The organism is Bradyrhizobium sp. CB82, from assembly GCF_029714405.1.
Classification (GTDB): Bacteria; Pseudomonadota; Alphaproteobacteria; order Rhizobiales; family Xanthobacteraceae; genus Bradyrhizobium.
In genome coordinates this window covers 4,343,883-4,454,027 of record NZ_CP121650.1, presented here as the reverse complement: position 1 = coordinate 4,454,027, position 110,145 = coordinate 4,343,883, and the positions used below count along the sequence as shown (strand labels likewise).

Annotated in this window: 114 protein-coding genes and 1 pseudogene (2 of these 115 running past the window's edge); 61 read left to right on the top strand and 54 right to left on the bottom strand. The window is 64.4% G+C overall.

What is annotated here, in order from left to right; translation table 11 throughout:
- A protein-coding gene (locus tag QA640_RS21495; protein ID WP_283042580.1) for a winged helix-turn-helix domain-containing protein crosses the window boundary here: on the bottom strand, positions 1-1,007 show its 5' portion. Its footprint begins 631 nt before the window's first position; the window shows 1,007 of its 1,638 coding nt (coding positions 1-1,007); it begins with the start codon at positions 1,005-1,007; the stop codon falls past the left edge of the window.
- 245 nt (positions 1,008-1,252) lie between these two features.
- Here QA640_RS21495 and QA640_RS21490 point away from each other — a divergent pair, with 245 nt between their 5' ends.
- Together QA640_RS21490 and QA640_RS21485 are read left to right on the top strand one after the other, a co-directional pair.
- Complete coding sequence (locus tag QA640_RS21490; protein ID WP_283042579.1) at positions 1,253-1,624, top strand: hypothetical protein; 372 nt, start codon at positions 1,253-1,255, stop codon at positions 1,622-1,624.
- A 544-nt stretch (positions 1,625-2,168) separates the two neighbouring features.
- Positions 2,169-3,437, top strand: coding sequence for a serine hydrolase (locus QA640_RS21485; RefSeq protein ID WP_283042578.1), 1,269 nt, complete (start codon positions 2,169-2,171; stop codon positions 3,435-3,437).
- Between the two features lie 452 nt (positions 3,438-3,889).
- Here QA640_RS21485 and QA640_RS21480 read toward each other — a convergent pair whose 3' ends face one another.
- The 5 genes and pseudogenes from QA640_RS21480 to QA640_RS21460 form a co-directional block, all read right to left on the bottom strand.
- On the bottom strand, positions 3,890-4,039 hold the full coding sequence (locus tag QA640_RS21480) for a hypothetical protein (protein ID WP_007609497.1): 150 nt from the start codon (positions 4,037-4,039) through the stop codon (positions 3,890-3,892).
- Between the two features lie 343 nt (positions 4,040-4,382).
- Entirely contained in the window at positions 4,383-5,204 is an 822-nt protein-coding gene (locus QA640_RS21475; RefSeq protein WP_283042851.1) for a tetratricopeptide repeat protein, read from the bottom strand.
- 114 nt (positions 5,205-5,318) lie between these two features.
- Positions 5,319-5,489 (bottom strand): annotated as a pseudogene (locus QA640_RS21470) (substrate-binding domain-containing protein); the annotation flags it as partial.
- Positions 5,490-5,508: 19 nt separating this feature from the next.
- Entirely contained in the window at positions 5,509-6,213 is a 705-nt protein-coding gene (locus QA640_RS21465) for a GrlR family regulatory protein (protein WP_283042577.1), read from the bottom strand.
- 201 nt (positions 6,214-6,414) lie between these two features.
- Entirely contained in the window at positions 6,415-7,449 is a 1,035-nt protein-coding gene (locus tag QA640_RS21460) for a glutamine synthetase beta-grasp domain-containing protein (protein WP_283042576.1), read from the bottom strand.
- A gap of 537 nt (positions 7,450-7,986) precedes the next feature.
- Here QA640_RS21460 and QA640_RS21455 point away from each other — a divergent pair.
- Positions 7,987-8,226 (top strand): DUF2735 domain-containing protein, encoded by a 240-nt coding sequence (locus QA640_RS21455; RefSeq protein WP_283042575.1) that lies wholly within the window; start codon positions 7,987-7,989, stop codon positions 8,224-8,226.
- Positions 8,227-8,328: 102 nt separating this feature from the next.
- Here QA640_RS21455 and QA640_RS21450 read toward each other — a convergent pair whose 3' ends face one another.
- The gene (locus tag QA640_RS21450; protein ID WP_283042574.1) at positions 8,329-8,643 is read right to left on the bottom strand and encodes an MliC family protein; all 315 of its coding nucleotides are present in this window, start codon (positions 8,641-8,643) and stop codon (positions 8,329-8,331) included.
- A gap of 84 nt (positions 8,644-8,727) precedes the next feature.
- On the opposite strand from QA640_RS21450, the gene QA640_RS21445 reads away from it, so the two are divergent.
- Positions 8,728-9,471 (top strand): tyrosine-protein phosphatase, encoded by a 744-nt coding sequence (locus QA640_RS21445; RefSeq protein ID WP_283042573.1) that lies wholly within the window; start codon positions 8,728-8,730, stop codon positions 9,469-9,471.
- A gap of 29 nt (positions 9,472-9,500) precedes the next feature.
- Positions 9,501-10,181 carry an SDR family oxidoreductase gene (locus QA640_RS21440; RefSeq protein ID WP_283042572.1) on the top strand — a complete coding sequence of 227 codons (681 nt, stop codon included), beginning with the start codon at positions 9,501-9,503 and terminating at the stop codon, positions 10,179-10,181.
- On the opposite strand, the gene QA640_RS21435 is transcribed toward QA640_RS21440, so the two are convergent.
- Complete coding sequence (locus tag QA640_RS21435) at positions 10,178-10,525, bottom strand: GrlR family regulatory protein (protein WP_283042571.1); 348 nt, start codon at positions 10,523-10,525, stop codon at positions 10,178-10,180. The genes QA640_RS21440 and QA640_RS21435 overlap by 4 nt on opposite strands.
- Positions 10,526-10,670: 145 nt before the next feature.
- On the opposite strand from QA640_RS21435, the gene QA640_RS21430 reads away from it, so the two are divergent.
- Positions 10,671-11,357 carry a DUF2161 family putative PD-(D/E)XK-type phosphodiesterase gene (locus QA640_RS21430; RefSeq protein WP_283042570.1) on the top strand — a complete coding sequence of 229 codons (687 nt, stop codon included), beginning with the start codon at positions 10,671-10,673 and terminating at the stop codon, positions 11,355-11,357.
- A gap of 104 nt (positions 11,358-11,461) precedes the next feature.
- Positions 11,462-11,767 carry a hypothetical protein gene (locus QA640_RS21425; RefSeq protein ID WP_027523921.1) on the top strand — a complete coding sequence of 102 codons (306 nt, stop codon included), beginning with the start codon at positions 11,462-11,464 and terminating at the stop codon, positions 11,765-11,767.
- 148 nt (positions 11,768-11,915) lie between these two features.
- Here the strand turns inward: QA640_RS21425 and QA640_RS21420 are convergent, their stop codons facing one another.
- On the bottom strand, positions 11,916-12,527 hold the full coding sequence (locus QA640_RS21420; RefSeq protein WP_283042569.1) for a GNAT family N-acetyltransferase: 612 nt from the start codon (positions 12,525-12,527) through the stop codon (positions 11,916-11,918).
- A 150-nt stretch (positions 12,528-12,677) separates the two neighbouring features.
- A complete protein-coding gene (locus QA640_RS21415) occupies positions 12,678-13,079 on the bottom strand; it encodes a PaaI family thioesterase (protein ID WP_283042568.1) in 402 nt (133 codons plus the stop codon).
- A gap of 321 nt (positions 13,080-13,400) precedes the next feature.
- Here QA640_RS21415 and QA640_RS21410 point away from each other — a divergent pair, with 321 nt between their 5' ends.
- From QA640_RS21410 to QA640_RS21395, 4 genes are read left to right on the top strand one after another with little or no spacing between them, the layout of a single operon-like run.
- On the top strand, positions 13,401-13,724 hold the full coding sequence (locus tag QA640_RS21410; protein WP_283042567.1) for a metalloregulator ArsR/SmtB family transcription factor: 324 nt from the start codon (positions 13,401-13,403) through the stop codon (positions 13,722-13,724).
- Positions 13,721-14,146 (top strand): SRPBCC domain-containing protein, encoded by a 426-nt coding sequence (locus tag QA640_RS21405; RefSeq protein WP_283042566.1) that lies wholly within the window; start codon positions 13,721-13,723, stop codon positions 14,144-14,146. Before QA640_RS21410 ends, QA640_RS21405 begins: the two co-directional genes overlap by 4 nt.
- A gap of 35 nt (positions 14,147-14,181) precedes the next feature.
- Positions 14,182-14,388 (top strand): hypothetical protein, encoded by a 207-nt coding sequence (locus tag QA640_RS21400; RefSeq protein WP_283042565.1) that lies wholly within the window; start codon positions 14,182-14,184, stop codon positions 14,386-14,388.
- A 56-nt stretch (positions 14,389-14,444) separates the two neighbouring features.
- Positions 14,445-14,855 carry a DUF1801 domain-containing protein gene (locus QA640_RS21395; protein WP_283042564.1) on the top strand — a complete coding sequence of 137 codons (411 nt, stop codon included), beginning with the start codon at positions 14,445-14,447 and terminating at the stop codon, positions 14,853-14,855.
- A gap of 7 nt (positions 14,856-14,862) precedes the next feature.
- Here QA640_RS21395 and kynU read toward each other — a convergent pair whose 3' ends face one another.
- The 5 genes from kynU to QA640_RS21370 all read right to left on the bottom strand — a co-directional run bounded on the left by kynU (position 14,863) and on the right by QA640_RS21370 (position 20,060).
- Positions 14,863-16,071 (bottom strand): kynureninase, encoded by a 1,209-nt coding sequence (gene kynU / locus QA640_RS21390; protein ID WP_283042563.1) that lies wholly within the window; start codon positions 16,069-16,071, stop codon positions 14,863-14,865.
- Between the two features lie 7 nt (positions 16,072-16,078).
- The gene (gene kynA / locus QA640_RS21385) at positions 16,079-16,918 is read right to left on the bottom strand and encodes a tryptophan 2,3-dioxygenase (RefSeq protein ID WP_283042562.1); all 840 of its coding nucleotides are present in this window, start codon (positions 16,916-16,918) and stop codon (positions 16,079-16,081) included.
- A 27-nt stretch (positions 16,919-16,945) separates the two neighbouring features.
- Entirely contained in the window at positions 16,946-17,755 is an 810-nt protein-coding gene (locus QA640_RS21380; protein WP_283042561.1) for an alpha/beta hydrolase, read from the bottom strand.
- A 245-nt stretch (positions 17,756-18,000) separates the two neighbouring features.
- Positions 18,001-19,278, bottom strand: coding sequence for an ArgE/DapE family deacylase (locus QA640_RS21375; protein ID WP_283042560.1), 1,278 nt, complete (start codon positions 19,276-19,278; stop codon positions 18,001-18,003).
- 56 nt (positions 19,279-19,334) lie between these two features.
- Complete coding sequence (locus tag QA640_RS21370) at positions 19,335-20,060, bottom strand: pyridoxamine 5'-phosphate oxidase family protein (protein ID WP_283042559.1); 726 nt, start codon at positions 20,058-20,060, stop codon at positions 19,335-19,337.
- Positions 20,061-20,134: 74 nt separating this feature from the next.
- Between QA640_RS21370 and QA640_RS21365 the strand changes: the two genes are divergently transcribed.
- The gene (locus QA640_RS21365; RefSeq protein ID WP_283042558.1) at positions 20,135-21,631 is read left to right on the top strand and encodes a PLP-dependent aminotransferase family protein; all 1,497 of its coding nucleotides are present in this window, start codon (positions 20,135-20,137) and stop codon (positions 21,629-21,631) included.
- Positions 21,632-21,684: 53 nt separating this feature from the next.
- Positions 21,685-21,930, top strand: coding sequence for a DUF6719 family protein (locus QA640_RS21360; protein WP_283042557.1), 246 nt, complete (start codon positions 21,685-21,687; stop codon positions 21,928-21,930).
- Positions 21,931-21,938: 8 nt separating this feature from the next.
- Here the strand turns inward: QA640_RS21360 and QA640_RS21355 are convergent, their stop codons facing one another.
- Positions 21,939-22,304, bottom strand: coding sequence for a hypothetical protein (locus QA640_RS21355; protein ID WP_283042850.1), 366 nt, complete (start codon positions 22,302-22,304; stop codon positions 21,939-21,941).
- 36 nt (positions 22,305-22,340) lie between these two features.
- Positions 22,341-22,505, bottom strand: coding sequence for a hypothetical protein (locus QA640_RS21350; RefSeq protein WP_283042556.1), 165 nt, complete (start codon positions 22,503-22,505; stop codon positions 22,341-22,343).
- 395 nt (positions 22,506-22,900) lie between these two features.
- On the opposite strand from QA640_RS21350, the gene QA640_RS21345 reads away from it, so the two are divergent.
- On the top strand, positions 22,901-23,104 hold the full coding sequence (locus QA640_RS21345) for a hypothetical protein (RefSeq protein WP_283042555.1): 204 nt from the start codon (positions 22,901-22,903) through the stop codon (positions 23,102-23,104).
- On the opposite strand, the gene QA640_RS21340 is transcribed toward QA640_RS21345, so the two are convergent.
- Positions 23,094-23,642 carry a CreA family protein gene (locus tag QA640_RS21340; RefSeq protein WP_283042554.1) on the bottom strand — a complete coding sequence of 183 codons (549 nt, stop codon included), beginning with the start codon at positions 23,640-23,642 and terminating at the stop codon, positions 23,094-23,096. The genes QA640_RS21345 and QA640_RS21340 overlap by 11 nt on opposite strands.
- Positions 23,643-23,853: 211 nt before the next feature.
- Between QA640_RS21340 and QA640_RS21335 the strand changes: the two genes are divergently transcribed.
- The 4 genes from QA640_RS21335 (at position 23,854) to QA640_RS21320 (ending at position 28,088) form a co-directional block, all read left to right on the top strand.
- Positions 23,854-25,560: a L,D-transpeptidase gene (locus tag QA640_RS21335; protein ID WP_283042553.1), complete on the top strand. Its 1,707-nt coding sequence runs from the start codon at positions 23,854-23,856 to the stop codon at positions 25,558-25,560.
- Between the two features lie 209 nt (positions 25,561-25,769).
- Entirely contained in the window at positions 25,770-26,342 is a 573-nt protein-coding gene (locus tag QA640_RS21330; protein WP_283042552.1) for a glutathione peroxidase, read from the top strand.
- Between the two features lie 162 nt (positions 26,343-26,504).
- Positions 26,505-27,485 (top strand): polysaccharide deacetylase family protein, encoded by a 981-nt coding sequence (locus tag QA640_RS21325; RefSeq protein ID WP_283042551.1) that lies wholly within the window; start codon positions 26,505-26,507, stop codon positions 27,483-27,485.
- A 9-nt stretch (positions 27,486-27,494) separates the two neighbouring features.
- A complete protein-coding gene (locus QA640_RS21320; RefSeq protein ID WP_283042550.1) occupies positions 27,495-28,088 on the top strand; it encodes a dihydrofolate reductase in 594 nt (197 codons plus the stop codon).
- Here the strand turns inward: QA640_RS21320 and QA640_RS21315 are convergent.
- A complete protein-coding gene (locus QA640_RS21315) occupies positions 28,073-28,525 on the bottom strand; it encodes a DoxX family protein (RefSeq protein ID WP_283042549.1) in 453 nt (150 codons plus the stop codon). The two genes, QA640_RS21320 and QA640_RS21315, sit on opposite strands and share 16 nt — an antisense overlap.
- A 228-nt stretch (positions 28,526-28,753) precedes the next feature.
- On the bottom strand, positions 28,754-31,066 hold the full coding sequence (locus QA640_RS21310) for an NADP-dependent malic enzyme (RefSeq protein ID WP_283042548.1): 2,313 nt from the start codon (positions 31,064-31,066) through the stop codon (positions 28,754-28,756).
- Positions 31,067-31,315: 249 nt separating this feature from the next.
- Between QA640_RS21310 and QA640_RS21305 the strand changes: the two genes are divergently transcribed.
- Positions 31,316-31,702: a hypothetical protein gene (locus tag QA640_RS21305; RefSeq protein WP_283042547.1), complete on the top strand. Its 387-nt coding sequence runs from the start codon at positions 31,316-31,318 to the stop codon at positions 31,700-31,702.
- On the top strand, positions 31,696-32,859 hold the full coding sequence (locus QA640_RS21300; protein ID WP_283042546.1) for a hypothetical protein: 1,164 nt from the start codon (positions 31,696-31,698) through the stop codon (positions 32,857-32,859). The genes QA640_RS21305 and QA640_RS21300 overlap by 7 nt, the downstream gene beginning before the upstream one ends.
- A gap of 179 nt (positions 32,860-33,038) precedes the next feature.
- Here the strand turns inward: QA640_RS21300 and aspS are convergent, their stop codons facing one another.
- Positions 33,039-34,811, bottom strand: a complete 1,773-nt coding sequence (gene aspS, locus QA640_RS21295; protein ID WP_283042545.1) for an aspartate--tRNA ligase — start codon at positions 34,809-34,811, stop codon at positions 33,039-33,041.
- A 192-nt stretch (positions 34,812-35,003) separates the two neighbouring features.
- Here aspS and QA640_RS21290 point away from each other — a divergent pair, with 192 nt between their 5' ends.
- Positions 35,004-36,482 (top strand): protein adenylyltransferase SelO, encoded by a 1,479-nt coding sequence (locus QA640_RS21290; protein ID WP_283042544.1) that lies wholly within the window; start codon positions 35,004-35,006, stop codon positions 36,480-36,482.
- A gap of 54 nt (positions 36,483-36,536) precedes the next feature.
- Here the strand turns inward: QA640_RS21290 and QA640_RS21285 are convergent, their stop codons facing one another.
- Positions 36,537-37,070: a transposase gene (locus tag QA640_RS21285; protein ID WP_283042543.1), complete on the bottom strand. Its 534-nt coding sequence runs from the start codon at positions 37,068-37,070 to the stop codon at positions 36,537-36,539.
- Positions 37,071-37,305: 235 nt separating this feature from the next.
- Here QA640_RS21285 and QA640_RS21280 point away from each other — a divergent pair, with 235 nt between their 5' ends.
- From QA640_RS21280 to rnd, 5 genes are all read left to right on the top strand, one after another.
- Positions 37,306-38,157, top strand: coding sequence for a phosphodiesterase (locus QA640_RS21280; protein ID WP_283042542.1), 852 nt, complete (start codon positions 37,306-37,308; stop codon positions 38,155-38,157).
- A 1-nt stretch (position 38,158) separates the two neighbouring features.
- Positions 38,159-39,109 (top strand): sugar ABC transporter permease, encoded by a 951-nt coding sequence (locus QA640_RS21275; RefSeq protein WP_283042541.1) that lies wholly within the window; start codon positions 38,159-38,161, stop codon positions 39,107-39,109.
- Positions 39,106-39,987 (top strand): carbohydrate ABC transporter permease, encoded by an 882-nt coding sequence (locus tag QA640_RS21270; protein WP_283042540.1) that lies wholly within the window; start codon positions 39,106-39,108, stop codon positions 39,985-39,987. The genes QA640_RS21275 and QA640_RS21270 overlap by 4 nt, the downstream gene beginning before the upstream one ends.
- A 10-nt stretch (positions 39,988-39,997) precedes the next feature.
- A complete protein-coding gene (locus QA640_RS21265) occupies positions 39,998-41,317 on the top strand; it encodes an ABC transporter substrate-binding protein (protein ID WP_283042539.1) in 1,320 nt (439 codons plus the stop codon).
- Positions 41,318-41,778: 461 nt separating this feature from the next.
- Positions 41,779-42,927 carry a ribonuclease D gene (rnd, locus tag QA640_RS21260; RefSeq protein ID WP_283042538.1) on the top strand — a complete coding sequence of 383 codons (1,149 nt, stop codon included), beginning with the start codon at positions 41,779-41,781 and terminating at the stop codon, positions 42,925-42,927.
- A 299-nt stretch (positions 42,928-43,226) separates the two neighbouring features.
- On the opposite strand, the gene QA640_RS21255 is transcribed toward rnd, so the two are convergent.
- From QA640_RS21255 to QA640_RS21235, 5 genes are all read right to left on the bottom strand, one after another.
- The gene (locus tag QA640_RS21255; protein WP_283042537.1) at positions 43,227-44,609 is read right to left on the bottom strand and encodes an aspartate aminotransferase family protein; all 1,383 of its coding nucleotides are present in this window, start codon (positions 44,607-44,609) and stop codon (positions 43,227-43,229) included.
- A 154-nt stretch (positions 44,610-44,763) separates the two neighbouring features.
- Entirely contained in the window at positions 44,764-44,937 is a 174-nt protein-coding gene (locus tag QA640_RS21250) for a hypothetical protein (RefSeq protein ID WP_283042536.1), read from the bottom strand.
- Positions 44,938-44,972: 35 nt separating this feature from the next.
- On the bottom strand, positions 44,973-45,536 hold the full coding sequence (locus QA640_RS21245; RefSeq protein ID WP_283042535.1) for an isochorismatase family protein: 564 nt from the start codon (positions 45,534-45,536) through the stop codon (positions 44,973-44,975).
- A gap of 25 nt (positions 45,537-45,561) precedes the next feature.
- Positions 45,562-46,182, bottom strand: a complete 621-nt coding sequence (locus QA640_RS21240; protein WP_283042534.1) for a GNAT family N-acetyltransferase — start codon at positions 46,180-46,182, stop codon at positions 45,562-45,564.
- Positions 46,169-46,786: a hypothetical protein gene (locus QA640_RS21235; RefSeq protein WP_283042533.1), complete on the bottom strand. Its 618-nt coding sequence runs from the start codon at positions 46,784-46,786 to the stop codon at positions 46,169-46,171. Before QA640_RS21235 ends, QA640_RS21240 begins: the two co-directional genes overlap by 14 nt.
- Positions 46,787-46,851: 65 nt before the next feature.
- Here QA640_RS21235 and QA640_RS21230 point away from each other — a divergent pair, with 65 nt between their 5' ends.
- Entirely contained in the window at positions 46,852-47,895 is a 1,044-nt protein-coding gene (locus QA640_RS21230; protein ID WP_283042532.1) for a LysR family transcriptional regulator, read from the top strand.
- A gap of 10 nt (positions 47,896-47,905) precedes the next feature.
- On the opposite strand, the gene QA640_RS21225 is transcribed toward QA640_RS21230, so the two are convergent.
- Complete coding sequence (locus QA640_RS21225) at positions 47,906-49,084, bottom strand: autotransporter outer membrane beta-barrel domain-containing protein (RefSeq protein ID WP_283042531.1); 1,179 nt, start codon at positions 49,082-49,084, stop codon at positions 47,906-47,908.
- 383 nt (positions 49,085-49,467) lie between these two features.
- Between QA640_RS21225 and QA640_RS21220 the strand changes: the two genes are divergently transcribed.
- Complete coding sequence (locus QA640_RS21220) at positions 49,468-49,671, top strand: cold-shock protein (RefSeq protein ID WP_283042530.1); 204 nt, start codon at positions 49,468-49,470, stop codon at positions 49,669-49,671.
- An 84-nt stretch (positions 49,672-49,755) separates the two neighbouring features.
- On the opposite strand, the gene purN is transcribed toward QA640_RS21220, so the two are convergent.
- Positions 49,756-50,409, bottom strand: a complete 654-nt coding sequence (gene purN, locus QA640_RS21215) for a phosphoribosylglycinamide formyltransferase (RefSeq protein WP_283042529.1) — start codon at positions 50,407-50,409, stop codon at positions 49,756-49,758.
- Between the two features lie 5 nt (positions 50,410-50,414).
- A complete protein-coding gene (purM, locus tag QA640_RS21210) occupies positions 50,415-51,488 on the bottom strand; it encodes a phosphoribosylformylglycinamidine cyclo-ligase (RefSeq protein ID WP_283042528.1) in 1,074 nt (357 codons plus the stop codon).
- 153 nt (positions 51,489-51,641) lie between these two features.
- Between purM and QA640_RS21205 the strand changes: the two genes are divergently transcribed.
- From QA640_RS21205 to ppx, 4 genes are all read left to right on the top strand, one after another.
- Positions 51,642-52,184, top strand: a complete 543-nt coding sequence (locus QA640_RS21205) for a CDP-alcohol phosphatidyltransferase family protein (protein WP_283042527.1) — start codon at positions 51,642-51,644, stop codon at positions 52,182-52,184.
- 108 nt (positions 52,185-52,292) lie between these two features.
- Positions 52,293-52,970 carry a DnaA/Hda family protein gene (locus tag QA640_RS21200; protein WP_283042526.1) on the top strand — a complete coding sequence of 226 codons (678 nt, stop codon included), beginning with the start codon at positions 52,293-52,295 and terminating at the stop codon, positions 52,968-52,970.
- Positions 52,971-53,125: 155 nt separating this feature from the next.
- Positions 53,126-55,315, top strand: coding sequence for an RNA degradosome polyphosphate kinase (locus QA640_RS21195; RefSeq protein ID WP_283042849.1), 2,190 nt, complete (start codon positions 53,126-53,128; stop codon positions 55,313-55,315).
- 15 nt (positions 55,316-55,330) lie between these two features.
- Positions 55,331-56,833 carry an exopolyphosphatase gene (gene ppx, locus QA640_RS21190; protein ID WP_283042525.1) on the top strand — a complete coding sequence of 501 codons (1,503 nt, stop codon included), beginning with the start codon at positions 55,331-55,333 and terminating at the stop codon, positions 56,831-56,833.
- Between the two features lie 3 nt (positions 56,834-56,836).
- Here ppx and QA640_RS21185 read toward each other — a convergent pair whose 3' ends face one another.
- Positions 56,837-57,697 carry a TerC family protein gene (locus QA640_RS21185; RefSeq protein WP_283042524.1) on the bottom strand — a complete coding sequence of 287 codons (861 nt, stop codon included), beginning with the start codon at positions 57,695-57,697 and terminating at the stop codon, positions 56,837-56,839.
- Between the two features lie 15 nt (positions 57,698-57,712).
- Positions 57,713-58,135: a nucleoside-diphosphate kinase gene (gene ndk / locus QA640_RS21180; RefSeq protein WP_283042523.1), complete on the bottom strand. Its 423-nt coding sequence runs from the start codon at positions 58,133-58,135 to the stop codon at positions 57,713-57,715.
- Positions 58,136-58,420: 285 nt separating this feature from the next.
- Here ndk and QA640_RS21175 point away from each other — a divergent pair, with 285 nt between their 5' ends.
- The 4 genes from QA640_RS21175 (at position 58,421) to QA640_RS21160 (ending at position 62,178) form a co-directional block, all read left to right on the top strand.
- Complete coding sequence (locus tag QA640_RS21175) at positions 58,421-58,675, top strand: sulfur globule protein precursor (protein ID WP_283042522.1); 255 nt, start codon at positions 58,421-58,423, stop codon at positions 58,673-58,675.
- 189 nt (positions 58,676-58,864) lie between these two features.
- The gene (locus tag QA640_RS21170; protein ID WP_283042521.1) at positions 58,865-59,047 is read left to right on the top strand and encodes a hypothetical protein; all 183 of its coding nucleotides are present in this window, start codon (positions 58,865-58,867) and stop codon (positions 59,045-59,047) included.
- A gap of 48 nt (positions 59,048-59,095) precedes the next feature.
- Entirely contained in the window at positions 59,096-60,958 is a 1,863-nt protein-coding gene (locus QA640_RS21165) for an ABC-F family ATP-binding cassette domain-containing protein (protein WP_283042520.1), read from the top strand.
- 176 nt (positions 60,959-61,134) lie between these two features.
- Positions 61,135-62,178 carry a dienelactone hydrolase gene (locus QA640_RS21160; protein WP_283042519.1) on the top strand — a complete coding sequence of 348 codons (1,044 nt, stop codon included), beginning with the start codon at positions 61,135-61,137 and terminating at the stop codon, positions 62,176-62,178.
- Between the two features lie 201 nt (positions 62,179-62,379).
- On the opposite strand, the gene QA640_RS21155 is transcribed toward QA640_RS21160, so the two are convergent.
- From QA640_RS21155 to QA640_RS21145, 3 genes are all read right to left on the bottom strand, one after another.
- The gene (locus tag QA640_RS21155; protein ID WP_283042848.1) at positions 62,380-62,874 is read right to left on the bottom strand and encodes a hypothetical protein; all 495 of its coding nucleotides are present in this window, start codon (positions 62,872-62,874) and stop codon (positions 62,380-62,382) included.
- 168 nt (positions 62,875-63,042) lie between these two features.
- A complete protein-coding gene (locus QA640_RS21150) occupies positions 63,043-63,495 on the bottom strand; it encodes a DNA polymerase III subunit chi (protein WP_283042518.1) in 453 nt (150 codons plus the stop codon).
- Positions 63,492-64,994 carry a leucyl aminopeptidase gene (locus QA640_RS21145; RefSeq protein WP_283042517.1) on the bottom strand — a complete coding sequence of 501 codons (1,503 nt, stop codon included), beginning with the start codon at positions 64,992-64,994 and terminating at the stop codon, positions 63,492-63,494. Before QA640_RS21145 ends, QA640_RS21150 begins: the two co-directional genes overlap by 4 nt.
- Before the next feature lie 339 nt (positions 64,995-65,333).
- Here QA640_RS21145 and lptF point away from each other — a divergent pair, with 339 nt between their 5' ends.
- From lptF to QA640_RS21110, 7 genes are all read left to right on the top strand, one after another.
- Positions 65,334-66,503: an LPS export ABC transporter permease LptF gene (lptF, locus tag QA640_RS21140; RefSeq protein ID WP_283042516.1), complete on the top strand. Its 1,170-nt coding sequence runs from the start codon at positions 65,334-65,336 to the stop codon at positions 66,501-66,503.
- On the top strand, positions 66,500-67,597 hold the full coding sequence (gene lptG / locus QA640_RS21135; RefSeq protein ID WP_283042515.1) for an LPS export ABC transporter permease LptG: 1,098 nt from the start codon (positions 66,500-66,502) through the stop codon (positions 67,595-67,597). The genes lptF and lptG overlap by 4 nt, the downstream gene beginning before the upstream one ends.
- Positions 67,597-70,083, top strand: coding sequence for an LPS-assembly protein LptD (locus tag QA640_RS21130; RefSeq protein ID WP_283042514.1), 2,487 nt, complete (start codon positions 67,597-67,599; stop codon positions 70,081-70,083). The genes lptG and QA640_RS21130 overlap by 1 nt, the downstream gene beginning before the upstream one ends.
- Before the next feature lie 56 nt (positions 70,084-70,139).
- Positions 70,140-71,072: a SurA N-terminal domain-containing protein gene (locus QA640_RS21125; RefSeq protein WP_283042513.1), complete on the top strand. Its 933-nt coding sequence runs from the start codon at positions 70,140-70,142 to the stop codon at positions 71,070-71,072.
- Positions 71,072-72,073, top strand: coding sequence for a 4-hydroxythreonine-4-phosphate dehydrogenase PdxA (gene pdxA, locus QA640_RS21120; protein ID WP_283042512.1), 1,002 nt, complete (start codon positions 71,072-71,074; stop codon positions 72,071-72,073). Before QA640_RS21125 ends, pdxA begins: the two co-directional genes overlap by 1 nt.
- A complete protein-coding gene (gene rsmA / locus QA640_RS21115; RefSeq protein WP_283042511.1) occupies positions 72,070-72,924 on the top strand; it encodes a 16S rRNA (adenine(1518)-N(6)/adenine(1519)-N(6))-dimethyltransferase RsmA in 855 nt (284 codons plus the stop codon). Before pdxA ends, rsmA begins: the two co-directional genes overlap by 4 nt.
- 125 nt (positions 72,925-73,049) lie before the next feature.
- Positions 73,050-74,108 (top strand): alcohol dehydrogenase, encoded by a 1,059-nt coding sequence (locus QA640_RS21110; protein WP_283042510.1) that lies wholly within the window; start codon positions 73,050-73,052, stop codon positions 74,106-74,108.
- A 24-nt stretch (positions 74,109-74,132) separates the two neighbouring features.
- Here QA640_RS21110 and QA640_RS21105 read toward each other — a convergent pair whose 3' ends face one another.
- Entirely contained in the window at positions 74,133-74,333 is a 201-nt protein-coding gene (locus QA640_RS21105) for a hypothetical protein (RefSeq protein WP_283042509.1), read from the bottom strand.
- A gap of 610 nt (positions 74,334-74,943) precedes the next feature.
- On the opposite strand from QA640_RS21105, the gene QA640_RS21100 reads away from it, so the two are divergent.
- From QA640_RS21100 to QA640_RS21090, 3 genes are all read left to right on the top strand, one after another.
- Entirely contained in the window at positions 74,944-75,129 is a 186-nt protein-coding gene (locus tag QA640_RS21100; protein WP_283042508.1) for a hypothetical protein, read from the top strand.
- A 92-nt stretch (positions 75,130-75,221) separates the two neighbouring features.
- On the top strand, positions 75,222-75,458 hold the full coding sequence (locus QA640_RS21095; RefSeq protein WP_283042507.1) for a hypothetical protein: 237 nt from the start codon (positions 75,222-75,224) through the stop codon (positions 75,456-75,458).
- Positions 75,451-75,624 carry a DUF3606 domain-containing protein gene (locus tag QA640_RS21090; protein ID WP_283042506.1) on the top strand — a complete coding sequence of 58 codons (174 nt, stop codon included), beginning with the start codon at positions 75,451-75,453 and terminating at the stop codon, positions 75,622-75,624. Before QA640_RS21095 ends, QA640_RS21090 begins: the two co-directional genes overlap by 8 nt.
- Positions 75,625-75,800: 176 nt before the next feature.
- On the opposite strand, the gene QA640_RS21085 is transcribed toward QA640_RS21090, so the two are convergent.
- The gene (locus QA640_RS21085) at positions 75,801-77,048 is read right to left on the bottom strand and encodes an ATP-binding protein (protein ID WP_283042505.1); all 1,248 of its coding nucleotides are present in this window, start codon (positions 77,046-77,048) and stop codon (positions 75,801-75,803) included.
- A gap of 409 nt (positions 77,049-77,457) precedes the next feature.
- On the opposite strand from QA640_RS21085, the gene QA640_RS21080 reads away from it, so the two are divergent.
- Positions 77,458-78,807, top strand: a complete 1,350-nt coding sequence (locus tag QA640_RS21080) for a hypothetical protein (RefSeq protein WP_283042504.1) — start codon at positions 77,458-77,460, stop codon at positions 78,805-78,807.
- Here QA640_RS21080 and gmk read toward each other — a convergent pair.
- The 9 genes from gmk to QA640_RS21035 form a co-directional block, all read right to left on the bottom strand.
- Positions 78,740-79,399 carry a guanylate kinase gene (gene gmk, locus QA640_RS21075; RefSeq protein ID WP_283042503.1) on the bottom strand — a complete coding sequence of 220 codons (660 nt, stop codon included), beginning with the start codon at positions 79,397-79,399 and terminating at the stop codon, positions 78,740-78,742. The genes QA640_RS21080 and gmk overlap by 68 nt on opposite strands.
- Positions 79,400-79,402: 3 nt before the next feature.
- Positions 79,403-80,290, bottom strand: a complete 888-nt coding sequence (locus tag QA640_RS21070) for a YicC/YloC family endoribonuclease (RefSeq protein ID WP_283042502.1) — start codon at positions 80,288-80,290, stop codon at positions 79,403-79,405.
- Positions 80,291-80,527: 237 nt separating this feature from the next.
- Positions 80,528-81,796 carry an endolytic transglycosylase MltG gene (gene mltG, locus QA640_RS21065; RefSeq protein ID WP_283042501.1) on the bottom strand — a complete coding sequence of 423 codons (1,269 nt, stop codon included), beginning with the start codon at positions 81,794-81,796 and terminating at the stop codon, positions 80,528-80,530.
- Positions 81,797-81,919: 123 nt separating this feature from the next.
- Positions 81,920-83,185, bottom strand: coding sequence for a beta-ketoacyl-ACP synthase II (gene fabF / locus QA640_RS21060; RefSeq protein ID WP_283042499.1), 1,266 nt, complete (start codon positions 83,183-83,185; stop codon positions 81,920-81,922).
- Between the two features lie 105 nt (positions 83,186-83,290).
- Positions 83,291-83,530 (bottom strand): acyl carrier protein, encoded by a 240-nt coding sequence (locus QA640_RS21055; protein ID WP_027522576.1) that lies wholly within the window; start codon positions 83,528-83,530, stop codon positions 83,291-83,293.
- Between the two features lie 310 nt (positions 83,531-83,840).
- A complete protein-coding gene (fabG, locus tag QA640_RS21050) occupies positions 83,841-84,578 on the bottom strand; it encodes a 3-oxoacyl-[acyl-carrier-protein] reductase (RefSeq protein ID WP_283042498.1) in 738 nt (245 codons plus the stop codon).
- Between the two features lie 45 nt (positions 84,579-84,623).
- On the bottom strand, positions 84,624-85,583 hold the full coding sequence (gene fabD, locus QA640_RS21045) for an ACP S-malonyltransferase (RefSeq protein WP_283042497.1): 960 nt from the start codon (positions 85,581-85,583) through the stop codon (positions 84,624-84,626).
- A gap of 151 nt (positions 85,584-85,734) precedes the next feature.
- Positions 85,735-86,760, bottom strand: a complete 1,026-nt coding sequence (locus tag QA640_RS21040) for a fatty acid desaturase family protein (RefSeq protein WP_283042496.1) — start codon at positions 86,758-86,760, stop codon at positions 85,735-85,737.
- Between the two features lie 3 nt (positions 86,761-86,763).
- Positions 86,764-87,468, bottom strand: coding sequence for a TetR/AcrR family transcriptional regulator C-terminal domain-containing protein (locus QA640_RS21035; RefSeq protein WP_283042495.1), 705 nt, complete (start codon positions 87,466-87,468; stop codon positions 86,764-86,766).
- Positions 87,469-87,964: 496 nt separating this feature from the next.
- Between QA640_RS21035 and rpsF the strand changes: the two genes are divergently transcribed.
- The 4 genes from rpsF (at position 87,965) to rplI (ending at position 90,534) form a co-directional block, all read left to right on the top strand.
- The gene (rpsF, locus tag QA640_RS21030; RefSeq protein ID WP_027522571.1) at positions 87,965-88,432 is read left to right on the top strand and encodes a 30S ribosomal protein S6; all 468 of its coding nucleotides are present in this window, start codon (positions 87,965-87,967) and stop codon (positions 88,430-88,432) included.
- A gap of 5 nt (positions 88,433-88,437) precedes the next feature.
- Entirely contained in the window at positions 88,438-88,677 is a 240-nt protein-coding gene (gene rpsR / locus QA640_RS21025) for a 30S ribosomal protein S18 (protein WP_007592020.1), read from the top strand.
- Positions 88,678-88,908: 231 nt separating this feature from the next.
- Complete coding sequence (locus QA640_RS21020; protein WP_283042494.1) at positions 88,909-89,883, top strand: hypothetical protein; 975 nt, start codon at positions 88,909-88,911, stop codon at positions 89,881-89,883.
- 45 nt (positions 89,884-89,928) lie between these two features.
- A complete protein-coding gene (rplI, locus tag QA640_RS21015) occupies positions 89,929-90,534 on the top strand; it encodes a 50S ribosomal protein L9 (protein WP_283042493.1) in 606 nt (201 codons plus the stop codon).
- A gap of 129 nt (positions 90,535-90,663) precedes the next feature.
- On the opposite strand, the gene QA640_RS21010 is transcribed toward rplI, so the two are convergent.
- Positions 90,664-91,752, bottom strand: a complete 1,089-nt coding sequence (locus QA640_RS21010; protein WP_283042492.1) for a hypothetical protein — start codon at positions 91,750-91,752, stop codon at positions 90,664-90,666.
- A 277-nt stretch (positions 91,753-92,029) separates the two neighbouring features.
- Here QA640_RS21010 and QA640_RS21005 point away from each other — a divergent pair, with 277 nt between their 5' ends.
- Positions 92,030-93,280, top strand: a complete 1,251-nt coding sequence (locus QA640_RS21005; RefSeq protein WP_283042491.1) for a cyclopropane-fatty-acyl-phospholipid synthase family protein — start codon at positions 92,030-92,032, stop codon at positions 93,278-93,280.
- Between the two features lie 22 nt (positions 93,281-93,302).
- On the opposite strand, the gene QA640_RS21000 is transcribed toward QA640_RS21005, so the two are convergent.
- On the bottom strand, positions 93,303-93,512 hold the full coding sequence (locus QA640_RS21000; RefSeq protein ID WP_283042490.1) for a transcriptional regulator: 210 nt from the start codon (positions 93,510-93,512) through the stop codon (positions 93,303-93,305).
- Positions 93,513-94,061: 549 nt separating this feature from the next.
- Here QA640_RS21000 and QA640_RS20995 point away from each other — a divergent pair.
- Together QA640_RS20995 and alr are read left to right on the top strand one after the other, a co-directional pair.
- Positions 94,062-95,567: a replicative DNA helicase gene (locus QA640_RS20995; protein ID WP_283042489.1), complete on the top strand. Its 1,506-nt coding sequence runs from the start codon at positions 94,062-94,064 to the stop codon at positions 95,565-95,567.
- A 69-nt stretch (positions 95,568-95,636) separates the two neighbouring features.
- Complete coding sequence (alr, locus tag QA640_RS20990) at positions 95,637-96,923, top strand: alanine racemase (RefSeq protein WP_283042847.1); 1,287 nt, start codon at positions 95,637-95,639, stop codon at positions 96,921-96,923.
- Between the two features lie 155 nt (positions 96,924-97,078).
- Here alr and QA640_RS20985 read toward each other — a convergent pair whose 3' ends face one another.
- The gene (locus QA640_RS20985) at positions 97,079-97,297 is read right to left on the bottom strand and encodes a cysteine rich repeat-containing protein (protein WP_283042488.1); all 219 of its coding nucleotides are present in this window, start codon (positions 97,295-97,297) and stop codon (positions 97,079-97,081) included.
- 39 nt (positions 97,298-97,336) lie between these two features.
- Between QA640_RS20985 and QA640_RS20980 the strand changes: the two genes are divergently transcribed.
- Positions 97,337-98,122 (top strand): exodeoxyribonuclease III, encoded by a 786-nt coding sequence (locus QA640_RS20980; protein WP_283042487.1) that lies wholly within the window; start codon positions 97,337-97,339, stop codon positions 98,120-98,122.
- Positions 98,123-98,306: 184 nt separating this feature from the next.
- Here the strand turns inward: QA640_RS20980 and QA640_RS20975 are convergent, their stop codons facing one another.
- Positions 98,307-98,675, bottom strand: coding sequence for a GFA family protein (locus QA640_RS20975; RefSeq protein WP_283042486.1), 369 nt, complete (start codon positions 98,673-98,675; stop codon positions 98,307-98,309).
- Between the two features lie 336 nt (positions 98,676-99,011).
- Between QA640_RS20975 and QA640_RS20970 the strand changes: the two genes are divergently transcribed.
- The 6 genes from QA640_RS20970 to QA640_RS20945 all read left to right on the top strand — a co-directional run bounded on the left by QA640_RS20970 (position 99,012) and on the right by QA640_RS20945 (position 105,851).
- On the top strand, positions 99,012-99,740 hold the full coding sequence (locus QA640_RS20970; RefSeq protein ID WP_283042485.1) for a sulfite exporter TauE/SafE family protein: 729 nt from the start codon (positions 99,012-99,014) through the stop codon (positions 99,738-99,740).
- A 34-nt stretch (positions 99,741-99,774) separates the two neighbouring features.
- Positions 99,775-101,187, top strand: coding sequence for a DNA repair protein RadA (gene radA / locus QA640_RS20965; RefSeq protein WP_283042484.1), 1,413 nt, complete (start codon positions 99,775-99,777; stop codon positions 101,185-101,187).
- Positions 101,188-101,354: 167 nt separating this feature from the next.
- Positions 101,355-101,984, top strand: coding sequence for a CvpA family protein (locus tag QA640_RS20960; protein WP_283042483.1), 630 nt, complete (start codon positions 101,355-101,357; stop codon positions 101,982-101,984).
- A gap of 31 nt (positions 101,985-102,015) precedes the next feature.
- Positions 102,016-103,527, top strand: a complete 1,512-nt coding sequence (gene purF, locus QA640_RS20955) for an amidophosphoribosyltransferase (RefSeq protein ID WP_283042846.1) — start codon at positions 102,016-102,018, stop codon at positions 103,525-103,527.
- A gap of 131 nt (positions 103,528-103,658) precedes the next feature.
- Positions 103,659-104,399 carry an SDR family NAD(P)-dependent oxidoreductase gene (locus tag QA640_RS20950; RefSeq protein WP_283042482.1) on the top strand — a complete coding sequence of 247 codons (741 nt, stop codon included), beginning with the start codon at positions 103,659-103,661 and terminating at the stop codon, positions 104,397-104,399.
- A 225-nt stretch (positions 104,400-104,624) separates the two neighbouring features.
- Positions 104,625-105,851 (top strand): ABC transporter substrate-binding protein, encoded by a 1,227-nt coding sequence (locus QA640_RS20945; RefSeq protein ID WP_283042481.1) that lies wholly within the window; start codon positions 104,625-104,627, stop codon positions 105,849-105,851.
- Positions 105,852-105,945: 94 nt separating this feature from the next.
- Here QA640_RS20945 and der read toward each other — a convergent pair whose 3' ends face one another.
- The 4 genes from der to QA640_RS20925 all read right to left on the bottom strand — a co-directional run.
- Complete coding sequence (der, locus tag QA640_RS20940; RefSeq protein WP_283042480.1) at positions 105,946-107,328, bottom strand: ribosome biogenesis GTPase Der; 1,383 nt, start codon at positions 107,326-107,328, stop codon at positions 105,946-105,948.
- Between the two features lie 50 nt (positions 107,329-107,378).
- The gene (locus tag QA640_RS20935) at positions 107,379-107,939 is read right to left on the bottom strand and encodes a hypothetical protein (protein ID WP_283042479.1); all 561 of its coding nucleotides are present in this window, start codon (positions 107,937-107,939) and stop codon (positions 107,379-107,381) included.
- 30 nt (positions 107,940-107,969) lie between these two features.
- On the bottom strand, positions 107,970-108,623 hold the full coding sequence (locus QA640_RS20930) for a tetratricopeptide repeat protein (protein WP_283042478.1): 654 nt from the start codon (positions 108,621-108,623) through the stop codon (positions 107,970-107,972).
- Between the two features lie 171 nt (positions 108,624-108,794).
- Positions 108,795-110,145 carry the 3' portion of a class I adenylate-forming enzyme family protein gene (locus tag QA640_RS20925; RefSeq protein WP_283042477.1) on the bottom strand. 245 nt of this gene lie beyond the right edge of the window, so only the last 1,351 of its 1,596 coding nucleotides appear in the window; its start codon lies off the right edge, out of view; the stop codon is at positions 108,795-108,797.

Genomic DNA, 110,145 nt, shown 5'->3' with positions numbered 1-110,145 from the left:
TGCGCCCATGCGGGCGCGTAGTTCGGATCGAGGCGGACCGCCTGTTCCAGTTCCTGCCGCGCCTCGCGAAGGCCCTCAGGACTCGGCGCGATAGTCAACGCGATCGCGCGCAACACGCGCGCGTGCGCATCAAGCGAGGCTGGCGCACGGCTCCGTAACGCGGCCCGGTCCGACTCGCGCACGGTTGCACCAAGTGAGGCGCTGATGCGCGAGATCAACGCCTCAGTAACCTCGGGCAGGTCTTGCGCCGTGGGCTCGAACCGGCCGCTCCAGACGATGCGACTGTCGCCGGAAGCGATCAGTTGCACGTGGAGCTGCAGCCGGTCGCCGCGCCTCTCCGCGCTGCCGTCCACAAGGTAGCGCGCGTGGGTCATCGCGGCGATCTGCGCCGGGGACAGGTTCTTACCGCGAAGCTCGGCTGTGGCAAGGGGTGAGACGATGTGCAGGTCGGGGTTGCGCGCAAGGTCGCTGGCAATCATGTAGGCTAATCCGTTGCCGTCCGGACTGCCTTCGCGAGAGGCGTTGAGCACGCGCAAGGGCAGAACTGCAACATCGGCCACCATCCCGTCGTGTGCCTCGCGGCGTCCGGGAGCGACGGTGGGCAGCACGAACTGCCAGACCAACAGGATGGCGACAGCCGTTGTCACAAGGATGGCGGCCAGGCGATAAACGCTGATCTTCTGCACATCATGAGGTTTCGTGTCGGCCGCATCAACGATCAGAAGGTAACCACGTCGTGGCATCGTTCGCACGACTTGCTGCCGGGTGTCACCGAGTGCGCGCCGGATCTCGACGACGCATTGCACAAGCGAATCGTCGGTCACCGAAACGCCCGGCCAGACTCGCGCACTTAGATCGCGCTTTGTAACCAGCTCTCCATGCCGGCGCCCCAATTCGAGCAGGACTGCCAGAGCCTGAGGCCGCAGCTCAACGGCGTGGCCGTGCAGGTCAAACAACTGCGCCTGATCCAAATCGAGCGTATATCCGTTCAGCCGCAGGCAGGCCATGAGCATGCCTCCCACCATGGATCTTAGCGGGGTGGTAAAGGCGCCTCAAGGCAGGGACACAGCCCGATTTCGTCCTTTCATCGTCCTTTTTCGTCCGGTCTCACCACGGACCAGCGCTACGTTATTGGGGGCGCTACCCCAACCCAGCGGTAACCCGAGAAGAAACTGCAACGCAGCCAAAAGGGCGCGGAGTGTCTCCGGAGCGCAACAACAGAGGTAATCTCTTGCTTTTAAGGAGATTGCAAATGAGGAAGATATTTTCGATGGCCGCCATCACGGCGGCGACGCTGATCGTCCTGCTGGTCTGGCACTTCGCGGCGCACGCGCACGATCATAGCCGTCCCGAACTTAATAGCTGGTTCGAGAGCCTCAAAAGTGGCAAGGGGCCTTGCTGCTCCGACACCGACGGCAAGGCGCTATCCGACACCGACTGGGAGGTGAGAGACGGCCACTACCGCGTGTACATCGAGAGCCAATGGTGGGTCGTGCCGACCGAGGCCGTGATCAAGGAGCCGAACCGCGCCGGTCGCACGATGGTCTGGCCCGTCTACCATCGGGTGCTCGACAACCAGCTGCGGATCGACATTCGTTGTTTCATGCCCGGGGTCATGATGTGACCGCTCAGCGTTTTCGAACGAAAGCCTGTTCTACACTTGGTAGTCCGCTGGTGTGCCCGTCTGCGAAGTGGTGGCACGCCTCATCTAGGTCCGTTCAATGGGGCATAGCGGACTGGATCTGCTCACGTTGAGTTTTTCGCATTTTGTGAAGGGTTTCGGATGCCGGCCGCTTGAGGGACAGCGCCGCGTATTCGGCGGTCGGCGTCCGAAAGCCTCCAAGGGAGGAAACCGCGCATGAGGGAACGTGAGGCCGTGCCGCAGGTGCTATGGGGATTTGAGGGCCGCGGGCGAGTTGGCTGATTTGGATGGAGCCGTTGCAACGTATTGTGCGACGGCGACGCGGCTGACGAATGTACGGCGGATGGTGTCGAGCTGAACAAGTTGTCGGACAATTTGCGAGGACTGGCGGATATCTGAGCGCGCTCTGCCAGCCGCAGCGGCCTACCGCGCGAGCGGTTTAGTCCGTTGACTCGAAGCGGACATTGGCTTGCGCATCAGGCTCAACTAAGATCAAGCGCAGCTGCAACAGCTTGGTACTTTCTCAATGACCGGACGCGGCTTTACACGGCTGCTTTGCGTCGCCTGCGCAGCGGCATTCCCTTTCACCCTGGATGCGCTCACGCATCGAGCCTTCGCCCAGGCAGCACCGGCCTCACAAGGTGCCGGCCCTCGCTTTCGTGCGGACGGGCCGAATGCCGACGAGTTCGGCCAGAAGGAGGGGTATCCGAGTTGCAAGGGAATTGAGTATGTCGACCAAGCGCGCTGCCGCGTCGGAGCACTGAGCCGCTATGACACGCTGTTTCCCGCGCACACCATCACTGCCCCCAAACAATCAGTCCCGCTGGCGCGCGCAGCGAGCGAACCCGTCATTCGCTATGGCTTCGCCGGGCTTGAGCTCACGCTCGACGATTACCTCAATCGTCAGCCGGTCACCGGTCTCCTGATCGCGAGAGACAATACGATTCTGGTCGAGCGCTACCAGTACGGTCGCGCCGATACGGATCGCCTGGCGTCCTTTTCCATGGCGAAGACCGTGGTTGCGCTGCTGATCGGCATCGCCGTGAATGAGGGCGCGATCCACTCCGTCGACGACCTGGCGGAAACCTATGTCCCCGGTCTCAAGGACACTGAATACGGCCGCACGCCGATCAAGGCGCTGCTGCTGATGGCCTCAGGCGTCGCCTTCTCGGAAGACTACGCCGACCGATCCAGCGACATCAACAAACTGGCCCGTATGACGGTTGAACAGGACTCGGCCGGCAGCCTCAATGCGGTGAAGCAGTTCAACACCCGTCGCGACGCGCCGGGTGCGCGCTTCTCGTATTCGTCGGCCGAATCGCTGGTTCTCGGCCTTGTGCTCGCGGCCGCCACCAAACGGACTGTCGCCGACTATGCCGCCGAAAAACTCTGGCAGCCGCTGGGGGCGGAAGCCGATGCGACGTGGATCATCGATGCAACCGGGCAGGAAATTACGTTTGCCTATGTCAATGCGGTGCTGCGCGACTGGGCGCGTCTCGGCCTGATGCTGGCCAATCGCGGCAATTGGCAGGGCAAGACCGTCGTGCCCGAGGACTGGCTCACGGCGTCGGCCGCGAATGCGCTTCCGACCGACTCACCGCTGGTGAAGTACGGTTATCAAATCTGGTATTCCGCAGACACCAGGCGTTTTTCGCTGCGAGGCCTTCGCGGACAATTTGTCTTTGTCGATCCGGACCTGAAGCTTGTTCTCGTGCAGACCGCGCTCAGCAGTGGTCCGCCCGAGACCGCTGAGCTGTTTGCTCTGTGGAACGCGCTGAGAGCACAAGTTCAGTAGGCCGCAGTGGCAGGCCGCATCCGCCAGCGAGCCGGGCGCGTCTGAAATATTCCCTTTCGAGGGCAAAGTGGTCAGTGAGGCAGGTGTCTGGCTTCTGGCCCAAGGCCGGCACACAGACGTATCGGCTTCAACGTCGCCTTCCAACCGCACAGCGGACGCGACGAATTCATAAGTACACGCCCGAGGCCCGCCGCATCAACTTGAGCGAGGCAGCAAGACGTTAGGCCACGCTTGCCTACGAGGGCGACACCTTTGAGCTCACCGCTGTCTGCGGTGCAGCTTCCCGAACAACCGATGCCCACCTCATAGCCGCGGTCCGATGATGCCATTGTGCCCCTGATTTGCCCGACGTGCCAACGGATTTCGCTAAATCCGTAGTCCATCACCTCACGTCCCAGTTCCTTTGCATGGGGTTGTTTTCGATATTTGGTTGCTCGGTCCGGGAAAGCGTTCTAGTGCCGCTTGAAATACTGCACCTCGCGCTCGTGCTTCTCGGCCGCCGCGCGGCTCTTGAAGGTGCCTAGATTGCGGCGCTTGCCGGTTTTCGGATTCACCTTGCGTGAATAGAGGCGGTATTCGCCGGATGCCAGTTTGCGGATCATGGTTGCGTTTCCTGTTGCGTCTTTCGGGAATCAACCCACTGCGCGCGCGGACGGTTCCGTCACGGCTTGGCTTGCGGCGAAAACACCTGATTGCCGAACGGTTGCTGATCGGCAGGAACTCTCATCATGACGAAAACTTCGGTTCATGACCGAAGCACCCATCAAGACCAGGGCCACCACCCAGCATCGGCGTCGCATTGTGCAAACTCCGTTGTTCTTCTTGCGGCAGCAGTCGGCAAGCGCGATCGGCCACCTTACGGCACAGTCTATCGTAGCGTGTCGTCGCGTTTCGTTGCGCTCGATCAATGCTTGTGGAACTGCGCGCGTCGCACACACAGCAAGCTCAGAAGCAAAGCGTGGTGACGAGCTGGCCGCGCTTGTCCTTGATCGCGTAGGGACAGCGGATCCGCTCCAGCGCCTTCTTGGCGTCTTCATCGCCGAGCGCGGCCGCTCGCTCGTAATAGGCCTTCGCCGCGGCCGCGTCCTTCGGACCGCCGCGGCCTTCCTGCGCGAACGCGCCCATCCGCTCCAGTGCGCCCGGGTGGTTTTGCGCGGCCGCCTTCTCGAACAGCGCGCGCGCCGCGACGTCGTCCTTTTCACCGCCGTCGCCGCTCGCAAGCATCAGACCGAGCTGATACTGCGCTTCCGCATTGGTCTCAGCGGCCTTGCCGAGCAGCTCGCGCGCCCGCGCCGGGTCGGCCGGAGCTGCCCCGGGCGAACCGCCAAGCGCGGCAAGATTGCTGACGCCACGCGGGTTGCCGGCCTGCGCCGCCTTCTCGAACAGCTTTCGCGCCTGCGCCTCGTCCCTGGCGACGCCTGCGCCGGTGCCGTAGAGTACGCCGAGCTCGACCATCGCCGCGCTCGAGCCCTTGTCGGCCGCCTTGCGCCAGGCTGCCATCGCTTCCGCCATCTGACGATTGGCAGCGTGGGCGCGCCCAAGCTCGTACATCGCGCGGCGCGATGAGCCTGCCGCCGTCTTGCAGAACTTGATCGCGGTCGCGATGTCGGCGCTTGCGACCTCGGTCACTCCCTTGACGTCAGCCGGCTTGTCGGGATCGCTGGGATCGGCCGCCAGCCGATCGCACAGCACGAGATCGGCTGACTGCGCATGCGCAGCGAGCGGTGTCGCGAACGTCAGGAGAATGGCGCAGAGAGCTGTCCGCATGGCCGGCAGGTTGCGTCCGGGCATTGGCGAATTCAAGGCTCGAGGCCCGACTGCCGCAGCATGGGCGCAACGTCGGGCGAGGCCAGATGGCGCAACAGCCGGTCGGCGGCGCTTCAGGATCACGAGATCAGCGGCCTCGCCGTCCCGCAAACGCTTGAGCAACGCCTGCGTCGGCGCAAAGTCGGCGTCGATGTCGACACCGGTCGCGGCTTCGTAAGCGGAGGACAGGCTGCGCATCGCCCCCATCAGGCCGAGCGTCGAGAGCATGCGGACGGTGTTTTGCATGGTCCTGCGAAACGTCCAATCAGGCGGGATGCATCAGCTTCAGCGCCGCGGTCAGCCGCAGGCTGCGCTTGCCGGCGAGCGCGGTGGCTTCCAGCACCGCCTGCTCGTCGTCATAGGTGCCGGAGAATCCGATGCCGACCTCATGGCCGCCGAACACCGGATTTTCATCGCGGGCCGGCGTGTGCTCCTGGTTCAGGATCTGGCCTTTCCAGCGGCCGTTCGCTGCCGTGTAGCTGCCGAGATAATAGAACGAGGCATCGCCACCGAGGATGCGCCCGTGGTTGAGCAGCATGACGCCGGTGAGGCCCCCTTCGATGCCGTCCAGCATCCGCAGATGGATCGAATAGAGACCGTTGGCGATGCCGCCCTCGCCGACGCCGCCGGCGATCGGCACCTCGTCCTCCCTGATCGGCATCATCACCGACTGGAAGGGCACGCCGGGCAGTTCCTTCAGCTCGCCCTTGAAACGGTAGAGATCGCCGTCCGGCCAGCCCTTGGCGATCAGGGTCGCATCATCAGTGCCGGCCATCGCGCGATAGTTCGGATCAGGATTGTGGCGCACGGTCTTGATGACGATGGCGACCTCTTCGCCCGTCTTCTCATAAGTGCCGATATGGGCAAAGGCCGAGTTGCCGCCAAGCATCTTGCCGTCGCCGACATGCATGACGCTGCGGCCGACAGCTTCGCCGAGCTGAAACCGTACCTTGTAGAAACCTTCCAACACCAGCCGTGTCTCCGGCCTGCGCGCATCCGAGGCGCCAGTCTATCCCGCTTTCGGCCGTGAGAGACAATTTTCGTGCACCCAGACCCAACGGTCGATATCGCCAAGTGCCATCAAAATGCAAAAATCCGCCGAAGCCTCTCGGCCTCGGCGGATTTGAGAGCCAACCCGGACCAAGCCCCCAAGGTCCGGGCCGGGAGGATCTTAGGCCACGGCCTTCTTGTCGGTCGGCACAGACGCGATCGTCTTCAGGATCTGGGAAGCGATCTGGTATGGGTCGCCCTGCGAGTTCGGACGGCGGTCTTCCAGATAGCCCTTGTAGCCGTTGTTGACGAAGGAGTGCGGAACGCGGATCGAGGCACCGCGGTCGGCCACGCCATAGCTGAACTTGTTCCAGGGCGCGGTCTCGTGCTTGCCGGTCAGACGCTTGTCATTGTCCGGGCCGTAGACAGCGATGTGGTCCATCAGGTTCTTTTCGAACGCCGCCATCAGCGCCTCGAAATACTCCTTGCCGCCGACCTCACGCATATAGGCGGTCGAGAAGTTGGCGTGCATGCCCGAGCCGTTCCAGTCGGTGTCGCCAAGCGGCTTGCAGTGGAATTCGATGTCGATGCCGTACTTCTCGGTGAGGCGCAGCATCAGGTAGCGAGCCATCCACATCTGGTCGGCAGCGGTCTTGGAGCCCTTGCCGAAGATCTGGAATTCCCACTGGCCCTTCGCGACTTCGGCGTTGATGCCTTCATGGTTGATGCCGGCGGTCAGGCAGAGATCGAGATGCTCTTCCACGATCTTGCGGGCCACGTCGCCGACGTTCGAGAAACCGACGCCGGTGTAGTACGGACCCTGCGGGGCCGGATAGCCAGCGGTCGGAAAGCCGAGCGGACGGCCATCCTTGTAGAAGAAGTACTCCTGCTCGAAGCCGAACCATGCGCCGGCGTCGTCGAGGATGGTGGCGCGCTTGTTGGACGCATGCGGGGTCTTGCCGTCGGGCATCATGACTTCGCACATCACGAGCACGCCGTTGGTCCGGGCACCGTCCGGGAACACCGCGACCGGCTTCAGCACGCAATCGGAGCTGTGGCCTTCGGCCTGCTGGGTGGAGGAGCCATCGAAGCCCCAGAGCGGAAGCTGCTCGAGCGTCGGGAACGACGCGAATTCCTTGATCTGAGTTTTGCCGCGCAAATTCGGAGTCGGCGTGTATCCGTCGAGCCAGATGTACTCGAGCTTGTACTTGGTCATTGAGCCTCTCTGTAGATGATGCGAAAGGTGGGGACCGGTGGCCCCCGCACGTTGTACCCGGCCACCATCGGCCGGCGCCTTACAAGCATTTCGCGTGCCAATACGTCGCACTGCGGGAGGTTTTCCACGACCGGCCATCAGGCTGCGGAGCCGTCCGGCAGTCCACGGAGGCGTGCGGCAAAGCAGCACACCTTTGCGTTACCCCGCGCCGCAAAAAACCCGCGGAAAACGCCCGTTTTGACAGCATGCGCCGCGCTGCACCCAGGGGCCGGCTAAAACAGCGCCAAACGCTCGCAATTTTCGCGAAGTCCTCGGCCGTCTCCTCGCAACCTTCATAATGGCCGACGCGTTGGCCATCTGGAACCTGCCTTGCAGGATGCAGACAGACGGCTGCCTACAAATTAGGCCAACAATGATGCCGTTTTCAGCACTTTGCATTTCGACAAGCAGGGCCAATATGGGGTGACCCGGTAACCATAAGCGAACGAGTCGGGCGCACCATGGAGGTCAAGCGCTCCGGCCGAAGGAGATACCGCAATGATGAACAGTAACTTGGGCCAAGGGTCGGGCCAAGGGTCGGGCCAAGGGTCAGGCCAGGGATCGGCCACGATCTACCAATTCCCGGTCGGGGGCCGTGCGGCTCTCGGCGGTCGCCGCTATGGCGAAGCCAGGCTGCCGTCCGAACACGTTTCGTCGCCCGTCGTCGAGACGATCTGCAGCGGCAGCTGGTATCACCAGGAGGCGATCGAGGAAGCCAAGCCGAAATGGGATCGCTGATGCCTGCCTTGCGTTCGATAGCACCGCGCGCTCGCAAGCGTCCGGCGGAGTTTTGAAAAAGGGTCGAAACTGGATCGTTTCGGCCCTATTTGATTCTCGTGCTCAGCTCGGTTCGCAAGCCGTGACGGGCCGTTTCAGATGCTTGACCGTGGTACCGGTCTTGCCGATCTTCAACGTGATCCCGGCGCCGAAGTAACGTGCACCCGACAGCGTTGGCCGCTTGGCCAGCGGAATGGCGCCGCCGTCGATCTGCATGAAGGCGCGCTTGTCGCCCTCGTAGAATGTCACGATGAACTGTGTGCCGTCGGCGCAACGATAGCCCTGGAACGTCTGCGCCTTCGCGCCGGTCGCGCTCAAGGTTCCGCCGGCCGAGACGGCGACGGCCAAAATCAAAATAATGGCCTTGTGCCCATCCATGTTCGCCCCCCGTAATAGAATTCAAGTAAATCGCGCGCGAGCCGCGCGGCCGATTCCGCCGGCACCATAGCCCGGGCTGATCCTATGTCAGACTCCCCTGCCCGCCACCTCGCCTTGCAAGGCGCCAGCAATTTCCGCGACCTCGGCGGTTACGCGACTGCCGACGGCCGGCAGACGCGCTGGCGCCACCTCTTCCGCTCCAATCATCTTGGCCTCCTCACCGAAGCCGATGTCGAGATCGTCCGCAGCCTCGGTGTGCGGAGCGCATTCGATTTCCGCGGCGTCGAAGAGCGCGCGGATTCGCTGTGCGGCATGCGCGAGATCACCACGCATTCGCTGCCAATCGAGCCGACCGTGGTGGCGGCGCTCAGGGCACGGATGGCGGAGGGCACGCTGACCGCGCCCGTCGCGCTCGAGATCATGCGCGAATCCTACCGCAACTACGTCCGCCACAACACGCACAGCTTTCGCGCGCTGTTCAGTCATCTCCTGGAGGACCGCGCACCGCTCGTCATCCACTGCACCGCCGGCAAGGACCGCACCGGCTTTGCCTGCGCGCTGATCCTGCACGCGCTGGGCGTGCCCGAGGAGACCATCGCGGAGGACTATCTGCTGACGAACCGGTTCTACCGCCGCGACCCGTCGGCGGCATCCGAACTGCCGCAGGACGTGCGCGACGCAATCGGCTCGGTAGAGGCCTCCTATCTCGCAGCCGGCTTCGAGGCCGTGCGCGACGACTATGGCGATCTCGAAACCTATTTGCGCGACGGGCTCAAGCTCGGCACATTCGAGCGAACGGCACTCAAGACGCGCTATCTGCAAGCCTAACAGAGTCAGCTCGCCGGGAGATCGAGACGATGCAAGGAAAAGTTCTCATCGTGACTGGTGCGCTCGGCGCGCTGGGCCAGGTGGTGGCGGAGACGGCGCTGGCGCGCGGCGCGCGCGTCGGCGGCATCGATCATGTACCTTCGCAGGCCGTCGCGACTGCGCAGCATATCGAGCTCGGCGGCGTCGATCTGTCGGACGAAGCGCAGGCGAAGACGGCGGTCTCTGCGGCGGCAAAACATTTCGGCCGACTCGATGCGCTGATCAACATCGCCGGCGGCTTTGCCTTCGAGTCGGTCGGCGACGGCGACGTCAAGACCTGGCAGCGCATGTATACGCTGAACGTGCTGACCGCGCTCAACACCTCGCGCGCCGCGCTCCCGCACCTTGCGGCCTCGAAGGCCGGCCGCATCGTCAATGTCGGCGCGATGGGCGCGCTCCAGGCCGGCTCCGGCATGGGCCCCTACGCAGCCTCGAAGGCCGGCGTGCACCGCCTCACCGAGGCGCTCGCCAACGAGTGGAAAGGCAAGGTCACTGTCAACGCGGTGTTGCCCTCGATCATTGACACCGAGGCCAATCGCGTCAGCATGCCGGATGCGGATTTTTCCAAGTGGGTAACGCCGCAGGAACTCGCCGAGGTGATCCTCTTCCTCGCAAGCGACGCAGCAAGCGCCGTGACGGGCGCGCTGATTCCGGTGAGCGGACGCGTTTAGTCCGCCACCAGGAGCCGCAGATTGCCCTTGACGCGGATGCTCTGCTTGCCGGCAAGCGCGATGCCTTCGCCATAGGCGGTCTTGTCGGTGTAGGTGCCGCTGAAACCGATGGTCACGACCTTGCGGCCCCATACCGGCCGTTCGTCGAACGAGGGCGAATGCTCCTCGTTGGTCAGCTCGCCTTTCCATTTGCCGTCGGCCGAAGTGTAGCTGCCGTAGGCGAAGAAAAATGAATCGCCGCCCCGCATGGTGCCGTCGCGCAGCACCATGACGCCTTGATTGCCGCCCTGCACGCCATCCAGCATCTCGATCCGGATGTGATAGAGCCCGTTCCTGATTGTCATCTTCGCAAAAGCGCCCGACTGAACCGCTGGCCAAGATAGCCGCAGCATCCGCTCCCGATCAAATGGCGCGAGAAGCGAGCCCGATCCGGGCTAGACTGGCCGCAGTTGATTCTTCGACCGGAACAACAAGATTCGGAAGCTTTCCTTGGAAACCGCGCTTTATCTGCCCGTGAAACGCTTCCTCGAAGAGCTCGGCTTCGCCGTGAAGGGCGAGATCGGCGGCTGCGATCTCGTGGGCCTCAGCGCCAGCGATCCGCCGGTCGTGGTGATCGGCGAGCTCAAGCTCGCCTTCAATCTCGAGCTGATCTTGCAGGCTGTCGACCGCGCCCCGGCCGGCGATGAGGTCTGGATCGCCGCCAAAATGTCCTCGCGCGGCAAGGGGCGCGAGAGCGATGCGCGCTATCGCAATCTCTGCCGCCGTCTCGGCTTCGGCATGCTTGGAGTCACCGAGCGCGGCCAGGTCGAGGTGTTGGTGAAGCCGCCGACCGCAGCGCTGCGACGCGAGCCGAAAAAGCGCTCGCGACTCGTTGCCGAGCACCAGCGCCGCCAGGGCGATCCGGTCCTCGGCGGCAGCACGCGCGCGCCGATCATGACAGCCTATCGCCAGCAGGCGCTGGCCTGCGCCTCCGCGCTCGCCGACGGCCCGCAACGGGTGCGCGATCTGCGTGCGCGATGTCCTGATGCCGGCAAGATTCTGCTGCACAATGTCTACGGCTGGTTCGCACGGGCCGAGCGGGGAATCTACGGATTGACCGAGGCTGGGCATGCTGCACTGAAGCGCTGGCCCCAGCCCGCGATCGCGCTCGACGCCGGTCGGCCATCACCGTCCTGACATCAGATCAAATGCAAGGCGCGAATAATTGAGATGCCACACCAAATTCATATTGCAATGCAACATGGTCGGCACTAGGTATCCCGGATCGAAATGAGGCCACCATGAGCGCAGACTGGAATACCAAATATGGCACGCGGCGCGTCCGCCACGATCCGCCGACCCTGGACGAGGCGATTTTCGCCGCGATCGGCATCACCGACGATCAGGAGCAGCAGGCCGAGATCGCCGCGTCGCTGATGGGCATGCCGCTCGATGTCGTGCAGGCCGAGGTGAAGAAGCAGGCCCGCACCAACAGCCGTATCACCGCCACGCGCGTGATTGCCGGCGAACAAGGCGCGCAGCGCTCGGTGGTGGTCGAGCGTCGCGTCGTGCGCCGCTTTGGCAACGACAAGCGCACTGGCACCTGAAGCGCCCTCGTCTCTACTCGCGGATACGAAAGCGGACCGGCGTTGCCGGTCCGCTTTTTGATTCTCTTGGTTTGCGCACGATCTCCGCGCAAACGCGCTCCACGTTTGCCACGAGGCAAAACCGCTGCGCACTTTTCCGGATGGTGCTTTAGGCGGCGCGATTGCCGTACATGCTGGAAAACAGCTTCCACCATGTACTGTTGAAGCTCAGCAGCGCACGGCCGGCCTTGAACGGCGCTGCCGCGAGATCCGCAAGCTCGGCCTCCGGCGTCTTGGTGAGATCGATCGTGCCGGTGGATTCGCCGTGCCGGAATGCCAGATGCGCGCCGAACTTCTTCGCCAGCGCCCGCATCGCGTGATTCTCCGCGCCCGTCGTGATGCGCAGGCGCCCAAAACCCTTCCAGCGCGCTTCCGCGATCAAACGCCGAAACAGCACGGTGCCGACGCCCTGGCGACGCGCGGACGCTTCGACGCTGAACGCCACTTCGGGCAGCGAATCGCCTTCCGGCGGATGCAGCTCGGCCGCGCCGCGGACCACGCCGTCGACGATGTAGGCGACGATCACGGTGCCGTCGTCCGCGCAGCGAGCGGCGTAACGCTCGATGAAGCTGTCGTCGAGAAAACCGTTGAAGCGGTCGTGCCGGCTCTCGGGATCGAGCCTCAGCAGGTGATCGCGCAGGAGCGGCAATTCCTCTTGCTGGATCAGGGTCCGCACATAGCCCTGGACGGACGCCGTGTGGATGGTTTCTTCAAGTGCCACGTCAAAACTCCTCTTGGTGTCCCTCGAGGAGGCGTTCGAATCCCTAGACCTCCTATATTGTGCATCGCAGCATGGTTTGCAAGACGGGAACCGACGCAAGTTAGAGCCATGGCAAACGACCAATTCGTTAACAAAATCAAAGCCCCGTAATCATACGAGGATCATCTGGGTCTGCGTCACCAGCGCTACCAACTTACCGTCCTCGGTCTCCAGGCGGGTTTGCCAGACCTGGGTTCGCCGCCCCCGGTGGATCGGGGTCGCCGTGGCGATCACCGTGGCCCCCTCCTTCGCGCCGCCGATGAAATTGGTCTTGCTCTCCAGCGTCGTCGTCCCCTTGGCATCCGCCGGCAGGTTGATCACGGTCGCGGCAGCCCCGACGGAATCGGCGAAGGCCATGATGGCACCGCCATGCGCGATGTGGCCGAGCGTGCAGAGGTCGGGCCTGACCGTCATCTTCGCCACCACGCGATCCGGCTCGGCCGCGACGAACTGCACCCCCTTGAGCTCGGCGAACGGCATTTTCATCGCGTGAAGTCTTTCGAGCGGCGTCATCGGACTCCTCCCAGTCTCTTGAATTCTCAACGTGAATTGTCTCGCGGCGCAAAGCAATAACGTCCGAAGTCATGGCCGTGGTGATATCCATGCCTCTCCCACGCGCCACGTTTTGCCCGGGGACTCCTGGGTGGCCAAACCGGTTGCAACCCGACCTCGATCGGGTTGCCATCCGGAGCTGCGGCGCTTGCCTTGATTGATTCAAACACGGGCCGCTCCGTTGCGACGCCGAAGTCGCACTGTACGTCGATCACCGCTTGACGAACCCATAACTCGTTGGTTATACATCAATCCATAACCAGCGAGTTATTAGTGTCTCACATGCCCACCGCCCACGACGTGCTGTTCCGAACGCTTGCCGATCCGACCCGGCGGGCGATTTTCGAGCGGCTGTGCCGCCACGGCGAGCAGACCGTTGGCGCATTGACCGCGCGGGCTGGCGTGTCGCAACCGGCCGTCTCGAAGCATCTGATGGCGTTGAAGCAGGCGGGTCTCGTGCGCGACCGACACGAAGGCCGCCAGACGCATTACAGCGCACGGCTTCGCGCGCTTGCTCCGCTGATCGACTGGACCAGCAAGATGACCGGCTTCTGGCAAAGCCGGTTCGACGACCTCGAAGATCTCCTCAAGAGGATGGACCAATGAACAACACCGAGACCCGTTCCGTCGTCGTCGAGCGCGAGTTCGCACATCCGCCGCAAAAGCTCTGGCGCGCCCTGACGCAGCCGCATCTGATCGCGGAATGGCTGATGAAGAACGATTTTCTGCCGGAGGTCGGCCATCGCTTCAACCTCACCGGCGAGTGGGGCGGCGTGCTCGACTGCGAGGTCCTCACGGTGGAGCCGAACAAGGTGCTGTCCTACACTTGGAACTTTGCGCATCAGGACGCAGCCTACAATCTGGAGAGCGTGGTCACCTTCATCCTCACTCCGACGCAGGGCGGAACTCTGCTCCGCGTCGAGCAGGTGGGATTCCGCCCGGACCAGAAGCAGGCCTATGGCGGCGCTCATGCCGGATGGAAGCAGTTTTTGGCGAAGTTGGAAGAGATTCTGCCGCGGGCAGACTGACGCCGCCGCATTGCACTCTAGGACAGGAGGTCTCATTGAACTGGAATATGTGGATACGGCAGGTTCACCGCTGGCTGTCGATGGCCTTCACGGTGGCCGTCATCGTCAACGTCCTCGCCATGGGGCTGGCGAAGCAAGCGATCTGGATCGGTCTCCTGGCGCTATTCCCGCTCATCCTGCTTCTGCTCTCCGGCCTCTATCTGTTCGCCCTGCCCTATGCCACCAAATGGCGCAGCGGCTGACGGCTATCGCTTGCCTGGCGTAGAACGGGACCGGATTTCCGAACACAGGACCTCAAATGACTCCATTGGAAAAAATCGACCAACTGATTGCAGGGATCACCGACTGGCGCGGCAAGACGTTTGCGAGCCTGCGCAAGACCATCCTCGAGGCCGACAGCGAGATCGTCGAGCAATGGAAATGGATGGGCAGCCCGGTGTGGGAGCGCGACGGCATCATCGCGGTCGCCAACGCCCACAAGGGCAAAGTGAAGCTGACCTTCATGTACGGAGCGCGTCTCGCCGATCCCGAAAGACTCTTCAACGCCGGCGTCGATGGCAACGAGCGTCGCGCGATCGATTTCCTGGAGGGTGACAAGATCAACACGCGCGCGCTGAAGCAGCTCGTGCGTGCGGCGATCGACTATAATCGGGGCAAGGTGAAGAAGAAGGCGCCGGCGGCGCGTGCGAAACCCCGCAAGGCGGGGTGAAGCCCGATCATGTCACCGCATTGACGACCTGGTATTCCGGCCGGCGCCAGATTTCACCCGTGATCACCTCCTCGATGATCTCCGCCGCCTTCATCACCTCGTCCTCCCCGATATACAGCGGCGTGAGGCCGAAGCGCATGATGTCGGGGGCACGGAAGTCGCCGATGACCCCTCGCGCGATCAGCGCCTGCATGGCGGCATAGCCACCGGCGAAGGCGAAGGAGACCTGCGAGCCACGCTCCGCATGCGCGCGGGGGGTGACCAGCTCGAGCTGCGGGCAGCGGCGCTCCACCTCCGCAATCAGGAGATCGCCGAGCGCGAGCGAGCGGGCGCGGACCTCCTTGAGATCGACACGATCCCAGATATCGAGCGAAGCCTCGAGCGCCGCCATCGCGAGCACCGGCGGCGTGCCGACGCGCATGCGCTCGACGCCCCCCGCTGGCGCATAGCCAAGATCGAAGGCAAACGGCTTTGCATGGCCCATCCAGCCGGAGAGCGCAGGCCACGCCCGATCAGCGTGGCGCGGCGCGACGTAGAGGAAAGCCGGAGCGCCGGGGCCGCCGTTGAGATATTTGTAGGTGCAGCCCGCGGCGAAGTCGGCGCCGACACCAGCGAGATCGACCGGTAGCGCGCCGGCAGAATGCGCGAGATCCCAGACGGTCACGATGCCCAGCGCATGCGCTTTTGCCGTCAGCTTCGCCATATCGTGGCGGCGACCGGTGCGGTAGTCGACCTCGGTGAGATAGAGCACCGCAACCTCGTCCGACAGCGCGGCCTCGACCGCCTCCGGCGCCACGAGGCGCAACTGGTGTCCTCGACCGAGCGTCGCGATCAGGCCTTCGGCCATGTAGAGATCGGTCGGGAAATTGCCGGTGTCGGAGAGCACGACCTTGCGCTCGCGGCTGATGTCGAGCGCGGCGGCGAGCGCCTGATAGGCCTTGAGCGAGAGCGTATCGCCCATCATCACCGAGTCAGCCTCCGCGCCGATCAGCCGGCCGATGCGATTGCCGACGCTGCGCGGCTGCACATACCAGCCTGCGGTGTTCCAGGCGCGAATGAGCTCATCGCCCCATTCCTGCCGGATCACGCGGTCGACCTTTTCGGCCACGCCAAGCGGCAGCGCACCGAGCGAATTGCCGTCGAGATAGATCACGCCCTCGGGCAGATGGAAGAGCGTTCTGGTGTCGTCGTAAACGCGAAGTCGGGTCTTGGTCATGACTTGCTCAAAGGATCGTGCGCACGCGCCAGAGTTCGGGAAACAGCTCGACCTCCAGCATGCGCTTGAGATAGCTGACCCCACCTGTACCGCCGGTGCCGCGCTTGAAGCCAATGACGCGTTCGACCGTGGTCACGTGGTTGAAGCGCCAGCGACGAAAATAGTCCTCGAAGTCGACCAGTTTTTCGGCGAGCTCGTAGAGCATCCAATGCGTCTCCGGCGCCTCGTAGACGCGCCGCCATGCCTCCAGCACGCCTTCGTTGAGGCTGTGCGTCTCGCGGACGTCACGCGCCAGCACGGCAGGCGGCATCGCGAGGCCCTTGCGATCGGCGAGACGCAGCACCTCGTCGTAGAGGCTCGGCGTCGCCAGCTCCGCTTCCAAAAGCCGTGTGGCCTCGGCGTCATGCGCATGCGGCTTCAGCATCGCGTGATTGCGATTGCCGAGCAGATATTCGATCAGGCGGTACTGGCTCGACTGGAAGCCCGAGGATTGTCCGAGCTTGGAGCGGAAAAGCGTGTACTCGCTCGGCGTCATCGTGCGCAGCACGTCCCAGGCGCTGTTGAGCTGCTCGAAGATGCGGGAAACGCGCGCCAGCATCTTCATTGCCGGCGAGACCTCGTCACGCGCGATGGCGCGGCGGGCGGCACTGAGCTCGTGAATGGCGAGGCGCATCCAGAGCTCGGAGGTCTGGTGCTGGATGATGAACAGCATCTCGTCATGCGCATCCGACAGCGGATGCTGCGCGCCGAGGATCGCATCGAGCTGGAGATAATCGCCGTAGGACATGCGCCGGGCGAAATCGGTCTCCGCGCCTTCGGCGGTGGGATCGTAGTCGTTGCTGGTCATAACATCCCCTCTTCCGTCCGGTCTCCGTCAGTCGAGACCGACCAGGCTCGCGGTGATCTTAGACATGGGATCCCTAAGCCCGTCGACGACCGAGAAATGATTGTAGCCGGATTCGATCACCAGGCGCGTCGGCACGTCAAAACCGGTCCAGACATTCGCCATCAGTTCGGCCTGGCGAATGAATTCCGGCCGCTCGGCGCCGCCGACCCAGGCAGTGAGCGGCGCATACCCGCGCGGCAGATGCAGCGCGGCGCTTTCGAGCGTTGCCTCCTCCAGCGACATGCCGAGCGTGGCGTTCATTTTCGTCTTCAGGAGCGGGCGCAGATCATGCAGGCCGCTGATCGACAGCGTCGCGACAATGCGATTGTGGATTGCGAGCGCGAGCCGACTGTCGTCGCACAGCATGCGCGTGACGAGATGACCGCCGGCGGAATGGCCTGCGAGCCGGATCGGTCCGGAGACGTGCGCGGCCGCGGTGGCGATGGCGGCGGCGATCTCGGCCGTGATGTCGGAGATCCGCGCGGCCGGCGTCAGCGTGTAGCTCGGCAGCGCGACGGCCCAGCCGTGATGGCGCGCGCCTTCAGCAAGGTCGGTCCATGACGATTTGTCGAACCGCATCCAATAGCCGCCATGGACGAACACGACGAGGCCTTTTGTGTCGCCATCAGGCAGGATCAGGTCGAGACACTGGCGCTCGCCGGAGCCGTAGGCGATGTCAGGGCGGAAGTGCTTCAGCCCGGCGCGATAGGCGGCGGCGCGCTCGGCCCACAGTGCCGGCAATCTGTCCGACCCCGGCACATGAGCCGAGTTGGCATAGGCATCATCCCAATCCCGCATCGTTACTCCCAAGGATTCGCCAGCGACAGGTGGCCAGTCTGCCACCTGCGGGGCGTCGGTCCTAGTCTTTATTTTAAGCTTAAAGCAGTTTGCCGGCCCCTGTTTCGAGCAAGCGCGGCTCCTCGGGGGAGCGAAGCTACCAGCCCGTCATTGCGAGGAGCGAAGCGACGAAGCAATCCAGACTCTCGCCGCGGAGCGATTCTGGATTGCTTCGCTGCGCTCGCAATGACAGCGAAGCGAGAACGCTACGCCCTCTCCACCCCGCACCACTCGGCGATGAACAGCGCCATGGTCTTGGTCGACTTCTTCAGCGACTCCAGCTCGACATATTCATTGAAGCCGTGGATCTCGCCGCCTTCAGGGCCAAAGCAGAGGCTGGGGATGCCGTGGTTCAGACCATAGAAGCGGGTGTCGGTGAGCGCGGTGAAGACGAGATCTTCGACCGCGCCACCATAAACGGCGTTGAACGCCTTGCCGAAGGCTGCTTCCGGCGCGGCCGAGTTGGTGAGTTCATACCCCTCGGACAGGAAGCCGGACCATTCGACCTCGGGCGGATTGTTGGCGAGGAAGCGATGGTTGCGCGCCGCCGCCGCAACACAGGCCAAAATCTCCTTCTGATGATCGGCGATCGACCAACCCGGCAGCACAGCGATGCGGCAGTCGACGTCGCACCAGGCCGGCACGCTGGAGGCCCAGTCGCCGCCCCTGATGATGCCGGGGTTGAAGTTGATGGGATGGTTCAGCGTCTTGAAATGGCGATCGCCCTTGGCGCGCTCGTTCCATTCGATCTCGAGCTTTTGCAGCGCCTGGATCAGATGATAGGCCGCAATGATCGCGTTGGCACCAGAGCCGGCAAACGCCACATGGGTCGGATGGCCCTTCACGCGCAGGCGAAACCAGATCACGCCGACCTGCGAGCGCACCATCTTGCCGCCGGTCGGCTCCGGAATGAAGCAGGCATCGGCGCGATAGCCGCGCTGGAGCGTCGAGAGCGCTCCGACGCCGGTGCTCTCCTCCTCGATCACGGACTGGAAATGGATCCGTGCCGTCGGCCGAAGGCCTGCGGCCCTGATCGCATCGAGCGCGTAGAGCGCGCCGATCGTGCCGGATTTCATGTCGCAGGCACCGCGGCCATACATTTTGCCGTCCTTGATGACAGGCGCAAATGGCGGGGTGTCCCAGAGATCAAGCGGTCCCGCCGGCACGACGTCGCAATGGCCTTGCAGGATCAGCGATTTGCCGCCGCTCGTTTGCGGGCGGTAGGTGCCGACCACCGTGCGCGCCTTGGAGAAATCGTGCTCGATTGGACCGAAGCCGCGCAGATCCCTGAGTTCGTCGACATCGATGTGCCAGTCGTCGACCTCGTAGTTCCGCGCGCGCAGGAGGTCGCCCATCATGTCCTGACAGGGCCCCTCCGCGCCGCGGGTCGAGGGGATCGCGACGAAATCGCGTGTGGTCGCAAGCTGGGCCTCGAAGCCGGCATCGACGGCGTCGAGAATCCTCTGCTGCGTTTCGGCGTTCATGCTGGCACTCCGTCAGACATTCCCGTGGTCAAAGAGCCCGGCGAAGCTAGCCGATTTCAGCCCTCGGGGTACTCCTGAAAATAGGCATCCAGCAATGCATCATCGAGCAGTCGGCCTTCCGAATAGCCAGTCAGCGTCTGTGGCCGCGCAACTCCATCGAGCAGGCGCTTGCACGGTTCCGGCGCGCCGAGCACGGTCCGCACGGGAATCCGCTCCGCATAGATCGGCAGCGCGTAGTCCTCATCGTCGTCCGCAAGGCCCTTGGCGCGGATCTTTGCGGAGGCTTCCTCGATCTCCATCGCGATGAAGGACGTTGCCTTGATCTCCTGCGTGGTGCTCGGACGCAGCCCCGCAGTGCGATCCGGGAAGAAGCGATCGACCATGGCGACCAGCGCGCGGCTCTTCTCCTCCGCATCGGTCACGAGGTAAGCGGTGCCGAAGGCCATCACCGCGCGATAATCCGCCGAATGATTGAAGCCGCAGCGCGCCAGCACCAGGCTGTCGAGATGCGCAACGGTGAGACAGACTTTCTGGCCTCCCGATTGGTTGCGCAGCATGCGGCTCGCGCTGGAGCCGTGCCAATAGAGCTTGGTCCCTTCCCGCCAGAAGAAGGTCGGCGTGCAATAGGGCTGGCCTTCGATCACATAGGAGACGTGGCACAGCATCGAGGAATCCAGGATGCGGTGAACGGTGGCGTGATCATAAGAGCCGCGATCATGGCGCCGCTTGACCTGGTTGCGCGACGAGACCGGATAGGACGTGGTGGCGATACCGTCGGACACAGCGGCTCCTGTCGTGAAAATTGAATCTGAAAGGAGTTGTAGCGGTCCATTTGGTCTGCGATAGTTCCAATTCCGTGCGAAAAATTCCGACCAATTCAGAAGCCTCGCCGAAGGCCCCGCCGCGCAAGGCCGAGCTGACGCTCGATCTCGCGGGAGCGCACGTCTCGGCGAGCGCCTCCTCGGCGCACCGGCTCTACCAGGCGCTCTGCCACGCGATCGTGGAAGGCCTGGTCAGGCCCGGCGAGCCACTGCCGCCGACGCGGACGCTGGCGAAGCAGACCGGTTTTCGGCGCAACGCCGTCGTCACGGCCTATGAGCGGCTGATCGCCGACGGGTTCGCGGAGGCGACCGTCGGCTCCGGAACGTTCGTTGCCGCTAAAATTCCATCGCGCACAGGCGATGCGCGCAAAGCGAACATCATCGTCGAGGCGCCGCGGCAGGGCGCACTGGCACTCGGCTGCACCCATATCGACGAGCGCTCGCTGCAACGCTTTCGCGGTTTCGTCGGCCGGCGCATGCGCGCCTTCGGCACCGAACATCTGCACTATGGTGATCCGCGCGGCAGCCGCGAGCTGCGCGTGGCAGTTGCCGATCATTTGCTCTCGGCGCGGGGACTGCGCTGCGATCCCGACCAGATCATGCTGACGTCGGGCACGCTGCACGCGCTGCGCATCGTGCTCGGCGCGATTGTCAAGACCAGCGAGCAGATCTGGTGCGAGGACCCCGGCTACCCGACCGCACGCGCGACGATTTCCCATTGCGGCTATCGCGCCGTCTCCGTGCCGGTCGACGAGCATGGCCTGCGCGTCACCAACGGCCGGACGGCGGCCCCAAGGGCGCGCGCAGCCTATGTCACACCGTCGCATCAGTTTCCGCTGGGCGTGCAGATGTCGATGCCCCGGCGGCTCGAGCTTCTGGACTGGGCGAAAGAGGCCGGCGCCTTCGTGCTGGAGGACGATTACGACAGCGAGTTCCGCTATGACGGCGCGCCCCTGATGTCGCTTGCCGGCATCGACCGGCTCGAGCGCGTGATCTACATGGGCACGTTTGCCAAGACGCTGTTTCCGGGCCTGCGCATCGGCTATTGCGCGCTGCCGGAGCGCTTGATCGGCACGGTCGCGACCGCGCGCGCCGCGCTCGACCGCTTTCCCGGCACGCTGATGGAAGGCGCGGTCGCAGACATGCTCAACTCCGGCGCCTTCGCAACGAACCTGAAACGCGTGCGAAAACTCTATCGGGAGGCGCGGGATGCACTGGCTGCGACGCTTCAGGCCGAGTCCGACGGCCGGCTGTCGGTTCCCGTACCCTCGCAAGGCCTGCATCTGGTCGCGCGCTTCGAGCCGTCGGTGGATTTGCGCATCGCCTCTGAGGCCAAGCAGGCGGCCGGCGCAGAAGGCTGGCTGCTCGCCGACACCTATGCGCGCGCCCGTCCCCTGCCCGGCTTCGTCCTCGGCTTTTCCGGCCATTCGGTTCCGCAACTGGTGGCGTCAGCCGAAAAGCTCGCGGTGCAATCGCTGGCAGCGCTGCGCGGGACAATCCGGCGCCGCGCGCGTGACCAAGGTTCACTATGAGAATCGCGCGCGGCTTTCTAACATCAGCGGCAATCGAGGCCGGGATTTTCGTCATGACCCATTTTCGCACGATGTGCATGTGCGCGCTGTTCGCCGCAACGACGACAACGCTGGCGCGCGCCGATACGGTCGGACGCGAGCAGGACATCGTCGACTTGCGGCTTGGCCAGCGCGTGATGGTCGATGACGGAAGCTGCCCGGCCGGGCAGATCAAGGAAGTGCGCGGTGCGAAGATGACCGATAGCGGCATCACGCGGACAAGCACCTGCGTACCGCGGTTTGGACCGAAGTCGAAATAGGCGCAAACCTACTTCGCCGGGTCGAACATGCACTGAAGGGTCGGCTTGGCGATCTTGGTGAAAGTCGGTCCAATCTCGGACTGCTTTGCGACCGGCACCCATTCGTTCTCGATGGTCGGCACGCCGGTCTCGCTGATGCCGCGAAGCAGCGCCTCGCGCAGGTCGCGGTCCTCGACGACGGCGGCAGCATGATCATGCAGGCAGCCACAGACCTCCTCCGGATGCGCCCAGCGCCCGAGCATGTGCGGCGCGCATTGGCGCACGAAGTCGGTGCGCGGATCCGGCAATCTGTTGGGAGAGCGCACCTGAGCGTGGGCTGCCGTGATCGTGACGAGGGACGCGAGAAAAGCTGCGGCGCAGATGCGAAACATGATTGGCTTTTCTGATTCCTGCTGGTCTTCTTCTTGAGATCAGAGACGCGCAGCCATCACGACCGGCTGAGGCGCCTTGGCCCCAACCGGCGAGCCGCTGTATGCAAAGGTTCCGACGCCCGGCAGTCCACTTTCACTCGTTCCGGCCAGCGAGGACCCGAAGAGCACGAAGCCGAAAGCAAGGATGAAGCTGAACGGCCGCATGCGAAGTCTCCAGTTCCCGCGGTTGTACATCGGTGCCGCCGGTGCGTGATAACCATGGGCGGTTTCGTCCGTGATGCGCCAAAACATGAAAATGGTTTCATCTTCGCGAGAATTGTTTCGTCAGCACGGAGACGACGAAACATTAAGTCAAAAATCCCAATTATTTCAGTGAAGTCGTCTCGTGGCCGATGGCTGCTTCACGGCGCTCGACGTCCCCGCAGTCGGCTGCAGTCACTGTCCCGAGGCTGACGCTTCACGCGCATTTTACGTTTCTCTGCTGAAGAGGAACGCAAAGGAGTGCGAAGTCCGCTGAGCCGCCTGGTTCCAGTGACGACGGAAACCTTCGGACACAAGCCCGGCACCAAACCGAGGCTCCAGGTTGAGGAATGGCCATCATGATGGGGTCAGATCGCGCAATGGCGCGGGACGCGGACCAGGATTCGGACCGCGCCAACGAGAGACCCGGTCCACGCAGCGTCACCGGCGCGATGGCGCTGCAATCCTGCCGCGGCTATGAGGCGGCACCGCAGTCGTTCGTGCGGCTGACCGGCTCGCATCTCGCAAAGCCGCGCTTCGGCCGCAATCTCGTCACTGAGTGAAGAAGTCGCCGCACTTCTGAATGGTGGTATCGGTCGGCCCCCACGGCATGATCGGCACGGTCGAGGTCGAGTTCTTCGGCGAGCCCTCGATCAGCTTATCGGAATAGACCATGTAGACCAGCACGTTGCGCTTGGTATCGCAGCCGCGCACGATCTGCATCTTCTTGAAGAACAGCGAGCGGCGCCTCCGGAACATGTCGTCGCCCTGCTCCAGCTTGTCCTTGAACTTGATGGGCCCGACCTGCCGACAGGCGAGTGAGATGTCAGAGACCTCCTCGGCGAGCCCGAGCCAGCCCTTGAAGCCGCCCTTCTCCGGCACCGTGAAATGACAGGCCACGCCCTCGACCTCGGGATCGTCGAGGCCATAGGTCGCAAGCTTGTCGTTCGGGCTCAGCCATTTGAAAACGGTGGAGCGGCGGAAGATCAGATCCGGCTCGTCGGCGGCTTGCGCGAAGCCGGCCGGCATGGCAGCCAGCAGGAGGAATAAAGCGAGGCCTTTCAAGCGTATGCGGGAAAGACCGGGGAAACGAGATGACATGAAGTTCTCCGGTAGGAAGTCCCTGCAATGTAGGGATGCGAGGACCGATCAGGAAGGCAGCAGGCGAGGTCCGCGCGGCCGGCGTTTACCGCTCTGTGAGGCTTTTTTGCTACGGCTTGAACAAAAGTACCTGCCAGCAGAACTGCCGTGCTGGTGAACGCGTATCCCCTTTGCGAGACTAACTACTGATTTGGATGACGGATTCGGAAGGATGAGTAGCGTGAACGGCGTCGGCTCTTCTGCCGCAAAGGCGCGGTTGTGGCGGGTCGCCATTTTGACGGCGGCGGGTGCGATTGGCGCCACGACCCATGCGGAAGCCGCGATGTATTACTGGTCGGACTATACCGACGGCTCTTACTACCACCAGCCGCAGCCGCAGATCGAGCGTGTGAAGCCGCGCAAGCGCGGCACCGTCCCAGGCAAGAAGGAGATCGCGGAGAAGCAGACCGGCGCCAAGCCGCAAGGGCCGCTGGTCATCGCCATCTCGATCGATCGACAGAGGGTGACGGTCTACGATTCCAACGGCGTGTTCGCGGAATCGCCGGTGTCGACCGGCATGAAGGGCCATCCTACCCCGATGGGCGTGTTCAGCGTCATCCAGAAGCACAAGTTCCACCAATCCAATATCTATAGCGGCGCGCCGATGCCGTACATGCAGCGCATCACCTGGTCGGGCGTCGCCATGCATGCCGGCGTCCTGCCTGGCTATCCCGCCTCCCATGGCTGCATTCGCATGCCGATGGCGTTCGCGGTGAAGATGTGGAATTGGACCAGGATGGGCGCACGCGTGATCGTGACGCCCGGCCAGACGACGCCGCACAGCTTCTCGCACCCGCTGCTTGCCAGCCTGCGCGTCCCGCCGCAGCCGACGGCGAGCCTGGAGCAGCCCGTGGCGACTGTCGCCGACAAGGCGGACAAGGGCGCACCCGAGGCGACGTCTGCTGAGAGCAAGGCCGAACTGACCAAAGCCGCCGAAGTCAAGGCGGCCGAGGTCAAGAGCGTGAGCGCCGAGCCGGCGATGGAGCTGCGCGCGACCGTCGGCCATACCGTGATGTCCGACGCGACCATCGGCATCGCGATGGCGCGCGGGCAAGCCCCTGCCGACAAGACCGCTCCGAACGAAGACGCAAAGGCGGATGGTGCGAAAACCGCTGACGCATCCCAGCCGGCAAAATCGGATGAAGCGGCCGCCAAGCCGGAGAGCACCGAGACCAGGCCCGCGGCGACCACAGAGGCTTTACAGGCAGCCGCGAGCGGAAAGCCAGCGGACAAGGGCAGCACGGCAAAGACTGAGCAGGCAGACGCTGCCAAGCCTGAAGCTGCCAAGCCTGAAGCTGCCAAGCCTGAAGCTGCCAAGCCCGATGTCGCCGTGTCGGCGCCGACGCCTGGGCTGCCCGCCGCCGATGCGAAAAAAGATCTGACCCGCATCACCGAGCCGGCCGCGAAGCCCGAGCCGCCGAAGCGCGCCGGCCCGGTCGCGGTGTTCATCAGCCGCAAGGATTCCAAGATCTATGTGCGGCAGAACTTTGCGCCGCTGTTCGAAGCGCCCGTGACGATCGCGGCCAGCGACCGTCCACTCGGCACGCATGTCTTCACCGCGGAAGTCGACAAGAGCGATGCCAACGCGCTGCGTTGGTCGGTGGTGTCGCTGCCCGTCGCCGTCCGCGCTGTGGAGCGTGACGACGACAGCCGCATGATGCGCCGCCAGCGCATGGCCGGCGTCATCCCGATTGCCGCAAAACCCGCGATCACGCCGGATGGTCCGACCGAGGCGCTCGACCGCATTTCCATCCCCGCCGACATCATGGCGAAGATCAACGAGATGCTGGCCACCGGCAGCTCGATCATCGTCTCCGACCAGGGTATCAACCAGGGCGAAACCGGCGAAGGGACAGATTTCATCGTCCGCCTGCACTAAAGCATGACTCGGAAAGGTGTGAAGCGTTTTCCCTCGCGATAAACGCGGAAAGCGTTTGCGCGGAGATGATGCGCAAACAACTGCCTGAAGCGCGATGACGATTCATCCTAATCTCACGCGCTTTAGGCCGCGCATAACGCGGTCTTGAGCGCGCTTGGTCGCGCGCCCGGAGTATGATCTCTCCCCGGATCAACTTGGGGGACATCGCCATGCTGAACCGCAGGACAATGCTGAGCGCCGCTCTTGCCGCAATCGCCAGTCCCGTTGCGACCCGCGCTCTCGCCGAGGGAGCGATGAGCAAGATCTCGGCTTACGCCTTCTCCTTCCCCGCGCTCTCCGGCGACGATATCCGCTTGGCGTCCTTCACCGGCCGGCCGCTGATGATCGTCAATACAGCTTCGCTCTGCGGCTACACTCCGCAATATGCTGGCCTTCAGGAACTCTGGAGCGAGTTCCGCGAACGCGGACTGACCGTCATCGGTGTGCCCTCCAACGATTTCGGCAGCCAGGAGCCCGGCGGCGCGACCGAGATCTCGGAGACCGCCCATCACCAATACGGCGTTACCTTTCCGATCGCCGCCAAGGCCGTCGTGGTCGGTCCCAAGGCACATCCTTTCTACAAGTGGGCCGCGGATGTCCGGCCGAAGCAGGTTCCGCGCTGGAACTTCCACAAATATCTGATCGGCCGCGACGGCTATATTGCCGAGGTTTTCGCCTCGGCGGTCGAGCCGGCCGACACCCGCGTCAAGACCGCGGTCGCGAAGGCGCTCGCAGATAGCTGAGCTGGTCTCACGCGCCTGGGCACAAATGGTTCTCGGCGCCAAACAGCCGTTGCAATGGCGATGGCGCACCATCTAGGCTAGGATCAATTGGGGCGGACAGGTTCGGACGGGGGCAAAAAAGCTACGGCCGAACAACGGGATCAATCTATCGAGGACAACATCATGCGTGTTGCGGCAGGACTGATTTTGGCGAGCGCAATTTCTCTCGCGATGGCGAGCGCCGCATGGTCGCAGACCACGGCAGCGAAGCCCGCGGCAGCAACGCAGGCTGCCCCAGCAGCAGCCCCTGCTCCCGCACCCGCTGCCGCCGCCAGCCCGCCACCGGCGGCACAGGCCGCGCAGCCGGCACGCGCCGCCTGCAGCAATCCGAATGCACTCGGCGTCGCCCGCACCGTCGAGATCGACACCACTGGAGGGCCCGGCTTCGGGTTCGAGCACTTCAAGGAGCTCGACTTCCTGCGCGACCACGAGGTGGTGCTGACCTTCGACGACGGCCCCTGGCCGCGCAACACGCCCGCGGTGCTGAAGGCACTGGCCGATGAATGCACCACCGGCATCTTCTTCCCGATCGGCAAGCACTCGACCTACGAGCCGGAAATCCTCAAGCAGGTCTATGCCGCCGGCCATACCATCGGCGCGCATACCTGGTCGCACGCCAATCTCAACGACAAGAAACTGAACGAGCAGCAGAGGAAGGACGAGATCGAGAAGGGATTCTCCGCGGTGAAATGGGCGCTCGGCGGCGTCTCGCCCTCGCCGTTCTTCCGCTTCCCGGCGCTCCAGCACCCGCCGGAGATGGTCACCTATCTCGGCAACCGCAACATCGCGATCTTCTCCTGCGACCTCGACTCCTTCGACTTCAAGGCCTCCAAGCCCGAGAAGGTGATCGACACGGTGATGAAGAAGCTGACCAAGCTCGGCAAGGGCATCATCCTGATGCACGACTTCCAGAAGCACACTGCCGAAGCGTTGCCCGCGCTGCTCCAGCAGCTCAAGGCCGGCGGCTACAAGGTCGTGGCGATGCGCGCAAAGAGCCCGGTGTCGACGCTGCCTGAGTACGACCAGGAGTTGCTCAAGGACGTCAAGCTGCCGACGGTGAGCCAGCGCCCGGTCAACAGCGTGGTGACGACCGTTTCCGAATAGCCGTCACACTTGTCATTCCGCTTCGAAGGCTACGTCATCGTCTCCGCCGACGGCATGCTTGCCGACGCACGGCACGTCATGCCGAACAGCCTGAAGTTCGAGGGCGACAAGAGGTTCTTCGAGCAGGCGCTCGATCGAGCCGCGCTGATCGTGCACGGCCGGCACTCGCATGAGGGACAGCCGAATTCGCCCAAGCGCAAGCGGCTGATCCTGACCCGCAAGATCGCCGCGCTCGCCGTCGATCCCGAAACGCCGAACGCGACACTATGGAATCCGCTCGGCGCAAGCTTCGAGGAGGCCTCCGCCTTCGCCGCCGTGTCCTCGGGCGCGGTCGCGATCATCGGCGGCCCCGTCGTATTCGACATGTTCATGGAGCGCTACGACACCTTCTGGCTGTCGGAAGCCCCGCAGGTGCGCCTGCCCGGCGGCGAAGGCTGTTTCGTCGGCGTGCCGGCTCAGACGCCGCATGAGGTGCTGGCGGGGCATGGGCTAAAGCCGGGCGAGGCGCAGATACTCGATGCAGCACACGACGTCACCGTGACGCCATGGTACAGGGTGGATTACCCAAACCCACCCTACGAAACCCCTCACACGTCGCCGTAGGCGGCCTCGACCGGGCGCGTTGCGCGACCGTACCCCATGATCATGAAGAGCGCGCCGATGATCGAGAGGTTCTTCAGCGCGTCCACCAGCATCTTGCCGTTCTCTGGCGGCGTCTGGTTCCAGAAATCGTAGAACAGGAAAGTCGCGACCGCGACGTAGATGATCAGCAGCAGCGCGAAGAAGCGCGCACCGAAATTGAGCGCGATCATCACCCCTGCGATGATCTCGAGCCCACCGACCGCGATCGCGAGCAGCTGCGGCGTCGTCATGCTGGTGGCCTGCTCGATCTGCTGGGCATAGGGCGCGAACATTTCGGGCACGGTGATCTTGCTGGCGATGAAATCGGCGGTCTCCTGTATCGCGAACAGCTTCTTCGCGCCGGTATAGATGAACAGCACGGCGAAGAGGATTCGCCCGAAGGTCACGAACGCTGGCATGGTCGGCCTCTTGGCAATGCTTTAAGGGCGGGACGCTGACGCGACGACGAGGCAATTATGAAGAGTCCACGGACGGTTTTCAAACGGGGAAATTACTAAGCGCAACCTCCGCCAAAATGGTGACAGTTGGACTCGCGGAAGCTCCCCTCACCCGGAGTTCAAGCTGCGCTTTGAATTCCGGCCTCTCCCCGCAAGCGGGAGGAGGCGAAGAAGCAACGCGTCTCTAACTCACGTAAACAGGCTCGGCTGCTGCCGTGCCGCCCGCTCCTGGGCTTCGACCACGGCGACCGCCGTCATATTGAGGATCCCGCGCGCGGTGACACCCGGTGTGAGGATGTGCGCCGGGCGCGCCGGGCCGATCAGGATCGGTCCGACGGGAAGCGCGTCGGCCAGCACCTTGATGGTCTGGTAGGCGATGTTGGCGGCGTCCAGCGTCGGCATGATCAGGATGTTGGCCTCGCCTTCCAGGTTCGAGTGCGGCAGCACGAGCTTGCGTGCCGCCCCCGACAGCGCGGTGTCGGCCTGCATCTCGCCATCGGCCTCGATCTCAGGATGTTTCTCCTTCAGGAGCTGGGTCGCCCGGCGCATCTTGCGCGAGCTGTCCGTGTCATAGCTGCCGAAATCGGAATGCGACACGAAAGCGACCTTCGGCTTCAGCGCGAAGCGCTGCACGTGGATGGCCGCGAGCGCCGCGATCTCGGCCAGTTCCTCCGCGCTCGGATTGGGCCGCACCTGGGTGTCCGCGAGGAAGAACGCTCCCTTGGTGGTGATCATCAGCGCCAGCGCCGCATAGTCGCTGATCCCGCTCGAGAAGCCGATGATCTCGCGGACGTGGCGCAGATGGCTCATATAGCGGCCCTCGACGCCGCACAGCATCGCATCCGCTTCGCCGCGCCCCACGGCGAGTGCCGCGATCACGGTGTTGTTGGTACGCACCACGGTGCGCGCCCCTTCCGGCGTGACACCGCGGCGGCCGGCGACCTCGACATAGGACTGGACATAGGACCGGTAGCGCGGATCGTCCTCGGGGTTGACCAGGTCAAAATCCTTGCCCGCCTTGATCGACAGACCGAAGCGCTTGATGCGCGCCTCGACGACCGACGGACGGCCGACCAGGATGGGACGCGCGAGCTTCTCCTCCAGCACGACCTGCGTGGCGCGCAGCACGCGCTCGTCCTCGCCCTCGGCGTAGATCACGCGCACCGGCTGGGTCTTGGCCTTGGCGAACATCGGCTTCATGACGAGGCCGGAGCGGAAGGCGAAGCGCATGAGCTGCGTGGCGTATTCGTCGAAATTGGTGATGGGCCGCGTCGCAACCCCGGATTCTATCGCGGCCTTCGCAACCGCCGGCGCGATGCGCAAGATAAGTCGAGGATCAAATGGGCTCGGGATCAGCGAGCCCGGGCCAAAGCCGCCCGCCTCGCCGGTGTCGAAGCTACCCTGCGAGACCGCATCCGACGGCGCCTCGCGCGCGAGCTGCGCGATGGCCTCGACGGCGGCGTGCTTCATCTCCTCGTTGATCGCGGTGGCACCGACGTCGAGCGCGCCGCGGAAGATGAAGGGGAAGCACAGGACGTTGTTGACCTGGTTCGGATAGTCGGAGCGGCCGGTGCAGATCATGGCGTCGGGACGCGCTTTCCGCGCCTCCTCCGGCATGATCTCCGGCACGGGATTGGCGAGCGCCATGATCAGCGGATGATCGCCCATTTGCTTCGCCATGTCGGGCGTCAGCACGTTCGGCGCGGACAGCCCCAGGAAGATATCGGCGCCGCCGATGACGTCGGCGAGCGTGCGCTTGTCGGTCTTCTGCGCATACACCGCCTTCCAGCGGTCCATCAGCGTGTTGCGCCCGTCATAGACGAGGCCGTCGATGTCGCAGACCCAGATGTTCTTGCGTTGCGCGCCCATCGAGACCAGGAGGTTCAGCGTCGCGAGCGCCGCGGCCCCTGCCCCAGATGCCACGATCTTGACGTCCGACAGCTTCTTGCCGTTCAGCTTGAGACCATTGACGATGGCCGCGGCGACGATGATCGCGGTGCCATGCTGGTCGTCATGGAAGACCGGGATCTTCATGCGCTCCTTCAGCCGCGCCTCGATCTCGAAGCACTCAGGACCCCTGATGTCCTCGAGATTGATGCCGCCGAAGGTCGGCTCCAGCGCCGCCACCGTCTCGACCACGCGATCAATGGTGTCGGCGGCGATCTCGATGTCGAAGACGTCGATGCCGGCGAATTTCTTGAACAGGACCGCCTTGCCTTCCATCACGGGCTTGGACGCAAGCGGACCGATATTGCCGAGCCCCAGCACGGCCGTGCCGTTGGAGACCACCGCGACCAGGTTGGCGCGGGCCGTCAGCGAGGCGGCTTCCGCCGGGTTCTTGGCGATCTCGGTGCAGGCCGCCGCAACGCCCGGCGAATAAGCGAGCGCGAGGTCGCGCTGGTTGGCGAGCGGCTTGCTCGCCTGGATCTCGAGCTTTCCGGGCCGCGGCAGACGGTGATAGGCCAGCGCCGCCGAATGCAGATCTTCAGAATAGGACGACATGCCGTGTCTCGCCTCGCGTTTTGCGACCCCAGAGCTTCTCCCTTGCCCGGCCCCAGCCCTCAAGGCGGCATTCCGGACCATGGACACGGGATCAAGCACGGCCGGCGGCCGTGTGGCAACATCCGATTGCATCCCCATCAACAGACCGCGCCGTCAAACATTTGAAAACCAAAGCTTTCCCTGGACCGCACCTTGCATTGCGAATATGGCAGGTTGTTCTGCCCCGACTCGGCAACTGGAGCTGACCGCATGAGACGAATCCTGATCGGCCTGATCGCGCTTGCCGTGTTCGCGGGCGGCGGATGGCTTGGCCTCAATCTCTACGTTCAGCACCGCGCGACCGCCGAAGTCGAAGCCGCGTTCGACCAGATCCGCAGCCGCGGCGGAAAGGCAAGTCATGGCAAGGTCGCGTTCGACCTGATGACGCGAACCCTGACGGTCGAGGACATCGCGGTCCAACCGGGGCAGCCGCCGCTCGCCGGCGTCAAGCTCGCCAGCGTCAAGGCGGTCGGCGTCCGCCAGGGCGACGAGGCACGGTTCTCGGCCGATACGATCGATATCGCCGGCCTTAGAAGGTCAATGACGACAGCTATCATCGGGCCTACCGGCAGATCTCGACCGGGCCCTATGTGCTGACATCGACCCAAGGCGTGCGCGCGCAGGTCGATGGGATCACCATCGAAGACCTCGGATTTCAGCCGTCAAAGTTCCGCCCGGCCGATTTTCTGGCCTTGCTGCCGAAGGATCCGTCGTCCCCACCGCCCCCGGCACAGGCGCGCGAGATGATGGAGAAGGTGGCCGCAATGTATGAGGGTCTGCGTCTCGGCAAGGCCGAGATCCGCAATATCTCGATCGGCACGCCGCAAGGGACCGCCAGGCTCAATGCCATCCGTTACACTCAAGGCGAGTTCGCATTTGAAGGCCTCGACGCGCCCGCGCCGCAGGGCCAGTTCAAGATGGAGCGCTTCGCGCTGAAATCCTTCAGCATGGCGAGCCTGGTGCGCTGGGCAGCGAACGTCGCCAACCCCGGGCGGCCGCCCTCACCGGATCAGATGCTCGGTCTGTTCCGGGTACTCGAAGGCGCCGAGGTCAAGGGCGTTGCCGCGCCGTACAAGAACACCAGGAAGCTCGTCACGATCGACACCCTGAGCCTCGACTGGGGGCAACTGGTCGGCTCGATCCCGAGCAAGGCGCATGTGGTGGCGAAGATGGTTGCGCCCACCGATCCGGCCAATCCGGTGCAGCTCCCGCTGACGTCGGCTGGTATCGACAAGCTCGCGATCGATCTCGATCTCGGCGCGACCTGGAGCGAAGCCGCAGGCACCTTCGCGCTGGCGCCGGCAACGCTCGACATCGGTAACCTCGCGAAAGCACAACTGCGCGTCGCGCTCGGCAACGTGCCGCGCGCGGTGTTCTCGGTCGATCCCGCACAGCTCATGGCCCAGGCGCCTCAGATCGAGGCCGGCCCCATCGAGCTCTCCATACGCGACAATGGCGGCGTTGATCTCGTCGTGGGGCAATTCGCGCGGATGCAGAGCGTCAGCCGCGACGCCGCGCGCCGCGCCATCATCGAGATGATCAGAGCCAACGGGGACCGGGTCGCCTCCGCCAATCCCGATGTGGCCACAGCCGTCGAAGCGATCGCCCGCTTTGTCGAAACGCCGGGCCAGACGCTGACCATCAAGCTGACGCCGCTCGGCAAGGTTCCGGGGATGCAGCTGATGCAGCTCCTGAACACCGAGCCGATCGTCGCGCTCGCGCAATTCCGGATCGAAGCGTCGACGGGGCTGTAAGCCACGACGTCGCTGTGCTCCCTCGCCCCGCTCTTCGCGGGGAGAGGGTTGGGGTGAGGGGCTGCCTCCGCAATCACGGTAAGAGTTTGACTCGCGGAGAGTCCCCCTCACCCGGATCGCATCTGACGATGCGATCCGACCTCTCCCGCAGGCGGGGCGAGGCAAGGAGAGGCGAAGCGTCACTTCTGCGGCAGGTTCACCCGAACGTGCAGTTCGCGGAGTTGCTTGGTCGTGGCTTCCGACGGCGCGCCCATGAGCAGGTCCATGGCCTGCTGGTTCATCGGGAACAGAGAGATCTCGCGCAAATTCGTGGTGCCGCAGAGCAGCATCACGATGCGGTCGACACCCGCGGCCATGCCGCCATGCGGCGGCGCGCCGTACTGGAAGGCGCGGTACATGCCGCCGAAGCGCTCGACCACTTCCTGCTCGCCATAACCGGCGATCTCGAACGCCTTCACCATCGCTTCGGGTACGTGGTTGCGGATGCCGCCCGAGGCGATCTCGTAGCCGTTGCAGGTGATGTCGTACTGGAACGCCTTGATGGTCAGCGGGTCCTGGCCCTTCAGCGCCTCCAGCCCACCCTGCGGCATCGAGAACGGGTTGTGCGAGAAGTCGATCTTCTTGTCGTCCTCGTTGTACTCGTACATCGGGAAATCGACGATCCAGGCGAGCTCGAACCGCTCCTTGTCGGTGAGGTTCAGCTCCTCGCCGACCTTGTTGCGGGCAAGGCCAGAGAACTTCCAGAACTTGTCGGGATCGCCGGCGACGAAGAAGGCGGCATCGCCCTCCTTCACGCCGAGCTGCGCGCGGATCGCTGCCGTGCGCTCCGGACCGATGTTGTTCGCCAAGGGACCTGCGCCCTCGCCGCCCTCGCGCCACATGATGTAGCCGAGGCCGGGCTGGCCTTCGCCTTGCGCCCAGGAATTCATGCGGTCGCAGAAGGCGCGTGAACCGCCGCCCGCGGCCGGGATCGCCCAGACCTGGTTCTTGGGGTCTTCGAGCATGCGCGCGAACACCTTGAAGCCGGAGCCGCGGAAGTGCTCGGAGACGTCCTGCATCTCGATCGGGTTGCGCAGGTCGGGCTTGTCGCTGCCGTATTTGCGCAGCGCTTCGGCGAACGGAATCCGCCGCCAGCTCTTCGTCACCGGCTTGCCTTTCGCAAATTCCTCGAACACGCCGGTGATGACCGGCTCCATCGCCGCGAAGACGTCGTCCTGCGTGACGAAACTCATCTCGACGTCGAGCTGGTAGAACTCGCCGGGTAGACGGTCGGCGCGCGGGTCCTCGTCGCGGAAACAGGGCGCGATCTGGAAGTAGCGGTCGAAGCCGCTCATCATCAGCAGCTGCTTGTACTGCTGCGGCGCCTGCGGCAGCGCGTAGAACTTGCCGGGATGGATGCGCGAGGGCACCAGGAAGTCGCGCGCGCCCTCCGGCGAGGACGCGGTCAGGATCGGCGTGTTGAACTCGAAGAAGCCCTGCGCCTTCATCCGCTGGCGCATGGAATCGATGATCGCGACGCGCGTCATGATGTTCTGGTGCAGCTTCTCGCGGCGCAGATCGAGGAAGCGGTATTTCAAGCGGATGTCTTCAGGGTATTCCTGGTCGCCGAACACCGGCAGCGGCAGGTCGCCGGCCGGGCCCAGCACCTCGATCTCGCTGACATAGACCTCGACCTTGCCCGTCGGCAGGTCGTCATTGTCGGTGCCTTCCGGGCGCCGGCGGGCCTTGCCGTCCATCCGCACCACGTATTCGGAGCGCAGCTTCTCGGCCAGCGAGAACGCCGGCGAGTCCGGGTCGACCACGCACTGGGTCAGGCCGTAATGGTCGCGCAGGTCGATGAACAGCACGCCGCCATGGTCGCGGACGCGATGGACCCAGCCGGAAAGGCGGACCGTCTCGCCGATGTGGCTCTCGCGGAGCGCGCCGCATGTATGTGACCGGTAGCGATGCATGGTAGTCCCAAATGATGTCGGAGGATCGAATCGGACGGCCGAAGGCCGGTCCGAAGTTGCGGGTGGGTTTACCCGACGATGCCGGGTGCGGCAACCAATGGAACGGCCTGTTTCGGGCCTGAACCGCCCATTTTTGGCTGTTCGCGGCCGGAGCCTTTGCCGAGGGGCGTTCCGCGCCCTACATTTGTGGGTATGACCGTCCATTTCCCGTTCCAGAACTCCTATTCGGCGCTGCCCGACACCTTCTTCGCCCGCGTCGCGCCGACCCCGGTCGCCGCGCCACGGCTGGTCAAGCTGAACCGGCCGCTTGCCGTCCATCTCGGGCTCGATCCGGACCTTCTGGAGACGCCGGAGGGAGCGGAAATCCTGGCCGGCAAGACGGTTCCTGCCGGCGCGGACCCCATCGCCATGGCCTATGCCGGCCACCAGTTTGGGCAATTCGTGCCCCAGCTCGGCGATGGCCGCGCGATCCTGCTCGGCGAGGTCATCGACAAGGACGGCGTCCGCCGCGACATCCAGCTCAAGGGAAGCGGACCCACCCCGTTCTCCCGCCGCGGCGACGGCCGCGCCGCGCTCGGACCGGTGCTGCGTGAATACGTGGTCAGCGAAGCGATGTATGCGCTGGGCATCCCGACGACGCGCTCGCTCGCCGCCGTCGTCACCGGCGAGCATGTGATCCGCGAGACGGCGCTCCCCGGCGCCGTGCTGACCCGCATCGCCGCCAGCCACATCCGTGTCGGCACCTTCCAGTATTTTGCCGTGCGCCGCGACACCGATGCAATCCGCCAGCTCGCCGACCATGTCATTGCCCGGCACTATCCCGAGCTCCAAGGCGTCGAGCGCCCCTATCACGCGCTGCTCGCCGGCGTCGTCGCACGCCAGGTGGACCTCGTCGCGCGCTGGCTGCTGGTCGGTTTCATCCATGGCGTGATGAACACCGACAATACCTCGATCTCGGGCGAGACCATCGATTATGGCCCTTGTGCCTTCATGGATTCCTACGATCCCGCGCAGGTGTTTTCCTCGATCGACGAGATGGGCCGCTACGCCTATGCCAACCAGCCGCGCATCGGCTTATGGAATCTGACGCGGCTCGCCGAATGCCTGTTGCCGCTGTTCGGCGAAGAGCAGGAGAAGGCGATCGAGCAGGCGCAGGAAATTCTGGGCGCGTTTCCCGACACGTTCAGCGCCGCCTATCAGGCGGGGCTGCACAAGAAGGTCGGCCTGTTCACGAAGCGCGATGGAGACGAAGCGCTGATCCAGGATCTGCTGGATGCGATGGCAAAGAATACGGCCGACTTCACCCTCACCTTCCGCAGGCTGGGCGACGCCGCGGGCAATGACGACGGAGTTGCCGACGTCCGCGCGCAATTCATGGATCCGACGGCGTTCGACGATTGGGCCAAACGTTGGCGCGAGCGCATCGCCGCCGAGCCGCAGTCCGCGGCCCAGCGGCAGGCCGCCATGCACGCCGTCAACCCCGCCTTCATCCCGCGCAACCACCGTGTCGAAGCGGTGATCCGGGCCGCCGTTGACAACGACGACTACGGGCCGTTCGAGGAACTGGTGAAGGTGCTGGCGAAGCCGTACAACGATCAGCCGGATTACGCGGCCTACCAGGACCCACCACTGCCGGACCAGCGCGTGCTGCGGACGTTCTGCGGGACGTAGAGGCTGGCTCAGATTGTAGGGTGGATTAGCCGAAGGCGTAATCCACCAACTCGCTCACACCCGCTCTCCGAACTCACCGGCACCCCGGGTGTCACCGCCCCAATCCCGTGGAAATAATCCGGCGCGGACATCGCGATGAAACGACGAGTACGGCCAATCCCGCACCTTTGACACGTGCCCGTGTTTCACGGGATTGTAGTAGCAGTATTCGACGTGCCGCGCGTAGTCGACCTCATTGCGAATCAGGTGCTCCCAAAATCGGCGCTGCCAGATTCCACGCTCGTTCCGCGCCGCGCGGACGGCGCTCAGCCGCTCGTTGGCAGGCAGGGCTTTGGCAAAGCGAGTCTTGATCAAACGCCAGCGCACCGAGAAATCGGCATCGTCCGCTGGTAGCTCCCAGATTGCATGTAGATGATCCGGCAGGACGACAAACGCGTTGATGGCGAATGGATGGCTACGGCGCGTTGCTGCGACAGCCTCTCGCAAGATTTCGATCTGATCAGTCAGCAAAGCTTTCTGTCGATCAAGCAGGTTCACCGTGAAGAACCAGCATCCCCCGGGAACGAATGCGCGGCGGTAGTCGGACATACGCCGCAAATATCACAACTTAAGGTTTGATCACAGAGGTGGATTACGCCTTCGGCTAATGCAACAAGTTCGCTACCGCAGCGCGAGACGACCCGGTTGACCCCGTCTGCCGTTCTGCCCAACAATTTGCGGCATCGGCAACCCCTGTCATCAAACTGAAACACTCGCACTCTAACCGGCTGGCGGGCCGTCTTGCCGGAGGCGACCGTCCTCCCGCAGAGACCCGACACACGCCATGCCTTTCAAATTCATCCACCTCACCGACACGCATCTTGCGGGCCCGGGCCTGAAGCTCTACGGCCTCGATCCCCGCGCCCGCCTCGACGCCGCGGTTGCCGACATCAACAAGCACCATTCCGATTCCGCCTTCGTGGTGGTGACCGGCGATCTCACCCATTGGGGTGATCCTGCGGCTTACGCTGATTTTGCCGAAGCGATGGCTGCGCTGAAAATTCCCTACATCGCGATGGTCGGTAATCACGACCGCCGGGTGGCCTGCCTCGACGGGCTGAAGGCGGCGCCGCGCGACCCCAACGGCTTCGTGCAGGGCACGCGGCAGACGGCGCACGGCCTCTTCATCTTCCTCGACACCCTCGACGAGACGAGCGACGCCGGCGAGATGTGCGGCAAGCGCCTCGGCTGGCTCGCGGACACGCTCGCTAAGGCGCCTGCCGACACGCCGTTCCTCGTGTTCATGCATCATCCGCCCTTCCCGGTCGGCGTCCACGCCATGGACGAGATCGCGCTGAAGCAGGCCGGCGAATTTGCCGAGGTGATCGCACCCTATCGTTCGCGCATACGTCATCTGTTCTTCGGTCATGTGCACCGGCCGATCTCCGGCAGCTACGGCAAGATCCCCTTCTCCACCCTGCGTGGCACCAATCACCAGGTCTGGTTCGAGCTCGATCCGAAGCCCACCGACCATCTCGCAAGCCATGAACCGCCGGCCTACGGCGTCGTACTGGTCGACGACCACATGCTGGTCGTGCACAGCCACGACTTCCTCGACACCAGCCTGCGTTTTCCCTTCTCGCCACCAGAGGGAATGGACGATCGCGACTATGCACTCAACTTTGCGGCGCGGTGAGATGAGTCTTGCCGAAGGCGCGGCTCTCCCGGTCGCGGAGCCCGCATCGTCGCGCCTTCCCCTCGTGAAGCGATTGTCCGCTGCCTTCAAAGCCTCGCTTCCGGCCTATCTGCTGCTGCTGCCGTCGCTGATCTTCCTTGCGGCCTTCACCTATGGCGCCGTCGGACGGGTGATCGTCGATGCGCTCTATCAGCGCGCTACGCCGCGAGCGCCGAGTCGGTTCGTCGGGCTGGACAATTTGGCGGCCGTGCTCGCCGATCCCGCCTTCACCGGCGCCGTCGTCAACAACCTCATCTACGCGGTCGGCACCGTGGTGCCCAGCATGGCGCTCGCCTTTCTCTTTGCGCTGGCGCTGTCGCGCACCAATGCGGTGACGAGCGCGCTGCGCGCCGCGCTGTTCCTGCCGGTGCTGATCCCGATGGTCGCAGCCTCCGCGCTGTTCCTGTTCATTTTCCTGCCCAATGTCGGGCTCCTCGACCACTATATCGGCCGTCTGCTCCCCGTTCTGCCAAACTGGCTCGGCGATCCCGACACCGCGCTCATCGCAATCATGGTGATCACGATCTGGAAGAACGCCGGCTACTACATGCTGTTCTTCCTCGCAGGCCTCCAGGCCGTGCCGGAGGACGCGATGGAGGCGGCTTACCTCGACGGCGCCGGGCCGTGGCAGCGCCTGCGCTACATCATTTTGCCGGAGCTCAAGCCTACCTTCCTGTTCGTCACCGTGATCGCCGGCCTCAATGCCGTGACGCAGGTCGACCACGTCTTCGTCATGACCAAGGGCGGGCCGTCGAACGCGACCAACCTCGTGCTGTTCTACATCTACGAGCGGGCGGTCGAGCATTACGACGTCGGCAAGGCCTCGGCGGCGACGCTGCTCTCGCTCGGCGTGCTGATGGGGCTCACGGCGCTGTCCTTCCGCACGATTGCAAACCGGGAGGGCGGGCCATGAATCCGTTCAAGTCTCCGATCAAGTGGCTCCTCAAGGACACCCCGCTCGCCACCCGCAACGAGATCACGCCCAAGCTCGGCTTCGCGCTCGTGGTGCTGTTCGCGCTGGTCTGGCTCATCCCGTTCCTGTGGATGGTGGTGGCGACGCTGCGCCCCGCATCCGACGGCATCAACGCGATGGCCGAGCTGATGCCGAACCTGAAACCCACGCTCGACAACATCAGGGACGCCTGGGACATCGGCGACTTCCCGCGATACTTCCTCAACACCACGATCATCTGCACCGGCATCCTGACGGTGCAATTCGTCACCGTGACGCTGGCAGGCTTCGCGTTTGCGCGGCTTTCCTTCGCCGGAAAGACGCTGATCTTCTATCTCTTCCTGTTGCAGCTCATGCTGGTGCCGGTGCTGCTGATCGTGCCGAACCTGACGCTGGTGGCAAAACTCGGCCTTTACGACACGCTGACCGGCGTGATGATGCCGTTCTTCGCCTCGGCCTTCGGCACCTTCCTGATGCGACAGGCCTTCGAGGCGATCCCGACCGAGCTTGAGGACGCGGCGCTGATCGATGGCGCGGGCGTGTTCGCGCGCATCCGCCATATCTACGTGCCGCTGTCGCTGCCGAGCTTTTCGGCCTTCGCGATCGTTTCCGTCACCAGCCACTGGAACGACTTCCTCTGGCCGCTGATGGTGATCAATTCGCCGGACAAGCGCCCGCTCACCATCGGGCTCTCGGTCTTCACCCAGACAGCGGAAGGCACTCAGGCCTGGGGCACGATCGCGGCCGGCACCTTGATCGTGATCGCGCCGCTCCTCGTCACCTTCCTGATCTTCCAGAAGCGCTTCATCAGCTCTTTCGTCACCTCAGGCATCAAATAGGAGATTTTCGATGCTGCTCTCCCGCCGGCTTGCGCTCGGCCTCACTCTCGTGGGCGCCCTCGCCTTTCCCGCTTTCGCCGAAGGCCCGACCGAGATCGACCTGTTCTTCCCCGTTCCCGTCGACGGCAAGCTCGCCCGCGACATGGGCACCTTGATCAAGGACTTCAACGAGACCCACCCCGACATCAAGGCGACCGCGGTCTATACTGGCTCCTACGACGACACGCTGATCAAGACGCGGGCCGCGATCAAGGCTGGCAAGCCACCCTCCGCCGTGATCATGTCGGCCAATTTCCTGCTCGACATGCAGATCGAGAATGAGCTCACCAACCTCGATCCGCTGATCGCGGCCGACGGCACCACCAAGCCGCAGTTCCTCGGCCAGTTCTTTCCCGCACTGAGCGGCAATGCCGTGATCAACCGCTCGGTCTACGGCGTACCGTTCCAGAATTCGACGCCGCTTCTCTACATCAACGCCGAGCACGCCAAGGAAGCTGGTCTCGATCCTGACAAGCCGCCGCAGACCTGGGCCGAGTTGACCGACTGGGCCAAGAAGCTCACCAAGCGCGAGGGCGACAAGGTCACGCGCTGGGGCATCGCCATCCCCTGCGCCTATGACTATTGCGGCTGGATGATGGAGACGCTCACCATGTCCAATGGCGGGCGCTACTACAACGAGGAGTTCGGCGGCGAGGTCTATTACGACACACCCTCGATGCTCGGCGCGCTCTCATGGTGGAACGACCTCATCGCCAGGCACAAGGTGCATCCGCCGGGCGCAACGCCAGGCCCGGCCGTGAGCACCGCCTTCATCTCCGGCAACGCCTCGATGATGATGCTCTCGACGGGCTCACTGACCTACGTGCGCGACAACGCCAAATTCCCCTACAAGGTCGCATTCATCCCGCGCAACGTCCGCAACGCCGTGCCGATCGGCGGCGCGTCGCTGATCATCCCGGCCGGTCTGGAGGCCGACAAGCAGAAGGCCGCCTGGACGCTGATCAAGTGGATGACCTCGCCCGAGAAGAGCGGCTGGTGGAGCCGCGCCACCGGCTATTTCGCCCCGAATATGGCCGCCTACAAGACGCCAGAGATGGTCGACTTCCTGGGCAAGAATCCGGACGCCAAAACCGCGGTCGACCAGCTCGAGGTCGCAAAGCCATGGTTCGCCACCTACAAGACCGTCCCCGTCCGCAAGACCCTCGAGGACGAGGTGATGCTGGTCCTGAACGGCAAGAAGCAGCCGAAGGATGCGCTCGCCGCCGCCCAGAAGGCCGCTGACGAGCTGCTCAAGCCGTACAATGCCGAGACGGCGCTGAAGCTGCCCTAAGACCGGCATCATAGCTTGGTGGGGTGGGCAAAGCGAAGCGTGCCCACCGCTTTCACGCAAGGTGCAAGATGGTGGGCACGGCGCTATGCGCCTTTGCCCACCCTGCGTGATGCTCCAGCGTGGCCGCGTTAACCTCTCGTCCACCATCCGGCCCGCCCCGGTGCCGGTAACCACGACAATTAACAGACCCTCAATTTCCCCCCGACAAGTCTAGCGAACTTTCGGGGATTTGCCGTGGATCTGTTGGTATTCGAGTTTCTTGGACTGGCGATGCTCGCCATGTGCGTGATCGTGGTGGCACTGCCCTGCGGCCGGAAACCCTCGCAGCGGACCCGTTACGAGTAGGATTTTCCTCCGATCAGAGCGATTCCGCACCAAATTCAAGGCACGAATTCGCATCGCGCCCCTTGACATCACAGCACTTTCGGCAGAACGGCTGATGTACGTGTCATGGGCCGTTCATGGATCTGATTACTACCACCGCTGACCTTGCCGCTGCCTGCAGCCGGCTGGCCGAGCACCCTGTCATAACAGTCGATACCGAGTTCCTGCGCGAAACCACCTACTACCCGCTGCTGTGCGTGGTGCAGATGGCAAGCCCCAAGGAAGCCGTGGTCATCGATGCCCTCGCCGAGGGCATCGATCTCAAACCTTTCTTCGAGCTGATGGGCAACGAGAGGGTTTTGAAGGTCTTCCACGCCGCCCGCCAGGACATCGAAATCATCTGGCACCGCGCCAACATCATCCCGCACCCGGTGTTCGACACCCAGGTCGCGGCCATGGTGCTCGGCTATGGCGACAGCATCGCCTATGACCAGCTCGTCGAGAAGGTCACCGGCCACCGGCCGGACAAGACCCATCGATTCACCGACTGGTCGCGCCGGCCGCTGACCAAGGAGCAGATGCACTATGCCGTATCCGACGTCACCCATCTGCGTGAGGTGTTCGCCGCACTCGATGCCGACCTCAAGAAGCGCCGCCGCAGCGAATGGGTCTCGATCGAGATGGAGATCCTGACCTCGCCCCGCACCTACGACTTCCATCCCGAGCGCGCCTGGGAGCGGCTCAAGACGCGGGTGCGCAAGCCGAAGGACCTTGCGGTGCTGATGGAGGTTGCGGCCTGGCGCGAGCAGGAAGCGCAAAGCCGCGACGTGCCGCGTGGCCGCGTGCTGCGGGATGAGGCGATCAGCGACATCGCGACCCACGCGCCGACCACGCTGGAAAAGCTCGCGCATCTGCGTTCGGTGCCGAAGGGTTTTGAAAAATCCAGGTGGGGCGCGGACATCGTCGCCGCGGTCGAACGCGGGCTGGCGCGCGATCTGTCAAAACTGCCGAAGCTGGAAAAGCCGCGCAACAATTCCAACGGCGCGGCGATCGTCGAGCTGTTGAAGGTGCTGCTGCGGATGACCGCGGAGCGGCACGCGGTGGCGAGCAAGGTGATCGCGACCGTCGACGATCTCGAAGAGATCGCAGCCGACGACGAGGCCGACGTCCCCGCGCTGCGCGGCTGGCGCCGCGAGCTGTTCGGCGACGCCGCCCTGAAGCTGAAGCACGGCCAGCTCGCGCTTGCGATCAACAAGGGCCGCGTCGTCGGCGTCAACCGGGCGTAGCGCTTGGGGCGGCCGGGACGGGTCCAAGACGGCCGGTTCCTCCTCGCCAGAGCCCGACGACTTCGATGACGCCGTCATGGCGCTGATTTTATTTATATATCAATGGCTTAGTCTGATGTCGAGGACATACTGACTGGCCACCACAGGCTCCTTTGCATGGGGTTGTTTTCGATATTTTTGTCAGGCGGTCGCTCTCGGCACTCCGTGATTGCGAGCGCAGGGGCGCAATCCAGGCTGCTGCCGCGGAGGAATTTCGGTCGTCGCAAGACCCCGCAATGACGGCGCACGAGCCGCGGCCGCTATGCCGGCGTCAGCTTCGCCGCCTCGGGCCTCATGTCATCAAGCACGCCGGCGATGGTGCCGACGAGTTCGTCGATCTGGCCCTTGGTGACGATCAGCGGCGGGCAGATGGCGATGGCCTCGAGCATGTTCCGCGAGATGACGCCGCGCTCCTGGAGCATGCGCGCCGCGATGCCGCCGACGGCGCCGGGCGCGCTTGCGGCCGTCTTGCGCTCCTTGTCGAGCACGAGCTCGATCGCGGCGATCATGCCAACACCGCGGACCTCGCCGACCAACGGATGGCCTGAAAGCTCGCGCAGCCGCGCCTGCAGATGTGCTCCTGTCTCCGCAGCATGCGCGACCAGGCCGCGCTCCTCGATGATCTTGAGGTTCTCCAGCGCCACCGCCGAGCCGACCGGATGGCCGCCCGCCGTGAAACCGTGGCCGAGAACGCCGATCTTGTTGCTCTCGTCCGCGATCGGCTCGAACATCCGGTCGTTCATCAGGACCGCCGAGAACGGGAAGTAGCTCGAGGTGATCTGCTTGGAGACGACGATCGCATCGGGCTTGATGTTGTAGGTGTCGCAGCCGAACATCTTCCCCGTGCGGCCGAACCCGCAGATGACCTCGTCGGCGACGAGCAGGATGTCATACTTCTTCAGGACCTGCTGGATCTTCTCCCAATAGGTCGCGGGCGGAACAATCACGCCGCCTGCCCCCATCACCGGCTCGCCGAAGAAGGCCGCGATGGTGTCAGGACCTTCCCTCACAATCAGCGCTTCCAGCTCCTCGGCGCGCCGCGTCGCAAAAGCTTCTTCGCTCTCGCCGGCCTGGCCGTCCTTGTAGAAATGCGGCGAGCCCGTATGCAGGATATTCGGCAACGGAAGATCGAAGGAACGGTGATTGTTCGGCAGGCCCGTGAGGCTTGCGGAGGCGATCGTGACGCCGTGATAGGCGCGCATGCGGCTGATCACCTTCTTGCGCTGCGTCTGACCGAGTGCGTTCGAACGATAAGCGATCAGCTTCAGCACCGTGTCGTTGGCTTCCGAGCCGGAGTTGGTGAAGAACACCTTGCTCATCGGCACTGGTGCGAGGGCGACGAGCTTCTCGGCGAGATCGATCGAGGGCCCGTGCGATTTCGCGGAGAACACGTGGTAGAACGGCAGGACCTGCATCTGCCGGTACGCGGCCTCGACCAGCCGCTTCTCGTTGAAGCCGAGCCCGACGCTCCACAGCCCGGCCATCGCCTCGAAATAGCGCTTGCCGGCGGCGTCGAAGACATAGGGCCCTTCGCCGCGCTCGATCACCAGCGGGCCATTCTGCTGAAGGGTGCGCGCATTGGTATAGGGATGGAGCTGGTAGGCGACATCCCGGGCTTCCTGCGAATTGGGCAGCATCGTCATCTCATCATTCCTTCAGCCTTCGCCGCGCGCCGAACCGGCGCTCGTCAGTCGACGGCCTCGTCACTTGGCTATTGCGGCACGGCACAACTTGCAACGTCAATTCGTCGGCAGCAAACGCCCGGCAGCGTTGCAGAAAACAGGTCAACGCGTCGATTCAGGCGGCCCCGTCATCGTCGCCACCATCGGAGGCAGCATCAAGCGCCTCGCGCACCTCGACGAGTGCCATTGAGAGCAGATAGACGGTCGTCGACAGGCCAAGCCGGCGCGCCGCTTCAAGGGCGCGCGACAGATCGCCTACCAGACGTTCCAGCTCTTGCCCCCTGGACAATGTCGTCAGTCACTCTTGTCGCGGGCCGCGCCCGTCTATACCGCGATGGCGCCGCTGGTCCTGATCAGCTCGGCGCTCGGGCGAATAGTAGCAAAATTGCCGATCACATCCATCACCGACTGCTTGTAGGTCGCCGCATCGCCATGGCCCGGGTGGCGGCAGGCGACAGCGTCGGTGACGACCTGGTAGCGATGGCTCCTGTGAAACCCATCGACCGCTGTCGCCAAGATCGTCTCATCGAGGGAGAAACCGAGCAGCACGCAGCGGATGTTCCGCATGTTCGCAGTGTAGTCCGCGAACCGCGCGGAACTGTAGGCCGACGGCAGCGGATGCTCGAACGTCATCTCCCCGGGCCGCGGCTTCAATTCGACAATCCAATCGGTCAACTTGGATGCCGGATTGAACCAGGCGGCCTGCGCAATGCGCTTGAGGTGCATCACTGGCCAGAGATTGTCGCGCCACAGCGTCAACAACTCCAGGCAGCGCGAGGTCGTGACGTCGCCATCGAGAATGACATGGCGACGCCCGGGCGTCAGATATTCGACCTGCAGATCGGCGCAAATCAGGATCGGCGGATCGTCGTGCATGAACTCCGGCATTTTCTTGTTCGTAGCTGCACCAATTTCAGCGTTGGACCATCGAAACGGTACGCAGCGGCGATGTGACCGCCCGTCCCGCTGAGGCATCGAGCACGCCCGGCCGATCCCAATCGCCCTCTGGGCGGATGATCACGTAAGGATCACTGTCCAGCGTGATCGCGTCCGGTCCCGGCTCGATCTCGAGCACCATCTCGGTATAGGAAAAATCCGAGAATGTGATCTTGCGGTTGTGGCCGAGCGGCTTGGCGCCGAAATGAGCCCAGAAGTCGACCAGCCGGTCCTGCGCCTGCCCATAAATCTTGCGGAAGCCCTTGCGCTTCACATAGTCGACGCTCGCCTGCACGAGCTTGAACGATACGCGCGAGCGCCGGTACTGGTGCCGCACCGCGAGCCGCTCGACCTTGGCGAACTCGCCGAAGAAGCGGACCCGTAGGCAACCGGCGGGCTCGTTGCCGATGAAGCCGATGAAATGCGCGGCGACCAAATCGTTGCCGTCGAACTCTTCCTCGAAGGGACAGTCCTGCTCGGCGAGATAGACCGCGGAGCGGATGGCCGTCACCAGCATGAGGTCGCTGGGATCGCGCGCGATGCGAACCGTGATGGCGCGCGAGTCGGGTTTGGCTAGAGGAATTCTAGTGCCGTGCATCTGCAAAACTCCCTGCTTCGATCATCTCGCCCGGCCTGCGCATGGGCAGTCGATTCCACGGCCGCTGATAACACCAGAGGTCGGGCTGGAAGCTCGCGATAGGCTCAAAACCCGTCGCTTTCATGATGTCGCGTCCGGCCGCCGTCGATGGCTGCGCGAAACAATCGGCGCTTCGCAACCGCGGCTGCCGCAGATGCGCAGCCGCCTTGCCGAGTCCGGCGATGCCGCGGCCGGTGGTCGCGATGGCCCAGATGTAGATGGCCGAGACCTCCTCGTTGCCAGATGCGAGATGCCGGATGTCGGGCTCGGTCAGACAGATCTCGTCGAGCAGCAGCGCATCATGGCCCCGATCATTGAGAAACAGGAAGGCCATGCCGCCAACCAGCTCGCCGTTCCGTGAGAAGGTCAGAAGGCATTGGGAATCGAAGGTGAAATAGCGCGCGAGTTCCTGCTCGCCGATCCGCACGCCGGGGACCAACCGGTGCGCCATGTCCGCAAGCGCGGCAATTTCCGAGAATTGTGCACAATGGACGTCGATGTCTGGACTGAGCGGCAGCGCGTCAAATTCATGCCTTGCGGCAAAGGAGCCCCTTTCCATAGCCATCCTGCCCCTCTATCGTTTTGCCCCGTCCGTTAGGATGAGCAGCTTAGCGGGTAAGGAACAGATGTATGCAGCAACTATTGCACCGGGGTGCTGCGATGACGCAGCACCGCAGCGATGAGTCCCTAGATGCTTCCTGGGACGATTTGAAGCTGTTCCTAGCTTGCGCAAAATATAAAAGTTTCCGCAACGCCGCCGAGGAGCTCGGCCTCACCTCGACGACGCTGATGCGCCGGATCGATCGGCTCGAAGAGAGCATCGGCTGCAAGCTGTTTCTGCGCGACCAGAGCGGATTGACGCTGAGCGACGAAGGCACAGCGATGATCTCCGACGTCACGCTGATGGAGCGTCACGCCTTCAACGTGTTTCGCCGCGCCTCGCGCTCATCAAGCGACGCGACGGGCACCGTGCGCGTCGCAGTGACGGAAGGGCCCGGCAATTTCTGGATCCTGCCGCGGCTGATCGACTTCCAGAAGACCTATCGCAAGATCACCGTCGACCTGCGCTGCGCGATGGAGCAGGCCGATGTTGCGCGCCTTGAGTCCGATATCGCAATCCAGCTGGAGCCGCCGACCAATCCGGATCTGATCGTGGTCAAGCTTGGCCGGCTGCACATCTATCCCTTCGTCTCGAAGGAATACGAGAGCCTGCACGGCGTGCCCAAGACACTTGCCGAATTGCAGAACCATCGGATCATCAAGCAGAGCGCACCGCAGGTCGACGACACCGCCTATGCCCGCATCCTGGGCCTCAAGTCGCTCGAGGGCATCGTCGGGATCAAGACCAATTCATCGATCGGCGTGCTCTATGCGGTGGAACGCGGCGCCGGCATCGGCTTTCTGCCGACGGTGTCGATCGCACTCGGCGCGCCGCTCGTTGCCGTAGATCTCGGTGTCAGTCACCACGCCGATCTCTGGCTCACCTATCACAAGGAATTTCGCGCCTCCGAGCGACACAAGATCGTGGTCGAGTGGCTGAAGAAAATCTTCGATCCCCGGACCTATCCGTGCTTCCGCGACGAGTTCATCCACCCGAACGCGCTGGTGCCGATGATGGCGGCGGCCCGGGAGAGCTTCGGCCTGACGGGCTACGTCGCGGCGACGCCGACCTGATCGGCACCGGCTACCATCTGTACTCGAAGCCGACCGTGCCCTGGTGCGACCGTAGCTCGCTGCGAAACTTGGCGTCATAATTGACGTAGAGGCGCGCGGCGTTGGTCAGGCTGAGCGAGGCCGATGCGCCCGTGTCGAGGCCATAGCGGCTCTCGCCGATGCCGGGCACCACCAGGCTCTGCGTGCCCAGGCTGACCTGGATCGATCCCAGGTCCTGATAGAAATTGTCGACGAACTTGCCGTAGGCGGACAAGTCCAGAATCTTCTGGTCGAAGATGAAGTAGTGCCCGACCTCGGCGCCGAGCATGAGGCGCGCGCGTGCGAGTGCGGATGAGCCGATGGTCAGCGGAAAGCGGCTGCCCGTCTCCTGGAACGAGGCGCTGGTGGCGCGGACATATTCCAGCGCACCTTTGGGGACGAGGCGGGTCTGATCCTGGGTCCAGTAATAGCTGATCTCGGTCAGCGCGCCGTCAATGGTGGCGCGATAGCCCGCGGTCGCAAAGCCGAAGCCGGTGTCGCGGCTGGAATGGACGTTGCCGAGGCCGTGCACGAGCGCGAAGGCCCAGGTCCAGGATCCCTTGTCGACCGAGCCGTTGATGCCGAACTGGGTCAGATCCAGCGTTGCCGATTGCAGCGCCAGCGGCACGTCGATGTCGGTGTGGCTCTGGTCGACGAAGAAGCCGAGATTGACTCCCGGCGCAAGCCGGGCGCCGATGCCCGCGACTCCGCCAAAGGTCTTGCGCTTGTCGCCGACGAAGTCGCCCTGCGCGTCGGTTCGCATCGAAACGCCGTAACCCTCGAACCAGGTCCGGTAGCGCGGCCCTTCCGCCGCCTCCGCAGCGCCACCACCGCCGGGATTGGTGCGGGAGGTCCGGTCGAAGCCGTTCGAGGCCTGATTGCCCAGTCGCTCCAGGAAGCTGGAGCCGAGGTTGAGCATGGTATTGCCCGCCGACTGGCCGTAGTTCATCGCGGTCGGCGTCGGTGATGGCGAAGGTGTCGGAGTGGGTGTCGGCGTAGGCGTCGGGCTCGCTGTGGGCGTCGGTGTCGGTGTAGGCGTCTGCGCATGCGCCGGCGCAAGCATGATCATCAGGGAGAACGCAAAGGCTACCGCGATGATGCTCGCAGCCCGCCGGCCAAAACCCAGCCGGCGCGCCCGCCTCGTCCCTGAAGGCTGCGATAGGCAGCGCATGACGCCAAAATTCCCAAAGCAAATGGCGACGTGCAAAAATGCAACACACATCGCGGCACCTGCGACGATTTGCGCCGAACTGGCCTGAAGGGTCAATCGCCTGAGCGGCGCTGAACGGGGGGATTACCCCGCGCTGTGGTACTGCTGCCACAGATTGCAAACGCTGCCGCCGCGTGCCGGATCGGGACCTGAATTTTGCACGCTGCTTGCGAGCACGGGATTTTCATGTTGCAATATCCGGCACAATCGGATTTGGCCGCTCGACTGTGCGTTTCGCGACATTGAGACTCAAGACTCGAACAGACTTCCGGAAGCCCGTTTGTGGCGTGGCACGCGCAAAGACGTGGCCGCGTCTTTTTTATGTCTAAAGGAGGAGACTGGCGATGCAAAAGGGCACCGTCAAATGGTTCAACCCGACAAAGGGCTATGGCTTCATCAAGCCGAACGGCGGCGACAAGGACGTGTTCGTCCATATCTCCGCGGTCGAGCGCGCTGGGCTGACCACCCTTAACGAAAACCAGGTGGTTGAATACGATCTCGTGGAGAATCGCGGCAAGACCTCCGCGGAGAACCTCAAGGTTCACTGACTTTCTGTCGACGATCGACACAGGCAAACATGAATCCCCCCGGCTCCGCCCGGGGGATTTCATTTGTGGCCCACGCCAGGCGATTCAGCTCACCACCGGCGCGATCAGGAAATTCTCCGAACCCCCGCTCCCCGCGGTCTTGCAGACATCGCCCTCGATCCGGACCTTGCCGGTCGCAAGCAGGCGCAGCGCTTCGGGATAGATGCGGTGCTCGACTTCGAGGATGCGCTCGGACAGCGTGTCCGGCGTGTCGTGGTCGCTGACGGGAACCGCGCCCTGCATCACGATCGGACCGGCATCGGTCGCGGGGATCACGAAGTGCACCGTCGCGCCGGACAGTTTCACGCCAGCGCGCAATGCTTGGCCATGCGGGTCGAGGCCGGGGAACGACGGCAGCAGCGATGGATGGATGTTGAGCATCCGCCCGTACCAGGCTTGCGTGAACTCGGCCGTGAACAGCCGCATGAAGCCGCCCAGACAAATCAGCTCGATGCCGTGCTGGTCGAGGGCTGCCTGCAGCGCAGTCTCGAAGCCGGCGCGATCCTTGCCGAACGGCTTGCTCTCGATCACCAGCGTGGGCACGCCGCCCGCCCTTGCCTTCTCCAGACCTGGCGCGGCGGCCTTGTTCGAGATGACGAGCGAGATCTCCGCCGGAAAATCCGGCGCGGCAGCGGCCTTGATCAGCGCCGCCATGTTGGAGCCTCGGCCGGAGATCAGGATGGCGACGCGACGCTTCATGGGTTTTACAGCGACAGGTCGAGATGGCCGTTATAGACGACGCGATCCTCGCCCTCGACCGGGATGACGGTACCGAGTTGCGCCACCGTCTCGCCGGCATCGGTGAAGACCTCGACCACCTTGTCGACGGCAGCCGCCTCGACGATCGCGATCATGCCGATGCCACAGTTGAAGGTGCGCAGCATTTCGAGGTCGGCGATGCCGCCCTGCGCCGCCAGCCATTTGAACACCGGCAGTACCGGCAAGCGGGCGAGATCGATGCCGACACCGAGATGCTTTGGCAGCACGCGCGGAATGTTGTCGGTGAAGCCGCCGCCGGTGATGTGGGCAAGACCCTTCACCGCACCGGTCTCGCGGATGGCACGCAGGCAGGATTTGACGTAGAGCCGGGTGGGCGCGAGCAGCGCACCGCCGAGCGTCATGACGGGCGCAAACGGCGCCTGGGCCTCGAAGCCGAGGCCGGACTGCTCGACGATCTTGCGCACCAGCGAGAAGCCGTTGGAATGCACTCCGGAGGACGCCAGCCCGATCACGGCATCGCCGGCGGCGATGTCCTTGCGGGGCAGCAGCGTCCCGCGTTCGGCGGCGCCGACTGCGAACCCCGCGAGATCATAGTCGCCGTCCTTGTAGAGGCCGGGCATCTCGGCGGTCTCGCCGCCGATCAAGGCGCAGCCGGACTCGCGGCACCCCCCGGCGACGCCCGCGACGATCGACGCAGCAGCCTCGGGGTCGAGCTTGCCACAGGCGAAATAGTCGAGGAAGAACAGTGGCTCGGCACCCTGGACCACGAGGTCGTTGACACTCATCGCGACGAGATCGATGCCGATCCCGCCATGCAGGCCGGTCTCGATGGCGATCTTGACCTTGGTGCCGACGCCGTCGGTGGCGGCGACCAGGACCGGGTCCCTGAACCCGGCTGCCTTGAGGTCGAACAGGCCGCCGAAACCGCCTATCTCGGCATCGGCACCGGCGCGCGCGGTGGCGCGCACCATCGGCTTGATCAGGTCGACCAGGCGATTGCCCGCATCGATGTCGACGCCTGAATCGGCGTAGGTAAGGCCGTTTTTGCGGTCGGTCATGCCGGATTTCCAGTGGATTTGCGGCTGGTTACGTCGAATTCGAGGGCCGCGCAATGGCTCGCAAGGGGCCTGACGCTATACTATGTAGATATCAACCGGTTCAGCCTCCAAAGGGCCGGATTCGAGGTCACACCGGGTGCCGGGAAGCGCCGCGTGAGTATTCCGAACATCATTACCTTGGGCCGCATCATGCTGGTCCCAATCATCGTCTGGGCCATCGTGTCGAGCCAAATGGAAGTGGCGTTCGGTGTGTTCCTGATCGCCGGGATCAGCGACGCCGTCGACGGCTTCCTGGCCAAGCGCTTCAACATGGCGAGTGAGCTCGGCGCCCTGCTCGACCCGCTCGCCGACAAGGCGCTGCTGGTCTCGATCTATATGGCACTGGGGATCTGGGGCGCCATCCCGCGCTGGATCGTGATCCTGGTGGTCTCCCGCGACATCATGATCGTCGCAGCCGTGATAGTGTCCTGGCTGTTCGACAAGCCGGTCGCCATGAAACCCCTGATGGTGTCGAAACTGAATACCGCAGCCCAGGTGGCATTCGCAGCCTTGGTGCTGGCCGCACTCGCCTTCGGCTTCAGGCCGGAGCCCTATGATATCATCCTGATGGGCCTCGTCACGGTCTTCACGCTCACCTCGGTTTCGCTCTACCTCGTGGAGTGGCTGCGGCACATGAGTACGATCGAGGCGAAATGAGCGCGGACCGGCCCCGCAAAAGGCCAACTCGCAACCGATAGGTCCTTTGGCGCCAAACCCTTTGGCACAGGTTTTTGGCCGGCTCGCCCGGCATGGAGCAAAGCAAGCGTGGCAGGCCGCGTTCATCCCCGACAATTGGCGTTTTCGCTTCCGCATGCGGAGAGCCTCAGCCGGGACAATTTTCTCGAAGGCCCCGCCAATGCCGCCGGTCTCGCCCTGATCAATGGCTGGCCCGAATGGCCGAACCGGATCATGTGGCTGGCCGGGCCCGAAGGCTCAGGCAAGAGCCACCTTGCCGCAATCTGGGCCGAAGAGGCCGGCGCCCGCTCCACCACCGCCAATGCGCTGACCGCGGCCGCCGTGCCTGGGGCGCTCGCCACGGGCGCGCTCGTCGTCGAGGACCTGAAAGCGAAGGACCTCGACGAGCGCGCGCTCTTCCATCTTCTGAACCTCACGCGCGAGGACGGGGCCTATGTCCTGATGACCGGCCGCGATTTACCGGCGGCGCTGGATATCGAGCTGCGCGACCTCCGCTCGCGCTTACGCGCTTTGCCGGTGGTGTCGCTCCTGCCCCCGGACGACCAGCTTTTCCGCGGCCTGATCGTCAAGTTCTGCGCCGACCGCCAATTGAGCGTCGATGAGAGCGTGGTCAGCTATCTCGCCACCCGCCTGGAGCGCTCCTCCGCCGCGGCGCGGCGGGCCGTGGAGCTGCTCGACAGCGAAGCCCTGCGGCTCGGCCGGCCCGTGACCCGGTCGCTGGCCGTCGAATTGCTGCGCGACGCCTGATCTGTTCCAGGGCATGGACTGTTCGCCGCGGCCGCTTGACGGCGCCGAGCGGCGGAACATCAATGTCATCGAAACGTCATCGCACTAACACATGCTCTGCGCCGGTTTTGCGCATAAGTCGCAAGATGAGGCGAAAGAAGATGGATCGACTTCTCATGGACTCCGCGCAAGCCATTGAACTCAAAGAAAAAGAACCGGAATCAGCAGGCCTGCCGGCGATCGCCACGAGCCCCGAGCGATTCATCAACCGCGAGCTTTCCTGGCTGCATTTCAATCGCCGGGTCCTGGAGGAATCGGTCAACCCCCACCACCCGGTGCTGGAGCGGGTGCGATTCCTGTCGATTTCGGCAAATAACCTTGATGAGTTCTTCATGGTCCGCGTCGCCGGCATCAAGGCGCAGGTCCGTGAGGGCATCCCCGAGCGCAGCCCGGACGGCCTGACCCCGTCCGAGCAGCTGGCGCTGATCAACCGCACCGTCTCGCAGCTCGCCAGCGACCAGCAGGCGATCTGGCGCGATCTGCGCGGCACGCTCGCCGACGTCGGCATCGTGCTCGTCGACGGCAAGGACGCCACCAAGGCGGAGAAAACGTGGCTCGAGGACCACTTCCTTCACAACGTCTTCCCCTTGCTCACACCGCTCGCGATCGATCCCGCTCACCCCTTCCCGTTCATCCCGAGCCTCGGCTTCACCATCGCGCTCCAGCTCACGCGCGCCGCCGACGGCAAGCAGATGAACGCGCTGATCCGCATGCCCGGCAAGATCGACCGCTTCGTCCGCCTGCCGGCGGACGGCTTGGTGCGGCTGATCTCGCTGGAACAGATGACCGCCCTGTTCATCAACCGGCTGTTCCCGGGCTACAACGTCCACGGCCAGGGCGCCTTCCGCATCATCCGCGACTCCGAAATGGAAATCGAGGAAGAGGCCGAAGACCTCGTGCGCGTGTTCGAGACCGCGCTGAAGCGCCGCCGCCGCGGATCGGTGATCCGCCTCGAGGTCGATGCAAAGACGCCTGAACAGCTGCGCAACTTCGTGCAGCACGCGCTTTCGGCCGACGACGACGAAGTGTTCCTGGTAGACGGCGTGCTCGCCATGAACGAGCTGTCGCAGCTCACCCGCCTCGACCGGCCCGACCTCGAATTCACCCCTTACGTGCCGCGCCATCCCGAGCGCGTGCGCGAGCACGGCGGCGACATCTTTGCCGCGATCCGGCAGAAGGACCTCATCGTCCACCACCCCTACGAATCCTTCGACGTCGTGGTGCAGTTCCTCCAGCAGGCCGCACGCGATCCTGACGTCGTCGCGATCAAGCAGACCCTCTATCGCACATCCAACAACTCACCGATCGTGCGTGCGCTGGCCGAGGCCGCCGAGGCCGGCAAGTCGGTGACGGCACTGATCGAGCTCAAGGCGCGCTTCGACGAGGAAGCCAACATTCGCTGGGCACGCGACCTCGAGCGCGCCGGCGTGCAGGTCGTCTACGGCTTCCTCGAGCTGAAGACCCACGCAAAGCTGTCGATGGTCGTGCGCCGCGAGGGCGGCAGCCTCACCACCTATGTTCACACCGGCACCGGCAACTACCATCCGGTGACCGCGCGCATCTACACCGATCTCTCCTACTTCACCTCGGACCCGACCATCGGCCGCGACGCTGCGCGCGTGTTCAACTTCATCACCGGCTATGCCGCACCTAGCGACCTCGACAAGATGGCGGTGTCGCCGCTGACGCTGCGCAAGCGCATCATCGAGCACATCCAGGGCGAGACCGCGCATGCGCGGCACGGCCGGACCGGTGCGGTCTGGATGAAGATGAATGCCCTGGTCGACCCTGATATCATCGACGCGCTCTATGAGGCATCTCAAGCCGGCGTCCAAGTCGAGCTCGTGGTGCGCGGTATCTGCTGCCTGAGGCCGGGTATCCCCGGCCTGTCGGAGAACATCCGCGTCAAGTCGATCATCGGGCGCTTCCTCGAGCACGGCCGAATCTACTGCTTCGGCATGGGCCAGGGCCTGCCGAGCACGAAAGCGGCTGTGTATATCTCGTCAGCCGACATGATGCCGCGCAATCTCGACCGCCGTGTCGAGGTGCTGTGCCCACTGCAAAATCCGACGGTGCATCAGCAGGTTCTCGAACAGATCATGGTCGCGAATCTGAAGGACAATGAGCAGAGCTGGCAATTGTTGCCCGATGGATCGTCAACGCGTATGAAGGCCGCGAAGGGCGAGGAGCCCTTCAACGTGCACAATTACTTCATGACAAATCCGAGTCTGTCCGGCCGTGGAAAGTCGCTCAAGGAATCCTCACCGCGGCGTCTCACGCGCCGGAACGAACGCCATCAATCCTGACCGGAGATTGTTGCCGTGACACGGCCGCGCAAACGTGGCGCAAGCGTCGCGGTGATCGATATCGGCTCCAACTCGGTCCGTCTCGTCGTCTACGAGGCGCTCGCGCGCAGCCTCATTCCGATCTTCAACGAGAAGACGCTCTGCGGCCTCGGCCGGGAGGTGCAGAGCACCGGTCTGCTTGCGCCGGACGCGGTCGACAAGGCGCTGACTTCGCTGAAGCGATTTCGGGCGCTGTGTCGCGTGATGCAGGTCGGGCGCGTCTTTGCGATCGCGACCGCCGCGTGCCGCGACGCCTCCAACGGCCCCGACTTCATCGCCAAGGCGGAGCGCATCTGTGCGGTAAAGATCGAGATCCTGTCGGGCCCGCGCGAGGCGCGACTCTCGGCGCTCGGCGTCATCTCCGGCATCCATCATCCCGACGGCATTGTCGGAGATCTCGGCGGCGGCTCGCTTGAGCTCGTCGAGGTCCACCGCAACAGCGTCCGCAGCGGCGTGACGCTGCCGCTCGGCGGACTCGCCCTGCAGGATCTCGCGCACAAATCGTTGAAGCGCGCCGACCGCATCGTCCGCGAGGAGCTCGACGCCGTAGCGCAGCTCAAGGCCGGGCGCGGCCGAACCTTCTATGCGGTCGGCGGCACATGGCGCGCGCTTGCCCGCATCCACATCATCCAGAGCGGCTATCCGCTCCAGGTAATGCACGGCTATTCGATACCGGCGGCGGATGCGCTGGATTTTGCGCGACGCCTGCGGCGCCTGGCTGCGTCCAACATGCTGGCCGACATCGAAGTGGTCGCCGACGCGCGGCGCCCCCTCCTCACCTATGCCGCGCTGGTGCTCGAGCACATCATCCGCGTCGCACGGCCGAAGACGATCGTGTTTTCGACCTTCGGCGTGCGCGAAGGCCTGCTGCACGAGAAGCTGTCGGAAGCCGAGCGCGCCAAGGACGGATTGATCTGCGCCGCGGAAGAGCTCAACCAGCTGATGTCACGTTCGGCGCGCCATGCCCGCGAGTTGATGGAATGGACCGACCGCTTCGTCCGCGTGGTGAAGCTGCGCGAGACCGAAGAGGATCGCAGGCTGCGCCACACTGCGTGCCTGCTCTCCGATATCGGCTGGCGCGTTCATCCCGACCACCGCGGCGAGCAGACGCTGAGCCTCGTAGTCAACGGCAACTTCGGCGCAGTCAGCCACGAAGGCCGCGCCTTCGTCGGCCTGTCGGTGTTCTATCGATATGCCGGTCTGAGTGACGAGAACCAGCCGCCGGTGACGATGCAGGAACTGCTCTCGCCCGCCCAGCTCGAGCGCGCGCGCCTTCTGGGGGCGGCGTTCCGCGTCGCGCATCTGATCTCTGCGGCGCGTCCGGGCGTGCTGACGGCTACGCATTTCCGAAGCGGCAGCCGCAAGCTGATGCTGGTGTTCGAGCACCGCCTCGGCGATCTCGTCGCCGACCGCGTCGGCGGCCGCTTCAAGCAGCTCGCCCGTCTGGTCGGCCGCTCCGGCTCGATCGTAAGGCGCTAGAGTTTACTCGGCCGACACCTTGGCGTGACGCTCGGAGGCTTCGAGCGCGGCAACATGCAGGCTGCGTCGGCGCCAGATATAGCCGATGACCAGCACGACGATGACGCCGAGCACGGCGCAGAGATATTCGGCGCCAGCTCCGCCATGGGCAAATTGCGGCGGGATGCGCAAGCTTGCGAGCACCGAATCCAGCGATGCGCCGAACGGACCGTCGGACAGCGCATGCAGCTTCGGCTCGACGCCCGGATCGGTGGCGATCACTTCGCCGGCGATCCAGCCGAGCAGCGCCGCGCCGGCCCAGACCAGGATCGGCAGCTTTGACAGCAGCGCCATGATCAGCGCGGCACCGGCGACGATCAACGGAACGCTGATCGCAAGGCCGAGCACCAGCAGCGGCACGCTGCCATTGGCGGCGGCCGCGACCGCGATCACGTTGTCGAGACTCATGATGATGTCGGCGACAACGACGATTTGCACCGCCTGCCACAGATGCGAGGCCGAGGCGACGTCGTCCTCGTCCTCGTTTTCCGGCACCAGGAGCTTGGCGGCGATCACGATCAATGCGAGGCCACCGACCAGCTTGAGGTACGGCAGCGCCATCAGGCTCGCGACAACGCCCGTGAAGATGATGCGCAGCAGCACCGCGGCGCCGGCGCCAAACACCATGCCCCAGAGCTGATGCCGCGGCTTCAGCCCGCGGCATGCAAGTGCGATCACCAGCGCGTTGTCGCCGGAGAGCAGGATGTTGATCCAGATGATCTTGCCGACTGCGACCCAGAAAGACGGCTCGGCCATTTCATTGCGGAACTGGGTGAAGAACGACCCGAGCGTGGCGGGATCGAAGATCTGCCAGAGCCAGTTCACAATGCGTCCTTCCGATCAGCCGACGATCTCGTTGCCGGAGAAGAACTGGGCGATCTCGATCACGGCCGTCTCCGGGGCGTCGGAGCCATGCACCGAGTTCTCGCCGATCGACTTGGCATAGAGCTTGCGGATGGTGCCGTCGGCAGCCTTCGAGGGGTCGGTCGCGCCCATCACGTCGCGGTACTTGGCGATCGCGCCCTCGCCTTCCAACACCTGCACGACCACGGGGCCGGAGGTCATGAACTCGACGAGTTCGCCGAAGAACGGACGGGCCTTGTGCACGGCGTAGAAGGTCTCGGCCTGGCCCTTGGTCATGCGGATGCGCTTCTGCGCGACGATGCGCAGGCCGGCCTTTTCGATCACGGCGTTGACCGCGCCGGTCAGGTTACGCTCGGTCGCGTCGGGCTTGATGATCGAGAAGGTACGTTCAATCGCCATGGTTCTGTCCTTGAGAAGAAGGGGGTGATTTGGAGTTGCCGGGCTTATATCGGCGCTATCGGCGAACGGCAAGCGACCGGCCAAACGCCTCACGGGCGGATCGCCGCGGGGGGATTACGATAATTTCACCGAGATGAACCCAATCTGCAACGCCCGTTCAGCTCCCGGTTCAGGATCGCGGGCTTAAGGTCGGCCCCATCGAGACGCGTTCTGCCCTTCAAGAGACGTTTCGGCGGCCATTCCATCGACGCGCAGGCCCGCGCCGGCAGTTTTGAGGAGAACACTATGTTGAGGAAACTTTCGCTTGCTGCAGTCGCCGCGGTCGCGCTGGGTGCCGCGCTGGCTCCGACCTCTGCCTCAGCCCATTGGCACGGCGGCTGGGGTGGCTGGCATGGCGGCTGGCACCATGGCTGGGGCTGGGGCGCGCCGCGCTTCTATGTCGGTGGCCCCGTCTCTTACGGCTATGGCGGCTGCTATGTGCGCCAGCTGGTCCCGACCCCCTGGGGACCCCGCTGGCGGCTGGTGAACCGCTGCTACTGAGCCGTCAGCACCTTCCAGGAGAACGACCAGAAGAAGCCCCGGCGTCCCCCGCCGGGGCTTTGCCTTGCGCGCACATCGCCGCGCTCATACAATTTTTACGAGAATGACAGGCGGTCCCCAGGGGACCGAAACTATTTCGCCGTCAGGGACTTGGTAGGGTGTCGTTGCTCTTCACAATGGAACCCCGTGATGCCTCGCCCATTCGTCAATGACAGCGAACAGATGGACCGACGGACCAGCCGATCGATCTGCGACGCCATCGGCGAGCGGCTCCAGCAGAGCCTTCGGCCCGAGCCGCGGCTTCCGACCTATCTCGAGCATCTCGTGAACGAGCTACGCAAGCGGGATCGCGATCGCGATTCCCAGAATTAGGAACAACAACGGGGTTGCGTTTGCCTCGCGCTGCGGTGACAAGGCCGCATGCTCACCGTCACCGACCTTTCGGTCCGCCTCGCCGGACGCCTCCTGATCGACCAAAGCTCCGTGCAGATCACACCCGGCTCGCGCGTCGGCCTTGTGGGACGCAACGGCACGGGCAAGTCGACGCTGTTCAAGGTGATCCGCGGCGAGCTCGCCGCCGAGCACGGCTCGGTCACGCTGCCGCCGCGCTGGCACATCGGCAGCCTCGCGCAGGAAGCGCCTGACGGGCCGGAAAGCCTGATCGAGGTGGTGCTCAGGGCCGACCTCGAGCGCGACGGGCTGTTGCGTGAGGCCGAGACCGCGCACGACCCGCATCGCATCGCGGAGATCCAGACCCGGCTCGTCGACATCGATGCGCATTCAGCCCCTGCCCGCGCGGCTGCGATTCTCAGCGGTCTTGGTTTCTCGGCTGCGAACCAGTTGCGCGCCTGCTCGGAGTTCTCCGGCGGCTGGCGCATGCGCGTGGCGCTCGCCGCGACGCTGTTCGCAGCCCCCGACCTGCTGCTGCTCGACGAACCCACCAACTATCTCGACCTCGAAGGCACGCTGTGGCTGGAGGATCACCTCGCCCACTATCCGCGCACCGTGATCGTGATCAGCCACGACCGCGATCTCCTGGAGAGCTCGGTCGACCAGATCCTGCATCTGGATCGCGGCAAGCTGACGCTCTATCGCGGCAGTTATTCCTCCTTCGAGGAGCAGCGCGCCGCGCGCGAATTGCTCGATGCCAAGCAGGTCAAGCGCCAGGAGGCCGAGCGCGCACGCCTGCAAGCCTTCGTCGACCGCTTCAAGGCCAAGGCCTCGAAAGCGCGCCAGGCCCAGTCGCGCGTCAAGATGCTGGAGCGGCTGAAGCCGATCACGGCGCTGGTGACACAGGACGTGCACGAGATCAGCTTCCCGCCGCCCGAGAAGACGCTGTCGCCGCCGATCATCGCCGTCGACAACGTCTCCGTCGGCTATGATCCGGCGACGCCCGTGCTGAGCCGCGTCACCCTGCGGATCGACCATGACGACCGCATCGCGCTCTTGGGTGCCAACGGCAACGGCAAGTCGACGCTGGTGAAGCTGCTCGCAGGCAAGCTCGCGCCGTTCTCTGGCCGGGTCACGCGCGCCGACAAATTGTCGATCGCTTATTTCGCGCAGCACCAGCTCGACGAACTGAACGAGGATGCCTCCGCCTACGACCACGTCCGCAAGCTGATGGGCGATGCGCCCGAGGCCAAGGTGCGGGCGCGCGCCGGCGCGATCGGCTTTTCCGGCAAGGCGGCCGACACCAAGGCCGGCAAACTGTCGGGCGGTGAGAAGGCGCGGCTGCTGCTGGGACTTGCGACCTTCTTCGGCCCCAACATGATCATCCTGGACGAGCCGACCAACCATCTCGACATCGACAGCCGCGCCGCGCTTGCGGAGGCGATCAACGACTTTCCCGGCGCCGTCATCATGGTCTCGCATGACCGCTATCTGATCGAGGCCTGCGCGGAACGGCTGTGGCTGGTCGCCGACCGCACGGTAACCAACTACGATGGCGACCTCGACGACTACCGCCGCGTGGTGCTGTCGGCGGCGAGCGCGGACGACAGCCCGCGCGAGCGCAGCGCGCCAGCCGAGAAGCCGCAGCGGGCGCGATCGGACAATCGCGGCCCGCTCAAGAAGCGCATCGCGGAGGCCGAGGCCGAGATCACGCGCGTCAGCGAGATCATCGCCAAGATCGACACCGCGCTCGCCCTGCCCGACATCTTCACCCGCGATCCCAGGCAGGCCGCGCAGCTATCGAAAGCACGCGCCAATGCCGCCGACGCCCTGGCGCGCGCCGAGGAGCAATGGCTCGAGGCCAGCGCGCAGTATGATGAGGCGGCGGGTTAGAGGCTGTCCTCGGCCTCGGCCGAGCGAGGCCGCCAGCAAAATTTGAAAAACAACCCCATGCAAAGGCGGCCAAGAGGCCATGACGGTAATAAAATACCTGACACCCCATCATGAGCTTTACGTGAACTATTCGGCAACCTAAGGTGTATCAGTAGCGAGTGTGGGGCTCAGACGCGATGACGTGGGTCGATGCAGAACTTCGACCGCTGGACCTCGATCAGATACCCAGGTGCATTGCGGTGCATATGCGTGCCTTGTTTCTCCTGCTCGCATTTCTGGCCGCAGGCACATCCGCACAAGCCGATCCACAGCGATTTCGTGCAGGCATCACGCGCATCGCGGTGCAGGATATCGTCCCGTTCGATACATTGATTGTTTATCCGATAGACGCAACCGAATTTCCCTTTCAGGAAGGGCCATTCTCAATTGCCGCGACCCGCGATGCGCCCATCGCCGCCGGGCCGCGCTTTCCAGTTGTTCTTTTCTCGCATGGCGGAGGGGGAACGATCAAAGCGGGAGGCAGTTCGCTCCCTTATGCGGCTCTTCTCACGTCAATGGCGCGCGAAGGTTTTATCGTGGTCGCGCCGTTTCATCCTGGATCGAAACGTCCTCGGGAAGCTCTCGAAGATCGACCACGCCAGATTCACGGAGCGCTCGATGCCATGTTGGCCGATCCACGCTTCGGGGTGCATGCCGATCCTAACCGCCTTGGCATGATGGGATTTTCTTACGGTGGGGCCGTCACGCTGATCGTGGCGGGGGCATCTCCCAGCCTGGCTCATCTCGCGGCCTATTGCCGAGACCGTGGCAACGATCCGAAGGCTTGCGACGGCGTGCCGACCGATGGCTCCTTGGCCAACGCGGTCGGCAAGAGATCGCCAGATGCGCTCACCGTAAACGCCCTCGTACTCTTGGAGCCGTTCGGCGCCTTGTTCGATCGCGACGGACTGGCGTCGGTCGGCATGCCGACGCTACTCTATCGTGCGGAAAGCAGCGATCTCCAGGCTGATGGTAACATCGTCGCTCTCGCGGCGGCATTACCCCATCCGCCGCGGCAAGAGACGGTACCGGGCGGCCATTTCATATTCTTCGGCCCGTGCTCTCACGCGCTCGAGACCGAAGCGCCCGCGGCCTGCAAGGATGCTCCCGGCGTCGACCGGGCGGCGGTCCATCGGCGGATCGAGACTGAGATTGGAGACTTCCTGCACCGGCATCTATAGTGTGTCAGGATCCATCCGACAAAGCACAGGCTTGATCGGCAAGCGGAGCGCGTAGAGCCCGGCCCGCGCAGCGGACGTCCCATTCAACGCCCCTACCGGGCAGACGCGGGCCGAAAATAAAGCGGACTATCAAGGGCCAGGCCTGTCGCTTGCGCATCCATAAGCTTGGCGCCGCGCCCTGCCCGCGACTCAAGCTTCCGCTCAGGTCGCCTGCTTCTTCTTCGCCTTCGGCTTGGCGGCCTTCGGCATCGGCGCAGGCTCTGGGCTGCCCTCGATCGAGGACAGGCGGCCTGCGGTGAAGGTGTAGATGCCGGCACGCGGACCGCTCGTCCAGGTGATCACGGCGACGCGCCGGCCACTGGCATCATTGGAGAGATTGACGTTGCTCGGCGCGCCGATACCGCGCACCACGTCGCATTCGGTGTGACCGAGCGCGACCGTTCCGCCCGCTGGCGCCGGCGAGGCGGTCGAGGCGTTGGCGTCAGCGGGCGCACCCGCGGGCGCCATGCCCGGACAGGCGCCATCGGCACTGACCAGGTCCTCCGCCGTCACCGGCTTGTCGGGGGTCAGCGGCGGGGACTCGATCGAGATGTTCTTGATGAAGAGCCGGGCCGGCCTGTTGAACCATTCGGCATCCCTCGACAACATGTCGGACGCGCCGGAGCAGCCCGCGATCAGCGGCGCAACCGCGCACAACGCCAGGAGGAGCGTCGAAGGAAGCTTTTGATGTCGCACGATAAACCCAAATCCCCGCGTTAGGACCAGCCCTAAACGATTGTCCCAACATCACTTTGCGGCACGACCGTGGCTGGAGGCCAGCATTACCCCAAAAGCCGCAAATTATCATTAATTGGCAGGCGCCCACTAATTGCGCCGCTGCCACCGGCCGCGCTCGTCGGCCTGCCAATAGGTGACATCAAATCCGCGCGTCTTGCAATCCGCCCACGCGCTGCGCGCCAGCGCGAGCGCATCCGGATCGTCGCCGTTGAACAGCAGCACCATGCGCTCGTAGCGCTCCGAATCCTGGGGCAGCACGGCGTTGTCGATCAGAAAGCGGACATTGGCGCCGTTGGGGTTGTCCTCCCCGATCACCAGCACGACCGGCTGCTCCGTAGCGTCGCCGACCCGCCATGTCGCGTGCGGCAGGAAGGAATCGTCGCGATAGGTCCACAAGTGCGCGTCGAGCGCATCGGCGCGTTCCTCCGAGGTCGACTGCACCACCACGCGCCAGCCGCGCTCGAGCGATTTCTCGAGCAGCGGCGGCAAGACGTTCTCCACCGTCATGTTTTGCAGATGGTAGAACAGCACTTCGGTCATTTGCGCTCGTAATGATCGGCGACCAGACGGTCGAGCAGGCGCACGCCATAGCCTGAGCCCCAGCTCTGGTTGATGTCGGTCTTCGGCGCACCCATGGCGGTGCCGGCGATGTCGAGATGCGCCCAGGGCACACCGTCGACGAAGCGCTGCAGGAACTGCGCTGCCGTGATCGAGCCGCCGTGACGGCCGCCGGTGTTCTTCATGTCGGCGAACTGGGAATCGATCAGCTTGTCGTATTCGGGCCCGAGCGGCATACGCCAGACTTTCTCGCCGCTCTCGATGCCAGCCGTCAGGAGACGTTCGGCTAGCTCGTCATTGTTGGAGAACATGCCAGCATGCTCGGTGCCGAGCGCGACCATGATCGCGCCGGTGAGCGTTGCGAGATCCACCATGAATTTCGGCTTCACCTTCTTGGCGACGTACCAGAGCACGTCGGCGAGCACGAGGCGCCCTTCGGCGTCGGTGTTGATGATCTCGATGGTCTGACCCGACATCGAAGTGACGATGTCGCCCGGACGCTGCGCGTTGCCGTCGGGCATGTTCTCGACGAGGCCGATGGCGCCGACCGCGTTGACCTTTGCCTTGCGCGCCGCGAGCGCGTGCATCAGGCCGACGACGCAGGCCGCGCCCCCCATGTCGCCCTTCATGTCCTCCATGCTGCCGGCCGGCTTGATCGAGATGCCGCCGGTGTCGAAACAGACGCCCTTGCCGACGAAGGCGACCGGCGCCTCGCCTTTCCTGGCCCCGTCCCAACGCATGAGCACGGTGCGGCTCGGCCGCGCCGAGCCCTGACCGACGCCGAGCAGCGCGCCCATGCCGAGCTTGTGCATCGCCTTGACGTCGAGCACCTCGACCTTGACGCCGAGCTTGCGCAGCTGGCTCGCGCGCCGCGCGAACTCCTCCGGAAAGAGCACGTTCGGCGGCTCGTTGACGAGATCGCGCGCAATGATCACGCCGTCGACGACGTGACCCGCCGGCGCGAAGGCCTTTTTCGCAGCAGCCACGTCGGCGACAGCGAACGCGACGTCGGCGCGCAGGGCACCGCCCTCCTCGCCGTCCTTCTTTTTTGTCTTGTAGCGATCGAATTTATAGGCGCGCAGCCGCAGGCCCGAGCCGATCGCCACCGTCTGTTCCGCAGTCATGGCCCCGTCAGGCACCTCGGCAATGATGGTCATGGCGCTTGCGCCGGCCTTCAGCTTGCCGGCCGCCACGCCACCGAACTTCAGAAAGTCGTTCAGCTTCAGCGCCGAAGTCTTGCCAGCGCCGATCACAATCAGACGGCTCGCGGTCAGGCCCTCGGGAGCCAGGATGTCGAGCGCCGCGCCGGTCTTGCCCTTGAACTGGCTCGTCGTGGCGGCCCGCTTCACCAGATCCACCGCTGCCCCCAGCGCCTTGGCGGTCGCAGGGCCGAATCGCAAGTCGTCGTCGCAGAACGCCACCAGCGTGCCGCGCGGGACTGCGGAAAACGGAACGAAACCGACCTTGACGGCGTCGGACATGGACAACTCCTCAAAAAGACGAGACTTTTGCCGCTCCACGGGCACCGCTGAGGATGCCGACTGAACAGCGATTCACGGATCGGGAGCGTACTATGACCCGCCCGCACCGTGCATGCCAAGCGCTGCCCGTGGCCGGCGGGCCACAACGAGGGAAATATTAACCGTAGATCGAGGGTGCCACGGGGCAGCCATTTTGTTGACGGATCAAAGGGATGGTACTGAGAGTGTGACGTGGTGAAAGACGTGGCAGAACGACCCTTGGGGCCCCCTTTCGGGATGGGTCGGGACGTCCGGAATTTGGGACCCAGAAGGGGCCTTGTGGGGATCGTGCGGTAGCGCATGGGGTCGATCGACAGGTATATTTTCCGCACGACGCTGGCGTCGTTTGCGCTGGTCCTGGTCAGCCTCACCGGTGTGATCTGGATTACGCAGGCGTTGCGCGGCATCGACCTGATGACGAGTCAGGGGCAGACCATCCTGACCTTCCTCGGCATCACCAGCCTGGTGATTCCGGCGCTCGTGCTGATCATCTCGCCGATCGCGCTGATGATCGCGATCTCGCATACGCTGAACAAACTCGCCACCGATTCCGAGATCATCGTGATGAATGCCGCCGGCTTGTCGCCGTTCCGGCTGTTCTATCCGTTTTTCTACGCCACCTGCGTGGTCGCGCTGCTGGTCGCCTTCATCGCCGCCTATCTCGCTCCCGACGGCATGCGGCGGATCAAGCAATGGGACGCCGAGATCACCGCCGACGTCCTCACCAACATCCTGCAGCCCGGCCGCTTCGCCCAGCTCGACCAGAATCTCACGATCCGGATTCGCGAGCGCCAGCCCGGCGGCATCATGGCCGGCATCTTCATCGACGATCGCCGCGATCCGAAGGAGCGCAACTCGATCGTCGCCGAGCGCGGCACGGTGGTGAAGAGCGGCGGCGAGACCATCTTGGTGCTGGAGGACGGCAACCTGCAGCGCTTCGAGGTCGGCAAGCGTGATCCCGCCCTCGTGACCTTCGCCCGCCACGGCTTCGACATGTCGAAGTTCTCCAACCAGGGCCGCGACGTCACGCTCGGCATTCGCGAACGCTATCTGTGGGAGCTGTTCGCGCCGTCCGAGGACGACCCCGTCTACAAGCAGATTCCCGGGCAGTTCCGCGCGGCCTTGCATGACAGCCTGTTGGCGCCGATCTATCCCTTCGCCTTTGCCGCACTGACATTCGCCTTCCTCGGCGCACCTCGCACCACCCGCCAGAGCCGCAACTTCTCGATCGGTTCGTCAATCGTCGCGGTGTTCGGCCTGCGCATGATCGGCTTCGCCTGCTCGGTGATGGCGGTGAAGTCGCCCGGCCCGGTGCTGGTCCAGTACGCGATGGTCATGGGTGCCATCGGCGTTGGGCTGTGGATGATCCTCGGCGGCATCGTGGTCGAGCCGCCCCCTCGCCTCATGGAAGCCATCAACAGATCGAACGCACGCCTTGCGCGGCTGTTCCGACGTCCGGTCGCCGCATGAGCATGCTCACCAACACGCTCGGACGCTATTTCGCGGGCCGCTTCGTCGTCGCGGCGCTCGGCGTGTTCGCGGGCATTTTCCTGCTGCTGGTGCTGGTCGACTATATCGAGATGGTTCGCAAGACCTCCGGCCTGGCCTCCGCCTCCGCGATCATGGTGGCCGAGACCTCGCTATTCCGGGTGCCGCAGCTCTTGGAGAAGCTGACGCCGTTCTGCATGCTGATCGGCGCCATGACCTGCTACCTGGCCCTCTCCCGCCGGCTCGAGCTCGTGGTCGCGCGCGCCGCCGGCATCTCGGCGTGGCAGTTCATCTCGCCCGCGCTCGGCAGCGCGCTCGTGATCGGGGTGATCGCGACGATTGCCTACAATCCGATGTCGGCGAATCTGCGCGAGCTCTCCAAGCGCATGGAGGCCGAGCTGTTCGGCTCGGCGCCGGGCGGCGGCATCCAGGACGCCTCCGGCTTCTGGCTCAACCAGGTCACCAGCGAAGGCCAGGTCATCATCAACGCCGCGCGCAGCGAGCAGCAGGGCATCAGGCTGACAGGCCTGACTCTGTTCCGGTTTGATACAGAATATCACTTCAAGGAGCGCATCGAGGCGCGCGAGGCGACGCTGGAGGATGGCCGCTGGGTGTTCAGGACCGTGCGGCGTTTCTCTTTGGATGCGCCGCCCGTCGACCAGGACCGCCTGGAGATTCCCACGACGCTGACCGAAGCGCAGGTCCGCAACAGCTTTTCCACACCTGAGACTGTGTCCTTTTGGCAACTACCGAGCTACATCCGTTCGTCCGAAAGCTCGGGCTTCGCGACAGCCGGATATCGACTCCAGTACCATAAGCTTCTGGCGCAGCCGTTTCTGCTTGCAGCGATGGTGATGCTGGCAGCTTCCGTATCGTTGCGCTTCTTCCGGATGGGCGGCGTGCAGAAGATGGTTTTGAGTGGCGTAGGCGCAGGCTTTCTGCTCTACGTGCTGTCCAAAGTTACTGAGGATTTGAGCAAGGCTGAGTTGATGCATCCGATCGCTGCGGCGTGGCTGCCCGTTGTCGTGGGTGGCCTCACCGGCTTTTTGGCCTTGCTCTATCAGGAGGACGGATAGTGACTGCCGTCCGCCGAGGGCATGTGTCTGAATTGGCGCTGCGCACCGTGGTGCGCGCGAACGGACGTGGCTTGCCTGCCCGTAGCCTCCTGCTCGCCTTCGTTGCCGCGCTCGCGCTGGGTGGATTGCTCGATCTTGCCGCGACCGTGCCTGCGGCCGCGCAGAGCTTCACCTACAATCCGCTGCCGCCGCGACCGAAGCCGCCGAAGGCCGCCAACGACAACCAGATGCTCGTGCAGGCGACCGAGGTCGACTACGACTACAACAATTCGCGCGTCTCGGCGGTCGGCAACGTCCAGCTGTTCTACAACGGCACCAGCGTCGAGGCCGACAAGGTCATCTACGACCAGAAGACCAAGCGGCTCCATGCCGAAGGCAACATCCGCATGACGGATGCCGACGGCAAGATCACCTATGCCGAGATCATGGATCTGTCCGACGACTACCGCGACGGGTTCGTCGATTCGCTGCGCGTGGACACCGCCGACCAGACCCGTATGGCCGCGAGCCGCGCCGACCGCTCCAGCGGCAACTACACGGTGTTCGAGAACGGCGTCTACACGGCTTGCGCTCCGTGTAGGGACGATCCGAAGAAGCCGCCGCTGTGGCAGGTCAAGGGTGCCCGCATCATCCACGACCAGCAGGAGAAGATGCTGTACTTCGAGACGGCGCAGCTCGAATTCTTCGGCGTGCCGCTCGCCTACATGCCGTACTTCTCGACGCCCGACCCGACGGTGAAGCGCAAGACCGGCTTCCTGATGCCGGGCTTCACGTCCTACACGCAGTTCGGTTACGGCGTCGAAATCCCGTTCTACTGGGCGATCGCGCCCGATATGGACGCGACCTTCAACCCACGCATCACGTCCAAGCAGGGCGTGCTGATGCAGGCCGAATTCCGCCAGCGCCTGATCGACGGCGCCTACCAGATCCGCGTCTACGGCATCGACCAACTCGACCCCGGCCAGTTCGCCGGCCAGCCCGGCGACCGCCAGTTCCGCGGCGGCGTCGAGACCAAGGGCCAGTTCGCGCTGAACGACAAATGGGTCTGGGGCTGGGACGGCGTCCTGCTCTCCGACTACTACTTCATGTCGGACTACCGGCTGTCGCAGTACCGCGATCCGTTCTCCTCGTTCCTGAGCCTGCCGACGGAAGCGATCTCGCAGCTCTACCTGACGGGCGTTGGCAATCGCAGCTTCTTCGACGCGCGCACCATGTATTACCTGAGCTTCTCGGGCAACCAGGGCCAGGTGCCGGTCATCTACCCCGTGATCGACTACTCGAACGTGCTCAACTACCCGGTCTTCGGCGGCGAGTTCTCCTACAAGACCAACTTCGTCAACCTGACGCGTAACGACGCCGTGTTCGACCCGATCACGACGCTCGCCAACACCACCGGGCTCTGCACCATCACCTCGGCAGATCCCGCCGCGCGCACGCCCTCGCAATGTCTGTTGCGTGGCTTCCCCGGCACCTACACGCGTCTGACGGCGGAAGCGCAGTGGCGGAAGTCCTTCACCGATCCCTTCGGTGAAATCTGGACGCCTTTCGCCATTGTTCGCGCCGACGCGATCAACTCCTCGGTCTCGAACCAGCCGGGCGTGTCGAACTTCCTGCCGGTCGGCGACACCCAGGCGCTGCGCCTGATGCCGACGGTCGGCCTCGAGTACCGCTACCCCTTCATCAACGTGCAGCCGTGGGGCTCGACGGTGGTCGAGCCGATCGCGCAGGTCATCATCCGTCCGAACGAGACCTATGCCGGCAAGTTTCCCAACGAGGACGCGCAGAGCATGGTGTTCGACGCGAGCAATTTGTTCAGCGTCGACAAGTTCTCGGGCTACGATCGCGTCGAGGGCGGCGGCCGCGCCAATGTCGGCGTGCAGGCCACCACCCAGTTCGACAAGGGCGGCACCGTCAAGGCGCTGTTCGGACAGTCCTACCAGCTGTTCGGCCTGAACTCCTTCGCCGTCCAGGATTCGATCAATACCGGTCTGGATTCAGGTCTCGACAAGCCGCGATCCGATTATGTCGCGAGCGTCGGCTATTCGCCGAACCGGACCTACACGTTCAGCGTCCGCGGCCGGTTCGACGAGCAGACCTGGAACGTCCAGCGCTTCGAGGCTGAAGGCCGCGCCAATTTCGACCGCTGGTCGGTCAGCATGATCTACGGCAATTATGCGGCGCAGCCGGAACTCGGCTACCTGACCCGCCGCGAGGGCATCCTCACCACCGCCTCGGTGAAGGTCGCAGCCAACTGGGTGGTCCAGGGCTCGGCGCGCTGGGACCTCGAGGCCAACAAGATCAATCAATACGTGGTCGGCGCCGGCTATGTCGACGATTGCTTCGTGCTGGCGGCGAACTATGTAACGTCCTATAGCTACTCGGCGGGCAGCACCCCGCCTGTTCTGAGCCACGCGTTCATGTTCCAGATCGGCCTGCGGACGCTGGCGAACTCCTCGGGAACCAGCAGCTCCGCCGGCATGCAGTAAATCGATTTGACTCTGCGGGGCTTGTTCGGATCGCAAGTATGCGAGCGACGACATCCATGACGACCACATTGCGAGTCCATCGCCTTCTCCTCATCGCGCTCGGCACGGCGCTGCTCCTGACCGGCGGCTCTGTCCCGTCGCAGGCGCAGACCGTCGTCGTCATGGTCAATGGCGAGCCGATCACCGATTTCGACATCGAGCAGCGCACGAAGCTGGACATGCTGTCGGGTCAGAAGAGCCAGTCCCGGAAAGACGTCATCAACGAGCTGATCGACGAGAAGGTGAAGATCAAGGAAGGCAAGAAATACGGTGTCGAGCCAACCAGCTCCGATGTCGACCAGTCCTACGCCGGCATGGCGCAGCGCATGCGCATCACGCCGGACCAGCTCTCCAAATCTCTCGAGGTCAAGGGCATACGGCCGGACACGCTGAAGAGCCGCATGCGCGCCGAAATGGTGTGGACCAGCCTCGTGCGCGGCCGCTTCAAGGAACAGCTGCAGGTCGGTGAGCGCGATGTCGCCGCCGCCGTGCAATCCCAGAGCGGCGAAAAGCTGCAGGTTGAGGGGTTTGAATACAAGATGCAGCCGATCGTCCTGATCGTGCCGCACGGCTCGTCGGAGGCTGCGATCGAGACGCGGAAGAAGGAGGCCGAATTGTATCGCAGCCGCATCGCGAGCTGCGACGAAGCCAATTCGCTGTTCCGCTCGACGCCCAACGCGGCAATCCGCGATAGCGTCACCAAGACCACCGCGGATCTGCCCGAGGCGCTTCGCAAGGTGCTCGACGACACGCCGGTTGGCCATCTCACCCCGCCGGAGATGACCAAGCAGGGGATCGAAATGGTCGTGCTGTGCGCGCGCAATCCGACCATGATCGACACGCCGAAGCGGCGCGAGGTCCGCGAGAAGATGTACGGTGAGAAGTACGAGAAGACTTCGAAGCGGTATCTGGCAGAAATCCGCAAAGCGGCGATGATCGAATACCGTTGATGGCAAGGCCTCTCGCGCTGACCCTGGGCGAGCCTGCCGGCATCGGCCCCGACATCACGATCGCGGCCTGGCTGCGCCGCAACGAGTTGGCGTTGCCCGCCTTCTATCTGCTCGGCGATGACGCGCTGATCGCGCGCCGCGCCAAGGCACTCGGCGCCGATATCAAGGTCGCGCGCGTACGCGCAGAGGAGGCGGTCGCCGCCTTCCCCGACGCGCTGCCGGTGGTTGCGACCGGAGAGATCGCAACGGCCGATCCGGGCCGGCCCGACGAGACCAGCGCGGCCGCAGCGCTCGCCTCCATTCGCCAGGCCGTCGCCGACGTCCGCGAAGGCCGCGCCGGCGCCGTCGTCACCAACCCGATCGCCAAGAGCGTGCTCTACCGCGCGGGCTTCCGCCATCCCGGCCACACCGAATTTCTCGCCGAGCTCGCCGAACAGGATGGACGCGCGCCGCAACCGGTGATGATGCTGTGGTCGCCACGCCTTGCGGTGGTGCCGGTGACCATTCATCTTTCGCTGCGTGACGCGCTGGCGCAGCTCTCGCGCGAGCTGATCGTCTCGACGGTGCGCATTGTCGCAGCCGAGCTGAAATCGCGTTTCGGCATCGGCCGGCCGCGCATCGCGATCTCCGGCCTCAACCCACATGCCGGCGAGGACGGCTCGCTCGGCGACGAGGAGCAGACCATCGTCACGCCGGCGATCAAGATCTTGCGCAACGACGGCATCGAGGCCAGAGGTCCCCTGCCGGCCGACACCATGTTCCACGACGCCGTGCGAAAAACCTATGACTGCGCGGTCTGCATGTATCACGATCAGGCGCTGATCCCGATCAAGACGCTGGCCTTCGACGACGCGGTCAACGTCACGCTCGGCCTGCCCTTCATCAGGACATCGCCGGATCACGGCACGGCGTTCGATATCGCAGGCACGGGCAAGGCCAATCCCGCAAGCCTGATCGCCGCGCTGCAGCTCGCAAGCCGCATGGCCGCGCAACCGGCATGAGCGCGATCGACGACCTCCCGCCGCTTCGCGAGGTCATTCGCCAGCATTCGCTATCGGCCCGCAAGTCGCTGGGCCAGAACTTCCTCCTCGACCTCAACCTGACGGCGCGCATCGCGCGGGCCGCCGCGCCGCTCGAGGATTCGACGATCGTCGAGATCGGTCCGGGCCCGGGCGGATTGACGCGCGCCCTGCTCGCGCTTGGTGCTGCCCGCGTCATCGCGATCGAGCATGACGAGCGCGCGATCCCGGCCCTGCAGGATGTTTCCGCGCGCTATCCGGGGCGGCTCGAGATCGTGCATGGCGATGCCATGACCTTCGATCCGAGGCCCCTGCTCGCAGGACGCCAGGCGAAGATCGTCGCCAACCTGCCCTACAACATCGCGACCCAGCTGCTGATCGGATGGCTCACCAGCGAGCCATGGCCGCCGTGGTACGAGATGATGGTGCTGATGTTCCAGCGCGAGGTCGCCGAGCGGATCGTGGCGCGCGAGAACGAGGAGGCCTATGGCCGGCTCGGTGTGCTCGCCAACTGGCGCACTTATCCCAAGATCCTGTTCGACATCTCGCCATCGGCCTTCGTGCCGCCGCCAAAGGTCACCTCCTCCGTCGTGCGTCTCCTGCCGCGCGCGACGCCTCTGCCCTGCGACCGCCGGCTGCTCGAACAGGTCGCGGCCGCCGCCTTCGGCCAGCGCCGCAAGATGCTTCGCCAGAGCCTGAAATCGCTTCAGGCCGATCCGGCGCGACTGGCTGCGGCCGCCGGCGTCGATGCGACGCGGCGCGCCGAGACCATTCCGGTCGCGGGCTTTGTTGCCATGGCGCGTGAATTGGCCGATATACGCAGCCAAGCCTGAAGCATGATCCGGGCCCGGAGGGCCGCGTTTAGCGCAACGTGCGCAGCGTTTTCCGAAGAGAACATGCCAAACGATAAGCTAAAGCGCGATGATCGCGCATTGGCAGAAATTTCGGAGGAAGGAAAATGGCGTTGATGCGTCGGCAGTCCCTGGTCAAGTTCGATGCGCCTCTGTGCGAGACCATCATCGACACGCCCAAGCCGCAAGGAGGCGAGGTGCTGGTGCGCGTCGAGCGCTGCGGCCTGTGCCATTCCGACCTGCACATACAAGACGGCTATGCCGATCTCGGCGGCGGTAAGAAGCTCGACACCACGCGCGGTATGACGCTGCCCTTCACGCTCGGCCACGAGATCGCGGGCGTGGTGGAAGAAGTCGGCGGCGATGTTCCGGCTGACCTCATCGACGCCAAGAAGGCGGTCTTTCCCTGGATCGGCTGCGGCCAATGCCGCGACTGCGCCAACGGCGATGAGAATCTCTGCGTCAAGCAACGCTTCCTTGGCGTCTCGATCGACGGCGGTTTTGCCAGCCACGTGCTGGTGCCGGATGCAAAATACCTGCTCGATTACGACCCCCTGCCGGTCAACCAGGCCGCGACATTGATGTGCTCGGGCGTCACCGCCTACGGTGCGCTGAAGCGTCTCGTCGACCGTCCGCGCCAGCGCAACCTGCTGCTGATTGGTCTCGGCGGCGTTGGCATGATGGGTCTGTCGTTCGCGCAGGCCATGTTCAAGCAGCCGATTGCGGTCGCCGATCTGAGCCCTGCAGCGCGCGACACCGCGCTGAAGAATGGCGCGGCGACCGCCTACGATCCGGCCGAGCCGGAGGTTATCAGGCGCATCCTGAAAGAGACCGACGGCGGTTTCGACGAGGTCGTCGATTTTGCCGGCAACGAGAAGTCGATGGCATTCGCCGTGTCCGTGCTCGCGCGCGGCGGCAAGGTCGTGGTCTCCGGCCTGATGGGCGGCCAGTTTACGCTGCCGATGGTGCAGTGGGTCTACAAGCGCATGACCATCGAGGGATTCATGGTCGGCACGCTCGCTGAGGCCCACGAGTTGATGGCCCTCGCGCGCGCCGGCAAGATCAAGCCGACGCCGATGCGGGAGGAGCCGATGGCCGATGTCCAGAAGTGGATCGACTCTCTGCGCGCCGGCAAGGTCGTCGGCCGGATCGTGCTGAAGAACTGATTTCGCAGCGCTCGTCCTGCTCTGTCAGTCCGGCGGTTGCAAGCCCGGCGATTTCAGCCACTCGTCGATATGCGCGGCGATGTCCGCGTTGCGCGCCTGCCTGAGGAGATCATCGCGCTCTCGTCCCGGCGGCAGGCTGCTCGCGCGCTCCCTTGCGCTCCGAGCCTCATGGAGGAGGCGCTCGGCGAGAGATTGGGCGCGTTTGAAACGACGACGGTTCAACATGACAGGGTCTCTTCGTGCCCCGGCTTGATTGATCCAACCCGCGCGGATGAAAGTCGTTCGAAATGGAATCGGAAATCCGATCTTCATCCTGAAACGCAATGCGATTGAGATGAATCGTCATCGCGCATTAGGTTGAGCATGATCTCCGCGCAAACGCGTTCCGCGCTTGTCGCGAGGGCAAACCGCTGCGCCCTTTGCGCCAACACGGCCCGGCTCCGGGTCCGGATCATGCTTTAGCTGTACCGGATGATTTGCAGCAGTTTGACCTGCTTACTCACTTTGAGCCAACTGCAGCGACCTCGCCTCTTACCACGAAGCACGGCAGCAATCAGCCGACGCTAGTGCCAAACAATCTTCTCGGAAGCAGACGGTCATCGCGCTATATTCGTCAACGGCAGGGGTTTGCATCCCGCACGGGGAGCCCCATGAAGATCAGCTCGAAGAACATTCTCCGGCGCGTAGCGCGCAGGATTCGCCGCGACGTCGAAGATACTCGGATCGTGCTCGCGCGCCTGCCGCCGGGCGAGCACCGACACGATGCAGAACGACGGATTGCGCGAAGCAAGCTCGCCGAGCGTCTCGAACGAATGTCAGCAAGGCGTGAGGGCCAATGAAGGACATGCGCGCCCATGCCGAGAAGCTTCGCACCGAGGCCGCCGAATGTGCGCTCATCCGCGATCTTGCCACCGATCCGGAAAAGCGTGAGCTGTTCAGGCGCCTCGCGGAGCACCTCGATGTCCTGGCCTCGGAGGTCGAACGCGCGCTTGCCAGGAAGCTCGCGAACGAACGGCCGTAAGCTGCCGTCACCGCCTCTGCCCATTCGCATCGCTCCGCAAGGAACCAGCGGTGAGCGGCGGAACGGTGTTACCCGGACCGCGTTCTCGCCTCATGTCCATACGTTGCGTGGTCGAAAACTCATTCTACATCGCCTGGAATTTCCTGGAGAAGACCGGAGAGCTAGGGCAGCCCGACGCGTCCGCGAACATCATCCTGGATGCGATCCAGGCGCAGCTACGCGCCGGCGAGCGCCGGCAGCTCATGCTCGCCAACAAGGCGATTGCCGCCTACCGGGAACACGCCGCGCGCAACCGCGTTGCACCGGAAAAGGAGGCACGCCGTGGATAACCTCACCAAGCGCGACCAGCCGGATCGCAGCAAGATCAACATGCATGAAGCCTACGAGGTGAAGTGCTGGACCCACGCGCTTGGCGTGACCCGGGACGAGCTTCAGAAGGCGGTGGACAAGGTCGGTAATTCGGCCGCCGCCGTCCGCAAGGAGCTCGCAAGATAGCACGAGGGTGAGACCCGGTTTTGGGGACGCGCGACGCGTTCGCGTCGTCAAACCGGAATGATGCTCGGTCAGGGCCATGGTCATGATCCCGCAAACGACATCCCCCACAAAGCCAACTGCGCACGCGCCGAGCTTCGAAATCGTGATCCGGCTACTTTGCGTCGTCCCGGGGCGGATCAACCGACAGGCCTGGGAGCGCATCTCGGAATGGTCAGCCAAACCGACGTACCCCCACCAGACTCGCTTTCCAGCCTGATGCGTCCGCCCAAGCGTTCGGTCACGATGCTGTAGACGACGAGCAATCCAAGACCCGACGCTCCGTGGTGGCGCCGCGTCGTGAAGAATGGATCGAAGGCCTGCAGCTTGACCTCCGGCGCCATTCCGCATCCGTCGTCGGACACGACGAGTTCGACGTGATCGTGGCCGGCCGATCTCAGATCAACGCGAACCCGCCCTCCATCGTTGCCCGGATAGGCGTGGGTCATGGCATTCATGACGAGATGATTCAGGACCTGTCCGAAGAGGCCGGGGTAACTATCCATTTCAAGGTCCGGCTCGAGCCGGAGATCGAGTAAGATGCCCTGGCGCCGCAATTCGCGGTCGAGATTCGACAGCAATTGTTCTGACAACTCGCCAGCATTGAAGCGGCTCGGGGAAGACTGGCCCTGATCGAGAGCTGCCTGCTTGAAGGACTGGATCCGCTCTGCCGCGCGCGACAGATTGGCGACGAGTTGAGCGGACGCATCGCCCGTCAGGTTGAGAAATTCGCTGAGGCTTGAACGACGAACCTTGCCACTGGAAACTTCCGACGAGAATGCCTCGGACTTGCGCAGAAGCGTGGAGGCGATCATCAGGCTGTTCCCCACGGGACCGTTGACCTCATGTGCAACGCCGGCAACCATCCGGCCGAGTGCCGCGAGCTTTTCAGCTTCCACCAGCGACTCCTGGGTTTCCCGCAAGCGATGCAGCGCGGTTTCGGCAGCGTCTCTTGCTTCTCGCAGCTCCTGCTCGGCGCGCTTGCGTTCAGTGATCTCCTCGGCAGCGACGTTGACTGCAACGATCTCGCCGCTGGGCGCGCGCAACGGATGCCAATAGGTCACCCAGTAGCGCTCCTCGACCCGGTCGGCTCGCTGGCCGGAAACCTCGATTCCGACCACCGGCTCTCCGGTTTCCATGATCGAACGCACGATCTCTGCGACGGAATCGGCCAAGGCCGGAACGCAATCCCGCACGAAGCGGCCAAGGTGGTTCTCGACGGAAATTCCGCAGATCTCGGTGAGCCGCTGGTTGATTTGGAGATAGCGACAATCCGGAGAGAGGCAGGCAAGCCCGATCGGTGCGGTGTCGTAGATCGATTTCAGGGCGGGTTGCTCCGGAAACAGCAACACCTCGGATGCGAGCGTCGACTTTTGCGCCTGTACCATGTCCGCCTCGACTTGTTTTCGTGAGTTCGGGTCGCATCCTTCTTGGTGGCGGGCCTTTGCCGTGCCGCTATCGTCTCAGGACGACACACAGCAGCCATCCGGCCTCCGCAAATCGGCTATATTGTCCAAATTCCGCGAAAATTGGGCCAGGACAACCATTGTCCGTCGGGCAAGGCGACGCTCCAGGGATGCCAAGAGGGATGCCAAGTCTCGATCCGACAGTCAGAGATTTCCGTGACAGGCCGAGTCAAAGGCCGAGCCGAAAATTGTTCATTTTCGCGGCGGAACGCACGCTGTGCAGGCCCGATTTAAGCCTCATCCTCTCCGGATTTGCGGCTCATTGCCACCCAACTCTTTGACGAGAAGGGGGACAGTGACGTGTTGCGTAAGGCGTAGCCGGGAGACCAGGATGGGCAACCGAACCGCGAAGTTCATATCCGCTCTATTTGCGAGCGTACTTGCCGGCGCGCCGTTGGCGGCCGTGTCGCAGAACGCGCCGAGCGGAGAGAGCGCGCAGAACGCACCAAGCGGAGAGAGCGCGCAGAACTCACCAAGCGGACAGAGTGCGCAAAGCGCAGCCGACGATTGCTTGGCCTCGCCCAAGGCGACCGCACCGGAGGGCCAGCATTGGTACTATCGCATCGAGCGTGGCACCAAGCGGAAGTGCTGGTATCTGCGCGAGGAAGGAGCCAAGGTCGCGCAGGGCACGCAATCGCCCGTGCCTGCGCAGAAAAGTGACGCACCCGCGCCGCGCTCGGTGTCGGTGCAGGATGCGCACGCCGAACTCACGACACAAAACCCTGCCCCGGCGCCCGATACAACCGCATCAATCCCGGCGCCGAGCGCGCCGGTCGCCCCGCCCGCAACACTTCAGCGTCCGGTCACCGTGAGCGATGCCGACGCTGCGCAGCCGACCGTCGATGCGCGCTGGCCCGACCCGAACGTCTCGCCTGCCCCCGCGCCGCAAACCGCGCCTGCGCCAAAGCTGGCCGATGCGCGGCCCGCGCCGAAGCCTCAGGCTTCGCCGTCCGCCGGCACGATGACGCTCGCCTCGGCCGATGCCCCGGCCGAAAAGCCGACCGGTTCGCTCCAGACTCTGCTGCTCGTCGTCAGCGGTGCGCTGGCGCTCGCCGGCATCACCGGCAGCATTATCTATCGCTTCGCCGGCTCACGCGCGCGCGTCCAGGCTGAAGGCGGGCGACGCCGCATCAACTGGGACAATTGGGAGCCCACATCCGAGGACAAGAGCCGCGCGCCGTGGGTGAATGCGGCCGCGACTACCGCCCCGCGCGCGCAGCGCACGCGTCCGGTCGATTTCGGTGCCGCACTGGCCGCGGCGGCCAACGCCAATGGCGCGTCTGCCTCGCGCGTGGATCAGCGTATCGAGGATGCAATGAGCGGCCCTCAGGACCTGGACGTTCAGGACCTGGACGTTCAGGACCTGGACGTTCAGGACCTGGACGTTCAGGACTTCGACGCTGAGGACCTCGACGCCGAGGATCTGGACACCGAGGATCTGGACCGCGAAGAGCTGCACACCGCATCGCCCAAGGAAACCGCCGAGCCGCATGTCGCGGCCGTCGACGCAGCTGCGGATGACGGCCACAACGGCGATGCCGACGCGGTCGATATCGATGCGATCACCGCGATGCTGGAACGGCTGGCGAAGGAAGGCCCGCGGCTGGCGCCGTCTAGCCCTGAAGCTGATCTTGCAGACCTCGTACAAAGCCAACGACGCCAATCCGCCGCTCGCGCTTGAGTCGCTCGGCCTTCAGGATCGACTGGACCTCGGAGAAGGCCTCATCGACGTCGTGGTTGATGATGATGTAGTCGTACTCGGCCCAGTGGCTCATCTCGTGGCTGGCGCGGCTCATCCGCTTGCGGATCACCTCGTCGGAATCCTGCGCGCGCGAGTGCAGCCGCTTCTCGAGATCGGCCGCTGAGGGTGGCAGGATGAAGACGCTGACGACGTCGGCGCGGGCCTTGTGTTTCAATTGCTGCGTACCCTGCCAATCGATATCAAACAGCACGTCCTGGCCTGACGACAACGCTGCCTCGACCGGAGCGCGCGGCGTGCCATAGCTGTTGTCGAACACGGTCGCCCATTCAAGCAGTTCGTCGCCCTTCACCATGGCCTCGAAGCGCGGCTTGTCGACGAACAGATAGTCGCGCCCGTCGACCTCGCCGGGCCGCTTCGCGCGCGTGGTCGCGGAGACCGACATCTTCAGTCCGGGCATCCGCTCGATCAGAAGGCGCGACAGCGTCGTCTTGCCCGCGCCGGAGGGGGAGGACAGAACGAACATCAGTCCGCGCCGCTCGACACCGTCAAATCCGTGACCGCCCGTCGTCATCGATCACTCCAGATTCTGGACCTGCTCGCGGAACTGCTCGACCACGTTCTTCATGGCGAGCCCCGTATTGGTCAGCTCGATGTCGTTCGACTTCGAGCAGCAGGTGTTGACCTCGCGGTGAAACTCCTGCGCCAGGAAATCGAGCTTACGCCCGATCGGGCCGCCCTTGCCGATCAACTCGCGCGCCTGCGCGACATGGGAGGCGATGCGGTCGAGCTCCTCGCGGATGTCGGCCTTGGTCGCGATCAAAATCGCTTCCTGCATCAGGCGATCGGAATCGAAGCGCTCGGAAGTGTCGAGCAGCGTCGCGATCTGCTCGGCGAGCTTCGCCTTGATCGCCTCCGGCTTGCGCCCGGGTGCGGCTTCCGCCTTCTTTGCCAGCGCTTCGATCTCATCCACACGCTGGATCAGGATCTGGCCAAGCGAGCTGCCCTCGCGCTTGCGCATGTCGACGAGCTCGGCAAGCGCCTTGTCGAAGGCATCGGCCGCCGCGGTGCGCGCCGCCTTGTCCTCTTCCTCGTTGCCTTCGGGCTCGGCGACCTCGATGACGCCCTTGATGCCGAGCAGCCCGTCGATGCTTGGCGCCACCGCGTCGACCTTGCCGGCGATCTGCGAGGCGGCCTTCAGCACGGCTGAGAGCACGTCCTCGTTGATCCGCACGGTCGCCGCAGCGTTGGTGCGCTTGACGTTAAGATTGGCGTAGACCGTACCACGCGACAAAACCTCGCCGGCGCGCTTCTTGGCGTGGGCCTCGAGCTCGTCAAAGCCCTGCGGCAGCCGCACGCGCAGGTCAAAGCCCTTTGCGTTGACCGACTTCAATTCCCATTCGAAGGTGTACGGCCCGCTTGCACCGTGGCTTCTTGCAAAGCCGGTCATGGACGACAGCGCCATCGGGTCAATTTCTCCGGACAGATGAAGATTCGCAAAGGCCATCAAGGCACGCGAATCTTAAGACTATTTTGCCGCAAAGTGGAATCCGTAACCACCGCAGGTCGGGGTTGCGGCGCCAAAGCGCGATGAGATTGGGAACAAATCGGCATCGCGCTTTAGGCTATTGGTTGAGCATGATCTTTTCGGAAAACCGCTGCGCACCTTGCGCTAACGCGGCCCTGCGGATCAGGATCATGCCTAGCGCTGGATGACCTGCGGCGAGGGTTGCACCGCCCCCTGGCGAGCCGGGGCAGGATTGCCCGGGCGCGTCGCGGGCGGCTTCTTCTGCTGGGCCGGCGGCCTGGTGGTCGCAGTCGGAGCCGTGTCGGCCGGCGCGGCTGCGGCCGGCGCCTGGGCGTCATCGGCCGGCTCCACCGTGTCGTTCTGGATCTGCTTCTCCATCGCGCGCAGTTTTGCGACGTTCTTCTGGTGCGCGTCGTAGGTCTCGGTGAAGGCGTGGCCGCCGCTGCCGTCGGCGACGAAATAGAGGTCGCGGGTGCGGGCCGGATTGGCGGCAGCCTCCAGCGAGGCGCGGCCGGGATTGGAGATCGGCCCCGGCGGCAGGCCGTCGATGACGTAGGTGTTGTAGGGCGAGGGCTGGGTGATCTCGCTGCGCTTGATCGGGCGACCCAGCGTGCCCTTGCCGCCGACGAGACCGTAGATGATCGTCGGATCGGACTGCAGCTTGATCTTCTGCTTCAAGCGATTGACGAACACGGCGGCGACACGGCTGCGTTCGTCGGGCTTGCCCGTCTCCTTCTCCACGATCGAGGCGAGCGTCACCAGTTGCTCCGGCGTCTTGATCGGAATGTCCTGGCTGCGCCGTTCCCAGATTTCCGCGAGCACACGCTTGTGCGCCTGCTGCATGCGCTGGACCACCTGCTCGCGCGTGGTGCCGCGCGGGAACTTATAGGTCTCCGGCAGCAGCGTGCCCTCACGCGGCACTTCGCGCACGCTACCGGTAAAGATGTCATTGTCCAACAGCCGCGCCACGATCTGCTCGGAGGTCAGGCCTTCGGGGATCGTCACCGCATGCTGCACCACCTTGCCTTCGACGATGGTGGCAATGACGTCGCGCAAGGAAGCGCTCTTCTGAAACGAATATTCGCCGGGCTTCAGGTCCGAGCTCGCCTTCAGCGCGAACACGCTGGCGATGAATATCCAGGGATTGACGTCGGTGACGCCTTCCTTGTTCAGGACGTCGGCAATGTCGCGCTTGCCCGCGCGCGAGGGGATGTTGACGATCTTGTCTTCCTGAAGCGGCCCTGCCGCCTCGAGCACCTGCCGGCCGTAATAATACACCGCTCCGGCTCCGAGCATCGCGATCAGGAGGATGGTGATAATGGCGTTGCCGACCACCACGAAGGGATTGCGCGCGCGATCCGACCGCTTTGGCGGCGGCGGCACCTGTTCAGGCTCCAGCGCGGCGCGCGGACTTCGGGGCGAAATGGGCGGCCTTTCACTCATCGAAACCTGAATCCTGCCGGTTCACACGCAGCCTGACAATCGTCTGCCCGGCTAATAGCACACGCCCGCAACTATGACTTATCGCCGAATAAGGCAAAACGGTGAATTCGTCTCAAACGCAAGCTAATTAGCCAGACGCCTGACGATCACCGATGCGTTGGTACCGCCAAAACCGAAAGAATTCGACAACGCTACGTTGATCTCGCGCTTCTTCGCCGACTGAGGCACGAGATCGATCGCAGTTTCAACCGACGGGTGTTCGAGGTTGATGGTCGGCGGCGCGATGTTATCGCGAATCGCGAGCATGGCGAAGATCGCTTCGATCGCGCCTGCTGCACCGAGCAGATGCCCGGTCGAGGATTTGGTCGAGGACATCGCAACCTTCGACGCCGCGTTGCCGAGCAACCGCTCCACCGCGCCGAGCTCGATCTCGTCGCCGAGCGGCGTCGAGGTGCCATGCGCGTTGATGTAGTCGAGATCGGCCGGCGTCAGCCCGGCGCGCTTCAACGCGGCTGACATGCTGCGGAAGCCGCCGTCTCCATCCGGAGATGGTGAGGTGATGTGATAGGCATCGCCCGACAGGCCGTAGCCGATCACCTCGGCATAGATCTTCGCGCCGCGGCGCCTCGCGTGCTCGAGCTCTTCGAGGATCACGACGCCGGCGCCCTCGCCCATCACGAAACCGTCGCGGTCCTTGTCATACGGACGCGAGGCCTTCTCGGGCGTGTCGTTAAATCCGGTCGACAGCGCGCGCGCGGCGTTGAAGCCGGCGATGCCGATGCGGCTGATCGGCGATTCCGCGCCGCCTGCGACCATGACGTCGGCATCGCCAAGCGCGATCAGACGGGCGGCGTCACCGATCGCATGCGCGCCGGTCGAACAGGCCGTGACCACGGAATGGTTCGGCCCCTTCAGCCCATGCTCGATCGAGACGTAGCCGGAAGTGAGATTGATCAGCCGGCCCGGAATGAAGAAGGGCGAGACCCGGCGCGGCCCGCGCTCCTTCAACAGGATTGCAGTTTCCGCGATGCCGCTGAGGCCGCCGATGCCGGAGCCGATCAGGGTGCCGGTCGCGCACTTGTCCTCTTCGCTCTCGGGATGCCAGTTGGCATCGTTGAGCGCCTGTGTCGCCGCAGCCATCGCGAAGATGATGAAGTCGTCGACCTTGCGCTGGTCCTTCGGCTCCATCCACTGGTCGGGATTGAAAGTGCCGTTAGAACCGTCGCCCCGCGGCACGACGCAGGCGATCTTGGTTTGCAGATCGGAGACGTCGAAAGTCTCGATCCTGCGCGCCCCGCTCTCGCCGTTCAGGATACGCTGCCAGGTCGGCTCGACGCCGCAGCCGAGTGGCGACACCATGCCGAGGCCCGTGACGACTACTCGTCTCATATCCCAAAACTCCGGTTCTCAAGGACTCGCGGCCGATAATAAGAAACCGGTGGACCGCAGGCGCGATCCGTCCGGTTTCGTGGTTCCACCGCGGATTTTGGAGCCTTAGCTCTTCGCGTTCTTCTCGAGAAACTTGGTCGCGTCGCCGACGGTGAGAATCGTTTCCGCGGCATCGTCCGGAATCTCGCAACCGAACTCTTCTTCGAACGCCATCACCAGCTCGACGGTGTCCAGACTGTCGGCGCCGAGGTCGTCAATGAAGCTCGCGCTGTCGATAACCTTCTCGGGCTCAACACCAAGGTGTTCGACCACGATCTTCTTAACCCGTTCGCCAATGTCACTCATTGCTTAACCTCGTGTTGTTCCCTGTAGACCCGACCCCCCGGGACGATACGAGCCGTCGTGGTCGTTTTACTGCCTTTGCGTACGAACTTGATTTGGCCCCAACCTAGCCGATGCTGGGCCCGGCGAACGACGGCCAAGGCTCCGCATCGCCAATATACAGGGTTTCAAAAACCTGCAATGGCGTTCTTTGCCCGTCCGTTGAAGGTCCGGTTATCATACTTCAACTGCCTTGACTACAAGCCTCAATTCGCTTCGGAAACGGCCGTTTGCCGCATCCGGTCCGCCCGGCCCTAGGCCAGCCGGATTACGTTCAGATCATGGCCATGCCGCCGTTGACGTGGATGGTCTGGCCGGTGACGTAGCCTGCTTCGTTGGAGCTGAGATAGACCGCGGCTGCAGCAATATCCTCCGGCGTACCCAGCCGGGCGGCCGGAACCTTGGTCAGAATCGTCTCGCGCTGCTTGTCGTTGAGCGCATCCGTCATCGGCGTCTTGATGAAGCCGGGCGCGATGCAGTTCGCGGTCACGCCGCGCTTGGCGTATTCGGCGCCGAGCGTCTTGATCATGCCGATCAGGCCCGCTTTCGACGCGGTGTAATTGCCCTGGCCGGGATTGCCGGTGACGCCGACCACCGACGTGATCGCGATGATGCGGCCGAAGCGCTTGCGCATCATCAGCTTCGTCGCGGCGCGCGCGAGGCGGAAAGTCGCGGTCAGGTTGACGTTGATGACCTCTTCCCAGTCCTCGTCGCGGAGCTGCACGAAGAGATTGTCGCGCGTGATGCCGGCATTGGCGACGAGGATGTCGACCTGTCCCATCGCGGCTTCCGCTGCGGGCACCAGCGCCTCGACCTCGTCGGCCTTGGAGAGATTGCACGGCAGCACGTGAACGCGCTCGCCGAGCTTGCCGGCGAGCTCGTCCAGTACTTCTTTGCGCGTCCCCGAAAGCGCAACCGTGGCGCCCTGCGCATGCAGCGCCAGTGCAATCGCGCCGCCGATGCCGCCGGTCGCGCCGGTGACGAGCGCCTTCCTGCCAGTCAGATCGAACATGAAAAGCTCCTCACCCTGCCAGTCAGATCGAACATGAAAAGCTCCTCACCCCTGCTTCGCGGCAGCCAAGGCGTCCTTGGCCGCGGCAATATCGTTCGGTCCGCCGACGGCCACGCCAACGGCACCGTCGGCGATACGCTTGACGAGACCCGTCAGCACCTTGCCCGCCCCGATCTCGAAGAAGCGCGTGACGCCCTGACCAGCCATATAGGAGACCGACTCGCGCCAGCGCACCGTGCCGGTGACCTGCTCGACAAGGCGGCGGCGGATCTCGTCGGGACCGGTGATGGCGCTGGCCAGCACGTTGGAGACCAGGGGCGCTGCGGGCGCCTTGATCGTGACCTTGGAGAGCGCCTCCGCCATCGCATCGGCGGCCGGCTGCATCAATTTGCAATGGAACGGCGCGGACACCGGCAACAGCATCGCGCGCTTGGCGCCTTTACCCTTGGCGATCTCGACGGCGCGATCGACAGCAGCCTTGTCGCCGGAGACCACGACCTGACCGCCGCCATTGTCGTTGGCGGCCTGGCAGACCTGGCCCTGTGCCGCCTCATTGGCGACTTCGATCGCCGCCTCATAGTCGAGGCCGAGCAGCGCGGCCATCGCGCCGGCGCCGACCGGCACGGCCTTTTGCATTGCGAGACCGCGGGTGCGCAGCAGCCGCGCGGTATCGGAAATCGTCAGGCTCCCGGCCGCAGCCAACGCCGAATATTCGCCGAGCGAGTGCCCCGCGACGAAGGCTGCATCCCGCTCCACGGAAAATCCAGCCTCGGCCTCCAGCACGCGCTGGGTGGCGAGCGACACCGCCATCAGGGCCGGCTGGGCGTTTTCGGTGAGCTGGAGGGTCTCGGCCGGGCCATCCCAGATGGTCGCGGTGAGCTTTTCCCCGAGCGCGGCATCGACCTCGTCGAACACGGCGCGGGCCGCAGGAAAGGCGTCGGCCAGGGCCTTGCCCATGCCGACCGCCTGGGACCCCTGCCCCGGAAATGTGAATGCTGCCGTCATCGGCGCTCCCTGGCTTGCTGAGTCTCATTCAGGATCAGGCGGCCATTCTACGCCGGCGGCTGCCCGAGGTTCCCGATCATGCTCCAAAGGGGGCCGTAGACACTGACCGGGGGCGCAATGTCAAGCTGTGATGGGGGCAACACCCGCCCCCTTAGAAGCCGCCCGCTGTCTGGTTAGCGTCGACGTTCGCGCCCGCCCTCGCGCGTCGCGCGCTGCTCGCCAGTTGGCCGGGACGATCCTCGTGATCAGGCTTCGCGGTCGCCAGCCGCAGCACGGCAAGATAGTTCGGCTGCACTTCCATGCGGCCGGCGTGGCGGCTTTCGCAGAGCAGGCGATGCACCTTGGGCAAGTTGTAGCAGGGCACGTAGAACAGCAGATGATGCTCGAGGTGATAGTTCACGTAATAGGGCGCGATGAACAGGCGCTCGAGAAAATTGGCATGCGTGGTGCGGGTGTTGCGCAGGGGATCGCTGCTGTCGGGCACGACGGCGTGCTCTGCGATGTTGCGGATGCGGGTGATGACCATCTGCCAGGTCAGGAGCGGCACCAGCCATAACAGCGGATAGGCCCACCACACGCCGGCGGCCGCGAGCACTGCAAACAGAAGCGCATTCGTGACGCATTGCGGCCCGAGCTGCACCCAGAAATGCGCGGCGCGCTGCGACCACGGCCACTCCTTCGGACCCAGCGCATTAAGCAGCTGTGCCTTGCGCTGCTGGTAGCCGGTCTGCCCGGTGAGATCGCGGATGAATTTGCGGTGGTAGCTGAGCTGGGTGATCGGGAATGGCGTCGACAGCACGAGATCGGGATCGTCCTCCTGCTGGGTACGCGCGTGGTGTTGCAAGTGATAGCGGCGATAGCCCCGCGTCTCCGCGAAGATCGGATAGGCGCAGAACCATTGGCTCAGCGCCAGGTTGGTCTTTTCATCCGGCGACAGGCAGCCATGCGCGCCGTCATGCATGAGGATCGCCAGGCCCAGCTGGCGCGAGCCGATGATCGCAACCGCGAGAATGTAGGTCAGCGGATTGGGCCACCACGCGACCAGTGCGATCGCAGCCGCGATCAGCGCCCAGGCGTGCACGATCAGCGCAACGCCCTTCCATGTGACGCGCTCGCGCACGTCGACGAGCTGGTCCTCGGTCAGGAAATCGCGGGCACGCATGCGAAGCGCGGTCATGGCCTAGCTCTCCCCGTCCGTTGATATTGATGTGTCACGATGGTCGACGAGCCGCAGGCGTGACGCATCGCTTGCCGATCTCGCCTGCTCACCCAGCACGCGCAGCATCTCAGCGCACAGCTGATCCGGCGAGCGGCCCATCGCGTAGCCCTCCACGATGACGCCGATCGCCACCGCCCAGAACCTGCGCGAGCTCTCGTCGGGCGCACGCAACGTCCGCCAGCCGTGGCGCTCGACCTGGGCCGCATAGGCGCGCGCGCCCTCGGCGTGCAGGCGCTCGATGGTGCGCTCGACCAGCGGCGCCAGATCCTGTCGCCGCCGCGTCAACGTCAGCGCTTCGGCGAAGAAGGCCACCGAATCGGTCGCCGTCACCGTCTGCGCGAGCGCATGCGTATAGGCCTGCGGGGTATGCGCCTTCATGGCCGCCTGCTCGGTGGCGCGCGCCAGATACAGGAGATCGCGGCAGGCGCATTCGACGAACAGCGCCTCCTTGGTGCGGAAGTAATAGGTGATCTGGCTTGGGAATGCATTCGCGGCGGTCGCGATGCCGGAAATCGATGTCCCAGAGAGCCCTTGCTCCTTGAACAAGGGACTGGCCGCATCGAGGAGCAGCGAGCGCATCTTGCGCCCCGCCGAGCGGGTGGCCCGGGCAGCATGCTTTGGGTCGCTCTGAGGCGCTTCCACTGGACCTTTGGCAGATTTGGCCATCGGCACCTCCCGACCTTTATTTGTATGCTATACAAACAAATAGATCAAGAACAGGAGCATGCGGCTCGATTGCCCTGGAATCGAAAGGGGCCGCTCCTGAGGGCGGCCCCTTGCCGGTACAAATGGTTTCGAGATGAAATTCAGCCCCGGCAGTTGCTAACCTACAACTTTCCATAAGCTTTGGGGATTCCGTACAAGCGCGGTGTTCCCTTACCGGAACCGGCGCTGTTCTCTGCAGGTCTCAAAACCGCTCGCCGAACCTTGCCAAGCCGGCCAAAATCCGTATAAAGCGCGCCATCCGCAGACCCCGGCCGGGAGCTGAACGGACGGTCTCAGCAAATTCACGCCATCGATCTTCTCGTGGCGATTTTGATGTGGCAGGGCCAGTCGGCCCGTCGTCCCGTGTTTCCGCCTTCTGAGCTTAAGTCCGAGTCCTTTCCGAAGGCCTCGAAGGGCTTGACGCCGGGTGAAGCGCCAACATGAGGAAAGGACTTCCATGCCTCTTTACGAGCATGTCTTTCTCGCGCGTCAGGACGCGAGCCCGCAGCAGGTTGAAGAGCTGACGACACAGATGACCGGTATCGTCGAGGGTCTCGGCGGCAAGGTCACCAAGACCGAGAACTGGGGCGTGCGCTCCCTCACCTACCGCATGAACAAGAATCGCAAGGCCCACTTCGTGCTGCTCAACATCGACGCGCCGTCTGCGGCGATCGCCGAGATCGAGCGCCAGGAGCGTATCAGCGAAGACGTGATCCGCTATCTCAGCGTTCGCGTCGAGGAGCTGGAGGAAGGTCCCTCCGCGATGATGCGCAAGGCCGACCGTGATCGCGAGCGCGATGACCGCGGTGGTGGATTCCGCGGCGAGCGTGAAGGCGGCTTCCGTGGCGACCGCGAAGGCGGCTTCCGCGGTGACCGCGGCCCGCGCCGTCCGCGCGAAGAAGCTGAAACGACGGATGGGGAGTAAGAACAATGGCTGAAGCTGGTGCACGCCGTCCGTTTTTCCGTCGCCGCAAGAGCTGCCCGTTCACGGGCGCCAACGCGCCGAAGATCGACTACAAGGATTCCAAGCTGCTGATGCGTTACGTCTCCGAGCGCGGCAAGATCGTGCCGAGCCGCATCACGGCCGTGTCCGCCAAGAAGCAGCGTGAGCTCGCCCGCGCCATCAAGCGCGCGCGGTTCCTCGGCCTCTTGCCCTACGTGATCCGCTAAGACGAATTTCGACCGGCGGCGCTTGAAGCCGCCGGTCGACCCCAACGCGCGATGAGATTGGGATGAATCGTCATCGCACTTTGGATTGTTGCTTGCGCATGATCTTTCCGGAAAATCGCTTCACACTTTTCCGGATCATGCTGTGGTTGAACTCATAAGGCTTCCGGGTCGTCCGGTTGCCGATGGTTGGGGCGAAATGCCTCTAACCGCTCGAAGGGAGCGGGACAGCTGATGATGGCACTTGTACTCATTGCCCTGATCGCCGGCGCTGCGTCGGCGCTGATGTTCGCCTCGATCGTCTCGGGCGCGCTGATCTCACTCGTTCTGTTCTACCTCTCGCCCCTGCCGCTGATGGTCGCCGCGATCGGCTGGGGACCGCTGTATGCGAGCCTTGGCGGCATCGCCGCCGCGATCGGCCTCGGCGCCATTTTCGGCCTGCCCTACTGCCTCGCCTTCGCCGTCACAGTCGCGCTGCCGGCGTGGTGGCTCGGCCATCTCGTGCTGCTCGGCCGCCATGCGACCCCTGCCGTGATCACCGCGGGCGCTGAGCCGCCGGCCGAGCCCGACATCGAATGGTATCCGGTCGGGCGGATCCTGCTGTGGATCGCCGGCTTTTCCGCGCTGATCACGATCGCGGCGCTGCTCACGCTCGGCAGCGATGCCGAGGGCATCACGACCGCGCTGCGCCGCGGCTTGATGCGCATTCTCCACGCGGCCGATCCGCAGGTCTCCGGCGATACCGACCAGTTCATCGATGCGCTCGCGACCGTCGCACCGGCCGTTGCCACCATCGTTTCGATGATGACGCTCACCCTCAACCTCTGGCTCTCGGCCAAGGTGACGGCGACGTCGGGGCGGCTGCGCCGTCCCTGGCCCGCGCTGATGACCGCCGAGCTGCCGTCGATGACGCTCGCCGTGCTGTGTATCGCCATCGCCTTCTGCTTCGCCGGCGGGCTGATCGCGATCGCCGCGCAGATCATCACGGCGGCGCTGATGATGGCCTATGCGCTGACCGGCTTCGCCGTGCTGCATACGCTGACGCTTGCGCTGAGGAGCCGAGCGTTCTGGCTCGGCTCGACCTACGCCGTCGTCGTCGTGCTCGGATGGCCCGTGATCGCGATGATCGCGCTCGGGCTTGCCGATGCCATCTTCGGTTTCCGCGAGCGCTTCCTGCGCAGCCGGCCACCGCCACTGCCAACCCCTTAAGTCCACCCAAATCCCAACTCGCAGCACTTCAAAAGGAGAACGATTATGGAAGTCATTTTGCTGGAACGCGTGGCCAAGCTCGGCCAGATGGGCGAAGTCGTGAAGGTTCGCGACGGCTATGCCCGCAATTTCCTGCTCAAGCGCGGCAAGGCGCTGCGCGCCACCGCCGACAACCGCGCCAAGTACGACGGCATGAAGGCCGAGCTCGAGGCGCGCAACGTCAAGGCCAAGGGCGAAGCGTCCAAGGTCGCCGAGAAGATCGAGGGCAAGAACATCATCGTGGTTCGTCAGGCCTCAGAAGCCGGCCAGCTGTTCGGCTCGGTCACCGTGCGCGACATCGTCATGGCGTTCGAAGCGGACGGCGTTGCGCTCGCCCGCCCGCAGGTGCAACTCGACGCGCCGATCAAGACCATCGGCAAGCACACCATCACGATCGCCGTTCACCCGGAGGTCGAGGTTGAGGTCACCGTGACGGTTGCGCGCAGCCAGGAAGAAGCCGAGCGCATCAACCGCGGCGAGGACATCTCAACCCGCAACGAGGACCGCGACGCGGCCGCCGAGGCGATTGCCGCCGCCGGCGAGTTCTTCGATCCGGAAGCCCAGCACGAAGACCTCGCGCCGGCGCCGGCCGGAGAAGCGACCGAGCAGTAAGTCTCGCGTTCATGCATCAAACGGAAGCCCGGCCGCCGGCGGCCGGGCTTTTCGTTTTGGCGGCGACGTCCTCGCTCAGCATCGCGATCGAGGCCAGCGCAGGTGCGCCAGTGACGAGGTGGAACTCCCTTAGCGGGAGATCGGCGGGGTCGGCGAGCCGGACGGCTCGGCCGGAGCCGGCGGGGCGGCCGCGGTCGGGGGCAACGGCGCGTCCTGAGGCTTGGCCGCCGGCGCAGAGGCGCTGCTGCCGTTTGAAGAGGCATCGTCGGGCTTGGCCGCGTTGTCGACCGGCTTCTGCTCGGGCGGCGCAGCCTCGGTCGGTTTCGGAGCAGCCGGCGGAGCCGGCATCACCTGCGGCACCGGATCGGGCCGCAGCGCGGGGGTCTGGCTGGTCGAAGGCTCGATCTTGGCGCTCTCCGGCTTGTCGGAAGGCTTCTCGGCCCGCTTGTCCTTTGCGCTGTCGGGCTTGGCTTCGGTATCGACCTTGGCGCTGTCGTTCTTTGTATCGTTCTTGGGTTCGTTCTTCCTGTCCTCGGACGGTGGCTCTGTTGCGGCGGGCATCTCCTTGGGCGTTTCGCCCTTGGGCGTGTCAGCCTTCGGAGCTTCCTCGGGCTCGGGCTTGCCGCGCTTGCTCAGGCGCTGCTTGGACTTGCGGCCCTCGCGGCTGCGCTCATTGGTCGCCTGGCCATCGGGGCTGGCGCCTTCCTTCGCACCATCTTTGGCCCCCTCTTCACTCGGTCGCGCCATCCGCCTCGAACCGCCCCGTCCGGTCTCGGACGCGGGAGCGCCCTCGCCCTCAGGCCTCGCTGCGTCCTGGCGCTGACGCCGGCTGGGATGCTCGGGCTGTTGCGCGGCGCTGGAATTGGCCTCCTTCTCCTTGTCCTTCTCCTTCTCCTTGGCGCCATCCTTCTTGTCCTTGCCGTCCTTGGCTTGGTAGCGCGTGTCGGTCGCACCGTTGGAGACAAGGTAGGAGGAGAGCACGCCCGCCATGTCGGAGCTCGTGGTGTAGTGCTGGCGCAAGAAGCCCGGCAGCGAGCCCGGGGGCACCGACTTGAGCAGCCCACGCGGCGACTTGTGGCAGGCATTGCAGGTCTGGGCGAAGATCTGGGACGGGCTCTTGCCGGCCTCGAGGTTCGTCGCCTGCGCAAACGCAGCCTCTGGAGCGCCAAGGCCAATCAGAAGCAACACCGTCGCGAGGCTGAGCGCTCGGCTCGACATCCCGTCATCTCCATTGAAAATACGCAAGAAGGCCAGCCCGCGCGTCAGGCGGCGGGTCACCTTTTAGCCGATTGCGCTGCAATTGGAAGCGCGCTCTGTGGCAAGGATCTCATCGCGCGTTTTGCGAATATCGGCTTTGAACACAACGCAATAGCAGGTTCTGGGCCGACTGATTAAGTTTCCATGCGGATGCATAGGAACCAACGCGGTTCCGATGCGTCGGTGTGACGGCGGGGGTTAGTCGCATCTTTTCGGGTTCGCTCGATCGGGTGGTTCTATGGACCGTTTGCTGCGTGGCTTCCTGACGAAGTTCATCCGTCGCGGATCGATGACGGTGACGACCGCAAGCGGCGCAACGTTCACCTGTGGTGACGGGACCGGCCAGCACGTGGCCGTCCGCTTCGCCACCGCCGAGGCGCAGCGCAAGATCCTGCTCAACCCCGAGCTCGGGCTGGGCGAGGCCTATATGGACGGCGAGTTCGTCGTCGAGCAGGGCACGATCGCTGATGCGCTGGCGATCCTGCTCGATCAACCCGAAATGCTGCCGCAGTGGGCCAAACCCCAGTGGCACCTGCGCTACCTGACGCGGCATTTGAAGCAGTTCAACCTGCGTTCCCGGGCCAGGACGAACGTCGCCCATCACTACGATCTGGACGGCCGGCTCTATTCGCTCTTCCTCGACGCCGACAAGCAATATAGCTGCGCCTATTTCGAGACGCCGGACACTTCGCTCGATGATGCCCAGCTCGCCAAGAAGCGGCATGTCGCGGCGAAGCTCGTCATCAAACGCGGCCAGCGCGCGCTCGACATCGGGTCCGGCTGGGGCGGACTCGGCCTCTACCTCGCCGAGATCGCGGGCGCCGACGTCACCGGCATCACGCTCTCGACCGAGCAGTTGCAGGTTTCGAATGCCCGCGCGGCTGAGAAGAACATGACCCGGTCGGCCCGGTTCCTGCTCCAGGACTATCGCGACATTGACGGTCCGTTCGACCGCATCGTCTCGGTCGGCATGTTCGAGCATGTCGGCGTCAAGTTCTACGACACCTTTTTCAAGCGCTGCGCCGAACTCCTCGCAGAGGACGGCATCATGCTGCTGCATTCGATCGGCCGTTCGCAGGGGCCGGACTCCACCAATCCCTGGATCGCCAAATATATCTTCCCCGGCGGCTATATCCCGGCGCTGTCCGAGGTGCTGCCCTCAATCGAGCGCGCGGGTCTTCTCGTCTGCGACATCGAGATCCTCCGCCTGCATTATGCCGAGACGCTGAAAGCCTGGCGCGAGCGCTTCATGGCGCGGCGCGAGGAAGCGGTGCAACTCTATGACGAGCGCTTTGCGTTGATGTGGGAATTTTATCTGGCCGCCTGCGAGATGACCTTCCGCAAGCAGGGCATGATGAACTTCCAGATCCAGCTCACCAAACGCCAGGGCGTGGTGCCGGTGACCCGCGACTATATCGCCCATGAGGAGGCGCGGCTGCGCGGCCTGGAAGGCGGTAGCAAGCCGAGGCTAAAGCTGGCGGGCGAATGATGAGAATAATGAGTAATAAAGGCTAGTGACGCAGGCGCGCGGCCGGATAGAGCAGCGAGACCGGTAGCGCGAGCTGCGCACGAAACTGCGCCAGCGTCTCGGCCGGCAGCTTGGACCGCTCAGGTTCCGGGCGGGAGGCATCTTCCATGGCGGCGATCAGCGCCGACAACCAGATCCGGCTGCCTGCCTCGCTTTGCCAAGTCTGCTGCAATGTCTGCAGCTCCTGCCGCATTGTCGCCTCGTCTCCTGACGGCCGCGAACCGGATCAATTCCCTGCCCGACTGCTCGTTCCAAGTCTCACCCGAAAGAATCCGGGCTTCTGTGATCTGCTTCACAAAGTGGTGGTCGGAATTGTCCTAGACCGTCGTGCATGAGCAAGAAGATCCAAACCTCCTTCGACGTGCAGGACGATCTCCGCACCGACTATGCCTTGATCGCCACCGGCGTTGCCGCCGCCCTGGTTGCGCTGGTCTACCTCCTGATCGTCTGAACAGTCGGCCGGCCGGCGCGCCGCACGATGCGCGCCTGCAAAATAGGTCTGCGCGCCGACATATAAGGTTCACATCATCGGGATTTTTCCGTGGCCCGGCCTGAGCGAGATCAAGGCCTCGAGGCAAATTCTGCAAAAAATCCGTCAAGCACCGCGCGTGCTGCGACTGCTAATCATCCACCATTTTAAAGACCGGTTGATAGCGATCAGCTTTCGCTTCCGCTTTGCCTGCCGTCGGCGCTTTATCGCCGCCCCGCATCCCGCCATAAAAGTTGCTAAGCACCTCCAACCATGGCCCTGACTGATTCGACCGTCCTGAAACTCGCGCCCGACGCCGGAACCCCCGCCTACCGGAGCGCGCCGCACAACATCGAGGCGGAACAGAGCCTTCTAGGCGCCATTTTGGTCAACAACGACGCCTTCTACCGCGTCTCCGACTTCCTCGAGCCAAAACACTTCTTCGAGCCGCTGCATCAGACGATCTTCGAAACCGCCGGCAGCCTGATCCGGATGGGCAAGATCGCCACCCCGGTGACGCTGAAGACGTTCCTGCCCGCCGATACCGACGTCGGCGGCATGACCATCGGGCAATATCTGGCGCGGCTTGCGGCGGAAGCGACCACCATCATCAACGCCCAGGACTATGGTCGCACCGTCTACGACTTGTCGTTGCGGCGCGACCTGATCGGCATCGGCGAGGACATGGTCAACGTGGCCTATGACGCGCCGGTCGACTTCGCTCCGCGGGCGCAGATCGAGGACGCCGAGCGGCGCCTTTATGAGCTCGCCGAATCCGGCCGCTATGACGGCGGCTTCCAGAAGTTCTCGCAGGCGCTGACGGTTGCCGTCGATCTCGCGGCCAAGGCTTTCCAGCGCGATGGAAAGCTGTCCGGCATCTCGACGGGTCTGCGCGACCTCGACACCAAGATGGGCGGCTTGCAGCACTCCGACCTGATCATCGTGGCGGGGCGTCCCGGCATGGGCAAGACCTCGCTCGCGACCAACATCGCCTACAACGTCGCCCAGGCCTATGTCGGCGAGCTCCAGGCCGACGGCTCGATGAAGGCGACCAATGGCGGCGTGGTCGGCTTCTTCTCCTGCGAAATGTCGGCCGACCAGCTCGCAACACGTATCGTTGCCGAGCGCACCGGCATCCCCTCCTCCCACATCCGCAGGGGCGGCATCTCGGAAGCCGATTTCGAGAAGATCCGCGAGGTCTCTATCGAGCTCCAGTCGCTGCCCTTCTATGTCGACGAGACCGGCGGCCTGTCGATCGCCCAGCTCATGGCGCGCGCGCGTCGGCTGAAGCGGCAGAAGGGCCTCGACCTCATCGTGATCGACTACATCCAGCTGCTATCCGGCTCGGGCAAGCGCGCCAGCGACAGCCGCGTGCAGGAGATCACGGAGATCACGACCAGCCTGAAGGCGCTCGCCAAGGAGCTCAGCGTCCCCATCATCGCGCTGTCGCAGCTCTCGCGTCAGGTCGAATCCCGCGAGGACAAGCGGCCGCAGCTCTCGGACCTGCGTGAATCCGGCTCGATTGAGCAGGACGCCGACGTCGTGCTGTTCGTGTTCCGCGAGGAATATTACCTCGCCATGAAGGAGCCGCGTCCCGGCACCGAGGAACACGCCAAATGGCAGGGCGACATGGAGCGCACGGTGGGCCGTGCCGAAGTCATCATCGGCAAGCAGCGCCACGGCCCGACCGGCACGGTCGAGCTGCACTTCGATTCTTCGGTCACCCGATTCGGCGATCTCGCCCATGACGGCCAGTTGCCGGATCGCAGCGACTACTAGGCCTCATCGTGCTCTGCAGTTGCTCGGGTTGAACCGCGCTCACCTCTTGCGTAAAACGACGCCATGACACTGGCGTCCGACCCGAACCTCACCCCGCAAGCCGGCCTCCTCTCCGCGGAGGCCAACCAGGCCACGGCGCTCGCCGCTTATGGCGGCGTGCTCACTATCGACCTCGACGCGATCGTCGCCAATTGGCGCAAGCTCGAGAAGACCGCGGTGCCGGCCGAATGCGCCGCCGTGATCAAGGCCGACGCCTATGGTTGCGGCACGGAGCCGGTGGCGCGCGCGCTGCACAGGGCCGGCTGCAAGACCTTCTTCGTCGCGACGATCGCGGAAGCGCGCACCGCGCGCGCGGCGGTACCGACCGCGACGATCTACGTGCTCGGTGGCTATTTCCAGAACACCGGCGAGCACTTCGCCAAGATCGATTGCCGCCCCGTGATCGGCGATCTCAACGAGCTCGCCGAATGGGACGTGTTCTGCCGCCGCACGGGCTGGACCGGGGGCGCGGCCATCCATATCGACACCGGCATGAACCGGCTCGGGCTGACGCTCCAGGAGGCGCAGGCCATCATCCCGCGCATCAATGCCGGCGATCACGGCATCACGCTGGTGATGAGCCATCTGGTCTCCGCCGAGCAGCTCAACAGCCCGGTCAACGCCAAGCAGCTCGCAGCCTTCCGCACCATCGCGAGCGAATTCGCGGGCGTGCCTGCGGCGCTCGCCAATTCCTCAGGCATCTTCCTGGGTGCCCCCTTCCAGTTCGACCTGGTGCGGCCCGGCGCGGCGCTCTACGGCGTCAACCCGACGCCAGAGGCCGACAATCCGATGCGGCCGGTGGTCGATCTCAAGGCCCGCATCGTGCAGATCCGCAACATCGAGCGCGGCGAGACCGTCGGCTATGGCGGCACCTGGACGGCGCGGCGCCCCACGAAGCTCGCGATCATCGGGGTCGGCTATGCCGACGGCTACTTCCGCGCCGCCAGCTCCAATGACGGTACGCGCGGCGCCGAGGTGATCGTCGCGGGCAAGCGCTGTCCGGTCGCGGGCCGCGTCTCCATGGATCTGATCGCGATCGACATCACCGATCTGCCGCCGAACGCGGTGCGGCGCGGCCACATGGTGACGCTGCTCGGTGACGGCATCACCGTCGATGAGCTCGCGCATCATTTCGGCACCATCGGCTACGAGGTGCTGACGAGCCTCGGCCGCCGCTATGCCCGGGTCTACAAGGGCAGCAATGCGCCGGTCGAACAGCCAGCTCTCGCGCAGCACGCCGCGCCGTCCGCCGCCGAACCGCCCGCGCCCCCACCGCTGGCGGAGCAGCCGGCGAGCCCGCCACCGCTGCCAACCTAGCCGACCTTCTCGTGCCCCGGATGCAGCGCAATGCGTCGCTCTTCGCGGCGTAGTGCGCTGCTGAGCCGGGGCCCATCTGTGTTTGCGGCGCATGGGTCCCGGCTGTGCAGCAACGCTTACGCGTTGCAGCGCGTCCGGGACACGAGGGTGATTGCTTACTGCTTCCTGCTGTCGAGTGCCTTCTTGCAGGAATCGCTGAGCTGGTCGCGCTTGCCGTTGAGGCACGCGACTATGCGACCGCCGCCAGGCGCGATGCCGGCGCAGAATTTGTCATAATCCGCCTTGCAAGCGCCGCGCTGGTCGGACGATTGTGCCAGCGCGGACCCGGAGAGCGCGACGGCGACGGCGATGGCGGCGAAATTCAACTTGAGCATTTGATCTCCGGTGTCGAACGTGAGGGCCATCAGCTCTACATGAAGATTGCGACATTCAACATCAACAATATCAATCGCCGCTTGCCCAATTTGTTGGCCTGGCTGCGCGCGGCAAAGCCCGAAATCGTCGCATTGCAGGAGTTGAAGGCAAGCGATCGCGAGTTCCCGCGAGCTGCGATCGAGAAAGCCGGCTACGGCGCGGTCTGGCGCGGACAGAAGACCTGGAACGGCGTCGCCATTCTCGCGCGCAACGCCGAACCCGTGTTGACTCGCGATCGCCTGCCCGGCGACGTTGACGACATCGAAGCGCGCTACATCGAGGCCGCCGTGCGCGGCATCATCGTCACAAGCATCTATTTGCCCAACGGCAACCCGCAGCCCGGACCGAAATTCGACTACAAGCTCGAGTGGTTCGCGCGTCTGAAGCGCCACGCGAAGACTCTCCTCAAACAGGACCTGCCGGTCGTGCTCGCCGGCGATTACAACGTCGCCCCGACCGCGCTCGACATCTATCCGACGCGATCCTGGGACAGGGATGCCCTGATCCAGCCCAGGAGCCGCGCCGTGTTCAAATCAGTCATCGCGCAGGGCTGGTGCGATGCGCTCCGCACGCTGCATCCCGACAAGCGCATCTACACCTTCTGGGACTACAAGCGTAACCGCTGGCCGCGCGACGCAGGCTTGCGGCTCGATCACCTCCTGCTCAGCCCTGCCCTCGCCCCGCGCCTGACCAAGGCCGGCGTCGACAAGCAAATCCGCGGCGAAGACGGCGCGAGCGACCACGCGCCGGCCTGGGTCGTGCTGAGCAAGGCATCAAAGGGATAAGCAGATCTGGGGCGGATTGGCGAAGCGCAAAGCGGGGGCTTCCGTGGCGGCACCACAAATTTGAAAAACAACCCCATGCAAAGGAGTCGATGGTTGCAGGTCAAGACGCCTTGCAAAACTGCGAAGCCATTGACGCATCGGGCAAATCATCGGCCCGATGTCATCATCGGAGCGTTTTGCTCACTCACCACAAATTCTTGCCGTCGATCACGTTCACCGGCACCGCATCGAGATCGAAATCGTCGAACAGGCGGGCATTGATCGCGACCTTGGGATTGTCGAAGTCGGGCTTGCCGGTCGACCAGTCCGGCGACTCCGAAAAGGTTCCGCAGCCGCAGCTCGCGCAGTAATGATGTTTGACGGTGCGACTACCCCATTGATAAGTCGCGACGTTCTCTTGCGGAGAGAGCAAGCGGAACTGCGCCGGCGTGTAATAGGCCCACAACGCGCCGCGCTTGGCGCACAGTGAACAGGTGCAGCGCGTCACGCTGACTGGGGCCTCCGTGACCTCGAACACCGTCTCGCCGCAGTGGCAGCTTCCCTCGACCGGCATGGCCTGCTCCATCTCTCGAAAATGTCAGGAGATGGTCATAGCCGAAGCCTGCTGCCAACATGCTGTCAGCAGGTGTTGCGGCGCACTGCCTGGTTTGCGGACAGTCGCTTGGCGTTCGCGGCGCCCTTTCGCGGTAGCGTCGGACGATGGCCGCTGGCGTCGCGCCCGACAGCCCCGCCGCTTCAGGCCGTTCATCCTTCGAGGCTCGCTTCGCGAGCCCCTCGGCATGACGGGGTGAGCAGCGCCATTGCGAGCTAAGCGAAGCACTCCAGCCTTCCCGCATTCGCCGACATCGGCTCGCCCGGCTACACTTCCCCGATTCCCGGAGCCCTCGCCTTGGCCTTCCTCTTCGTCCTCATCGTCGGCCTGATCGCCGGCACCATTTCGGGCATCGTCGGCACGGGGTCGTCGATCATGCTGATGCCGGTGCTGGTCTATGAATATGGGCCGAAGGAGGCGGTGCCGATCATGGCGGTCGCGGCCGTGATGGCGAACCTGTCGCGGATCCTCGCCTGGTGGCGAGAGGTCGACTGGAAGGCGTGCGCGGCCTATTCCATCACCGGCATTCCCGCCGCAGCGCTCGGCGCACGGACGCTGCTCGCGCTGCCCTCGCGCGCGGTCGATCTTGCGATCGGCATCTTCCTCATCGCGATGGTGCCGGCGCGGCATTGGCTCGCGCGGCACAATCTGAAAGCCAATCTCTGGCATCTGGCGATCGGTGGCGCGGCCATCGGCTATCTCACCGGCATTGTGGTTTCGACGGGCCCCCTTAGCGTGCCGCTGTTCCTGTTCTACGGCCTGACCAAGGGCGCCTTCCTCGCGACCGAAGCTGCCTCCTCGCTCGGCCTCTACCTGTCGAAATCCGTGACCTTCGAACGATTCGGCGCGCTGACCGGCGACGTCGCAATCAAAGGCCTCATCGCGGGCTCCTCGCTGATGTTCGGCGCATTCATCGCCAAGCGCTTCGTGCTGCACATGAAGCCGGACGTGTTCCGCCTGGTGATGGACGCCATCATGGTCGCGGCGGGACTCTCCATGCTATGGAACGCCACGCAATCCCCCTGACACCGATTCACCAGTCCCCGATTCATCAGTCCCCATGGCCAAATCCACGCTCTCCTTCGTCTGCCAGAACTGCGGCGCGGCCTATAACCGCTGGCAGGGCAAGTGCGAGGCGTGCGGCGAGTGGAACACGCTGGCCGAGGAGGACGCGACCGGCAACGTGCCGGTGTCGATCCGCTCCAAGCGCAAGGGCCGCACCTTTGCGCTGGAGAGCCTCGCGGGAAAAAGCCCCGACGCCCCTCGCCTGTCCTCGGGAATGACCGAGCTCGACCGTGTCACCGGCGGCGGCTTCGTGCGCGGCTCGGTGCTGCTGGTCGGCGGCGATCCCGGCATCGGCAAGTCGACGCTGCTGACCCAGGCCACCAGCATGATGGCCCGCGCCGGTCATCGCATCGTCTACATCTCCGGCGAAGAGGCGATCGCGCAGGTGCGCTTGCGTGCCGAACGGCTCGGGTTGTCGGACGCGCCGGTGCAACTCGCCGCGGAGACGTCGGTCGAGGACATCATCTCGACGCTGTCGGACGGCGCAGTCCCGCGTTTGATCGTGATCGACTCGATCCAGACCATGTGGACCGACACGGTCGAATCCGCGCCGGGCACCGTGACACAGGTCCGCGCCTCGGCACAGGCGCTGATCCGCTTCGCCAAGAAGACGGGTGCCGCCATCATCCTGGTCGGTCACGTCACCAAGGACGGCCAGATCGCCGGTCCCCGCGTGGTCGAGCACATGGTCGACGCCGTGCTGTCCTTCGAGGGCGAAGGCTCGCAGCAATTCCGGATCCTGCGCGCCGTGAAGAACCGCTTCGGTCCCACCGACGAGATCGGCGTCTTCGAGATGACCGGCCTCGGCCTTCGCGAGGTCACCAACCCCTCGGAGCTGTTCCTGTCCGAGCGCGACCTCGGCACCCCCGGCACCGCCGTGTTCGCAGGGATCGAGGGCACCCGCCCCGTGCTGGTCGAATTGCAGGCCCTGGTGGCGCCGACCTCGCTCGGCACTCCGCGCCGCGCCGTGGTCGGCTGGGACCCGAGCCGGCTCTCCATGGTCCTGGCGGTGCTGGAAGCCCATTGCGGGGTCAAGCTGTCCGGCCACGACGTCTATCTGAACGTCGCTGGGGGGCTGCGCATCCACGAGCCGGCCGCCGACCTCGCCGCCGCGGCGGCGCTGGTATCCTCCCTGGTTAATGCGCAATTACCCACCGATGCCGTCTATTTCGGCGAGATTTCACTCTCCGGCGTGGTGCGGCCCGTGGCCCAGACCCCCGCGCGGCTGAAGGAGGCCGCAAAGCTCGGTTTCAGCCGCGCCGTGCTGCCCGAATCGGCCCGAGGCGAGGCTGGCGGCGACGCCGGGCTGTCGCTCAATGCCGTGAACAGCCTGACCACCCTTGTCGCCGAGATCGCCGCCCCCGAGAAAAATGCCACACCCGCCAGATTCCGCCGTGGAGAGGGCTAGCTGGAGGTGACGATCTCCGGCCCCGCCGCTATACAGCCGTCACAAAGCAGCATGGGATTGCGTGGTTCCAGACTTGCCGGGAACACCGTCTGCCCGTCACTTAGGGCGGCGGCCAAAACACCGATTCGCTGAGCACCTTTGAGAGTACGAGCGGACCAGACCAGCCGATGCCGATTACACTCCTCGATCTGATCCTGCTCGGTGTGATGTTGATCTCGGGCCTGCTTGCCATGGTCCGCGGCTTCATGCGCGAAATCCTGTCGATCGCGGCCTGGGGCGCAGCCGCGATCGTGACGCTTTATTCATTCTCGAAGCTGCTGCCGACCGCAAAGACCTATTTCAACAACGACACGGTCGCGAGCGTCGTGGTTGTGGCCGGCGTCTTCGTGGGCACGCTGATCGTCGTGTCCGTGATCACGGTGCGGATCTCCGATATGATCCTGGATTCCCGGATCGGCGCCCTGGACCGCACCCTGGGCTTCCTGTTCGGCCTTGCCCGCGGCCTCCTGATCGTCGTGGTCGCTTTCCTGTTCTTCACCTGGCTGGTCCCGGACAAGCAGCGCCCGGACTGGGTCACGGGAGCCAAATCCCGGTTGGTCTTGCAGGGAACCGGGGATTGGCTGATGTCGCTCTTGCCGGATGATCCCGAGAACACCATCTTGAAGAGATTCAAGAAAAACAAACCAGATGATGATCAAGCTGATACCGAGCAGCAGCCTGCGGGCGGCAGCGACGGCTACAGTAAACCGGCTCGTGACAGCCTTAAGAAGCTGATCGAGAAACCCGCGGCGCGTTGAATTGAGCCCGAAGAGAGGCGCGATGGACGAGATGCAAAACCCCGACTGGAACGCCCAGCTTGATCTCGACCTCCCCCCGGCCGGGCTCGAGCTTCAGGACGATCTCGAGGGGGATACGCTACGCGAGGAATGCGGCGTATTCGGCATCTACGGCCACCCCGACGCCGCTGCCATTACCGCCCTCGGCCTCCACGCCCTTCAGCACCGCGGTCAGGAAGCCGCGGGTATAGTTTCTTACGACGGCAACAGATTTCATAGCGAACGTCGCCTCGGTCTCGTCGGCGACACCTTCTCCCGCCACGAGGTGATCGACCGCCTGCCCGGCAGTGTCGCAGTCGGCCATGTCCGCTACTCCACGACCGGCGCCACGATCCTGCGTAACGTGCAGCCGCTGTTCGCCGAGCTGAACGCGGGCGGCCTCGCGGTCGCCCATAACGGCAACCTCACCAACGGACTGACGCTGCGCCGCGAGCTCGTCAAGAACGGCGCGATGATGCAGTCGACCACCGACACCGAGGTGATCCTGCATCTGGTCGCGCGCTCCAAGCGCGCCCGCTTCATCGAACGCTACATCGACGCGCTGCGTGAAATCGAAGGCGCCTATGCGCTGGTGTCGCTGACCAACAAGAAGCTGGTGGGCGCACGCGATCCGCGCGGCATCCGGCCGCTGGTGCTCGGCGAGCTCGACGGCTGTCCGATCCTGACGTCGGAGACCTGCGCCCTCGATATCATCGGCGCGCGCTTCGTGCGCGACATCGAGCCCGGCGAAGTCATTGTTTTCGACGAGAGCGGCCAGGACGTCCACAAGCCGTTCCCGCCAATGGCCCCGCGGCCCTGCATCTTCGAATACATCTATTTTTCCCGTCCGGATTCCATTGTCCACGGCCGCTCGGTCTACGAGGTCCGCAAGGCGTTTGGCGCGCAGCTCGCCAGGGAGAGCCACGTGCCGGTCGACGTGGTGGTGCCGGTGCCGGATTCCGGCGTGCCCGCCGCGGTCGGCTACAGCCAGTTTTCCGGCGTGCCGTTCGAGCTCGGCATCATCCGCAACCATTATGTCGGCCGCACCTTCATCCAGCCGACGCAGGCGATCCGCGAATCCGGCGTGCGCATGAAGCACTCGGCGAACCGCGCCGCGATCGAAGGCAAGCGCATCATCCTGATCGACGACTCGCTGGTGCGCGGCACCACCTCGAAGAAGATCGTGCGCATGATGCGCGATGCGGGCGCGACCGAAGTGCACTTCCGTCTCGCCTCGCCCCCGATCCTCTATCCCGATTACTACGGCATCGATCTGCCCGATCGCGGCGGCCTGCTCGCGGCAACACACTCGCTCGAAGAGATGCGCGAGATCATCGGCGCGGACTCGCTCGCCTTCCTGTCGATCGACGGCATGTACCGCGCAATGGGCGAGCCCGGCCGCGACCCGGCCAATCCGAAGTTTTCGGATCACTGTTTTACCGGCGCCTATCCGACGCATCTCACCGACCAGACTCAGACCGAACAGCAGCCGCGGCAGTTGTCGCTGCTGGCTGAAGCGAGCTGACGCCGACGGCGTCATCCCGGGGCGGTCCGCCGGACGAATTTCGAGATCCCGGGTTCGGTCCTGCGGACCGCCCCGGAATGACGTTGTGGCGGGGGGCTTGTGCCGGTCATCCACGCCTGTAAAACCCCGCCATGACAAACCTCCTCGCCAACCGCATCGCTCTCGTCACCGGCGCCTCGCGCGGCATCGGCTACGCCACCGCAATCGCGCTGGCGAAAGCCGGCGCGCACATCATCGCGGTCGCGCGCACGCAGGGCGGGCTGGAAGAACTCGACGACGAGATCCGGAAAGCAGGCAGCAACGCCACGCTGGTGCCGCTCAACCTCACCGACTTCGACGGTATCGCGCGGCTCGGCGCCGCGCTGCATGAGCGCCATGGCAAGCTCGACATTCTCGTCGGCAATGCCGGCGTGCTCGGCCCCTCTTCGCCGCTCGGCCACATCGAACTGAAGACCTTCACCGACGTGATGGCGATCAACGTGTCGGCGAATTTCCAGCTCATCCGCTGCATGGAGCCGCTGCTGAAACAATCCGACGCCGGCCGCGCGGTGTTCATCACCTCGGGCGCAGCCAACAAGGCGACGGCCTATGTCGGCCCCTACGCCGCCTCCAAGGCCGCGCTGGAAACGCTGGCGCGCGCCTGGGCGCAGGAGACCGCGAGCACGAAACTGCGCGTCAACCTGTTCAATCCCGGGCCGATTCGCACCCGCATGCGTGCAACGCTGATGCCGGGCGAGGATCCCTCAACGCTCGACACGCCCGAGCAGGCCGCCGAGTTCATCGTGCCGATGTGCGCGCCCGGCTGGGCGGAAACCGGCAAATTCTACGACTACAAGACGCGCACGCTGATGAGCTTCCGCCCGCCGGCCTGACGCCCGCGCATGCTGGCCGCCAGGCGGACACGCGGCCGATTGATGAAATTTAAGTCAGCATCGGACGATCGGGTTAACCGATCGGCCGGATCGCTACGATTGGCGCATTGCCGCAAGCATCAAGACACGCTATCGGACACATCAAGATCGTGACCGATCGCGCCGATAGTCAAAAGCCCCCCATCCAAGAGGGCCGTCCCGGCATCAACAGTTGGAGGAAATACGATGAAAAATTTGCGCGCGTGGCGCTATGCCGCGCTGTTGACCTGTGCCGGCCTCGGCTTCGCCACCTCGGCTTCCGCCCAAGACAAGAACATCAAGATCGGCGTGTTGAACGACATGTCGAGCCTCTATGCCGACATCGGCGGGCCGAACTCGGTCACCGCGGCGAAGATGGCTGTCGAAGACTCGGGCCTGAAGGCCAAGGGCTGGACCATCGACGTCGTCAGCGGCGACCACCAGAACAAGCCGGACGTCGGCGTCAACATCGCCCGGCAGTGGATCGACGCCGACAAGGTCGACGTCATCGCCGACACGCCGAATTCGGGCGTGGCGCTCGCGGTAAACAACCTCGTCAAGGAGAAGAATTCGGTCCTGCTCAACTCTGGTGCCGCGACCGCCGACCTGACCGGCAAGGCCTGCACGCCGAACACGATTTCGTTCACCTATGACACCTACATGCTCGCCAACGGCACCGGCAAGGCACTCACGAAGGCGGGCGGCGACACCTGGTTTTTCCTCACCGCGGACTATGCCTTCGGCCACGCGCTCGAGCGCGATACCGCGGCGGTTGCCACTGCCAATGGCGGCAAGGTACTGGGCGCCGTCAGGCATCCTCTGAACACGCCGGATTTTTCGTCCTTCCTGCTCCAGGCGCAGGCCTCCAAGGCGAAGGTGATCGGACTTGCCAATGCCGGCGGTGACACCACCAACGCAATCAAGCAGGCCGCGGAATTCGGGATTGTTGCTGGCGGCCAGAAGCTCGCAGCGCTTCTGCTTTTCATCAGTGACGTGCATTCGCTCGGCCTGAAAACGGCCCAGGGGCTGACCTTCACGGAGTCCTTCTACTGGGACCTGAACGACCGAACTCGCGAGTGGTCAAAACGCTTCGCTAAGCTGTCGCCGAAAGGCATGATGCCTTCGATGGATGCGGCGGGCGTATATGCGGGCGTGATGCACTACCTCAAGGCGATGGAAGCGCTCGGAGGCAATCCACATGATGGTGCAAAGGTCGTCGCCAAGATGAAGGAGATCCCGACCGACGATCCCGTGTTCGGCAAGGGCGTCCTCCGTGTCGACGGGCGCCACATCATCCCGGCCTACCTGTTCGAAGTGAAGAAGCCGGAAGAGTCGAAGGGCCCGTGGGACTACTACAAGCTGGTCGCCACCATCACACCGGAAGACGCCGCCAAGCCGCTCGAGGCGAGCGAGTGTCCGTTGGTGAAGAAGTAAACGGCGCTCCTGCAGGGTGGGCAAAGGCGCGAAGGCGCCGTGCCCACCTTCTATCCATCCATCGGCGACAGAAGGCGGTTCTCGCCTTCGCCAATCACGACAGCCGCTTGCGCTTATGCGCAAATGGATTGGCCTTTTCGCGGAGCGTGATCCGCACCGGCGTACCCGGCAGCTCGAAGGCGTCGCGCAGGGAGTTGGTGAGGTAGCGCAGATAGGCCTGCGGCACGGCGTCGGCGCGCGAGCAGAACAGCACGAAGCTCGGCGGGCGCGCCTTGGTCTGGGTGATGTAGTTGAGCTTCAGCCTGCGCCCCGAAACCGCCGGCGGGGGGTTCGCCTGGATCGCCTGCTCGAACCAGCGGTTCAACGCCGACGTCGGCACGCGCCTGTTCCAGACGGCATAGGCGTCCTGGATCGCCTGCATCAGACGGTCGATGCCCTCGCCCATCAAGCCGGAGACGGCGACGATCGGCACGCCCTTGACCTGCGGCAGCCAGTGATCGGCATCGCGGCGCAAATTGGAGATCGCGCCGCCGCCCCTGCTCTCCATCAGATCCCATTTGTTGACCGCGAGCACGACAGCGCGGCCCTCGCGCTCGATCAGATCGGCGATGCGCAGATCCTGCTCCTCGAAGCGGTGCTGCGCATCCATCATCAGCACGACGACTTCGGCAAAGCGCACCGCGCGCAAGGCATCGGCGACCGAGAGCTTCTCCAGTTTCTCCTCGATGCGCGAGCGGCGGCGCAGGCCCGCGGTGTCGAACACGCGGAAATCGCGCCCCTTCCAGTTGATCTCGACCGCGATCGAGTCGCGCGTGGTGCCCGCCTCCGGGCTGGTCAGGAGGCGCTCCTCACCGAGCAGATGGTTGATGAGCGTCGACTTGCCGGCATTGGGGCGGCCGACGATCGCAACCCGGATCGGACGCCTTGCAGCCTCCTCCTCGGACAGCTCCTCCTCGTCCTCGGCTTCATCCTCCTCGGGCGGCTCCGGCATCAGCCGGCTCAGGGCATCGTAGAGCTCGCCCATGCCCTCGCCGTGCTCGGCGGAAATCTGGATGGGATCGCCGAGGCCCAGCGCAAAGGCTTCCATCGCGCCGGCATCGCCATGCTTGCCCTCGCTCTTGTTGGCAACCAGCAGCACCGGCTTGTTGGCGCGGCGCGCGAAATCGGCGAAGGCACGATCGGTCGGCGTGAGGCCGACGCGCGCGTCGATGACGAAGAACAGCGCGTCGGCTTGCGCGATCGCGGTCTCAGTCTGCTCCTGCATCCGCGCGGTCAGCGAACCCCTGGCGCCTTCGTCGAGACCGGCCGTGTCGATGATGGTGAATGCAAGATCGCCGAGCTTCGCATCGCCCTCGCGGCGGTCGCGGGTCACCCCGGGCAGGTCATCGACGAGCGCGAGCTTCTGTCCCACCAGGCGGTTGAACAGCGTCGACTTTCCGACATTGGGCCGGCCGATGATGGCGATCGTAAAGGACATTGGTCATTCGTGCGCTGCCGGGGCTGCGCCTGTCAATGCAGTGAAAAATGTCAGCGTGTGAAGCTGCCGCTCGGCATCGGCGCCGGGAAAGCTCCCTGCGACTGCTGCTGCGTGGTCTGGGTCGATTGCGCGGGCTGGGTGGTCTGATCCTGATCCGGCTGCGGCGCGGTGGTGCGCTTGCGGACGATCTTCCGCTTCGGCGGCGGCGCCGCAGTGGGCGGCGCCGCTTCGGGCTGGGTCTCGCCATCGACTTCGCCAGCAGGTGCCTCGGCCGGCGCAGCGGTGGCTGCCGCAGGCTGCCTGGTCTTCTTCGACTTTGCGGCCTTGGCGGATTTCGGCGGCTCGGGCTGTGGTGCTGAGGCAGCAGCGGCGTCCGCATTCTGCTGGTCCTGTTGCTGCTGTGCGCCCTTGTAGAGGTCCCTCGGCACGCCCTGCTCCAGGCCCGGCACGCCCTCGGGGAAGACCGGCTTGCGATCACCCGGCAGCTTCTTCTTGGTGTCGAGCCAGTCCATGAGATCGCTCGGATCGAACCCGCCGCTCGAGCAGCCGCCAAGGAGGCCCGAGAAGGCGATCAGAACGGCGGCTGCGATCAAACGTTGCGTACGGCGCATCTCAAGTCTCGTCCAACTGTTCTCGGGCCGTCAGCTCTTGGCGACCGGCGGCAGCAAAGCCTGCAAGGCCTCGGCGCGCGAGCGCAGGCCCGGCGGGGTTTCACCATCCTCGGCAATTGCATCCAGCCATTTGCGCGCGGCGGCCGCGTCGCCATTGCGCCAGGCCGACAGGGCGAGCATTTCACGCGCGCTATGGCGGAAGGTCGAGCCGGCCGCGGCGGATGGCTCCAGCCGCTGCAGGATGTCGGCATAGGACGCCGTGTCGATCAGAAGCCCTGCAGCGCGGAGTTTTGCGAGCGCCTGCTGCTCGGCACCAGCGCTGCTGTCGGCCGCGATATCGTCATACATCTTCACGGCCGCCTTGGGATCGCGTGCAGCGGCCTCGGCCGCGGCGCGCAGGCGCGCCAGCGTGCGATAGCCCCGCGGCGCCCTGGCCGCGAGCTCGGTGAAGGCCGCCTCGGCCTCGGCGTGCTTGTTCTGCTCGGACAGCTCCACGGCCTTTTCGAAGGCGGCGCCGGCCTCGGCGGCCTTCTTGGCCTCCAGATACTGATAGCCGCGCCAGCCGCCGACCGCGGCCACGATCAGCACCATCAGGGCGATGAAGTAGATCGAATACTTGTCCCACAGCTTCTTGAGCTGCTCGCGGCGTACTTCCTCGTCAACTTCATCAAATAATTCAGACACTTATGTTAATCCCATGCCCGGCCGGGAGCGCGCGCCAGATCATTCGCGTCGAAAATCCGTCCCCGCGTCGCGGCTGCGATACGCTATCGATATGGCGGTGGCAAGGCAAAGTGAGCCGGATCAAGGCGTTAACCTTCCACCCCGCCGCGGCGCCGTCGGTTCCGGCCGCCCTCAAGACCCGGCCAGTGTCTCCCGCAACTGCCGCTTGAGCACCTTGCCATTGGCGTTGCGCGGCAGCGGCTCGGCGGTGCGGACAATCGTCTCCGGCACCTTGTAGTCGGACAGCCGCTCGGCGCACCAGGCCTGCAGCGCCTCGACCGCGACCACCTCGCGCGTGACGACGACCGCATGGACGCGCTCGCCGAGCACCGGACACGGTTTTGCGATGATTGCGCTCTCGACCACGGCCGGATGTCCGGCCAGCACGGATTCCACCTCGGCGGAATAGATCTTCAGGCCGCCGCGGTTGATCATGTCCTTCTGGCGGTCGAACACGCGGACGAAGCCGTCGGCATCGACCGAGCCGAGATCGCCGGAGTGCCAGAAGCCGCCGGTAAAGCTCTCGGCGGTCGCCTTCGGATTGTTCCAGTAGCCCTTGATCACGGACGCGCTTGCGATCCAGAGCTCGCCGATCTCGCCACGCGGCAGCTCACGCCCATTCGCGTCAACTGCGACGATCCGCGCACCGGGACAGGGCAAGCCGACGCTGTCGATGTGGCGCGCGGTGAGCTCGCCCGGCATGATCGTCGACGGCGAGGTCGTCTCGGTCGCGCCATAGCAGTTCATCAGCTTGAGGCCGGGAATTTTTTCGTCCAGCTTCTCGATGGTCGCAATCGGCATCGGCGCGCCGCCAAAACCGCCGATGCGCCAGCTCGAAAGATCATAGCTATCGAAGTCCGGCTGGAGCAGACACAGATTATACATCGCTGGCACCATCACCGTGTAGGTGACGCGCTCGCGCGCAGCGAGCTTGAGATAGTCGGACGCCCTGAACTCGGGCATGATAATCAGCGCGCCGGCGCAGCGCACCATCGTCGTGACGTTGGCAACGATGCCGGTGACGTGGCCGAGCGGCACCGCCGCGATCGACCGATCCGCCGCCGTGAGCGTGAGGCAAGTCGCGAAGACCATCGAGGAATGGATGATGTTGCAATGGGCGAGCATCGCGCCCTTCGGCTTGCCCGTGGTACCGGAGGTGTAGAGGATCATCGCGGTATCCTCTTCGCCGACATCGGCCGGCGCATCCGCGGGCGCGTGATCCCTGAGCTCGGAAAAGCGGGATAAACGCGGATCATCGTCGATGGCGATGCGATGCACGACATCGGGGACATCGCGCGGCTCCGGGAGGCGGTCGGCAAGCGCCGCCTCGTGGACCAGGACCTTGGCGCCGCAATCGGCGAGCACGTAAGCGATCTCGGGCTTCTGCTGGCGCGTGCTCAGCAGCACGGTCACGAGGCCTTCGTGCGCAGCGGCAAACAGCATCAACGGAAACTCGATGCGGTTGCCGAGCAGGAGCGCGGCG

What these genes read in the sequence shown, in the direction of transcription:
- QA640_RS21490 (WP_283042579.1), top strand. Translation starts at nt 1,253, where the DNA reads ATGAGGAAGATATTTTCGATGGCCGCCATCACGGCGGCGACGCTGATC.
- QA640_RS21485 (WP_283042578.1), top strand. Translation starts at nt 2,169, where the DNA reads ATGACCGGACGCGGCTTTACACGGCTGCTTTGCGTCGCCTGCGCAGCG.
- QA640_RS21480 (WP_007609497.1), bottom strand. Translation starts at nt 4,039, where the DNA reads ATGATCCGCAAACTGGCATCCGGCGAATACCGCCTCTATTCACGCAAG.
- QA640_RS21475 (WP_283042851.1), bottom strand. Translation starts at nt 5,204, where the DNA reads ATGCGGACAGCTCTCTGCGCCATTCTCCTGACGTTCGCGACACCGCTC.
- QA640_RS21460 (WP_283042576.1), bottom strand. Translation starts at nt 7,449, where the DNA reads ATGACCAAGTACAAGCTCGAGTACATCTGGCTCGACGGATACACGCCG.
- QA640_RS21455 (WP_283042575.1), top strand. Translation starts at nt 7,987, where the DNA reads ATGATGAACAGTAACTTGGGCCAAGGGTCGGGCCAAGGGTCGGGCCAA.
- QA640_RS21450 (WP_283042574.1), bottom strand. Translation starts at nt 8,643, where the DNA reads ATGGATGGGCACAAGGCCATTATTTTGATTTTGGCCGTCGCCGTCTCG.
- QA640_RS21445 (WP_283042573.1), top strand. Translation starts at nt 8,728, where the DNA reads ATGTCAGACTCCCCTGCCCGCCACCTCGCCTTGCAAGGCGCCAGCAAT.
- QA640_RS21440 (WP_283042572.1), top strand. Translation starts at nt 9,501, where the DNA reads ATGCAAGGAAAAGTTCTCATCGTGACTGGTGCGCTCGGCGCGCTGGGC.
- QA640_RS21435 (WP_283042571.1), bottom strand. Translation starts at nt 10,525, where the DNA reads ATGACAATCAGGAACGGGCTCTATCACATCCGGATCGAGATGCTGGAT.
- QA640_RS21425 (WP_027523921.1), top strand. Translation starts at nt 11,462, where the DNA reads ATGAGCGCAGACTGGAATACCAAATATGGCACGCGGCGCGTCCGCCAC.
- QA640_RS21415 (WP_283042568.1), bottom strand. Translation starts at nt 13,079, where the DNA reads ATGACGCCGCTCGAAAGACTTCACGCGATGAAAATGCCGTTCGCCGAG.
- QA640_RS21410 (WP_283042567.1), top strand. Translation starts at nt 13,401, where the DNA reads ATGCCCACCGCCCACGACGTGCTGTTCCGAACGCTTGCCGATCCGACC.
- QA640_RS21405 (WP_283042566.1), top strand. Translation starts at nt 13,721, where the DNA reads ATGAACAACACCGAGACCCGTTCCGTCGTCGTCGAGCGCGAGTTCGCA.
- QA640_RS21395 (WP_283042564.1), top strand. Translation starts at nt 14,445, where the DNA reads ATGACTCCATTGGAAAAAATCGACCAACTGATTGCAGGGATCACCGAC.
- kynU (WP_283042563.1), bottom strand. Translation starts at nt 16,071, where the DNA reads ATGACCAAGACCCGACTTCGCGTTTACGACGACACCAGAACGCTCTTC.
- kynA (WP_283042562.1), bottom strand. Translation starts at nt 16,918, where the DNA reads ATGACCAGCAACGACTACGATCCCACCGCCGAAGGCGCGGAGACCGAT.
- QA640_RS21380 (WP_283042561.1), bottom strand. Translation starts at nt 17,755, where the DNA reads ATGCGGGATTGGGATGATGCCTATGCCAACTCGGCTCATGTGCCGGGG.
- QA640_RS21375 (WP_283042560.1), bottom strand. Translation starts at nt 19,278, where the DNA reads ATGAACGCCGAAACGCAGCAGAGGATTCTCGACGCCGTCGATGCCGGC.
- QA640_RS21360 (WP_283042557.1), top strand. Translation starts at nt 21,685, where the DNA reads ATGACCCATTTTCGCACGATGTGCATGTGCGCGCTGTTCGCCGCAACG.
- QA640_RS21350 (WP_283042556.1), bottom strand. Translation starts at nt 22,505, where the DNA reads ATGCGGCCGTTCAGCTTCATCCTTGCTTTCGGCTTCGTGCTCTTCGGG.
- QA640_RS21345 (WP_283042555.1), top strand. Translation starts at nt 22,901, where the DNA reads ATGATGGGGTCAGATCGCGCAATGGCGCGGGACGCGGACCAGGATTCG.
- QA640_RS21340 (WP_283042554.1), bottom strand. Translation starts at nt 23,642, where the DNA reads ATGTCATCTCGTTTCCCCGGTCTTTCCCGCATACGCTTGAAAGGCCTC.
- QA640_RS21335 (WP_283042553.1), top strand. Translation starts at nt 23,854, where the DNA reads ATGAGTAGCGTGAACGGCGTCGGCTCTTCTGCCGCAAAGGCGCGGTTG.
- QA640_RS21330 (WP_283042552.1), top strand. Translation starts at nt 25,770, where the DNA reads ATGCTGAACCGCAGGACAATGCTGAGCGCCGCTCTTGCCGCAATCGCC.
- QA640_RS21325 (WP_283042551.1), top strand. Translation starts at nt 26,505, where the DNA reads ATGCGTGTTGCGGCAGGACTGATTTTGGCGAGCGCAATTTCTCTCGCG.
- QA640_RS21315 (WP_283042549.1), bottom strand. Translation starts at nt 28,525, where the DNA reads ATGCCAGCGTTCGTGACCTTCGGGCGAATCCTCTTCGCCGTGCTGTTC.
- QA640_RS21310 (WP_283042548.1), bottom strand. Translation starts at nt 31,066, where the DNA reads ATGTCGTCCTATTCTGAAGATCTGCATTCGGCGGCGCTGGCCTATCAC.
- QA640_RS21305 (WP_283042547.1), top strand. Translation starts at nt 31,316, where the DNA reads ATGAGACGAATCCTGATCGGCCTGATCGCGCTTGCCGTGTTCGCGGGC.
- aspS (WP_283042545.1), bottom strand. Translation starts at nt 34,811, where the DNA reads ATGCATCGCTACCGGTCACATACATGCGGCGCGCTCCGCGAGAGCCAC.
- QA640_RS21290 (WP_283042544.1), top strand. Translation starts at nt 35,004, where the DNA reads ATGACCGTCCATTTCCCGTTCCAGAACTCCTATTCGGCGCTGCCCGAC.
- QA640_RS21285 (WP_283042543.1), bottom strand. Translation starts at nt 37,070, where the DNA reads ATGTCCGACTACCGCCGCGCATTCGTTCCCGGGGGATGCTGGTTCTTC.
- QA640_RS21280 (WP_283042542.1), top strand. Translation starts at nt 37,306, where the DNA reads ATGCCTTTCAAATTCATCCACCTCACCGACACGCATCTTGCGGGCCCG.
- QA640_RS21275 (WP_283042541.1), top strand. Translation starts at nt 38,159, where the DNA reads ATGAGTCTTGCCGAAGGCGCGGCTCTCCCGGTCGCGGAGCCCGCATCG.
- QA640_RS21270 (WP_283042540.1), top strand. Translation starts at nt 39,106, where the DNA reads ATGAATCCGTTCAAGTCTCCGATCAAGTGGCTCCTCAAGGACACCCCG.
- QA640_RS21265 (WP_283042539.1), top strand. Translation starts at nt 39,998, where the DNA reads ATGCTGCTCTCCCGCCGGCTTGCGCTCGGCCTCACTCTCGTGGGCGCC.
- rnd (WP_283042538.1), top strand. Translation starts at nt 41,779, where the DNA reads ATGGATCTGATTACTACCACCGCTGACCTTGCCGCTGCCTGCAGCCGG.
- QA640_RS21255 (WP_283042537.1), bottom strand. Translation starts at nt 44,609, where the DNA reads ATGACGATGCTGCCCAATTCGCAGGAAGCCCGGGATGTCGCCTACCAG.
- QA640_RS21245 (WP_283042535.1), bottom strand. Translation starts at nt 45,536, where the DNA reads ATGCCGGAGTTCATGCACGACGATCCGCCGATCCTGATTTGCGCCGAT.
- QA640_RS21240 (WP_283042534.1), bottom strand. Translation starts at nt 46,182, where the DNA reads ATGCACGGCACTAGAATTCCTCTAGCCAAACCCGACTCGCGCGCCATC.
- QA640_RS21235 (WP_283042533.1), bottom strand. Translation starts at nt 46,786, where the DNA reads ATGGCTATGGAAAGGGGCTCCTTTGCCGCAAGGCATGAATTTGACGCG.
- QA640_RS21230 (WP_283042532.1), top strand. Translation starts at nt 46,852, where the DNA reads ATGCAGCAACTATTGCACCGGGGTGCTGCGATGACGCAGCACCGCAGC.
- QA640_RS21225 (WP_283042531.1), bottom strand. Translation starts at nt 49,084, where the DNA reads ATGCGCTGCCTATCGCAGCCTTCAGGGACGAGGCGGGCGCGCCGGCTG.
- QA640_RS21220 (WP_283042530.1), top strand. Translation starts at nt 49,468, where the DNA reads ATGCAAAAGGGCACCGTCAAATGGTTCAACCCGACAAAGGGCTATGGC.
- purN (WP_283042529.1), bottom strand. Translation starts at nt 50,409, where the DNA reads ATGAAGCGTCGCGTCGCCATCCTGATCTCCGGCCGAGGCTCCAACATG.
- purM (WP_283042528.1), bottom strand. Translation starts at nt 51,488, where the DNA reads ATGACCGACCGCAAAAACGGCCTTACCTACGCCGATTCAGGCGTCGAC.
- QA640_RS21195 (WP_283042849.1), top strand. Translation starts at nt 53,126, where the DNA reads ATGGACTCCGCGCAAGCCATTGAACTCAAAGAAAAAGAACCGGAATCA.
- ndk (WP_283042523.1), bottom strand. Translation starts at nt 58,135, where the DNA reads ATGGCGATTGAACGTACCTTCTCGATCATCAAGCCCGACGCGACCGAG.
- QA640_RS21175 (WP_283042522.1), top strand. Translation starts at nt 58,421, where the DNA reads ATGTTGAGGAAACTTTCGCTTGCTGCAGTCGCCGCGGTCGCGCTGGGT.
- QA640_RS21170 (WP_283042521.1), top strand. Translation starts at nt 58,865, where the DNA reads ATGCCTCGCCCATTCGTCAATGACAGCGAACAGATGGACCGACGGACC.
- QA640_RS21165 (WP_283042520.1), top strand. Translation starts at nt 59,096, where the DNA reads ATGCTCACCGTCACCGACCTTTCGGTCCGCCTCGCCGGACGCCTCCTG.
- QA640_RS21160 (WP_283042519.1), top strand. Translation starts at nt 61,135, where the DNA reads ATGACGTGGGTCGATGCAGAACTTCGACCGCTGGACCTCGATCAGATA.
- QA640_RS21150 (WP_283042518.1), bottom strand. Translation starts at nt 63,495, where the DNA reads ATGACCGAAGTGCTGTTCTACCATCTGCAAAACATGACGGTGGAGAAC.
- QA640_RS21145 (WP_283042517.1), bottom strand. Translation starts at nt 64,994, where the DNA reads ATGTCCGACGCCGTCAAGGTCGGTTTCGTTCCGTTTTCCGCAGTCCCG.
- lptF (WP_283042516.1), top strand. Translation starts at nt 65,334, where the DNA reads ATGGGGTCGATCGACAGGTATATTTTCCGCACGACGCTGGCGTCGTTT.
- lptG (WP_283042515.1), top strand. Translation starts at nt 66,500, where the DNA reads ATGAGCATGCTCACCAACACGCTCGGACGCTATTTCGCGGGCCGCTTC.
- QA640_RS21125 (WP_283042513.1), top strand. Translation starts at nt 70,140, where the DNA reads ATGACGACCACATTGCGAGTCCATCGCCTTCTCCTCATCGCGCTCGGC.
- pdxA (WP_283042512.1), top strand. Translation starts at nt 71,072, where the DNA reads ATGGCAAGGCCTCTCGCGCTGACCCTGGGCGAGCCTGCCGGCATCGGC.
- rsmA (WP_283042511.1), top strand. Translation starts at nt 72,070, where the DNA reads ATGAGCGCGATCGACGACCTCCCGCCGCTTCGCGAGGTCATTCGCCAG.
- QA640_RS21110 (WP_283042510.1), top strand. Translation starts at nt 73,050, where the DNA reads ATGGCGTTGATGCGTCGGCAGTCCCTGGTCAAGTTCGATGCGCCTCTG.
- QA640_RS21105 (WP_283042509.1), bottom strand. Translation starts at nt 74,333, where the DNA reads ATGTTGAACCGTCGTCGTTTCAAACGCGCCCAATCTCTCGCCGAGCGC.
- QA640_RS21100 (WP_283042508.1), top strand. Translation starts at nt 74,944, where the DNA reads ATGAAGGACATGCGCGCCCATGCCGAGAAGCTTCGCACCGAGGCCGCC.
- QA640_RS21095 (WP_283042507.1), top strand. Translation starts at nt 75,222, where the DNA reads ATGTCCATACGTTGCGTGGTCGAAAACTCATTCTACATCGCCTGGAAT.
- QA640_RS21085 (WP_283042505.1), bottom strand. Translation starts at nt 77,048, where the DNA reads ATGGTACAGGCGCAAAAGTCGACGCTCGCATCCGAGGTGTTGCTGTTT.
- QA640_RS21080 (WP_283042504.1), top strand. Translation starts at nt 77,458, where the DNA reads ATGGGCAACCGAACCGCGAAGTTCATATCCGCTCTATTTGCGAGCGTA.
- gmk (WP_283042503.1), bottom strand. Translation starts at nt 79,399, where the DNA reads ATGACGACGGGCGGTCACGGATTTGACGGTGTCGAGCGGCGCGGACTG.
- QA640_RS21070 (WP_283042502.1), bottom strand. Translation starts at nt 80,290, where the DNA reads ATGGCGCTGTCGTCCATGACCGGCTTTGCAAGAAGCCACGGTGCAAGC.
- mltG (WP_283042501.1), bottom strand. Translation starts at nt 81,796, where the DNA reads ATGAGTGAAAGGCCGCCCATTTCGCCCCGAAGTCCGCGCGCCGCGCTG.
- fabF (WP_283042499.1), bottom strand. Translation starts at nt 83,185, where the DNA reads ATGAGACGAGTAGTCGTCACGGGCCTCGGCATGGTGTCGCCACTCGGC.
- QA640_RS21055 (WP_027522576.1), bottom strand. Translation starts at nt 83,530, where the DNA reads ATGAGTGACATTGGCGAACGGGTTAAGAAGATCGTGGTCGAACACCTT.
- fabG (WP_283042498.1), bottom strand. Translation starts at nt 84,578, where the DNA reads ATGTTCGATCTGACTGGCAGGAAGGCGCTCGTCACCGGCGCGACCGGC.
- fabD (WP_283042497.1), bottom strand. Translation starts at nt 85,583, where the DNA reads ATGACGGCAGCATTCACATTTCCGGGGCAGGGGTCCCAGGCGGTCGGC.
- QA640_RS21040 (WP_283042496.1), bottom strand. Translation starts at nt 86,760, where the DNA reads ATGACCGCGCTTCGCATGCGTGCCCGCGATTTCCTGACCGAGGACCAG.
- QA640_RS21035 (WP_283042495.1), bottom strand. Translation starts at nt 87,468, where the DNA reads ATGGCCAAATCTGCCAAAGGTCCAGTGGAAGCGCCTCAGAGCGACCCA.
- rpsF (WP_027522571.1), top strand. Translation starts at nt 87,965, where the DNA reads ATGCCTCTTTACGAGCATGTCTTTCTCGCGCGTCAGGACGCGAGCCCG.
- rpsR (WP_007592020.1), top strand. Translation starts at nt 88,438, where the DNA reads ATGGCTGAAGCTGGTGCACGCCGTCCGTTTTTCCGTCGCCGCAAGAGC.
- QA640_RS21020 (WP_283042494.1), top strand. Translation starts at nt 88,909, where the DNA reads ATGATGGCACTTGTACTCATTGCCCTGATCGCCGGCGCTGCGTCGGCG.
- rplI (WP_283042493.1), top strand. Translation starts at nt 89,929, where the DNA reads ATGGAAGTCATTTTGCTGGAACGCGTGGCCAAGCTCGGCCAGATGGGC.
- QA640_RS21010 (WP_283042492.1), bottom strand. Translation starts at nt 91,752, where the DNA reads ATGTCGAGCCGAGCGCTCAGCCTCGCGACGGTGTTGCTTCTGATTGGC.
- QA640_RS21005 (WP_283042491.1), top strand. Translation starts at nt 92,030, where the DNA reads ATGGACCGTTTGCTGCGTGGCTTCCTGACGAAGTTCATCCGTCGCGGA.
- QA640_RS21000 (WP_283042490.1), bottom strand. Translation starts at nt 93,512, where the DNA reads ATGCGGCAGGAGCTGCAGACATTGCAGCAGACTTGGCAAAGCGAGGCA.
- QA640_RS20995 (WP_283042489.1), top strand. Translation starts at nt 94,062, where the DNA reads ATGGCCCTGACTGATTCGACCGTCCTGAAACTCGCGCCCGACGCCGGA.
- QA640_RS20985 (WP_283042488.1), bottom strand. Translation starts at nt 97,297, where the DNA reads ATGCTCAAGTTGAATTTCGCCGCCATCGCCGTCGCCGTCGCGCTCTCC.
- QA640_RS20980 (WP_283042487.1), top strand. Translation starts at nt 97,337, where the DNA reads ATGAAGATTGCGACATTCAACATCAACAATATCAATCGCCGCTTGCCC.
- QA640_RS20975 (WP_283042486.1), bottom strand. Translation starts at nt 98,675, where the DNA reads ATGCCGGTCGAGGGAAGCTGCCACTGCGGCGAGACGGTGTTCGAGGTC.
- radA (WP_283042484.1), top strand. Translation starts at nt 99,775, where the DNA reads ATGGCCAAATCCACGCTCTCCTTCGTCTGCCAGAACTGCGGCGCGGCC.
- QA640_RS20960 (WP_283042483.1), top strand. Translation starts at nt 101,355, where the DNA reads ATGCCGATTACACTCCTCGATCTGATCCTGCTCGGTGTGATGTTGATC.
- purF (WP_283042846.1), top strand. Translation starts at nt 102,016, where the DNA reads ATGCAAAACCCCGACTGGAACGCCCAGCTTGATCTCGACCTCCCCCCG.
- QA640_RS20950 (WP_283042482.1), top strand. Translation starts at nt 103,659, where the DNA reads ATGACAAACCTCCTCGCCAACCGCATCGCTCTCGTCACCGGCGCCTCG.
- QA640_RS20945 (WP_283042481.1), top strand. Translation starts at nt 104,625, where the DNA reads ATGAAAAATTTGCGCGCGTGGCGCTATGCCGCGCTGTTGACCTGTGCC.
- der (WP_283042480.1), bottom strand. Translation starts at nt 107,328, where the DNA reads ATGTCCTTTACGATCGCCATCATCGGCCGGCCCAATGTCGGAAAGTCG.
- QA640_RS20935 (WP_283042479.1), bottom strand. Translation starts at nt 107,939, where the DNA reads ATGCGCCGTACGCAACGTTTGATCGCAGCCGCCGTTCTGATCGCCTTC.